The following is a 114,267-nucleotide window of genomic DNA, read 5'->3' on the forward strand; positions in this document are numbered from 1 at the left end:
GATGTAGAGGAAATAGCGGCCGTTGTGCTTGCACAGCTCCGGCGCCCAGACCGAGCCGATGTTCTTGGTCAGGGCGGCGACGACCGGGGTCCAGTTCACCAGATCCTTCGACTGCCAGATGACCAGACCCGGCACCGACTCGAAGGACGAGAAGGTCATGTAGTAGGTGTCGCCGTCCTTGAGGATCGACGGGTCGGGACGGTCGCCGGCCATGACCGGATTAAGGAAGGTCCCGTCGCCGAGATCGCCGAGGCGCTGACCCTCGATCCCCCTGGGCCAGGTCATGGCGCTCCAGTCGCCGGGACAGGCGGCGGCCTGAGAGGGAACGGCCGATGCGGGGGAGGGCGTTGCGGCGGAGGCCAGGGCCGGGGTGGCGGCGCCGGCGGCCATGACGCCGAAGGCGCCGCGTCGTGTGAGCTTCATCCCTATTTCCTTCTTGCGCGGATTTGTATTATTATATGAGTGTAACGCCGCGAAGAACGGCGACAAGGGGTCACAGGCGCATCGGTTGCGGAAACCGGTGTCAGCCAGGGGAGGGGAACGGAGTGAGGTCGCACCGCCTCAAGTTCGTGCTGTTGGCGTCCGCCGTCGTGGCGGCGACGGGCGTCGTCGCGCCGGTCATAGCCCAGGCGCGGCAGGAGGTCGCCCAGGCGCCGGATCGGCCGAGGATCGGGCCGGGCGCGGACGGGCGGCTGGTGCAGTTTCCCGATTCGCGCGGCGACCGGGTCCCGGACTTTTCGCACGCCGGCTATGGCGGCGGCGGCGTGGCGCCGCCGGTCCCGCCCGCGACGCTGGTTGTGGAGGCGCCGAGGGGCGACGCGACCGCGACGATACAGGCGGCGATCGACAGGGTTTCGGCACGGCCCGTCGGCGCCGACGGGCTGCGGGGCGTTGTGCAACTGGCGCCGGGCGTCTTCGACATCGCCGGCCAGCTGAAGGTGCGGACGTCCGGCGTGATTCTGCGCGGGGCGGGCGCGGGTGAAGGCGGCACGACGCTGCGCGCGACCGGCGTGGATCGGCGCAGCGTCATCGACGTGCGCGGACGCGACGGGGCCGAGGTCGAGGCGTCGGCGCGGCGTCGTGTCGTCGACGACCGTGTCGCCGTCGGTTCGCATCGGCTGCGTCTCGACTCGGTCGACGGCCTGAGCGTTGGCGACGAGGTCGAGATCGGTCGTCCGTCCACCGCGGAATGGATCGCGGACCTGGGCATGAACCGGTTCGAGGGCTGGCGGCCGCAGAACCGGCTGCACTGGCAGCCGGGGTCGCGCGATCTGTCCTGGACCCGGCGCATCACCGCCATCGAGGGGGACGCGGTGATCCTGGACGCCCCGATCACGACCGCGCTCGAGGCGCGTTACGGCGGCGGCTGGGTCGCGCCGGTCGGCCGCGAGGGGCGTCTGTCCCAGGTCGGGATCGAGAACCTGCGCCTGGTCTCGGTGCATGACGCGGCGCGGCCGAAGGACGAGGATCACGCCTGGTTCGGGGTGAGCCTGGATCATGTGCGGGACGGCTGGATCCGCGACGTCTCGGCGCGCGGCTTCGTCAGCTATGTGGTCAATCTGGGCCCGGACGCGTCGCGGATCACGGTTCAGGATGTCGAGGCGGCCGAGCCGGTCAGCGAGATCGGCGGGTTCCGGCGACGGGTCTTCTATTCCGCCGGGCAGCAGGTGCTGTTCAACCGTTGCGCCAGCCGCGACGGATCGCATGATTTCATTCTCGGGCACGGGGCGGCCGGGCCGAACGTGTTCCTGGACTGCACGGCCGTGGACGCTCACGACGATTCGGGGCCGATCGAGAGCTGGGCGTCCGGCGCCCTGTTCGACAACGTCGTGGTGCGCGGCGGGCCGCTGCGGCTGGCCGACAGGGGCAAGGACGGGCAGGGCGCGGGCTGGACGGCCGCCAATTCGGTCCTGTGGAACTGCGAGGCGACGGACGTGGAGGCCGCCATGCCGCCGGGCGCTTTCAACCTGGCGATCGGCTGCAAGGGGGTGGTGACCGGCGACGGGATCGTGGAGCAGCCCGGCGTCGAAGCGTTCCGGGACTTCCATCGCGCCATGCGGGCCGAGCCGCGCAGCCTGTATGTCGCCCAATTGTCAGAGCGTCTGGGCGCGGGCGCCGAGGCCGCCCTGGCGCGGGTCATTTATCCAGCGGTTCCGGCCGGGACGCCGCGTCTGGCGGCGGCCGAGGTGCGGGCCTGGGAGACGGCGAATGCGCCGGAGCCTGCCGCCCACGGGCCGCTGAAGATCGAGGGCGGCAGGTTCGTCATCGACGGCCAGGACGCCTGGACCCGTCGCGTCGGGTTCTCCTGGTTCCAGGGACAGATGCCGCCGTCGCTGGCGCGCGGTTTCGGCCCGGCCATCACCCGTTTCGCGCCGGGACGTGACGGCGTCGGGGCCACCGACGACCTGGCCGAGACGGTCGCCAATCTGAGGCCCGGCGACGTCTTCTATCAGCACTACGGCCTCTGGTACGACCGGCGGCGGGTCGATCACAACTACTACGGCTCGCCCGACGAGCGGACCGGCGAGGTCTGGGGACCGCTGATGGAGCTGCCCTGGAGCCGCAGCGGGACGGGTCGGGCCTGGGACGGGCTGAGCAAATACGACCTGACCCGGTTCAATCCCTGGTATTTCGACCGGATCGACGGTTTCGCCGTCGAGGCGGATCGGCGGGGGCGGGTGCTGTACCTGAACGTCTATTTCCAGCACTGGCTGCTGGAGAGCCGGTCCCACTATGTCGACTTCCCGTGGCGGCCGGTGAACGCGATCCAGCCGACGGGTCTGCCCAATGAGGTTCCGGCGGCCGACGTCTTCTATGACGTGTCGGACCCGGTGCGGCGCGATCTGCACCGCCGTTATATCCGCCACACCCTGGACGTGCTGAAGGACCGGACCAATGTCGTCTACGGCATCGACCGGGAGTATTCGGGGCCGCTGAGTTTCGTCGAGTTCTGGCTGGACGAGATCGCGGCCTGGGAGCGCGAGAACCGCCAGGACGTGAAGGTGGCGCTGGAGATACCCAAGGCGCAGCTGGACGCCCTTCTGGCCGATCCGAAGCGGCGGCCCCTGTTCGACGCCATGGCGGTCCATCACTGGCTGTATCGGAACGACGGTCGGCTGTTCGCCATCGTGGGCGGGATCAACAAGGCGCCGCGCGAGCAGCAGGACGCCTTCATCCCGCCGCCCAACGGCAATGAGGCCCTGGGCGTCCAGCGCGCGCCGCTGTGGGAGACGACGCCGGCGATGAAATATCGGGCCTGGCGCGAATACGCCGACAAGGCGCCGGACCTGGTCTTCCTATTTCCCCAGAATTTGTTCCCCGACCTGACGAAGGCGGTCGAGGCGGCGGTTCCGGGCGAGGTACGGCGCGGCTCGGTGATGACGGACGAGGCGGTGACGGAGGCGGGGACGCCGTCGACGACGGCCTGGTCCACGGCGTTGAGGGGCGGGGGACGGCTGATCTATTCGACCGACGGCGGCGAGGTGCGATTGGGGCTTGGCGGAAGCTGGCGCGTGACCTGGATCGGCGAGGCCGGAGACGCGCCTTTTGACGGCGACGTGGCGGCGGTCAACGGCGTCGTCAGTCTGCGCCCGCCGCCCGGCGTCGCGGGGCGTGCATGGGCGGCGTTACTGACATCGCCAAGTTGAATCTCAGTTTCTCAAAATGCAGGAAGGGAATCCATTTTATGGACAAGAACAGAGGTCGACAAATCACCTGATGTGATTCAGAATGACACCGGTGGACAACATCCGATGTCCGCAAAGAACGAGCGTTCGGTCCGGCCAAAAGCCGAAAGATCGGGGCAAACCTAGAGGGGAAGATTATGAAGTCAGAAAACAGAATCGGCGTGCGCCTGAACGGCTCCGCCTCGGCCCTGGCCCTGGCGATGGGGGCGGCGGGCCTGATGATGATGGCGGCGACGCCGGCCATGGCCCAGACGCAGGACGAGCAGCCGACCCAGGTCGACGAGATCGTCGTCACCGGGATCCGGGCGTCCCTGGCCAGCGCGCTGAATGAAAAGCGGCGCTCCAACACCATCGTCGACGTCATCAACGCCGAGGACATCGCCGACTTCCCGGACGCCAACCTGGCCGAGTCGCTGCAGCGCATTCCGGGCGTGTCGATCGACCGTGAGAACGGCGAAGGCAACTCGATCTCGGTGCGTGGTCTGGGCGGCGACTTCACCCGCGTGCGGCTGAACGGCCTGGAGACGCTGTCGACCTCTGGCGCCAGCAACGCCGACGGCGCCCTGCGTCGCGACCGGGGCTTCCAGTTCAACACCTTCGCTTCGGAGCTGTTCAACTCGCTGCGCGTGCAGAAGTCGGCCGATGCGGTGACGGACGAGGGCTCGCTGGGGGCGACGGTGGACCTGATCTCGGGCCGGCCGTTCAACTTCAGCGACCGCCGGGTGGCCGTGTCGCTGCAGGACGCCTTCTACGAGAACGGCGAGACCCACAATCCTCGCGTGGCCCTGCTGGCGTCGGATCGCTGGGACAGCAAGATCGGCGAGTTCGGCGTGCTGGGGTCGCTGGCCTATAACGAGCGCAAGTCGGAGATCGATTCGTACCAGCGCGGGGTGGGGTCCAACGAATATCTGTATCGCGGGTCGACGTTCAACAACGTCGGGACCAATGCGGCGGGAGATCATCAGGGCTTCGCCCTGCCGATCGGCACCAATCCGGCGACGGCGTTTCCGCGCGTGACCAACCCCGAGGCCCTGGGCTTCCTGATCGGATCGGACCCGGCCGCCTATGCCCTGCTGAACGGCGGCGCCACGCGGGGATCGCTGGTGCGGATTCCGTCGCTGGCGACGCTGAACCACCGTGAGGTCGAGCAGGATCGCCTGGGCGCCACCCTGTCGTTCCAGTGGCGGCCGACGGACCGGACGACGGTCAGCGTGGACAATCTCTATTCCGAGATGACCCAGGTCTCGACCAACTATCAGATCGGCGCGGTCGGGCTGAACCGGAACAACACCAACGGCAACCGGACGCTGACCAGCTTCAGCTATCAGACCTTCCCGACGACCAGTTCCGGCAACAACAGCTATCGGAACCGTCGCGGCATCTACGCCAACTGCACCAGCCAGGAAGCCACGGATTTCCGGGACGCCATCGACTGCGGCCAGTCGCTGTACGGCAATACGCCGGTCTTCACGACGGCGCCCGGCGCGACCACGAACAATCTTCTGCCGGGCACGGGCAGCTTCAATCCGAACAATCTGGAAGTCTACGACTACTACAACCAGCCGGGCTCGGTCGGCTATATTCCGCACCCCAACTATCTGGCGCTGCGTGGCCAGTTCATCGGCCGTCCGTCCGTACGGGTGCTGGATGCGGCGCTGAGCCCGACCGGGGCGAACGCCGACTATCTGGTGCTGTCCAACGTGGACATGCGTTCGGCGGTCGACCAGGGCGGATACACCACCAAGTTCCGGCAGAACTCGATCAATATCGAGCATGAGTTCTCGGATCGGCTGCGGATGACCTTCCTGTACGGGGACTCCGAATCCACCAACGAGAACACCGGTCTGCTGGCGGACTTCATCCGACTGGATTCCGGCCAAGGCACGGCGGGTGACGGCTATTTCGTCTATGACGCCCGCGGCGGCGGCGACATGCCGCTGATGGATTTCGGCTTCGATGTGGCGAACCCGAACAGCTGGAATTTCGTGAAGGGCTATTCGGCCCTGCGTCACTACCGGACGATCACCGAGAACGGCTACAACGCGGTCAAGATCGACCTCGAGTGGGACATCAACGACGACTACACCCTGCGCTTCGGCGGGACGCAGCGGGCGTTCGACTTCTACTACACCCGCTTTGAGCGCCTGATCGGCGACACCATGAACCCCAGCCTGCTGGAAGGGGTGAACACCGGTCTGGCCCAGCCCACGACGGTCGGCCAGATGGGTCAGGTCGTCAGCTGGGGCAAGGGGCTGGACGTGCCGAACGGCATGCCGACCAGCTTCTTCACGCCCAATCTGGGCGCCTTCCAGCAGCGGTTCGGTTTCGACTGCGACTGCATCAACGAGTGGGGCGACTGGCGTCTTTCGGACCTGCGCAACGGCGGGGTGAACACCTTCTGGGTGGATGAGGAGAGCACCAGCTACTACGGCCAGCTGGACTTCAGGGAACTGCTGTTCGGTCGTGATCTGCGCGGCAACGTCGGGCTGCGCTATGTCGAGACCGAGGTCGACGCCCGCGGGCGTTCGCCGAGCGGTCGTCCAGTCGAGAACAGCAACAGCTATGAGGACATCCTGCCCTCGCTGAACCTGGTCTATGAGTGGAACGACAAGCTGCTGTTCCGTTTCGCCACGGCCAAGGTCATGGCGCGGCCGCAGATGATGGCGCTGCATCCCGGCGTCACCTCGTTCAACGTGCCGACCGGCATCGGCACGGCTCCGGCCGAGTTCAACGGCTCGAACGCTGCGATCACCCTGGGCAACACCCGCCTGAAGCCGTTCCGCGCCGACAACTTCGACTTCAACGTCGAATGGTATTTCGCGCGCGACGCGGTGCTGTCGCTGGCCATCTTCCACAAGAAGATCGAGAGCTTCCCGCAGGTGGTTCTGCGTGAGAACCGCCTGAGCGAAATCTTCGACGCCGACGCCATCGCCAACCTGAGGGCGACCTGGGACGGCCTGGTGGACGAGGGATCGGAAAGCCGTCGCGCCTATATCGACACCGATCAGCCGTTCCAGATCCGCCAGTACAATGACGCGCCGGGCGGCACCCTGGACGGGTTCGAAATCGCCTATCAGCAGAACCTGACCTTCCTGCCGGGCTTCTGGTCCAACTTCGGCGTCCAGGCCAACTACACCAAGATCGAGTCGGAGCTGGAATACATCCTGGATCCGGCGCGGAACCTGACCGGCACGGCGCCCTTCCTGGGGGCCTCGCCGGAATCGTTCAACGCCACGATCTTCTATGAAGTCGATCGCTGGAGCGCGCGGGTCTCGGCGGCCTATCGCGCGGCCTATCAGACCACCTATCCGCTGGCGTCGGGCGGGTGCGATCCGGGCGTCTGCGACTCGCCGCTGATCAACGACTTCGTCGGAAGCGACGAGACGCTGAACGTCGATGCGGCGGCCACCTTCAAGGTGACCGACACCATCACGATCACGGCAGAGGCGCTGAACCTGACCAATCAGACGGACAGCCGCTGGGCCTATCAGGACGATCCGGTCGTCCAGAACTACGCCAGCACCGGGCGTCAGTTCTTCGTCGGGGCCCGGATGACCTTCTGATCCTGCATGCGTCTTCGCAGCTGAGGGTCTCCTCCCCACGCTGCGCTTCGGGCGCCGGTTCGCCGGCGCCCGCTTTTTCTTTTCCGATCGAGGCCGCGATGATCCCGAAACTGTCACGCCTGATGACGGCCGGAGCCGTCGCCCTGGGTCTGGGTCTCGCGGGGCAGGCTGCAGCGCAGACGCCGCCGCCCGGAGGCACGCCGATCACGCCCATCCGCGCGTCCAAGATCATCCTGGTGGGAGATTCCACCACGGCGGTGGTGGGCGGCTGGGGGCCGAGCTTCTGCGCCTACCACGTGACCTCGTTCCTGACGTGCGTGAACCTGGCGCGCGGAGGGCGGAGTTCCGGCAGCTATATCGCCGAAGGCTCTTGGGACATCGCCCTGGCGGAAATGTCGACCGACGGGTACGGCCAGACCTATGTGCTGATCCAATTCGGGCACAACGACCAGCCGGGCAAGCCGGGCCGGTCCACCGATCTGGCGACCGAGTTTCCCGCCAACCTGCGCCGCTATGTGGCCGAGACGCGGGCCAGGGGCGCGATCCCGGTGCTGGTGACGCCGCTGGCGCGACGGCAGTTCGTCGACGGCCGGCTGCAGAACGATCTGGAGCCCTGGGCCCAGACCATCCGGGACGTCGCCGCCGAAACAGGGACGCCGCTGGTCGATCTGAACGCGGCCAGCGTCGCGGCGGTCCAGGCCCTGGGGCCGATGATGTCGGCCCAGTTCGCCCAGGCCGCTCCGTCACAGGAGGTGGCGGCGGCCCTGCTGACCGGCACGACCATTCCGGCCTCGACCGGCGTGCCGGCGCCCGCCGTTCCCGCCGCACCGCCGGCCGCCCAGCCGGCGCCGGGCGCCGCGACCCTCCAGGACAACGCCGCCGTGGAGCCGCTGGGCCAGGCGCGGATATCGTTCGACTACACCCACCTGGGCACGGTGGGCGCGGACTTCTTCGCCCGCATGGTGACCGAGCATCTGGCCGTCGCCGTGCCGGCGCTGAGGCGCAATCTGATTCCCTGATCGAGACTGCGGCCCCGGCCGTGCACGGAGGAAGCCCATGTTGAACCGGCGCGCGATGATGCTGACGGCCGCTGCGGGGGTCGCCCTGTCGGGGAAGGCCTGGGGCCAGGAGGCGCCGCCGGTCGCGGACGTCGAGGCGGCGATGCGCCGGGCCACCGACTTCATGACGGGGAAGGTCGCGGTGCGCGGCGGCTATGTCTGGTCCTACCTGGCCGACTTCTCGCGGCGGTGGGGCGAGATGGAAGCCTATCCGACCATGATCTGGACCCAGGCGCCGGGCACGCCGGAGATGGGGCAGGTGTTCCTGGACGCCTGGAAGGCGACGGGCGACGAGGCCTATTACCGCGCGGCCGAGGCGGCGGCGGGGGCCCTGGTGGAGGGGCAACATGCCTCGGGCGGCTGGAACTACATCATCGATTTCGGCGGCGAGGAGTCGATCCGTCGCTGGTACGAGACCATCGGGCGCAACGGCTGGCGGCTGGAGGAATTCCAGCACTACTACGGCAACGCCACCTTCGATGACCACGCCACGGTGGAGTGCGGCCGGTTCCTGCTGCGGCTGCACCTGGCCAAGGGGGATGCGAAGTGGCGCGCCCCGCTGGACAAGGCGGTGAGCTTCATCCTGGACAGCCAGTATCCGGTCGGCGGCTGGCCCCAGCGGTGGCCGCGCATGGGCGAGTTCAGGAACCACGGCAAGCCGGACTATACCGGCTACATCACCCTGAACGACGAGGTGGCCGAGCAGAACATCGATTTCCTGCTGCTGGTGCTGCAGCAGTTGAAGGACGAGCGGGTGCGCGAGCCGATCGAACGGGCCATGCGCTGCTTCCGCGACCTGCAACACGTGGCGCCGACGCCGGGCTGGGCGTTGCAGTACACGCTGGACATGAAGCCGGCGGGCGCGCGCACCTATGAGCCGCGCGCGGTGGTGCCGCACACCACGGCGGCGGCGATCGACAAGATGCTGGAATTCTATCGACTGACGGGGGACCGCAGCTATCTGGCGCGTCTGCCCGAGGCGCTGGACTGGCTGGCGTCGGTGGAGTTGCCGCGCGAGCGGTGGAGCGGGGATCGCAACTTCCTGCGCCACTATGAGCCGGAGACCAACCGTCCGATCGCCGTGCATCGGCGCGGCTCGAACGCCCAGAACGGCGAGTATTACGCTGATTTCGACGCATCGAACGAGCGGGGCGAGAAGCACATCGATCTGGCGCGGTTGCGGGCGCGGGTCGCCCAGACGGCGGCCCTGAGCCCGGAAGAGGCGACCAAGGATTCGGTCCTGCTGGGCCGGGGGCCCAGCCGTCTGCCCGACTATGTGGTGACGCGCGAAGTCGGCGGGTCGGATCTGAACATCACCGCCGGGCCGGGGCATGACGGGCGGATCGGAGCGATCGTCGCGGAGTTGAACGCCGAGGGATACTGGCCGCAGGAACTGCGGACGACGAGCCACCCCTATCGGGGGCCGGGACCGGCGGAGCCGCCGCCGGGGTTCGTGGACCGGGGTCAGGTCGGGGACGCCTGGGACACCTCGCCCTTCACCGAACCCACAGGCCCGATCGGCATTTCGACCGGCCTGTACATCAACAACATGAGCCGCCTGATCGCCCATGTGGCGAAGGCGAAGCAGGCCTGAGGGAACCGTCAGGCGGCCGTGTCGCGGGCCGGGGCGTGGGGGTCGTAGTTGAGGATGGGCGCCAGCCAGCGTTCGGTCTCGGCCAGGGTCATGCCCTTGCGTTCGGCATAATCCTGGACCTGGTCGCGGTCGATCTTGCCGACGCCGAAATAGTGGCTGCCCGGATGGCTGAAATACAGGCCTGAGACCGAGGCCGGGGGCGTCATGGCGAAGCTTTCGGTGAGGGCCATGCCCGCGTTCTCGCCCGCGTTCAGCAGGCGGAACAGGGTGGCCTTTTCCGTGTGGTCGGGCTGGGCCGGATAGCCGGGAGCGGGGCGGATGCCCTGGTATTTCTCCTCGATCAGGTCCTGGATCGAGGCGGTCTCGTCGGCGGCGTAGCCCCACAGGCCGGTGCGGACCTCCTTGTGCAGGCGTTCGGCGAAGGCCTCGGCGAGACGGTCGGCCAGGGCGGTGGCGAGGATGGCCGAATAGTCGTCGCCGGCGTCCTTGAACCGTTTGGCGATTTCCAGCTCGCCGTGCCCGGCGGTGACGGCGAAGGCGCCGATATAGTCGTTTCCGTCCTCGGCGACGAAGTCGGAGAGGCACAGGTTCGGCTTGCCGTTGGTCTTGGCGATCTGCTGGCGCAGGCCGTGGAAGCGGGCCAGTTCGACCCAGCGGCCCTCGTCGGCCCAGACGACCACGTCGTCGCCGCGCGCATTGGCCGGCCAGAATCCGACCACGCCCTTCGCCGTGAACCACTTCTCGTCGATGATGCGCTTCAGCATGGCCTGGGCGTCGCGGAACAGGTCGCGGGCGGCCTCGCCGACGATCTCGTCCTCGAGGATCAACGGATAGCGGCCGATCAGCTCCCAACTGGCGAAGAAGGGCGTCCAGTCGATGTGGTCGGCCAGGTCCTGAAGGTCCCAGGCGTCGAAGGCGCGGACGCCCAGAAAGCTGGGGGCGGGCGCCGGGGTCTGGCCGGCCTCTGGCCGCCAGCGGTTGTCGCGGGCCTGCTGGATCGAGGCGCGCGCCTTGACCTCCTGGCCCCGGGCGTACTGTTCGCGGATGCGGACGTATTCGTCGCGCGTGGCCTTTTCGTTGTTGGCTTTCTCGGTCGGCGACAGCAGACCCGACACGACACCGACCGCGCGGCTGGCGTCGATGACATAGGTGGTCGAGCCGCGATGATAGGCGGGCTCGATCTTCACGGCCGTGTGGGTGCGGCTGGTGGTGGCGCCGCCGATGAGGAGGGGAATGTCGAAGCCGCGCCGCTCCATCTCGCGCGCGACAAAGACCATTTCATCGAGGCTGGGGGTGATCAGGCCCGACAGGCCGATGATGTCGCAGTTGTGGGCCTTGGCCTCGTCCAGGATGCGGTCGGCCGGGACCATGACGCCCAGATCGACCACCTCGTAGTTGTTGCACTGCAGGACTACGCCGACGATGTTCTTGCCGATGTCGTGGACGTCGCCCTTGACCGTGGCCATCAGGATCTTGCCGTTGGAGGTGCGCGGCTGGCCTTCCTTTTCGGCCTCCATGAAGGGTTCGAGCCAGGCCACGGCCTGTTTCATCACCCGCGCCGACTTCACCACCTGCGGCAGGAACATCTTGCCCGAACCGAACAGGTCGCCGACGACGTTCATCCCGTCCATCAAGGGGCCTTCGATGACGTGCAGCGGGCGTTCGGAGCCCAGACGCGCCTCCTCGGTGTCGGCCTCGATGAACTCGGTGATGCCGTGGACCAGGGCGTGTTCGATACGCTTGCCGACGGGGGCGTCGCGCCACTTCAGGTCCACGACCTTGGCCGCGCCCTTTTCGCCCTTGTAGTTGGGCGCCATGTCCACCAGCCGCTCGGTGTTGGACACATTGGTGCGCTGCGGCCGGTTCAGGATCACGTCCTCGACCGCCTCGCGCAGCACCGGGTCGATGTCGTCGTAGACGGGCAGGTCGCCGGCGTTGACGATGCCCATGTCCATGCCGGCGTTGATGGCGTGGTACAGGAAGACCGAGTGGATCGCCCGGCGCACCGGCTCGTTGCCGCGGAAGCTGAACGAGACGTTGGACACCCCGCCCGAGATGCGGGCGTAGGGCAGGGTGCGCTTGATCTCGCGCGTCGCCTCGATGAAGTCGACGGCGTAGTTGTCGTGCTCCTCGATCCCGGTCGCCACGGCGAAGATGTTGGGGTCGAAGATGATGTCCTCGGGCGGGAAGCCGACCTCGTTCACCAGAATGTTGTAGGCGCGGGTGCAGATCTCGATCTTGCGCGCGGCGGTGTCGGCCTGGCCCACCTCGTCGAAGGCCATGACGACGACGGCGGCGCCGTAGCGCAGGCATTTGACCGCATGCTCGCGGAAGGCGGTTTCGCCCTCCTTCATCGAGATGGAGTTGACGATCGGCTTGCCCTGGACGCACTTCAGACCCGCCTCGATGACCTCCCATTTGGAAGAGTCGATCATCACCGGCACGCGGGCGATGTCGGGTTCGGCCGCGATCAGGTTGAGGAAGGTGCGCATGGCGACGACGCCGTCCAGCAGGCCCTCGTCCATGTTGATGTCGATGACCTGGGCGCCCGCCTCGACCTGCTGGCGGGCGACGTCCAGAGCGGCCGGATAGTCGCCCTCGACCACCAGCTTCCGGAATTTGGCCGAGCCGGTGACGTTGGTGCGTTCGCCGACGTTGATGAAGGTGGGGCGCATCAGAGACTCGCAATCACGGCCCTTCTCCCCTTGGGGGAGAAGGTGGCAGGCGAAGCCTGACGGATGAGGGGGGTGGTCGGGCGCGCGCGATGTCGGACAGGAGTTCTGGAGCTGACAGCCCCCTCATCCGAGCCGCTGACGCGGCCCACCTTCTCCCCTGAGGGGAGAAGGATGTGCAGGGCAAACATCACGCCACCATCTCGAACGGTTCGAGGCCCGACAGGCGCAGCGCCACTGGCCGCTCCGGAATCTCGCGCGGCGTCACCCCCGCCACCTCTTCGGCGACGTGCCGGATGTGCTCCGGCGTCGTGCCGCAGCAGCCGCCGACGATATTGACCAGGCCGGAGCGCGCCCATTCCTCGATGAAGTGGGCCGTTTCGTGCGGCTCCTCGTCGTACTGGCCCATGGCGTTGGGCAGGCCGGCGTTGGGATAGGCGGCGACCAGGGTGTCGGCGACGCGCGACAACTCGGCGATGAACGGCCGCATCAGGTCGGCGCCCAGGGCGCAGTTGAAGCCGACGGCGAAGGGTTTGGCGTGACGCACGGAGTTCCAGAAGGCCTCGGCCGTCTGGCCCGACAGGGTGCGGCCCGAGCGGTCGGTGATGGTGCCCGAGATCCAGATCGGCAGGGCGTCCATGCCCTCGTCTTCCAGGTCCTTGATGGCCTTGATCGCCGCCTTGCAGTTCAGCGTGTCGGTGATGGTCTCGATCAGATAGAGGTCGACGCTGCCTTCGTTCAGCGCCTTCACCTGATGACGATAGGCCTCATAGACCTGATCGAAGGTCACGCTGCGCGCGCCGGGGTCGTTCACGTCCGACGACATCGACAGCATCTTGTTCAGAGGGCCGATGGAGCCGGCGGCGAAGCGGGGCTTGTGCGGCTCCTTCTCCGTCCAGCGGTCAGCGGCGGCGCGGGCCAGTTTGGCGCCTTCCAGATTGATGTCCCACACCGCCTGGGCGTCGAGGGCGTAGTCCTCCTGGGCGATGGTGGTGCCGGAGAAGGTGTTGGTCTCCGAAATGTCCGCGCCCGCGCCGTAATACTGGTCGTGCAGGTCCGAGACGATGTCGGGCCGCGTCAGGCAAAGGATGTCGTTGTTCCCCTTCATCTGATGGCGTTCGTCATAGCCGTTGGCCGCGACGAAGCGGTCGGCGCGGAAGTCGGCCTCCGACAGGCCCCGGCGCTGGAACATCACGCCCCAGGAGCCGTCGAGGACCAGGATGCGTTCCCGGGCCGCCTGATGCAGGGCGGCGATGCGTTCGGCGCGGGTCATGTCAGGCGGTCACCTTGGTTTCCCGCACGCCCAGCACGCGGCAGATCGCATAGACCAGGTCGGCGCGGTTGAGGGTGTAGAAGTGGAAGTCGGCGAAGCCCTCTTCCTGCAGCCGGGCGCAGGTCTCGGCGGCGACGGAGGCGGCCAGCAACTTGCGGGTGTCCGGGTCGTCGTCCAGGCCGTCGAAGTGGTTGGCCAGCCATTGGGGAATGGAGGCGCCGCAGGCGGCGCTCATGCGCTGCAGGCCGGTGAAGTTGGACACCGGCATGATGCCCGGCAGCAGGGGGATGTTGACGCCGGCGGCGCGGACCCGGTCGCGGAAGCGCAGGAAGGCGTCGATGTCGAAGAAGAACTGGCTGACCGCGCGCGTCGCCCCGGCGTCGATCTTGGCCTTGAGCACGTCGATGTCGTGCTCGATCGACGGGCTTTCAGGATGGCGTTCGGGATAGGCGCCGACGGTGACGTCGAAGCCGCCGACGCGGCTGATGGCGGCGGTGAGTTCCGTGGCGTTGGCGTAGCCGTCGGCGCGCGGCTGATAGGCGCCGCCGATGCCGCTGGCGCCGGGCGGATCGCCGCGCAGGGCGACGATGTGGTTCACGCCGATGGACTTGTAGCTTTCGATGACCTCATCGACCTCGGCGCGGCTGGCCTCGACGCAGGTCAGGTGGGCGGCGGGCTTGAGCGTGGTCTCGGTCAGCATGCGCTGGACGGTGCGATGGGTGCGCTCGCGCGTCGATCCGCCGGCGCCGTAGGTGACCGAGACGAAGGCGGGGTTCAGCGGCTCCAGCCGGCGGATCGCCTGCCAAAGGTTCTGTTCGGCGACGTCGGTCTTGGGCGGAAAGAACTCGAACGAGACGCGGACCGGGTTGGCGTTGTCGCCCGCGCGGGCCACGGGGCCGAGCGGCGACAGCAGCAGGGCCCTGGCGTCGGCCAGGTTGAGGGAGGCGGAGGCCATCAGGCGGTCTTTCGGACTTGGGCGGCGGGACGTTCGGCGGTCCAGATGGTGACCGTCAGGCCTTCCTTGTCCGGGCGCAGGGCGATCGGGGCGAAGCCTGTCAGGCCGGCGTCATCCAGCCAGGCGCCGATCTCGGCGTCGGCGAAACCCAGGCGGCGGTGCTGGTGCGTCTCGCGCATGTGTTCGAAGTCATGCGGGGCGAAGTCGACGATGAGCAGTCGCCCGCCGGGGCTGACCAGGCGCGCGGCCTCGGCCACGGCGGCGGCGGGATCGACCAGGTAGTGCAGGACCTGGTGCACGATCACCAGATCGGCGCTTTGGGCCGGAAGGCGGGTGGCGAAGATGTCGCCGTGGCGGAGCTCGATCTTGTCCAGCCCGGCGCGCGAGACGTTGGCGCGGGCGATGTTCAGCATGTTCTGGCTGAGATCGAGGCCGACCGCCATCTTCGCCTTCTTGCCGAACAGGGTGAGCATGCGGCCGGAGCCCGTGCCCAGGTCGACGACGCGGTCGAAGGGGCCGGGACCGGCGGCGCGCTCCAGCGCAGCCTCGACGGCGGTCTCACTGACGTACAATGACCGCAGCTTGTCCCATTGGGGCGCGACCTGTTCGAAATAGGCGGCGGCGGCGTGCTCGCGTTCCTGCCGCACCTCGTCCAGGCGGCGGTGGTCGGCCTCGCCGGCGTTGTCTTCCAGCAGGTCCAGCACCGTGTCGACCAGGCGGCGGGCAGGCGCGTCGTGCGACAGGCGGTAATAGACGCGCGCGCCGTCGGGGAACCGTTCGATCAGTCCGGCGTCGGTCAGCAGCTTCAGGTGGCGTGAAACGCGCGGCTGGCTCTGGTCCAGGATGCGCGACATCTCCATGACCGACAGTTCTTCCGCAGCCAGCAGGGACAGCAGGCGCAGCCGGGTCGGCTCGCCGGCGGCGCTGAGTGCGTCCACGGTCTGGTCGGCGGTCAAGGACATGAGGTCATATAAAGATATCCTTATATGATTTGGCAAGCTGAAACCTGTGTCAGGGCCGACATCATTTTTGGCGCGAGACCGTGGCAGGATCGGCGACGGAGGCGGCGCGTGTCGCCGTTCAAGTGCTGTCACTTTCGGAGTTGCCCCATGACTCGCACCCAATCGCTCGCCGCCCTGATGGGCGCCGTCGCCGTCGTCGCCCCCGCCATCGTGTCGGCCCAGTCCCGCAGCCTGATCCCGGCGGAGACGCTGGAAGTCATGATCCAGCGTCAGGACACCATGTTCACCCGCATGGATCTGAACCGCGACAATGCGATCACGTCGACGGAGATCCAGACCGCCATGGCCCAGATGCGGGGGCAGGGCCGCCAGGGTGGAGGTCAGGGGGGAGGACAGGGTGGCGGCATGGGCGCCGGCATGGCCGGCCTGGGCATGCTGTTCATGTTCGCCGGCCCGCCCCCGGGCGCCGCGCCCGGAGCGGCCGCCGGTCCTGCCGGTGCGGGCGGAACGCCCGACGGCGCGCCGGGCGGGCCTCGGCGCATGCAGATGGATCCGGCTCAGTTGGCCGACCGGATCGTCCAGGCGTTGGACAAGGACGGCGACAGCCAGATCGGTCGCGCCGAAATGCGGGCCGCCACAGAGGAGCGGTTCAAGGCGATGGACCGGAACGGCGACGGCGTCCTGTCCGATGATGAGCGGCCGCAGATGAGGTTCCGCGGCGGCCAGGGCCCCGGTCAAGGCGGCGGCATGGCGCCGCCCGTGGAGATCCCCTCCGGCGACGGCGGCTTTTAATCCGTCACCGGCGTGCGGGGCGGTTCGCCGCCCAGGACCGCCGAGAGGTTCTGGAGCAGCAGCATCAGCATGCCCTGGACCGACTCGGTGGTGGCGCCGCCGGTGTGGGGCGTCAGGACGGTGTTCGGCGCATCCGCCCAGAGGGCCGGGTCGGTCGGCTCCTCCGTGAAGACGTCCAGGGCGGCGCCGCCCAGCGTCCCCGATTTCAGCGCCGCGATCAGGGCGGGCTCGTCCACGATCTGGCCGCGCGAGACATTGACGAGCAGGCCGTAGGGGCCGAGCGCCTGTAGCACGGGTTCCGAGATCAGCCCTGCGTTGGTCGCGTCCACCTTGCAGCAGATCACGAGGATGTCGCTGTCGCGGGCGAGGGCGACGACACTGTCGGCGCGCGGCCATGGAGAGGTCTTTTCGCGCGGTCCCCACCAGGCGACGGACATGCGCATCGCCTCGGCCCGCCGGGCCACGGCCTGGCCGATGGCGCCGAGGCCGACGATCCCGACCCTCTGGCCGTTCAGGGACGGGGTCAGGACGCGGGTCTCGATCTTCCACTCGCCGGCGCGCAGCATCCGGTCGCCCGACACCAGGCCCCGCCGGTGGGCGATGATCAGGCCGAGGGCGTGATCGGCGACGTCCTCGTGGTTCACACCCGGCGCATGGGTCACGATCAGGCCGCGCGCCCGGCACCAGTCGACGTCGATGCGATCGTAGCCGGCGGTGAAACAGGCGATGTGGATGAGGTTCGGCAAGCTTTCGATCAGGGCCTTGTCCAGCTCGAACTCGCCCGCGACCACCAGGGCGCGGATGTCGTGCGCGGCCTCGACCGGCGGGCCTTCCCAGAAGCGATAGACGTCGTAGGCGCTTTCGAGGAAGCCAGTCAGCGGCGCCAGATGGCGCTGCATGATCAGGACGGCGGGACGCTGGGTCATGGACGAACCTCTACGATGACATCGCCTTGCTCCAAGCGCTCGATCACTCTCGGCCAAGCATGACGCAGGATGTCATGAAGCGATCGGTTGGAGATATTGCCGACATTGAGATGAAGAAGGCCGGCCGTGCGGCCGTCTCTTTGCGCCAGGACGAGGAAGTCGTGATCCTTGCTCATGACGGTGGCGTCGAGCGCAAGGGCGCTGCGCCACAGCTCAATGTCGCTGGCCTGTCTCCAACCCAGGGTTTTGACATGCAGGGCTTCGTGGCCAAGCTCTGCGATCAGCGCGCACAGCCCTGTCGGCAAATGCTCGTCGAGCAAGAACTTCAAGCAGCCGCCACCGTGACGATGGAGTGATCCAGAGCCTTGGCGGCGTAAAGCAACGCCGCTCGAAGGTCCTCGGGCTCAAGCTCATCATAGTCGGAAAGAATTTCGGCGTCGGTCATGCCGGCGGCCATCCAGCCGAGGATGTCATGCACCGCGATGCGCATGCCGCGAATGCAGGGTCGCCCGCTGCGCTTTCCGTCTTGGATCGTGATGCGGGACAGGAGATCGCTCATGTCCCGCATCCTATCACAGTTCGATCAGCGCCCGAACTTCTGGAACTTGATCCGGTGCGGGATCAGGGCGTCGGTGCCGAGGCGGCGCTTCTTGTCCTCTTCATAGGCCTCGAAGTTGCCTTCGAACCATTCGACATGGCTGTCGCCCTCGAAGGCCAGGATGTGGGTGGCCAGACGGTCCAGGAACCAGCGGTCGTGGGAGATGACCACGGCGCAGCCGGCGAACTCCTCCAAGGCCTCCTCGAGGTTCTGCAGGGTCTCGATGTCCAGATCGTTGGTCGGTTCGTCGAGCAGGATCAGGTTGCCGCCCGAGGCGAGGGTCTTGGCCAGGTGGACGCGGTTGCGCTCACCGCCCGAAAGCTGACCGACCTTCTTCTGCTGGTCGCCGCCCTTGAAGTTGAAGCTGCCGACATAGGCGCGGCTGTTAATCTCGCGCTTGCCGACCATCATGATGTCGGTGCCGCCCGAGATGGCCTGCCAGATGGTGTCGTCCGGCTTCAGGTCGTCGCGCGACTGGTCGACATAGGCCAGCTTGACCGTCTCGCCGACCTTGATCGTGCCGCCGTCGGGCTTTTCCTGGCCGGTGATCAGCTTGAACATGGTCGACTTGCCGGCGCCGTTGGGGCCGATGACGCCGACGATGCCGTTGGGCGGCAGCTTGAAGGTCAGGTTGTCGAACAGGACCTTGTCGCCATAGGTCTTTTGCAGGCCTTCGACCTCCAGCACGACATTGCCGAGGCGTGGGCCGGGCGGGATCTGGATGACGGCGAAGGACTGGGCCTGACGGCTGTTTTCCTGCTCGGCGACCATCTTCTCATAGGCGGCCAGACGCGCCTTGGACTTGGCCTGACGGGCCTTGGCGCCCGAGCGGACCCATTCCAGTTCGCGGGTGAGGGCGCGCTGGCGGGCTTCGGATTCCGACTGTTCCTGAACGACGCGCTTCTGCTTGGCTTCCAGCCACGAGGAGTAGTTGCCCTCGTGCGGGTGGCCCTTGCCGCGGTCCAGCTCCAGCGTCCACTTGGTCACCTGGTCCAGGAAGTAACGGTCGTGGGTCACCAGGATGACGCAGCCGGGGAAGTTCTCCAGGTGGTGCTGCAGCCAGGCCACCGACTCGGCGTCCAGGTGGTTGGTCGGTTCGTCCATCAGCAGCATGTCGGGCTTGGAGAGCAGCAGGCGGGCCAGGGCCACGCGGCGCTTCTCACCGCCCGACAGATTGGTGACCTCCCAGTCGTCGGGCGGGCAGCGCAGGGCGTCCATGGCCATCTCGATGCGGCTGTCGATGTCCCAGACGTCGCCGGCGTCGATCTTCTCCTGGAGGGACGTCATCTCCTCCATCAGTTCGTCGGTGTAGTTCTCGCCCAGTTCGGCCGCGACCTCATTGAAGCGGTTGACCCACTGCTTCTCTTCGCACCAGGCCTCGACGTTCTGGCGGACGTTGAGGCTGGGGTCGAGCTGGGGCTCCTGCTCCAGATAGCCGCGCTTGACGCCGTCGGCGGCCTTGGCCTCGCCGGAGAACTCGCTGTCCAGTCCGGCCATGATCTTCAGCAGGGTGGACTTGCCCGAGCCGTTGACCCCGACGACGCCGATCTTGGCGTCGTTGTAGAAGCTGAGCCAGATGTTCTCGAAGATCTTCTTGCCGCCGGGAAAGGTCTTGGTCAGACCCTGCATCTGGAAAATATATTGCTGCGCCATGAGGCGGTGCGCCCTGTCGTTCGTGCGAATGGGGAGTGTGGCGCGGGATGTAGCGACTGGGGGGGCAAAGGGCAAATGAACGGCGTCACTCCGCGCCAGGCAACAGAGCCAGGAGCCCCTGGGTGAAGCCGCGCGGCGCCACGGTCAGGTGATCCTCGTCGTTCAACACCTCATGGGTCAACGTCAGGCCCGGATAGCCCCGCGACCGCAGCCGTTCCTCGAACCGGGCGCTGTCTGCGACCATGTCGTAGCGGGTGTTCAGAGCGCCTGAGCCGGGGAATTCATACTCACCGATATAGGTATAGACCCGAGCCCGAAGGTCGGTGTGGGCGCGGGCGTATTCCTCTTCGGTCCGCATCATGGCGTGATCGCCGAACCAGAAGGAGGGGCTCCCCAGGATATAGCCGTCGAACAACTCGGGCTCGCTGAACAGGATCTGCGCTCCCAAGAGTCCACCGTAGGAATGGCCCACGAGGATGCGCCGCGACGGATCAGCCCGGAAACGGTCCTCGATGAACGGCAGAACCTCGGCTTTCAGATAGGCCTGATAGGCTGCGCCGCCGCCAGTGCGATCGTTGATGCGAACGGGGGTGTAGTCGCGGGCGCGGCTGGCCATGCCGCTCTCGTCGACCGCGTAGGAGAGACCCACAAGGATGAATTCCTCCACCCTCGGTCCGTTCAGGTTCACGCGCCGGGTGATCAGGCGGATAATCGGAAAGGCGTAGTCAGCGTCCGTGACATAGAGCACCGGGTAGCGACGCTCAGGGCTGGATTTGTAGCTGGAGGGCAGGCTTACGAAGACCTCGTACCGCCGACCTGACACGGGATCGGGTATGGTCCAGACTTGGGTGTCGGCCAGGACATACGGAGCGCCTTCGACCCGCGCTTTGGAAGGCGGGGGCGCCTGTGCATCGGCCGGGACGGTGCACCCTGCGAGTATAGCGGCTCCGACCAGGGCCATGGCCCATCCAAGCGTCTGCATCCCCGACTCCGTCACAGCTTTGCCGTGAGCCTAGTGACGAATGTGGCGGTGAGGCGACGCCGTCAGGCGTAGTTGAAGCTGATCGAGATGCGGTCGCTTTTGGCCGGGTTGGCGGGCACCTCATGGCGGAGCCAGCTTTCCCACATCAGCACCGTGCCGGCCTTAGGGGTCAGATAGACGAAGGGCTGTTCGGCCTCGGGCGCATCGGCGTGGACGCCGGGGCGGGCCATCATCATGGCGAGGCGGGGGTCTTCCAGCTTGAGCGCCGAGGTGCCGTCGGGGACCTGTACATAGACGGTGCCTGACAGGAAGGCGTGCGGGTGGATGTGGCCGGTGTGGCCGCCGCCGGGCTTGAGGATATTGACCCACAGGTTGTCCAGACGGGGCTTGCGGGCCAGATCGAAGTTCAGGGCCTTGGCGTAGGCGACGGCGTGGCGGTCGAGATGGCGCTTCAGCTCCGCGAACTCGGGGAACCGTTGCGGCAGGTCGTTGAGCGAGCCGTAGGAGGTGTAGCCGCGATAGGCGTGGGCGCGTGACCAGCGTCGGCCGGCCTCGTCCTCCTGGGCCATCATCTGGATGAGATCCACCAGGCCGGCGTTGAAGTCGGCCCAGCCGCGCCCGTCGGCGAGGGTGGCCTGATAGACCTGGGTGACGAACAGGGGGCGCAGGGCGGAAGTCATGAGGTCATGCCGGTGGGGGAGGCGGCGAGCAGGGCGCGGATCGGGGCCCAACTGGGCCGATGTGCCGGACAGGGGCCCAGTTGGTGGAGCGCGGCGACATGAGCGGGCGCCGCATAGCCCTTGTGCCGGGCGAAGCCGTAGCCGGGATATTGGCCGTCCAGATCAATCATCAGCCGATCGCGGGCGGTCTTGGCCAGGATGGAGGCGGCGGCGATCGACAGCGAGCGGCCGTCGCCCCTGACCACGGTCTCGACCTCACAGGGCAGGGCGAAGCGGTAATTGCCGTCCACCAGGGCGGCGGCCGGGGCGATGCGCATGGCCTCAATGGCGCGGCACATGGCCAGGCCAGTGGCGCCGAGGATGTTCAGCTCCTCGATCTCCTCCACCGAGGCGAAGCCGACGCCCCAGGCGAGGGCGCGCGCCTTGATTTGGACCGCGAGCGCCTCGCGCCGGGGCTCGGACAGGGTTTTGGAGTCGTCGACGCCGTCCGGAATGTCGGCCGGGTCGAGGATGACCGCGCCGGCAGACACGGGTCCGGCCCAGGGACCTCGGCCGGCCTCGTCGACGCCGCAGACCGGGCCGCCGATGCGGAGGGCCAGGGCGGTCTCCAGCGAAACGTCGGGCCGGGGGCGGGGCGGTGGTGCAGATCGTGTCATGTGCGCAGGCCCTGCACCTGGCGATGGCGGGCGCAGGTGGTCTGGTGGTCGTTGACCATGCCGACCGCCTGCATGAAGGCGTAGACGATCACGGGGCCGCAGAAGTTGAAGCCGCGCGCCTTGAGCGCCTTGGCCAGGGCCTGGGACTCAGCGGTCTGGGTCGGCGCCTGGCGGAAGTCCGGCCAGGCGTTCTGGACCGGGGCGCCGCCGACGAACGACCAGACCCATTCGGCGAAGTCCGGACCTTCGCCGCGCCGGGCGGCGTCCTGCATCTCCAGCCAGATCCGCGCGCCGTTGATGGCGGCGTTGATCTTGGCGCGGGAGCGAATGATCCGGGCGTCGCCGAGAAGGCGTTCGACGTCCGCCTCGCCATAGGCCGCGACCTTGACCGGGTCGAAGCCGTCGAAGGCGTCGCGCAGACCCTCGCGCTTCCTCAGGATGGTGATCCAGGCGAGACCGGCCTGGAAGCCGTCGAGGATCAGCTTTTCCCACAGGGCGCGGGGGTCGTATTCGGGCACGCCCCATTCCTGGTCGTGATAGGCGACGTAGAAGGGATCGGTCCCGCACCAGCCGCAGCGACCCTGGGCCGGGACGGACCCGCCGGAAACGGATTCGGTCATGGCCCCAGTCTGGCCCAAGCCGCCTGCGTCGTCATGTCTGGAAAGTCGTGGCCGGAGCGCGAAGTCTGGCACATCATCGTTCGAAACGCCGGAAGGGGATCGAGATGCGCTTCCTCAGAGTGATGACGGTCGCGATGGCGGCGCTGGCGCTGCTGGGGAGCCACGGGGCCGTCGCGGCGCGACAGACCACGCCGCAGACCACGCCCGCCGCGATCGACGCCCCCCTGAGCGCCGCCGTGTCGCTGGAAGCGGTGGCCGCGGCGCTGGACGCGGGCGACCTGGACCGGTTGCAGGCGCTGGCGGCGGATCAGACGCTATTGCAGCAGCTGGCGGCGACGGATCCCGACACCCTGATCGAGCTGCACCTGTCGGTGGCGCGGGCGCTGGCGGAGGCGGGGCGGACGCGCGACGCCGTGGCGGCCTATAATCGCGCCCTGCTGGACATCATCCGCTTCCGGGGACAGGGCGACATCTCCCTGGCCGAGCCGATGGAGGAACTGGCGGGTCTGGCCACGGAGCCGTCGCGCCGCGTGACCTGGCTGGAAGAGGCCTTCACCATTCGCGAGCGGGTGCTGGGGCGGCACAATCCGAACCTGGCGCCCTATCGGCAGGCGGCGAACGCGGCGCGGCTGGCGGCGGGGATGGAGCCTGACCTGACGCGCGGAACGCCGCAGGACGCGCCGGCGAACTTCGACCTGGTCGATGTCTGGTACGCGACCCATCGGGCGCGGACGGGCGCCGAGACGCCGTCCGACATGTTCGGCGGGCGGCGGGCGCCGCTGAGTTTCGGCGTCACCGAGGTCAGCGTGCCGCGCGACCGCACGCCGGGATCCATCCCGCGCCCATCGATCTGGACCCTGGAGTTCCGGCCGGACCCCGACAAGCACATGATCCTGAACCGGGTGACGCCGATCAGCGACCGCGACGCCTTCTTCGAGCGGGTGTCCAAGGCGGTGGGGGCGACCGAGCGCAAGGAGGTCTTCGTCTTCATCCACGGCTACAACACCTCGTTCGAGGGGGCGGCGATCCGCACGGCCCAGCTGGCGGTGGACATGAACCTGGACGGGGCGCCGATCCTGTATTCCTGGCCGTCGCGCGCCTCGCTGCTGGGCTATCAGGCCGACACACGGACGGTGGCGGACATGACGCTTTTGAACGACGTCGCCGACTTCCTGACGGATGTGGCGAACCGGACGGGGGCCCAGCGGGTGCATCTGGTGGCGCATTCGATGGGCAACCGGGTGCTGGAGCGGTCGCTGGACCTGCTGGCGGCGCGCCAGCCCGGGCGGCCGCCCATGTTCCATGAGGTGGTGATGGCCGCCGCCGACGTCGGGGTGGACGAGTTCGAAGCGACCTGGCCGCGCATCGTCGGTCTGGGGCGCCGGTTCACCCTGTACGCCTCGCAGCGGGATCGCGCCCTGCAGATCTCGCAGCAGGTCAACCGGATGCGCCGCATCGGCGACGCGCGCGAGATCGTGGTCCGTGACGGCCTGCAGACGGTGGACACGACCGCCGCGTCGGGCGGGCTGCTGGGCCACGATGACTTCGCCGGGGGCGCGCTGGCGGATTTCCGGGCGGTGATGTGGCTGTCGCTGGCGCCGGAGAAGCGGTGCGTGCTGGATCAGGAGAACGGCGCGGGCGGGATGTACTGGGCCTTCGGCGGGCGGTGCGCGGAGGACGAGTTCACCGCCGACACCGCCCTGGTCCGGGCCACCGGATCGATCGACAAGGCGCTGGCCGCGCTGGACGACGACATGTCCAAGGCCGCGGCCCTGGCGCGCGAGGCCCTGCAGGCCAAGCGGCGGCGGCTGGTGGAGATGTTCGGCCTGTCGCCGGTGGCCTGACCGTCAGCTCGGCATCCAGTCGGGCAGGCGGGCCGTGACGGGGCGGCCGTCGACGGTCAGAGGGCCGTCCAGCCGGTCGAGCCGCAGCAGGGCCATGGCCACGCCCTCGACGCCGGTCAGGACCTCGCCGGCCCGGCGATCGCCGTTCAGCAGCACCTCGGAGCCGGCAGGGGGCGGTGGGCCGTCGAAGGAGAGGGCGGCCATGCGGTTCTTGACCGTGCCGCGCCGCTTCATGCGCGAGGTGGTCTCCTGGCCGATGAAACACCCCTTGGCGAAGTCGATGCCGTTCAACAGGTCGAAGTCGGCCTCGATCGGGTAGTGGGCGTCCTGGCCCCCGTCGGCCGCCGGATCGGGAACGCCGACAGAGAGGCGGTGGCGGTGATGGTCGGCTTCATCGGCGTCAGCGGCGACTTCACCGCCCAGGCGTCGGCCGCCCAGGGCGGCGAGGCGGGGGTCGGTGGCGAAACCCTCCGCCAGATCAGGCCAGCAGGCCAGCACGGGGCGATCATCGGCGGCGATCTCGACCCTGGCGCGGAGCTTGTAGAGAGCCAGCCGCTGCATCAGGGCGTCACGACGATCGGCGGCGACGTCGAGGATGACGGCCTCGCCCTCGCCCCAGATGAACAGATCAAACAGCAGACGCCCCGGCGCCGACAGCAGGGCGCCGAACCGGACCTGGCCGTCGGTCAGGGTCTCGACGTCCTGGGTCAGGAGGTTGTGCAGGAACGGTTTTGCGTCCGGCCCGGAAACCCGGATCAGGGCGCGACTGTCGAGGCGGGCGATGGGCATGGCGGCAAGATAGGGCGGGGAAGGCCGGGTCTCCAGTCCATCTCATCCCCCCTCGCACGTGGGAAGAGACGTCATTCGGCCGTCACCGCGTACCGGCGCTCTATGCCGTCGGGTTCGAAGTCATGCGCGTCCAGTTGATCGAGGGCTGCGGACAGGCGTCGGACGAAGCCGTCGTGGTCGTCCGCCTGGGTCGCGGGCCGCAGCCAGTCGGTGACGTCCGAGCGGACGGGCAGGGTTCCGACCGGGCCGGGCACGCTGAGACCGATGGCGAAGCCCTCGGCGATCCAGTGGGTGACGGCGGCGAAGACATCGTCCCCGAACAGGAAGTCGGAGCGGCGGAGGACGAACAGGGTCATGCGGCCGTCCTCGACGCCGTCGGGCCGCAGGATCACGCCGGAACGGTCGGGCCGCCAGTCGTCGGACAGTTCGACCGCTCGCCACAGGCAGAACCAGACGCGGCAGGTCTGGGGCCGGATTTCGTGGACCGAGCAACCGGCGCCGTCCACGCAATAGGCGCACAGTTCGCCGGTCGGCTTGGACAGCTCCGGCAGGCTGAGCGGGATGACGCGGCAACATTCGACGCAGCCGCCGCATTCTCGACCGGGAAGGAGGGGAAGGGACATGGATCACCCATAGCCTGTCCTCCGCTTCGCCCACAGCGGTCCGGAATCGAACCCGTCCCAGAATCCCTGTAAGAGCCAGCCAGATGACCGGCCGCTTTCCCATTCTCTACATTGCCGAGGCCGAGGCCGAGGCGGCGGCGATGTCGTCGGGCGTGCTGGCCTATCTGGTCGAGCAGATGCCGAACTCGCCCATCACCCTGGTGGCCTCGCCCGCCAGCGCGCCGCTGTTCGCCGATACGCCGGGCCTGTACCGCACCCATATCGTCGACAAGACCGGGCGGTTCGACTGGCTGGGCCTGTGGAACCGTCTGCGCCACACGCGCTGGGGCCTGATCGTCGACATGCAGGGCACGACGCTGTCGGGTCGGCTGCGCCGCCAGAAGCGGGCGGTACGCGGGGCGGACCAGCCGGGACGGCATGCGGTGGAGGACGCCGCCGCGGTTCTGCAGCTGGACGAGGTTCCGGCGCCGCATCTGTTCTTTTCCGATGAGACCAAGGCGGTCGCCGACGCCCTGGTGCGGCCGGACAGCCGGCCGATCCTGGCGGTCGGGCCGGGCGCGGACTGGATGGGGCGTCGTTGGCCGGCGGACCGCTATTCGCGCGTGGCCACGGCCCTGCTGAACGACGAGGGCGGTCCCCTGGCGAACGGGCGGCTGCTGATCGTCGGCGAGGAGGCGGACCGGGACCTGGCGCACACCATCCGCCTGGCCGTGCCGCGTGACCGGGTGATCGAGGCGCACGGAAAGCTGACACGGCTTCAGACCGCCGCCGCCCTGCGCCATGCGACCCTGTTCATCGGCGGCGACGTGATCTGGACCCCGCTGGCGGTGGCCGCCGGGGCGCCGACGGTCGGGGTCTATGGCCCCTCCGACGAAACGCGCATCGGGCCCTGGGGCGGGGTGTCGGTTCGCGGCCCGCGCTCGCTGGAGGAGTTCCGGGCGCTGGATCCGAAGCTGAACCAGGCCTTGCAGCATATGCTGGACCTGCCGGCCGAACGGGTGCTGAAGGCCGCGAAGAAGCTGCTGGCCGATCGCGCGGCCGTCTGACGTTCCCTATTTGCGAGAACCTGCGATGACCCAGACCTATGACCTGATCGTTCGCGGCGGCGAGGTCGCCAACCACGCGGGGCGCGGCCCGGCCGACGTCGGGGTTCGAAACGGCAAGATCGCCTTTGTCGGCGACCTGTCCCAGGCGTCGGCGGGGGAGGTGGTGGACGCCGCCGGCCTGACGGTCCTGCCCGGCGTGATCGACACCCAGGTGCATTTCCGCGAGCCGGGGCTGGAGTGGAAGGAAGACCTGGAGACCGGCAGCCGCGCGGCCGCCCTGGGCGGGGTCGTCGCCGTGTTCGAGATGCCGAACACCAATCCCAACACCGTCGATCAGCCGACCATCGAGCACAAGCTGGCGCGGGCGCGGGACAGGATGTGGACCGACCACGCCTTCTATGTCGGGGGCACCCACGCCAACGTCGATCACCTGGCCGAGCTTGAGCGACTGCCCGGCATCTGTGGGGTGAAGGTGTTCATGGGGGCCTCGACCGGCGACCTGCTGATCGCCGACGACGACGGGGTGCGGGCGGTGCTGTCGAACGTCAATCGCCGCGCGACCTTCCATTCCGAGGACGAATACCGGCTGGCCGAGCGGCGCGAACTGGCCGTGACCGGCGACTGGACCAGCCACCCGGTGGTGCGCGACGCCGAAAGCGCCATCCGCAGCACCGAGCGTCTGGTGCGGCTGGCGCGCGAGACCGGCGCCCGCATCCATGTGCTGCACGTGTCGACGGCCGAGGAGATCCGCTTCCTGGCCGACCACAAGGACGTCGCCACTGTGGAGATCACGCCCCAGCACCTGACGCTGGACGGAGACGAGGCCTATGCGCGGCTGGGCGCCTACGCCCAGATGAACCCGCCGATCCGCAACGCCCATCACATCGCCGGACTGTGGACCGGCATCCAGCAAGGGGTGGCCGACGTGCTGGGATCCGACCACGCGCCGCATACGCGCGAAGAGAAGTCCAAACCCTATCCGGCCTCGCCGTCGGGCATGCCGGGGGTGCAGACACTGGTGCCCGTCATGCTGACCCATGTGGCCAACGGAAAGCTGAGCCTGGAGCGGTTCATCGACCTGACCTCGGGCGGGGCGCAGCGGGTGTTCCAGACGGCGAACAAAGGGCGGATGGCCGAAGGTTATGACGCCGACCTGACCCTGGTCGATCTGAAGGCCAAGCGCACCATCACCCACGACCAGCAGGCCAGCCGTTGCGGCTGGACCCCCTTCGACGGTTTCGAGGCGACCGGCTGGCCGATGGCGACGATCGTGCGCGGCCGGGTCGTGATGCGCGACGCGGAACTGATCGGTGCCGCGCACGGCCGTCCGGTGCGGTTCCAGGAGACCCTGGGCGCGTGAGCGAACGGCCGAAGCTGGGCCTGATCGGCTATGGCGCCTTTGGACGGCTGACGGCGCGGCATCTGTCGCGGACGTTCGAGATTCTGGCCCATGATCCGGCGGGCGAGGGGGATGCGCACGCCCGTCTGACCGATCTGGCGACGGCGGCGGCCTGTCCGGTGGTCGTGCTGGCCGTGCCGGTGGGAGCGATGAGGGCGGTGGTCGCCGAGATCGCGCCGCTGCTGGCGCCGGGGACGCTGGTCATCGACGTGGGCTCGGTGAAGGTGGCGCCGATGCGGGTGATGACGGACGGCCTTCCCGACCACGTCCGCATCGTGGGCGCGCACCCGCTGTTCGGGCCGCAGAGCGCGGCGGACGGCGTGGCGGGCCTGAGGCTTGCGGTCTGCCCGGCCAACGATCCCGGGGCGGCGCGCCGGGTGGCGGCCTGGTGCCGCAAGGCCCTGAAGCTGAAGGTCTTCGTGGTTTCGGCCGAGGCGCACGATCGCGAGGCGGCGACGGTGCAGGGTCTGACCCATCTGATCGCGCGGGTGCTGGTGGCCATGGAGCCCCTGCCCAGCCGGATGACCACCGCCAGCTTCGAGAAGCTGATGCAGGCGGTGGACATGGTCCGTCACGACAGTCCGGCCGTCTATGACGCGATCGAACGCGACAACCCCTATTCGGCTGAGGTTCGGGAGCGGTTCTTCAGCCTGGCCGAAGAGGCGCGCAGGGGGCTCAGCGGTCCCTCAGAATGAAGTCGGCCACGGCGGGCGTGATCGCCGGATCCAGCGGCAGGGCGGCGTTTCCATAGGTCGCCAGGTTGGCGGCGCGGTCGGCCGGCGCCTGACGCAGCACATGGTTCACGCCCTCGAAGATGACCTTGACGGCGTCCGGCTGGGCGGCGGCCAGGCGTTCGGCGTTGTCGGGCGTCACCTGAACGTCGGTGGACCCGTGCCCGATCAGCACCGGCCCCGGATAGGCGGCGACCAAGGCGACCGGGTCCCTAGCGATATAGCTGATCAGATAGGGCTGGACCGAGGGTCGGAACAGCGCCTCCAGGCCGGGAACGGAGGGCGTCGTGCGACCGGCTTCGAGGTCGTCCAGGGCCGCGAAGGCGGCGGGCTTCATGGCGTCGGGCAGGGCGACGGCCAGTTGGGCGCGGATCTCCTCACCGGCCTTGCGTCCCACGGGCGAGAGCAGAACGACGCCGCAAACCCCGGGATTGTCGGCCGAGGCCAGCAGGACGACGAGCGCGCCTTCGGAATGGCCGATCAGCCAGGCGCAGGGCCGGCCCGAGCGAGCGGCGGCGTCCGCGGCCCAGGCGCGGGCGTCGTCGACATAGGCATCGAACGTCAGCTTCGACTCATCGAACCCGGCGGCGGCGCTGGCGGCGATGCCGCGCTTGTCGATGCGGATCGTGGCCACGCCGCGTGCGGCCAGGCCCTCGGCCAGTTGGCGAAGCACGCCGCCGGTGACGCCGAGCGGACTGTTCCCGTCACGGTCGGTCGGACCGGAGCCCGGAATGATGACGGCGGCGGCGCGGGCCGGGCCCCGGGGCGCGAGAAAGGTCCCGTGCAGCGGCGCGGGCTGTGCGGCCAGTTCAATGTCGGTCGAGACGGGTTCGGTCAGGGCTGGGGCGGCCAACAGGGCGCCCGCGATCAGCAGGTTCAGCATGGCGGTCTCCGGGACGAGAGGTGAAGGGTGTCGGGGTCAGAAGGGCTGGCGGTCGGGGTCGGAGCGCCAGACACGCCAGCTTTCGAAGACCGACCAGACAGCGGCCAGGATGATGGCGGCGGTCGTGACAAGGGCGCCGGCGGGCTGGGGCGCGAACGGCCCCGCCAGGATCAGGACGAGGCCCAGCCAGAAGAAGAGACGGCCGGCCAGGCGATTGGAGCGGTCCCAGGCCAGTCGGCTCTTGAACGCCCAGGGGGTGCGAACGCCGATCAGGGGATTGGGGCCGACCCGTCCCAGGCCTGCGCCGACCATCACCAGAATCAGGCCCGTGAGCACCATGGTCCAGCCGATCGCCGGGGGCTCGGCGCCCAGCGACGCGCCGAGGCTGGCCCAGCCGATGATGGCGCTGACGCCGCCGATTGCGACCAGCGACACCGCCTGGCCGGCGCGCAGGCCCCGCCGTCGCGCCGGGTCGTCGGACGCCCCGGCGTACCAGCCCATCATTCCGGCGGTGATCGCCGCCATCACCGCCATGAAACCGAACAGCAGGGCGAGTTCGCGCCGGTCTCCCCAGCGGTCGACCTCGCCGGCCGCATTGAAGTGCATGGGGTAGGGGACGTTCGGCGCCTGGGTCAGGACCCACAGGGACAGGGCCGCGATCGCGGCGGTGACGGCCACGGTGGCGGCGTCCAGAAGGGTGAAGCGGCGGTCGGTCATCGGGGCGTCTCCTTCGTGTCGGGCAGGGCGGCGGGGATGGTCTGGTCGGCGGTTCCGGTTCCGGTCAGGTCCATCAAGAAGGCCAGGGCTTCTTCGACAGCCGAGATTTCCAGCCGGTAGCGGATGGTCTGGCCGTCCCGTTCGGGGCTGACCAGATGGGCCTCCTTCAGCGCATTCAGGTGGCCGGTGATGGTGGGCCAGCTCATGTCGAAGGCGGCGGCGATATCGCCGGACGCCATCGGACCCTGGCGCAGCATCTCGATGATGCGGCGACGAACCGGATGCGACAGGGCCTTGAACAGAGTGTTCATAGGGGAAAGGCTAATTAGGAAAAATCCTAAATGCAAGCCGTGTTCGAGGTCCGTCTCCGGAGTTGCGCCGCTGGAGCCGTTCAAGGCCGCCCGCTGCGGCCCGAGCAGGGGAGAGGCGGATGTGATGTCCTCGCCGAGCTTCCTGTCATTGACTGGCCGTGTATGGCGGCTATGGCTTGGATGTGTCTTCCGCTGGGTCTTCGATTGTGACGGACGCCGTGAGGCCTGCGGCGGCGTCCGATCCGGCGCTGACCGAGGCGCACGCGAAGCTGCTTGCGGATAAGGGGATGCAGTTCGATCGGGTGGGCTTCACTCCGCCCGAGACGCCGGCCTGGGTCCAGTCGCTCCGTGATGTCCTGGGCGCCCTGGAGCCTGTTCTGGAGCTGGTGTTCTGGTGCGGCCTGGCCCTGATCCTGGGCGGCCTGGTGTTTCTGATCGGTCGCGAGGTCCTGAAGTTGCGGGCGCCTCGCGCAAGGCCGCGTCCGCAGGTGGTCGTGGAAACCGAATGGCGGCCGGACGAGACGACGGCGCGCAACCTGCTGGCTGGAGCCGACGCCCTGGCGGCGCAGGGGCGATACGCCGAGGCGGCGCACCTGCTGCTGCTGCGCAGTGTCGAGGACATCGAGCTGAAGAAGCCACGCGCGGTCAGGGTGTCGCTGACCACGCGAGAGATCGCGGCCCTGTCGGGGCTGCCCGAGGCCGCGCGTCCGACCTTCGGTCTCATCGGAACGGTGGTGGAGCGGAGCCTGTTCGGCGGACGGCCGGTCGATGCGGCGGACTTCGCCGAATGCCGACGCGCCTATGAGGCCTTCGCCCTGCCCGAAGGATGGCGCGCGTGAGCCGTTCGCGAGACAGTTCAGCAGCGACGTCCCGTCGCGGCTCCGGCGGATTTTCGCCGCTGACCATGATGGTGGTGCTGCTGATCGGGGTGGTGTCGCTGGCGGGGCTGGGGGTGCTTTCGGCCTATGCGCCGGAGCTGAAGTCCGGAAACGACGGCGGGGAGCATGCCCTGTCGCGTTCATCGATCGGCTACGCCGCCCTGCCTCGCCTGCTGAGCGCCACGCGCCAGCCGGTGATCCTCAGCCGTGGTGAACTGGGAGCGGGAGCGGAGGACAGCCTTCTGGTGCTGACGCCGACGATGCGCACGCGGCCGGAAAGCGTCGCCGACCTGGACTATGCCGGTCCGCGCCTCATCATCCTGCCGAAATGGCATGCAGCCCCCTATCGCGACCGGCCGGGATGGGTGACGACGCTCGGGACGATCGAACCGGATCAGGCCCTGTCCGTCCTGCCCGAAGCGATGCGGGCCGGCGCCACGCTGACCACGGCGCCGGAGGCGGCGGACACCGTCCTGCGGCGACCCAATGGAGCGGCGTTCGGGGCCCCGACCAGGACCGAGAGTCCGCGTCGCATCGCCGGCGCCCAATGGATCCCCGTGGTGGTGGACGCCCAGGGCGCCGCCGTCCTGGTGATGCACCGCCATAGCCGAACCTATGTGCTGGCCGACGCCGATCTGGTGAACACCCAGGGGGTCAAGTCCCTGAACGGGGCGAAGACGGCGCTGGCCCTGCTGGACATCGTGCGGGCCGAGGGAAGTCCCGTCGTTTTCGATCTGACGCTGCACGGCTTTCAGCGCACGCGAAACCTGCTGCGTCTGATGCTGGAGCCGCCGCTGCTGGGCATGACCCTGGTCCTGGCGGCGCTGGCGGCCTTCGCTGGATGGCAGGCGGTGGTGCGTTTCGGTCCGCCCCGTCGCGCCGGACGAGCCCTGGCGCTGGGCAAGAGCGCCCTGGCCGACAACACCGCCAGCCTGGTCAGGATGGCGCGGCGCGAGCACCATATGGCGGCGCCCTACGCCCAGTGGACCCGGTCCACCGTGGCGCGGGCCGTCGGCGCGCCGAGAGATCTGGATGACGCCGGCCTGGACGCCTTTCTGGACCGGGTGGGCGTCACGGTCGGGACGACTCACGCCTATACGGCCCTGGCTGGGGACGCCCAGGCGGCCAAGACAGCCGGCGACCTGATGCGTGTCGCCAGAAACCTGCATCGCTGGACTGAGGAGACGACCCGTGCACGTCAATGAGGTGAAGATCCTCGCCGATCGCATCCGCGCCGAAATCGCAAAGGCCGTCGTGGGGCAGGAGAGTGCGGTGGACCTGCTGCTGACCGCCCTGTTCGCGGGCGGGCATGTGCTGCTGGAGGGGCCCCCGGGGACGGCCAAGACCCTGCTGGCGCACAGTTTCGCGCGCGCCGTGGGTCTCGACTATGGCCGGATCCAGTTCACCCCGGACCTGATGCCTGGGGACATCATCGGCTCCAACCTGTTCAACTTCCAGACGTCGAGCTTCACCTTGACGCGGGGGCCGATCTTCTGCGAGCTGCTGCTGGCCGACGAGATCAACCGCACGCCGCCCAAGACCCAGGCCGCCCTGCTTGAAGCCATGCAGGAGCGGCAGATCACCATCGACGGCGAGCCGCATTCGCTCGGCCGGCGCTTCACGGTCGTCGCGACCCAGAATCCGATCGAGCAACAGGGCACCTATCCCCTGCCGGAGGCCCAGCTGGATCGATTCCTGTTCAAGCACCTGCTGACCTATCCCAGCGCCGAGCAGGAGCGCGCCATCATCGCCGGCCACGGCGCGCGGACCAGACAGATGGACCCGGTCGCGCTCGGCGTGGAGGTCGTCGCCGCGGCCGAAAGCCTCGACGCCGCCACGGAGACGGTGGCCGGCATCCGCCTGACGGAAGAGGTGGTGGCCTATATCGCGGATCTGGTTCGCGCGACGCGGGACTCGGCGGATGTGGAGGTCGGCGCATCGCCGCGCGCCGGAGCCATGCTGGCGGTCGCGGCCCGCGCCCGCGCGGCCCTGGACGGAAGGGACTATGTCATTCCCGATGACGTGAAGGCCCTGGCGGCGCCGGCGCTGCGGCACCGGCTGGTGCTGTCCCCGGCCGCCGAGATCGAGGGCCGGCGTGTCGATCAGGTTCTGGCCGGACTGGTGGATCGCGTGGCGGCGCCCCGGTGATCTATCCGACGCCGCGGGCGGTGATCCTGATGGGGGCGGGCGCGGCGGTCGCCCTGGTCGTCGGCGTGCTGACGCCGTCCGGCTGGATCCTCGGTCCGGCCTGGATCGCCGTGCTGGCGCTGCTTCTGATCCTGGATGCGGCGAGGGCCGGCTCCCGCACGGCGCTGAGGCTCGCCGAAATGGAGCCCCTCCCGGCGGCGGTCGGCCGGACCGGGACGCTGGCGTTCGAGGTGGAATTCGCCGGTGACGGGCCGAGGCCGACAGCGGTCAAGGCGGCGCTGGCGGCCGAGGGGAGGCTCGGGCTGGCGGAGGAGAGCACGACGGCGGCGGTCCAGGCGGGCGGCGCGCGCCTGGTCTTCGACTTCAGACCGGAGCGCAGGGGGCTTTCAAGCCTCGAGACCCTTTGGGTTCGCTGGTCCGGCCCCCTCGGCCTCGCCTTCAAGCAGAAGGTCTTCGATCTGGGGGTGGCGGTTCCGGTCCTGACGGACATCCAGGGCGTCCGCGATCAGGCGGTGAAACTGTTCGCGCGAGACGCTCTGTTCGGCGCCAAGGCGCAGGTTCAGCTCGGCGAGGGAAGCGAGTTCCAGGCGCTGAGCGACTATCGGCCCGGGATGGATCGACGCGCCATCGACTGGAAGCAGTCGGCGCGTCATGCGTCCCTGCTGGCCAAGGAGTTTCGAACCGAGCGCAACCACAACGTCATCATGGCGCTCGATTGCGGACGGACGGCCTCCGAGCCTGTCGACGGGATGCCGCGCATGGACCGATTCATCCATGCGGCCCTTCTGCTGAGCTACGCCTGTCTGAGGTCCGGCGATCGGGCGGGGCTTTTCGCCTTCGATTCGGAGGTGCGGATCGATACGGGCCCCCTGGCGGGATTGAACGCCATCCGGACCCTCCAAACCCTGGCGGCGCGCATCGACTATTCCACCCAGGAGACCAACTACACCCTCGCGCTGTCCTCCCTGTCTGGAAAATTGAAGCGTCGGTCCCTGGTCGTGGTGTTCACCGATTTCACCGACTCGACCGCGGCCGAACTGATGATCGAGTCCGTCGGGCGGCTGTTGCGTCGACACCTGATCCTGTTCGTCATGATGCGGGACGAGGAACTGGAAAGCCTGGCCGCCGCCGCGCCGGATGAGCCGGAGGACGTCGCGCGGTCCGTGGTGGCGGCCGGCCTGCTGCGCGAACGGAATCTGGTCGCCACCCGACTGCGCCGGATGGGGGCGCACATCGTCGAGGCCGCGCACGGCCAGGTCGGCCCTGACGTCTTGAACGCCTATCTGGACCTGAAACGCAGGGATCTGCTGTGACGGACACCGCTTCCCCCGCCCGCCTGCTGCGCAGTCAACGCTTCCGCCGGGAGCGCGAGGCGGATTGGGCGCGTCTGGAACGGCTGCTGGATCGCGTCGAGAAAGGCTCGGTCGCCAGGCTGACCGACGACGAGATCCTGGCCGTCCCGGTTCTGTATCGATCGACCCTTTCGGCCCTGTCGGTCGCGCGCGAGACGTCGCTGGACCAGGGACTGATCGACTATCTGGAGACGCTGTCTGCGCGCGCCTATTTCTTCGTCTATGGCGCACGCGCCACGCTGCAGGACCGGGTGATCGGGTTTTTCCGGATCGACTGGCCCGCAGCGGTGGCGGGGCTGTGGCGCGAGACCCTGGCGTCAGCGGCGCTGATGGCGTTCGGCGCCGTGGTGGCGGCGTGGCTGGTGACCGTCGAGCCCGAATGGTTCTACGCCTTCGTTCCCGCAGACCTGGCGGGGGGGCGCAACCCGGCGGCGTCGACCGAGACCCTGCGCGCCACCCTGGACGGGACCGACACCGGGGACGGACTGTCGGTGTTCGCCGCCTATCTTTTCACCCACAACGCCCAGGTGGCGATCCTGGCCTTCGCCCTGGGGTTCGCCCTGTGCGTGCCGACGGCGATGTTGATGATCTACAACGGGGCCACGGTCGGCGCGTTCGTGGCGTTGTTCGCCAGCCGCGGGCTGGGGGTGGAGATCGGGGGCTGGCTGCTGATCCATGGCGTGACGGAGTTGTTCGCCGTCATTCTGGCGGGCGCCGCCGGCCTGAAGATCGGCTGGGCCGTGGCCTTCCCCGGAGACAGGGATAGGCGGGATGCGGCGGTCCGGGCCGGACGTCCGGCCGCCGTGGCCATGGGCGGGGTCGTGGTCATGCTCTTCATCGCCGGCCTGCTGGAAGGGTTCGGCCGCCAACTGATCGAGGACACCGTCGTCCGGTACGCCGTGGCCGCCTGCACCGGCCTGATCTGGGCCGCCTATTTCTATGGTCCGCGCAGGAGGGCGTCCGATGCTCGCTGACCGCCAGGGAGCATCGGGAAGCCAACGCGTCTTCGTCACGCCCGAGGGCGTCGATCTGGGCCTGAACATCGGCGACGCGGGGCAGAGGGCAGCGGCGTTCCTGCTGGACGCCGCGATCATCATCGGGGTCCTGATCGCCTTCACCTTCGCCTCGTTGCTGATGGGCGTGGGGTCCGGAGGCGCGTTCGGCTTCGAAGTGGTGGCGGTGATCTGGCTGCTGGTCTTCTTCCTGTTGCGGAATTTCTATTTCACCGCGTTCGAGCTGTCGGCGGCGGCGGCGACGCCGGGCAAGCGCGTCTTCGGTCTGAGAGTCGCGGCGCGCGACGGCGGACGTCTGAGGGCGGAAGCCGTGTTCGCCCGCAACGCCCTGCGTGAACTCGAGGTGTTCCTGCCGCTGTCGCTGCTGATCAATCAGTCGAACCAGGGCGGGGTGGACGGATGGCTGTGGCTGCTGGCGCTGGTCTGGGCCGCGGTGTTCGTCTTCTTCCCGCTGACCAATCGCGATCGGTTGCGGGTCGGCGATCTGGTCGGCGGCACCTGGGTGGTGCGCACGCCTCGCCGGAAGCTGATGCGCGACATGGCCGACGACGGCGCGGCCAACCTGGCGCGTTACGCCTTCACCCTGGATCAGCTCGACGCCTATGGGGCCAAGGAGCTGCATGTGCTGGAATCGGTTCTGCGCCAGCGCGACCGTCGGACGATGCGGGCGGTGGCGGAGCGGATCGCCGCCAAGATCGGCTGGGCGCCCGCGTTCGATCAGCGCGACGAGGATTTCCTTCAGGCCTATTACGCCGCCCTTCGGGAAAGACTGGAGCAGCGACTGCTGATGGGCGTCAGGCGTCGTGACAAGCACGACGTCTGAGTCCCCTGCCTAGTCGAACACGGAAGCCAGCTGCTCCGGCCCGACGCCTTCCTTGACGCTGCGCAGCTCATAGTAGAGCGACGCCGCGCCGGCGCCGGCGACGATCCCGGACAGGATGTTGGTGATCGCGGTCGCCGCCATGTTCACCGCCACATTGGGCGATCCGGTCATGAAGCCGCCGCCGGTGGCGGCGCCGACGCCGCCGACCAGCAGGCCGATCACCATCGACAGGATGACGTAGATGATGATCAGGCCGAAGATCGGCCAGCGGTAACCGCGCGTCAGGTCGCGGCTGCGCTGCAGACTCTCGAAGATCCCCCGGTTCTCGACGACCAGCGCCCCGGTCGACGCCGACCAGATCACCGACAGTATGATCCCGGGGACGACAAGCAGGATGAAGCCGAGACCGGTCCCCACGCCCACGACGATGGCCAGGCCGAGAAGCGGAAGGAACAGCCGCGCACCCATTTCGAACGCCGCGCCCAGCGGCGTCTTCGCGCCGTTCAGGCCGCTCACGGTGATCTTCACCACCATGCCCTGCAGCATATAGGTGCCGATGATCCAGAGCACCCAGCCGATCCCGGTCAGGGCCAGGCCGGTCGCGCTCTCGTTGTAGGCCAGCTCCGACTGTCCATAGGTCTGGATCAGGGACGGCACGCCGACCAGAAGCACGGCGGCGATCAGGAAGTTGGCCCAGTTGGTCCGGATGGAGGCAAACGTGCGCTGGATCACCCGCCCCAGGTCGAAGGCCCCGCCCGGCGCAGCGGCCGGTCCCTGCCCGGGGCGCGGCGCGACAGCCGCGGCGGCCAGGGCGATGATCTCGGTCGCCCGGTCGCCGGTCCCGACGAAGTCGACGCGCTGTCCGGCCGAGAGGGGGAGGGCGGAGCGGACAGAGCCTGCGTCGAAGGCGTAGGACGTTCCGTCGTCGCCGGCGATGACGCCGACGCCGCCTTGCTCATCGAAAGTCGTGACCTCGCCGCGCATGTCCATCCCGATCCGTCAGATCCCGTTGCCGGTGTAGCCGAGCCGAGCGCGTTTGTCAGAGGACTATCTGCTGTCCGAGCCCGTTTCCGGCGAGACATCGCGGTCGTCGGATGGAAGGTCCGCAGTCAGCCGATCAGTCCGAGCGCGCCGGCGCTGCGGTAGAGCATGTAGATGGCGACGACGAAGATCAGTCCGGCGAAGACGGTGTTCAGGACCCCTTTCTGTCCCGAGAGCGCCTTGGCCAGCCGGGCGCCGATCAGACCGCCCAGGACGCCGCCGCCGATGAAGACGGCCGCCAGGGGCCAGTCCACCCAGCCGTCCAGCGCATAGTTGACCGCCGTGGTCAGGCCGAAGGCGGTGACGCCGACCAGGGAGGAGCCGACCGCGTAGTAGATGGGCATGCGGGTCGAAAACATCAGGCTGGGCACGATCAGGAAGCCGCCGCCGATGCCGAAGAAGCCGGACATGACGCCGGTCAGGGCGCCCGTTCCGACCAGTTTCGGCGCATTGCCCCGTGTCAGAACGACGTCGGGGTCTCCGGTGGCCGAACGCCCTCTGAGCATCAATGCGCCGACCACCAGCATCAGGACAGCGAACAGGGCGAGAAGCTTCTGGCCGTCGACGGCCTTGCCCAGGGTCGAGCCGAAGAAGGCGCCGACAACCCCGGCGACGGCGAAAAGCCCGGCGATCTTCCATTTCACCGTGCCGTGGCGGGCATGGTTGAGCAGGTTGGCGAAGGCGTTGGCGGCGACCGCGAAGGCGCTGGTGCCGATCGCCAGATGGGGCTCCCTGACGCCGACCAGATAGACGATCAGCGGCACGGCCAGGATGGACCCGCCGCCGCCGACCAGACCGAGGCTGAAACCGACCAGGCTGCCCGACAGAGCGCCGAGCCCATACTGGATGGGTTCGAGCGTCATGCCGCGTCACGATGCCGGGGCTGGGCCATCCACTCGCGGCCCTTGAGCATGCCGTTCCAGTAGATCCACGGCAGGGCTTCGGATTTCAGCAGCCAGGACAGGCGTTGGGGTTTGGTGCCCTCGATGATCCAGCTGGGGAAGCTGGGAAGCAGTTTGCCGCCGTAGCCGAACTCCGCGAGCAGGATCTTGCCACGCTCCACGGTCAACGGACAGGAGCCGTAGCCGTCGTAGGCGGCGGTCGGGGCCTTGCCGCCCAGAACGGCGATCAGGTTCGCGGCCACGACGGGCGCCTGTTTGCGGGCCGCGGCCATCGTCTTGGCATTGGGCGTCGAACCGCCGTCGCCCAGACCGAAGACGTTCGCGTGCCGGACATGCTGGAGGCTGGCCGGATCGACGTCGACATAGCCGGCTTCGTTGGCCAGGGGGCTGCGAGCGACGAAGTCCGGCGCCTTCTGCGGCGGTGTGACGTGGATCATGTCGAACGATCTGGTGACCTCGCCCGACGTCTCCCTGAAGGTGGCCGTCCGGTCCGGACCGTTGACGGCGATCAGGGTGGATTTGAACTGGAGGTCGACGCCGTAGCGATCGACATACTCCATCAGCGGCGGCACGAATTCCTTGACCCCGAACAGGACGGCGCCGGCGTTGTGGAACCGCACGTCGATGTCCTTGAGCACGCCGGTCCGCTGCCAGTGATCGCAGGACAGATACATCGCCTTCTGGGGGGCGCCGGCGCATTTGATCGGCATGGGCGGCTGGGTGAACAGGGCGACCCCGTCCTTGAGGTTCTGCACCAGCTGCCAGGTGTAGGGGGCGGTCTGATAGCTGTAGTTGGAGGTGACGCCGCTCTTGCCGAGGGTCTCGGGCAGGCCGTCGATCGCGGCCCAGTCCAGGGTGTTGCCGGGCGCCACGACCAGAGCGCGGTAGCCGACCGCGCCGCCGTCCTCCAGGGTGACCTGGTCCCGCTCCGGCTGGAAGCTGGCGACGGCGCCCTTGATCCAGCGCACTCCGGCCGGAATCACCGACGCCTCGGCCCGGCGCGTGTCCTTCACGTCGAAAACGCCGCCGCCGACCATGGTCCAGCCCGGCTGATAGTCGTGTGTGTCGCGCGGCTCGATCACCACGATGTCGAGGCTTCGGTCGCGTTCCAGAAGGGAGGCGGCGGTGGCCAGGCCGGCTGAACCTCCGCCGACGATCACCACGTCGGCGCGCGCGGGTCGTGCGCCCATCGGCGCCGTCATCTGCGTTTCCAGCCGGGGGCGCAGGGCGGAAAGATCATAGCCCGCCTCTGCGGCGGTCGCGATCAGGGCGTCGGCCGGCTGGGCTCCGGCCTGGGTCAAGGCCCAAAGCGTGGTCGAACGCGTGCCGGTGCGGCAGTAGGCGAGGACGGGACCCTCGAAGGTCGACAGGGCGTGCGCCATCAGCGCGACGTCCTCGTCGCTGATCTTGCCGCCTATGGTCGGCACATGGGCGAAGCCCATGCCGTGGGCTGCGGCGAGCGTCTGCACCTCGGCGGCGCTCGGCTGCCCCGGCTCCTCGCCGTCCGGGCGGTTGTCGATGATCGCGCGAAAACCGTCGCGGGCCGCCTGGGCGACGTCGGCCTCGGTCAGTTGCGGCGAGACCGACAGGGAAGGGGTAAGGGTCTTGAACGGCATGACCATCGTCCTTGAACGGGGGTTTCGGTTGAGGGCTCAGCGGCGCCGGGACCGCGTGGACAGGCCGAACGGCAGGTAGGCCGGGCAGGTCCCGATCAGGCTGGTCAGGAGAAGGACGACGGCCGCCACCCCCAGAACGAGGGCGAGCGTTCCGCCGATCAGTCCCAGGCCATAGGCGCCCAGGACGGCGGCGACAGCGACCAGCCGGATGACGCGGTCCAGCGTTCCCATGTTCTTCACGGCGAGTTTCCTTCGGTTGAAGAGGCCCGACGCGCCCTATTCGGCTGCCTCGGGTCATCGGCTCAGGCGGCGACCGGGCGGGTCGAGAAATACCAGTCGGTATAGTTGAAGCCCTCGCCCTCACGGGCATTGGCGGCCTCCACCGTCTTCGGCGGCGAGACGATGGCGTCGTCGCCAGGCTTCCAGCCCGCGGGGGTTGCCACGGCATTGGCGTCGCTGGTCTGCATGGCGGTAACCAGACGCACTATCTCGGGGATCGAGCGGCCGTTGCTCATGGGATAGTAGAGCATGGCGCGCAGGATGCCTTCGGGGTCGATCACGAAGGTGGCGCGTACGGCCGAGGTGTCGCTGGCTCCCTCATGGATCATGCCGTAGGCCTTGGCCACGTCCATCTTCAGGTCTTCGATGATGGGGAAGGGAATCTCGACGCCGAACTTCTCGGCGATATTCCGGGTCCAGGCGATATGCGAAAAGATGCTGTCGATCGAAAGGCCCAGAAGTTCGCAGTTTTTGGCCTCCAGTTCTGCGGAAACCTGCGCGAAGCCGATGAACTCGGTTGTGCAGACCGGGGTGAAGTCGGACGGGTGCGAGAACAGGACCAGCCACTTGCCGCGATAATCGGCCAGCGAGCGATCGCCGTGCGTGGTCTTGGCAGAGAAGCTCGGCGCCGGCTCATTCAGGCGCGGCAGACCGATCGTCGTTTGGGTCTCAGACATTGGGTATCTCCGTAGGGGCCTACTTCGCCGGGGCGGCGGGCAGCAGTCGGTGCAGGATCATCCCGGCCAACATCGCCATGACGAAGACGGCGGCAGGGCCGGGCGCGATGGCGAGGTCGGCGATGGCGGGGCCGGGGCAGAGGCCGGCGACGCCCCAGCCGACGCCGAACAGGGCGGCTCCGCCGAGCAGGCGGGGGTCGAGGTCGCGCGCGGTCGGCAGGGCGAAGCGCTCGGCCGCCATGGGCGAGGTCATGCGGTTTCGAACCCGCCAGGCCAGGGCCATGGGGATCAGGGCGCCACCCATCACGAAGGCAAGCGTCGGGTCCCAGTCGCCGAACAGGTCCAGAAAGCCGCGCACGCGCTGCGGGTCGGCCATGCCCGACACGGCGAGACCCGCGCCGAACAGGGCTCCAGCGAAAAGGGCCAGCGCGATCTGTCGCATCATCGGCCCATCCCCATGGCGTTCATCACGGCGACCGTCACGAACCCGGCCAGCATGAAGGCGGCGGTCGCCACCAGCGATCGGGCCGACAGGCGCGACATGCCGCAGACGCCGTGGCCGCTGGTGCAGCCACTGCCGAGCCGCGTGCCGAAGCCGACCAGAAGGCCGCCGAGGATCAGGGCGGGCATGCCCTGCTCGAACCGCGCCGTGACGGGGCCGTTCAGCAGGGCGACGAGAGCCGCGCCGAGCGGAAGTCCGATCACGAAGGCGATCGCAAGCGGCCGAGGCGCGCCATCCCTGGCGATCCCGACGGCGCGCGCCGCGAGGCCGCTGACGCCGGCGATCCGGCCCAGGCCCAGCAGCATGACTGCGGAGGCGGCGCCGATCATCAGCCCCCCGATCAGGCCCTGGGCCGGCATGGCGTTGGCGAGAAGGTCGCCCATCACAGTGCGTTCAGCGGGACCTTGAGGTAGCGCACCCCATTGTCCTCGGGCTCGGGCGGGCGGCCGCCGTTCATGTTCACCTGCACCGACGGCAGGATCAGCTTGGGCATGGGCAGGGTGGCGTCGCGCTGGGTGCGCATGGCCACGAACTCGTCCTCGCTGACGTCGTCGCGGATATGGATGTTGCCTGTCCGCTGGGCGCCGATGGTGGTCTCCCAGGCGAACTCGGTGCGGCCCGGAGGCGCCTTGTAGTCGTGGCACAGGAAGACCCGCGCCTCGTCCGGCAGGGAGGTCAGGCGGTGGATCGAGCGGTACAGGGTCCGGGCGTCGCCGCCGGGAAAGTCGCAGCGCGCGGTGCCGTAGTCGGGCATGAACATGGTGTCGCCCGGAAAGACGGCGTCCCCGATGACATAGGCGAGGCAGGCGGGGGTATGGCCGGGCACATGCAGCACCGTGGCCTTCAGCCCGCCGATCTCGAACCGGTCGCCGTCGTTGAACAGATGGTCGAACTGGCTGCCGTCGCGGCGGAATTCGGTCCCCTCGTTGAAGATCTTGCCGAAGACCGCCTGGACGGTGAGGATTTCATGGCCGATGGCCAGCTGACCGCCGAGCTTTTCCTGCAGATAGGGCGCCGCCGACAGGTGATCGGCGTGGGCGTGGGTCTCCAGCAGCCACTGGACCGTGAGACCTTCGGACTTCACGTAATCAATCAGGGCGTCGGCGGAGGCGTGAGAGGTGCGGCCGGACGCCGGATCGTAGTCCAGGACGCTGTCGATCACGGCGCAGACGTCGGAGCCGGGGTCGCGCACGACGTGGCTGACCGTGAACGTCGCCTCATCAAAGAACGATTTGACCACAGGGCGTTGGCGGGGATCGTCCAGCGCGGCGCGGACGATGTCGGCGGCATGGTCGCGGGCGGGATCGGGTGTGGGCGAGGACATTGAGGCGTCTCCGTTTCAGCGGCCCAACACATAAACACATTCATAGTTTGTGCAAGTATGTATTTTAATGTGGCGGTGACGGCTGGAAGCGCCTAGGTTTCCGGCCATGGACACGATCGAGACGGCGCCGGCCGGCTATCCCCCCGCGATGCGCGCCCTGCGCATCAACGACACAGCGCCGGACTTCACCGCGCGCACGACCCAGGGCGAAAAGCGCCTGAGCGACTATCGTGGCCGGTGGCTGGTGCTGTTCTCGCATCCGGCGGACTTCACGCCGGTCTGCACCAGCGAGTTCGTGGCCCTGGCCCGTCAGGCCGACGCCTTTGCGGCGATCGATTGCGACCTGATGGCCCTGTCGGTGGACAGTCTGTATTCGCATCTGGCCTGGCTGAAGGACATCCACCGTCGCTTCGGCGTGAAGGTGCCGTTCCCGATCATCGAGGATCCCTCCATGGCGATCGGTCACGCCTTCGGCATGGTCGACGCCGGCTCGAGCGACAGCGCCACGGTGCGCGCCACCTTCGTCATCGATCCGGAGGGCGTGGTGCGCGCCATCAGCTGGTACCCGATGAACGTCGGCCGCTCCGTGGAGGAGTTGCTGCGGCTCGTCACCGCCCTGCAGACTTCGGATCGTGAGGCGGCCTCCACGCCGGCGGGCTGGACGCCGGGAGGCGCCCTGCTGGAGCCGGCCGCCACCACCCTGGACGCCGCCATCGCCGATGGTGACGGCGACGCGCCCTGGTACTATCGCGAGCGACGCCCATGACCGACGATCAGGCCGTCGCCATGGAGCGGTTGAAGGAGAAGGCGCCCGAGGCCGCAGAACTGCTGCGCCAACTGGCCAACGCCAACCGGCTGCTGATCCTGTGCCATATCGCCGAGGAAGAACGCTCGGTCGGCCAACTCGAGGCGGACCTGGGCATCAAACAGCCGGCCCTGTCCCAGCAGCTGGCCGAATTGCGTCAGTTCGGACTGGTCAAGACCCGCCGCCAGTCGCGCTCGATCTTCTATTCGATCGCCGACGTGCGGGTCCAGGCGGTGATGAGCATGCTGCACGAGATCTTCTGCGGGGACGCGAAGGCGGTAGGCGCCCGCGCCGCCGCCCCGGCGCCCCGCCCCTCGTCGACGGTTCGCGGCGACACGGCGCAATTCGCGCGCGTCACGACCCCGGGGCGCCGCTGAACCCGCCTGGACGCCGAGGACCGCCCAGGTTCATGGAGCAGACGTCTCGAACCTGCGGCCGCATTCAAACCAGGGCGGAATAGATCAGTGTCTTCAGTTCGCGGCGCAGCGGATACAGGAGGGACGGGCTGAGCTGGGTCATGAACACCATGTGCAGCTTCTCGACGGGATCGATGAAGAAGGATGTGGTGAACATTCCGCCCCAGTAGTACTCGCCGACGGACCCCGGGATCATGGCCTTGGCGATGTCCTGAGTGACGGCGAAGCCGAGTCCGAAGCCCACGCCGCCGTTCTGCGTTTCGCTGAACAACGACTGTGACAGGCTGGCCAGGTCGGACTGGTTTGGCAGATGGTTCAGCGTCATCAGCTGCAGCGTCTTGCGGCCCAGGATACGGACGCCGTCGAGCCGGCCTCCGTTGGCCAGCATCCGGCAGAAGCGATGGTAGTCGAGGGCGGTCGAGACGAGGCCGCCGCCGCCCGAGATCAGATTCGGTCGGCGCAACCACACGCTGTCGGCGCCCCGGTCATACATCACGCGGCCCAGGGCAGGACCGGCGAAGGCATAGCAGTCCGTCAGCCGGTCGGCCTTCTCCGCCGGAACGAAGAACCCGGTGTCGTTCATGCCCAGCGGCGCGAAGATCCGGTCGTGCAGGAACTGGTCCAGCGGCTGGCCCGAGACCCGTTGGACGACAGCGCCGAGCACGTCGGTCGATACCGAATAGTTCCAGGCCTCGCCGGGGGAGAACTCAAGGGGCTGGGCCGCCAATTCGCTGATGAAGGCGTCCAGGTCCGCCGCGCCGTGCCAGTTCTCGACCGGACCGGCGTTGGAGGCCGTCGCACGATAGGCGGCGTCGACATTGCTGCGGTACTGGAAGCCATAGGTCAGGCCGGATGTGTGGCGCAGCAGGTCGAGCATGCGCATGGGCGTCGCCACAGGCCGGGTCTGGAAGGGCGCGCCGCCGCCGCCGCTTTCATAGACGCCAGTGGTGCGGAACTCCGGCAGGACATCCGCGACCGGCGTGTCCACCGCAACCCGGCCTTCCTCGACCAGCATCATGAAGGCCGTCGAGGTGATCGGCTTCGTCATGCTGGCGATGCGGAAGAGAGAGCGCTCGTCGATCGCCGCCGCCGAGCCTTCGCGCGCCGCGCCCTGGCTGCTGAAGTGGACGATCTGGTCGTTGCGGCTGATCAGGATCTGGGCGTGAGGCAGTCGCCCGGTGTCGAGGTAGTTCGATTTCAGGAAGGTGTCGATTCGCTTCAGCCGGACGGGATCGAAGCCATGGTCTTCGGGGGAGGCTGTGATCATGAATGAGCCCTTCGATCTGCTGCGGTCGTCGTCTGAGCCGCCGTGTCGTGCCGAGGCGTCGCCGAACGGTCCGTCGCGGTCAAGCGGCGCGCGGGCGGCGCGACAGCAACCCGACCTGCGATCAATGTATCACCATAGATCCAAAATTGTCGTACAAAAATTTTGACTCCTCGTCCGAGGCGAGGGATGAAAGGCGCAAGGGAGCGCGAAACGCGCCGCGGAGGAAAAGCCGAATGATTGAGCTTTATCATTGCGTCGACGCGCGCTCATTCCGGGTCCTGTGGGCTCTTAAAGAGATGGGCCTGCCGTACCGCCTGCACATGCTGCCGTTTCCGCCGCGCGTCCGCCAGCCCGAGTATCTGGAGCTGAATCCCCTGGGCACGATCCCGCTGTTGATCGATGGCGAAGTCCGCATGACCGAGTCGGCGGCCATCCCCCAGTATCTGGCGACCCGCTACGGTCCCAGCCCCCTGGTCGTTGCGGCGGATGAGGCGGACTACGGTCTCTGGCTGGACTGGCTGCATCGGGGCGAGGCGACGCTGACCTTTCCGCTGACTCTGGTGCTTCGCTACACGCAGCTTGAGCCGGAGACGCGCCGCCTCCAGCAGGCGGCGGACGACTACGCCCAGTGGTTTTTTTCGCGATTGAGGCATCTGACGCGCGCGCTGGGAGACAGGGAGTGGCTGTGCGCCGGGCGGTTCACCATGGCGGACCTCAGCGTCGGCTACGCCCTGCTCTTCGCGCGCACCCTGGATCTGCACCACAGGTTCAGTCCCGAAATCCAGGCCTACTGGGATCGGCTTTCGAGCCGTCAGGCCTTCATCGCGGCGAAGGCCGCCCAATCCGATCATGTGGGAGACGCCGGATGAGCTCGACGCCGTTCAACGCCCGTCCCGGCTATGCCCGCCTTGTGCTGGCCATGCTGCTGATCGTCTACACCTTCAACTGGCTGGACCGGCAGATCCTCGGCATTCTGGCCCCCGTGATAAAGGCGGATCTCGGCCTGACGAACACCCAGCTGGGCGCATTGGGCGGCATCGCCTTCGCGGCCCTGTATTCGACCCTGGCGATACCTCTGGCCCTTGTGGCCGACCGCACCAGCCGCACCTGGGTGATCACCGGCTCGCTGGCGGTCTGGAGCGCCTTCACGGCCCTGTGCGGCGTGGCCACCGGCTTCTGGCAGCTGTTCATGTTCCGGGTCGGGGTCGGCGTCGGCGAGGCCGGCGGAGTGGCGCCGAGCTACGCGCTGATTTCGCAATATTTTCCCCCCGAGCGCCGCGCGCGAGCCCTGGCGATCTATTCGATGGGCATCCCGGCGGGGCTGGCGGCCGGCGTCCTGCTCGGCGCGGCCATCGCCAAGGCCGTCGACTGGCGCGCCGCCTTCATCGTGATCGGCCTCGCCGGCGTGGCCATCGCGCCGATCTTCCGGCTGGTGGTCAAGGAGCCGCCCAGACAGACGGCCGTCGGACAGCGAGTGGCCGTGAGCGCCGTGTTCGCCATCCTCGCGCGCAAGCCCAGCTTCTGGCTGATGGCCTTCGCCGCGGCGATGAGCAGCCTCACCGGTTATGGGCTCGCCTTCTGGACGCCGTCGATCGCCATGCAGACCTTCGGGTTCGACCTGACGCAGACGTCCCACTTCTTCGGCTCTCTGCTGCTGGTCGGGGGCGTCACCGGCGTGCTCGGCGGCGGCATCCTCGCCGACCTGCTGGGCCGGGCCGACCGCGGGGCCTACGCCAAGGTTTCGGCCGTGGCCTGGGTGATCACGGCCCCCCTGTTCGTGTTGGGCTTTCTGTCCCCGTCGCCGGTCGTCGCCTGGCTGCTGCTGCTGATCCCGAACGCCCTGACCCTGGTGTTCGTGGGGCCGATGACGACCGCCGTCCAGCATCTGGTGCCGGCGCATATGCGGGCCACGGCGGCAGCCTGTTTCCTGTTCATCAACAACCTGATCGGGATCGGAGCGGGGTCGTGGCTGATGGGCGGGATCAGCGATGTGATGACGCCGCGTTTCGGCGACGACGCCCTTCGCTACTCCGCCGTCGTGGTGACCGTCTTCTATCTCGGATCGGCGCTGCTGGCCCTGCTGGCGGTGCGGCCGCTGCGCCGCGACTGGGTGGATGACGCCGTGATCCCGGACGCGGCCGCCGACGCCGTCGAGACGACAGGAAAGTAGGAGCAAGCATGTCGCATATCGATCTCTCTGGACGGGTGGCCATCGTCACCGGCGCCGGGGCGGGCCTGGGGGCCGCCCATGCTGCGGCCCTGGCGGCGCGGGGCGCCCGGGTCGTGGTGTCCGACATGAACGGCGAGGCGGCCGAACGGGTCTGCGCCGAGATCCAGGCCGAGGGCGGCGAGGCGACGGCGATCGCCGTCAGCGTCACGGACCGCGCGGGCGTCCAGACCATGTGCGACGCGGTTCTGGCGCGTTGGGGCCGGATCGACATTCTGGTCAACAACGCCGGCATCCTGCGCGACAAAACCTTCGCCAAGATGGATCTGGACGATTTTCAACTGGTGCTCGACGTCCACCTGATGGGATCGGTCAACTGCACCAAGGCGGTCTGGGAGACGATGCGGGCCCAGAACTATGGCCGGATCATCTTCACCACCTCGTCTTCCGGCCTCTACGGGAACTTCGGGCAATCGAACTATTCCGCGGCCAAGCTGGGGCTGGTCGGCCTGATGCAGACCCTGGCCCTGGAAGGCGAACGCTACGGGGTAAGGGTCAACTGCCTGGCGCCGAGCGCGGCGACCGCCATGACCAACAGCCTCTATACGCCGGACGTTCTCGCCGGCCTGGGGCCGCATCTGGTCAGCCCGGCGGTGGTCGTTCTGGCGAGCGAGGAGGCGCCGACGCGGGCGGTCATCCTGGCCGGAGCCGGGGCCTTCGAGCAGGCGCATGTCACGATGACCCAGGGGGTCCTCCTCGGCGCCGGCGAGGATGTAGCCGACCGTCTGCTGGCCAGCCTCGATGTCGTGGCCGATCGCGCCGGGGAAATGGTTCCGGCGAGCGGAGAAGCCCAGTACCGGCACGAGATGTCCAAACTCGTCGGTCAAAAGGCGGTCGCGTGAGCGCTTCGGTCCACATCGTCGCCGCGCGCAGAACGGCCATCGGCGGCTTCGGCGGGGCGCTGAAGGACTGTACGCCGGCCGAACTGGCGACCCATGTCACCCGGGCGGCGCTGGAGGCCGGGCGCATCGATCCGGCGACGGTCGGTCACGTGGTGTTCGGCCAGGTGATCCCCACCTGTCCCCGCGACGCCTATCTGGCGAGAGTGGCCGCGATCGAGGCGGGACTCCCCCAGGCCACCCCGGCGATGACTGTGAACCGGCTCTGCGGTTCAGGCCTTCAGGCGGTCGTGTCAGCAGCCCAGATGGTGATGCTGGGCGAGGCCGAGACGGCGGTCGCCGGCGGAGCCGAGGTGATGAGCCGGGCGCCCTATTTCGCGCCGTCGGTTCGCTGGGGCCAGAAGATGGGGGACGCGGCCCTGATCGACGGCCTGAACGGTGCGCTCACCGATCCGTTCGGCGGCGGACTGATGGGCGTGACCGCCGAGAACGTCGCCGAGCGTCACGGCGTGGATCGCCAGCGCCAGGACGCCTATGCCGTGGAGAGCCATCGGCGTGCGGCGGCGGCGATCGCCGAGGGGCGATTCACCTCCCAGATCGCGCCGATCGAGGTGAAGTCCGGGCGCGTCGCCAGGACGTTCGACACCGACGAACATGTCCGCCCCGAGGCCGCCATGGCCGATCTGGCGAAGCTGCGCACGATCTTCCGGGAGAATGGAACGGTCACGGCGGGGAACGCTTCGGGCGTCAACGACGGCGCGGCGGCGCTGGTGCTGGCGGGCGAGGCCGCCGTGGCGCGGCAGGGCCTGGCGTCGATGGCCCGGATCGTCGCGTGGGGCCATGCGGGAGTCGATCCGAATTATATGGGCATGGGACCGGTTCCGGCCACGCGGATCGCGCTGGCGCGTGCGGGGCTGAAGGTCGAAGACATCGACGTGATCGAGTCCAACGAGGCTTTCGCCGCCCAGGCCTGCGCCGTGTCGGACGCCCTCGGCCTTGATCCGGCGCGGACAAACCCGAACGGCAGCGGCATCTCGCTGGGCCATCCTGTCGGGGCCACGGGTGCGATCATTCTCACCAAGTTGGTCTACGAACTCGCGCGTGTCGGGGGTCGCTTCGGCCTGGCGACCATGTGCATCGGCGGAGGGCAGGGGATCGCTGTCGTCATCGAGCGCAGCTGACCCCCCGACGTAAAGGGCTCCTGGACGACTGGCGAGCCGTCGCATGCCGACGGCTCGCTTCTTTTTTCGTCGTCCGTCAGGCCCCGTAGGCGGCGCGGAGGCTGAGCTTGTCGATCTTGCCCGTCGCGGCCAGAGGCATGGCGGGCAGACGCACGACCTCGTCGGGCACCCACCACGACGCGATTTGTCCGCGCAGGGATTCGAGCAGCGCCTGGTCGCTGATGTCCATGCCCTCGCGCACCTCGACGAGCAGGATCGGTCGTTCGCTCCACTTCGGGTCGGCCCGTCCGATGACCGCCGCCAGGGAAATCTCCGGCAAGGCGCAGACGATGGCTTCGATCTCTGCCGGATTGATCCATTCGCCGCCGGACTTGATCAGATCCTTGGCGCGGCCCGTGATCGACAGATTGCCCCGGTCATCGATGCGAGCCAGGTCGCCGGTGTCGAACCAGCCATCGGCGTCCACCACGGGGTGCTCTTGTCCGAAGTACCGTTCGATCACGGCCGCGCCGCGCACATGCAGCCGCCCTTCAGGACCACGCTGCGTCTCCAGCGGGGCGCCGGCCTCGTCCATGAGCATGAGATCGACCCCGAGAGCCGGCTTGCCGGATATGCTCGGCCGCCGATCCGGATCGCTGAGCACGCCGAAGACGCCGACGGGAGACAGTTCGGTCATGCCCCAGCTGTTCTGGACGACGACGCCGAGCTGGCGCTCGATCCGGTCCATCAACGCGGGGGGCGTGGGGGCGCCGCCCAGGATGATCCGGTCCAGCGAGGGCAGGGCGGTTCCCGAAGCGTCCAGGTATTCGCACAGGCCGAGAAAGACGGTCGGCACGCCGACGGCGATCGTCACGCCTTCGGCGGCGATCAGCCGCGCCAGGCTTTCGCCGTCGGTGCGACGGCCCGGCAGCACCATCTTGGATCCCGCAGCCGGAAGGGCGAAAGGCAGGCCCCAGGCGTTGGCGTGGAAGAGGGGAACGATGGGCATGACCACATCGGTCTCGCGCGCCCCCAGCACATCGGCCTGCAGCAGCTTCAACGTATGAAGGAAGCTGGAACGGTGGGTATAGGTCACGCCCTTGGGCGCGCCGGTCGAACCTGAGGTGAAGCACAGTCCCGATGGCGAGGTTTCATCAAAGCCGCCCCAGGCGCAGGCGTCGTGCGCGACCTCGACCAGCGGTTCCATCGGTTGGACGGCGGCACGGGCGTGGACACGTTCGCTGTCGCCGTCGATGACCAGAACGTGGGTCACGCCGGGGGCGTCGTCCACCGCCGCGAGCGCGAGATCGACCAGGTCGGCGCTGGCGATGATCACGCGGGCCCCGGACTGACCCAGCATCCAGGCCAGTTGGGTCGGCGTCAGCCGCGGGTTCAGGGTGTGGCAGACCGCGCCCATGCCCATGATGGCGAACCAGGCCTCGACGTGGCCCTGGGTGTTCCAAGCCAAGGTGGCGACCCGCTCGCCCCCGACGACGCCCAGTCCGGCCAGGACGTTCGACGTGCGCCTGGCCCGGGTCTGCAGGTCGGCGTAGCCGATCCGGGCGCTGTCAGCGCCCTCGCGCGCCGTCACGACCTCGGTCCCGCTGTGCCACTTCGCGGCGTGCTCGAGAATGCGGTCCAGGGTGAGCGGAAACGATTGGATGCTGCCGTCGATCATTCGATGTCCTGTGTACTGTCTTCGTCCCGACGTCGGGACGTCGCCCGGACGCGCGGTGGATCGGCCTCAGCCGAGCACCCGCATCAGCCGCAGCCAGACCTGCTGGTCGAAGCCACGGTCCGAGGCCGCCGCGCCGGTGCGCACCACCACCAGCTTCAGGCTCGGCACGACGTAGAGGCGGCGGTCGAAGGCGCCGAGAGCGGCGACAAGATCGGCGGGGGCGGCCGGGATCAGCTGGCCGGGGCTGCGGCCGATCTGCGGGCGCTGCACATACTCGCTGCCGTTCAGCCACCACAGCCGACCATAGGCCGGATTGGCGGTGGAACGCTCGAACATGGCGTCCATCTGCGCCTGGGAGACGACGCGGGCGCCGTCCGCCGCGAGGCCGTCCGCCAGCACCATCGCGCCGAACCGGGCGACGTCCTGAGGGGTGGTGACGAGGCCGGTGTCGTTGCCGACCGAAGCCAGGGCGGCGGGACGACGACGCCACGCGGTGTCGCTCATGCCCAGCGGCGCCGTCAGCCAGTCCTGCGTCACCGTCTCGAGCGGCTTCTTCGCCGCCGCCGCCACGATCTGCTTGCTCACCGCATAGACAGGCGTGTTGTAGAAGAAGGTCGTTCCGGCCGGGGCGACATAGGCGAACTGTTCATCGAGACCCGAGCTCATGGTCAGGATGTCGATGACGCGGATCGCGTCCTCCTGCGCCGGCGAGGCCTTCGACCACCCCCGGCCCAGGTAGGTGGAGACCGGCGCGCCGACGTCCAGCAGCCCCTTGTCCACGGCGATCGCCGCCAGGACGGCCACGAAGCTCTTTTGCTGGGAGGCGACATCCTCGAGCAGGGCGCCGCTGGACGCCGTCCCATAGGTGAAGTTGGCGAAGAGCCGATCGGTCGCGGGCGCAGGCCAGGCCTGGTCGATCAGAACCTCTCCGTCACGGATGACGATGAACCCCGTGCTGTTCTGGCGCCGCAGATAGTCGAGCAGTTCGGTCATGGCCGGCGAGGGGGCGGTCTGGACGGCGGCGGCCGGGAGGGGGCGCGCGCAGGCCGTCGGTACAGCCGCCCCCAACGCCAGGGCGGCGGCGGTCATGATGATCCGGGCATGGGCGTTCATTTGGACTTGCCTCCTGCGGTTCGTCGACGAGGCGACGGTTCCTTCTGGGATGCGGCGACGGGTTCGGTGCGGGCGCGAGGCCCGCGCGCCAGCATGATCCGGGCGACTTCGCCCTGCATGAAATAGAGAATGTCGCGCGCGGCCTGACTGGCCTTGTCGGGATCACGCTCGATCAGACCCGTCCTGACGTCGCGCCAGTGCTGATAGGGGCCGGGGCCGTTGGCGTTGATGGCCAGGGCGACATACGAAAAGTGGAAGCGGGTCTTGCGGCGCACGGCCTCGGTCATCCGCTGCGCATCGGCGCTGCCGAAGGCGCTCATTTCGCTGAAGATGGACTCGCTGACCTCGATGATCTGCTCAGCCGGCGCCCCGCTCTCGGCGTCGTTGAGCAGGCGGTCGATCTTGCCGAGGATGCGACGCACGGCGGCGTCGGAGGCGCGCAGACAGGCGAAGCGGGCGGCCAGACCGTAAAGGGCGGCGCGGACCTCGTAGAGATCGAAGACTTCCTCGACCGTCGTGGCCGAAACCCGGGCGCCCCGGTTCTCCTCCAGCTCGATGAGGCCGTCGTCCGCGAGCGCCCGCAGGGCCCGCCGCACGGTCGATCGGCCGACGCCGAACTCGCTGCAGAGGCGGACCTCCCGCAGCCATTCGCCGGGCGCGATCTCGCTCTTCTGAATCCGGGAGCGGAGGGCCTGGGCGATAGCGTCCGCGTTGGGCGCCGTCTCGGCGCCGGTCTGCAGTTTAGGATCGGGAGTGTCGGTCAAAGGTCTGGCCCTCGCGGCGTGACGTCGCATCGCCGCGATCTGCGGGCGCGTCGTCTGACCGTTCCTAGGATCGAGCTCGGCGACGGGCAAGGCGTTTGTCCGTTTCGGTGAGGTTATTGTTGTACAATGCAGGAGGCCGGCGCCCGGCGCCCGGTCGGACCGCGACGGCCTCGAAGCCGTCGCGGTCGCGGGACGTCCGGCCGGGTCCGGACGTGTCGTCACCAGCGGTAGGTTGCGGAGACGCCGAAGGTCCGCGGGCGCGTGTACCGGTTGGCCAGGGGGATATCGACCTGCTGCAGCTTCAGGACGGGGATGACCTGATTGGTCGCGTTCCTGACGAACATGGCGACCTCCATGCGACGGAACAGGACACCCCAGCGCAGATCGACATTGTCCAGGTCTTCCAGCGGGGTGAACGGCGAGGTCGCCGTGACCGTGTCCTGACCGCCGCCGCGTTGACCGTTGTAGGCGACGTTGGCGAAGCCCGTCAGGCCGGGCGTCAGTTCCCGACGGTAGTTGAGGTTGGTCGAGAAGGTCCATTCGGGCGTCTGGGCGACCATGCTGTCCTTGATCGGAGCGCCGGCCACAGCGGCGACTTCGACGAAGCTTGCGTCCTGGCGAGCGCCGTTCACGCCCACAGCCAGGCGACCGCCGCCGATCTCGAAGACGGCGTCCAGCGCCGCCTCGACGCCGTTGACCTCGATGGTCCCGCCATTGATGTTGAAGTTGGTTCCCGCCTGACCGCAGGCGTTGGCGGCGGTGCAGCCGTCGGTGACCAGGGCGATCGCATCCTCGGTCCGCGAAGTATAGGCCGACAGCCTGAGGAAGACGTTGCGCGCGATGTCCGTCTTCAACCCGACCTCGTAGCTCGTCGTGGTCTCGTTGCCGTAGGTCGGCTGCAGGGGGTTGGGCGCGTTGGCGACGACCGTGCCGTTGTTCACCCCGCCGGCGCGATAGCCGGTTCCCGTGCGGGCATAGACCAGCGAGGATTCGCTCAGGCGGTAGCTGGCCGAGACGGCGTAGCTGAGGTTGTCCTCGTCGAAATCATAGGACGTAGGGACGCCGATCGGCGTGGTCGTGTAGAGGCGGAAATCGCTTTGCTGCGCTGTCTTGTGATCGCGGGAATAGCGCAACTCGCCACTGAGCGAGAGGGCGCCGATATCATACTTCAACGATCCGTAGACTGCGGCCGACCGGTATTCGGACGGCACCACCCGACGGCTGCCGAACGCCAGGGGGAAGGTGGCCGGGCAGGCGGCGGCGTTCGGGATCAGCCGATAGCAGACGGGCGCGGTCGGCGTGCCGCCGCAGATCGACGAGGTGGCCGTCAGAACGCAGGGATTGGTGCGCGCGTCGCGCGTATAGTCGTCGTCCTGCAGCAGGACCTCGACGCCGCCCAGCCACTGCAATTGGCCGTCCATCGCGTCGCCCGTGATGTGGACGTCATGATAGAAGGTCTTGTCCTTCACGTCGGTGGTGGTGCCCCCAAGAGGGTAGAGGCCGATCTGACCCGAGGCCTGAAGCCGGCCTTGCGTGGCCAGGTCGATCGCCGCCGCGAAGTTCTGCTTCGAGTGGTACTGCATCGCCATGGTGGTGGAGGTCAGCAGGCCCCAACCCAGGTCGTACTTGGCCGTCAGCATGGCGCGCTGGACGGTCTGGTGCAGGTCGTTGGCGACGTCGGAGGGGACATCGTAGCGCGGGCCGGTGAAGCCCTGGGGCAGGACGGCCAGTCGACCCGGCGGCACCACCCACTGGTTGACGAAGGTCGGCAGGTTCATGTCCTGCGCGTCCAGCAGCAGGTTCACGTCCCAGGGCCCGTCCATGTAGCGGATCTGGCCACGCACCAGATAGCCGTCCGTGTGGTCGTAGTATTTGTTCTGATTGGGGTTGTAGTAGACGCCGCCGCCCTGGCCGGTGACCTGGGCCCCGACGCGGAAGGCGACCTTCTCGTTCAACTGGTGATTGACGATCCCGTCCAGGCGGAGCTGCTGCAGGTCGTCGGTATAGGTGGCTGACACCCTGCCGCCGTTGCGGAACTGGGGCTGGGCCAGGACGATGTTCACGCTCCCGTACTCGGAGTTGCGTCCGTACAGCGCGCCCTGCGGACCTTCGAGCACCTCGATGCGGGCGATGTCGAAATAGTCCAGACGCTTGAAGTTGCGGCCGCCCAGGGTGCTGGACCCGGCATAGGCCCCGTTGACGAACAGGCCGACGGCCGAGTCGGCGCTTGTGGCGCGCTGGGTGCCCGAGCCCCGCACCGAGATCTCGGCGAGGTTTTCACTCTGTACGCCGTTGAAGCGGACGCCAGGGACGGTCTGCAGCAGGTCGCCGACGCTTTCGATCGGGCTCTTCTGCTCGAGCGTTTCGGCGGAAAGCGCCGTGATCGTCGACGGCACGTCACGGATGGCTTCTTCGCGTCGACGCGCGGTGACGACGACGTCCCCGACCCGGCTCGGCTGCGCCTCTTCGACCGGTCGCTCGGCCGGTGGCGCGGTTTGGGCCCAGACGAGCCCGGGGGCGGCCACCGCGATCAGCGCGGCGGACGAGCATGCGAGATTACGCACCATCCTGATCCTCTCCCTCTTCATTTGCCGTCGTTGTGATCGCGGCGAGGTGAGCATTGTCCTGTCAAACCGAAGTGTCAAGATTGTACGACAATCATATTTGAGGTCACGCGCCGCTCGAGGTCAGGGAGGCCAGCGTCCTTCGGCGATCCGAATGAAGAAAGCCGTGTCGATCAGAACGAACAGAATGGCAAAAGTTGTCGTACAATCTATTGACAGGCGGGGACCGCGGTCCGAGGCTGACGGTCTGGGGCGTCACCAAGAACGCCGCGAGGAAAGCCCATGTCCGATAGCGCGAACGATCACACCGGCGGGACTCCGCCCGATGGCAAGGGCCTCAAGGTGGCGGTGATGGCCTCGGCGGGAGCGGCCGTCGAATGGTATGACTTCTTCATCTACGGAACAGCGGCGGCCCTGGTGTTCCCCAAGCTGTTCTTTCCGGCGGATCTGCCGCCCTTCGTCGCCCAGATCGCGTCCTTCAGCACCTTCGCGGTGGGCTTCATCGCCCGTCCGCTGGGCGGGATGGTGTTCGGGCACTTCGGCGACATCCACGGACGCAAGCACGCGCTTGTGGTCGCCATGTTCGTCATGGGCGCGTCGACGACCCTGATCGGTCTGCTGCCGACCTATGCCCAGATCGGCGTGGCGGCGCCCCTGCTGCTGGTGGTCATGCGGTTCGCCCAGGGTCTGGCGGTGGGCGGACAGTGGGGCGGCGCTGCGCTGCTGGCGATCGAGAGCGCGCCGCCGAACCGGCGCGGCTTTTACGGCAGCTTCGTCCAGGTCGGGGTGCCGTTGGGGGTGGTGCTGGCCAACGCCGTCTTCCTGATCGTCAGTGCGATGACCGCCGAGGACAGTTTCATGTCCTGGGGATGGCGCATCGGATTCGTGCTCAGCATCGTCCTGATTCTCATCGGGCTGGTGATGCACCTGAGCGTGGAAGAGGCGGTGCAGCCCCATCCGCCGGCCGATGTCGCGGACGCCGCCGTCGTCGTCGCCCGGCCGGCGCGTTCCCCCCTGCTGGAGGTGCTGACCGGGCACTGGCGCCAGGTTCTGCTGGCGGGCGGGGCCTTCGTGGCCAACAATGTCTGTTTCTACATCGCCATAACCTACGCCATCGCCTACGGATCGACGACCCTGGGGATCGAGCGCGACGTGCTGCTGACCGCCGTCATGGCCGGGAGCGCCCTCATGATTCCGGTGCTGCTGGCGTGCGGCGCGGCCTCCGACCGGTTCGGGCGACGCGGCGTCTTCCTGGCGGGGGCGGCCCTGTCAGGGCTTTGGGCCTTCGCCGTCTTTCCGTTGCTCGAGACGGGTTCCGGCGTGGCGATATTCGCGGCGATCACGGTGCAGCTGGTGTTCGTGAGCATGATGTACGGACCGCAGGCGGCGCTGTTCGCCGAGTTGTTTCCGCGATCCATTCGTTACTCGGGCGCGTCGCTGGGATACCAGATCGGGGCCGTCGTCGGCGGCGGCTTTGCGCCGATCATCGCGACGGCCCTGTTCGCTCGCTATGGCTCCAGCCTGCCCATCGCCATCTATCTGGCGGCCATGTGCGCCGCCTCCTACGGCAGCGTGATCTTGCTGGGACGCCGGTCCCGAACACACGCTGTCTGATCGCCGGATCGGATGTTTCAGAGTCATTGAGGAGGCCGCGATGATCGATGCAAACAGGCGCATGCTGCTGGGCGCCGGAGCGATGATTTCGCTCGGCGGGGCTGCGCGCCCGACGCGCGGCGGTGAAGTCCCGGCGCTTGAACCGGAAGGCGCTCTCGCCTCCGAGGTCGAAGCCGATCTGCTCCGCTATGTGGGCTTCGGCGAAAAGCAGGCGGGCGGGGCGGGCGACAACGCCTGCGGCGAATGGTTGGCCGGCGAGCTCTCGGCGGCCGGCTACGCCGTCGAGCGTCAGGTCTTCAAGGCGCCCTATTTCGACACCCGCAAGGCCGAGTTGACGGTCGAGGGCGCAGCGGCGGCGGTCTATCCTCAGCCGATCGTCAGGATGACCGGGGCGGACGGCGTGTCCGGGCCTCTGGTGCGTGTCGATGCGGTCGGACGTTTCGCAGGGTCCCTGGAGGGAGCGATCGCCCTGGTGGACCTGGCCTTCTCGCGCTGGTCGACGATGTTGTCGCCGGGCGCGCGCGGACCTGTGGAGGCGGCGTTCGCGGCCGGCGCCGTCGCCGTGATCGCCATCACCAACGGGCCGACCGGAAAGGTCATCGCCCTGAACGCCGACGGGCGCGCGCCGATGTTTCGGGGGCCCGTCGCCCTGCTGGCGCCCGAGGACGCCGGGCCATTCCTGGCGGCCGCCTTCGAGCGCAAGCCGGGCCGCCTGGTTCTCGACGGGGAGGGCGGGCATCGCGACGCCTTCAACTTCGTCGGACGTCTCGATCGTGGGAAGGGGCGATGGCTGGCGATCTCGACGCCCCGCTCGGGCTGGTTCACCTGCGCCGCCGAGCGTGGCCCGGGCGTGGCCGCGTGGCTGCATCTGGCGCGGTGGGCCGCGGCAGGCTTGCCGGACCATGACCTCGCCTTCATCTGCAACACCGGCCACGAGTACGAGTATCTGGGCGCGTCCGAAGCCATGAAGGCGATCGCGCCCCCGCCGGACCGGACGGATTTCTGGCTGCACCTGGGAGCCAATGTCGCCGCACGCGACTGGCATGAGATACCGGGCCGTCCCACGCCGCTGCCCAGCGTGGACAGTCAGCGGTTCCTGTCCGTCTCGCCCTCGCTTCTGCCTCTGGCCCGTTCCATTTTCGCCGGGCAGATCGGCTATGAGCAGCCGGTGTCCAGCGATGTCCTGGCGGCAGGCGAACTGGTCGAGGTGATCAAGTCCGGCTATGCCCCGGCCGCCGGCGTTTTCGGCATCCATCGCTATCACCATGTGGCGGAGGATGACGAGCGGTGCCTGAACCCGACCGCCACCGTCGTCGCCGCCGCCGGCTTCCGCCGCCTGTTGCAAGCGGTGGTTGCCCGGTAGGGAGCGCCCGGGTGCTGGCATTCCGGATCACATTGAGCCATCGCGACGTAAGAGAGTTGATGGCTGAGCGCGGGATCGCTGTCCGCCGAGAGGCGATCCGGTGCTGGATGGTGAAGTTCGCGCGCTGGCGTCTGGACGAGGCGGTCTGGCGGATCGGCGGAGGTGAATGTGCCTGTGGCGTGCGGTCTTCGCGTCATGCGGCGTAATGCCGAGGCCAGACGGGCAGCCGCTGTTCAAGCAGCTTGAAATCGGCCTCAGAGAGGACGTTCTGCAGGCGCGGCGGCCTGAAGGATCCGCACGCCGTGGGTCAGTATGCGCTGCACCTCTGCGCCTCCTCCCAAGCCATGGCGCGCTCCATCATCATGCCGCTGACGATGAAGCTGCGGCCGTCGGGTTGGGCGAGCATGACCGGTCCGGCGGCGCCGATGTCCCGCACCTTGGCGGCGATTTCCGCATCGGTCGGCGGCGGCGCCCAGCAACGGTAATAGGCGACGCCGCAGGCGATGCTGCAACGCCTCTGTTCCGCCGGAGCCTTGGCGGCCAGTCTGGCGTATTCGTCGCAGGTGCAGTTGCACCCTGTGCCCAGTCCGGCGCGATTGTTTTCTTCGCGCGTGAAGCACGGACTTATCCGCAGCGGTCCCGCACCGGGCGCGGGTCGAACTTCGGCACGCGGCGTCGGCGCGGGCGCCGTCCTTACATCGGTCAGCGGGGGCGACGACGGCCTGACATGACCGACTTCGCGCTCCTGGACCGGCGGCGGCGTCTGCATCTGGTCAGACAGGTCAATGATCAGCGTCTCGTCCACCTGCTGGATCGGCACGGCTGACCCAGGCGCTGCGCTCAGGGCGGCGAAAGCCAACATCAGGCACGCCGTCCACCGGGCGCGTGGCGGCCAAATCCGGGCGATCGCCTTCATCGAGACCTCCCCTGAGCCACCCAGTCGCAGACCGCCGCCTCCAGGCTCTCGCGGGGCAGGGTCCGAAAGACTTCGGCGTATTGATCCAGGCTCGCGCGATCGGTGATGCCTGCCTGGCGCATCTGTGCTGTCTGGGCCGCGATGAAGGCCTCGATGTCGGCGGCGGTCGGACATTGACCCTGCTGCAAACTTGCGGGCGGAGGCGCGTTCGAGCCGGAAGGGGCTCCACCGCCCGGGCCGCCACCCCCGAACGCTGCGGCCATGCCGGCCGGAACGCCGCCGCCCGCCTGCAGCACGGTCGACAGATCGTCGAGGGCGTAGCGCTCCTGCCAGACGGTGCTGACCTCTGTGGTCCCTCCGTTCTCCCGCAGGGGCGGCTGCAGGCCTGCGGTGACGAAGTTCATCGCGACGCTGCCCACTTCCACGAACGGTCGCCGGCAAACCGCTTCGGCGTCTTCGCTCGGATTCGGCTGATACAGCCGCGCCGAGAAGGCGCCAACCATGTAGCCCGGACGATGCGCCGTGATGGTGACGGTGGCCTGACTGGGCGGAGTCCCCTCGTTGCAGCCGCTCGGTCCCCATTCCGGTCCCAGCAGCCCCAGGGAATTGACCGTGCCGGAGCCGCCTACGGACCCGTCGGCCCAATCGACATCGACGCGCGCCGGGAAGGTCCCCGTCTGACCCAGTTCCAGTGGCGGCAGCCTGAGCTGGATGCGCGTTCCACGCGGTCCGGCGCCGCTCGCCATTCTGGCGTAGAGGGCGTTGGCCCCGGCCTGGGCCCGTTGCGTTCTGGCGTTGACGATGTCGAACAGGTCCTCGTCCAGTCCGGGCGTTTCGGCCGTCGACGAGCGCATGTCGTGCAGACCCAGGCTCGTCTGCATCTGCACCGCGTGCCGGGCCATGTCATTCGCCTCTCCTGTGACGAAGCCCGCGGTCGTCATGGGCCCGCACTCGAATGCGGCGCGCTCGGCGGGCGCGCATGAGGCGTCGTCGTCGGACGGACTGCGAATGGCGATCGCCAGGGGAGCGGGCTGGAATTCGGTCGCTCGTGGCGACGGGAGGCGCCGCGGGTCCTTCAGCACAACGCGGCGAGGGGCTGTCTTCACCCGGACGGGCGACTTCGTGGACAAGGCCGTGCGGCGCACGCGTTTGGCGAGGCTGGACCGGTCCAACCTGGCCCCTGCCGTTGCGACATCGCGGATCTGCGGCGTCGGCGCCTCCGCCCGCTCGTCGGGTTCGGCCGTCGCATCGAGCGAGCCGCCCATCTGGAAATAGGCGAAGTCGACCTCCACATCGCGCCATGTGGTCTCAGCGGCGCGCTCGGCCGCGTTGATGATCAGGACGTGCTGATCTCCCTGCAGTCCGTTGGGATCGTTGGGTTTCAACGGGGCGAAGGGCACCAGCCAGCCGATGCTGCACCCGTCGTCGCGCTTCACACTGGTCATGGTCTTCACCAGTTGCCCGCGCGAGCCCAACTGAAGGTCGTCGCAGGCGTCCGGTTGCGCCGAAGACACGGTGACGATGAGGGTGGTCTCATGCTCGACCTGCGTCGGGGCGCGGACGCGGAAGCAGCGTGCGGAGATGGGCGCCAGCCTGATGCTGTGGGTCAGGGCGTCCTGCCGGGTCAGGTCCTTGCGAGGACAGCCGTGGGACCAGAGGCGGGCGTTGTACTTCGATGCGGCCAGTTCCCCGCCTCGTCCGAAGCCGTACAGATCCGGCAGGTCCGCCAGTTCGGAGATCATCTCCGCATAGATTTGGCGGATGCCGCCTGGCCAGACGCTGACCAATCGCTGGTTGGGCCCATAGACGGGACTGCCGCTGCTGTCGTGGACGACGGCGACCCGGATGTTGTCGTCAATCCATCTCAGCCAGGCCTTGCTGGAGCGAACCTGCGGCGCCGGCTCCCGCATCATGGTTTCCACCGCGCGTCGTCCCTGCTGTCTGCCCAACAGCATGAAGCGGTAGAAGGAGCCGGTCATGTATCCGGCCATCTGTGTGGCGGCGTAGGCGGAGCGGATGTCTGGAACCTCGCCTCGCAAGGTCTTGCGGCAGTCGTCCGTTTCGCGGAGGCCATAGTCCCGGCATCGGGCGCCGCCCGCCCGGATGTAGGCCCGCCAGTCGTCACCTGCGTCAGGATAGTCGGGATGATTGCGAGGGTAGATCGTAGCCGCCGCATCCACGTCCAACGGTTGGTCGTAGTATCGGAGGCCCAGGAAGAAGCCGAGGTATTTGCGGCGCGGATGTGTGGACAGACGACGGGCCAATTCTGTCCGACTGAGACCCGGCTCATCCTCCATCAACCCATAACCCCAGCCGTTGGCGGTGCCCTCATAGAACCAGTGGGGGGCATAGGTGTCGGCGGCCTGGACCCCCATCCACTCCCGCTGCTTCAGATGCACGAACTCGTGCGAGAAGAGCAGCGGAAGCATCCAGGCGTCTTCCATATTGCCCGACCGCACCGTGACGGACCGTCCCTCATTCGTGCACCAGTCAGCCTGACCGCGCAGATCACAGAGCCTTGTGTCATAGGGACTTTCGTCGCTGACAGGCTGGTAGTTGCCGGCATAGGCGCCCGTTCCGCGACTGGTTTGCCAGAACACGACGGGGTTGCCGTTGAGTCGCGTGCCGACCACCGGTGCGCCCCAGGTGCGCGAATGGGTAGTGTACGCGACCGTGGCCGCTGCCTGGGCTTCGGGCGGCACCGGCAGGCCGGCGGGGGTCGGTTCGGGGACCGATCGACCTGCGTCTTCGGCCTGGCCGCTGCCGAAGCCGTACAGGCGGATCTGGGCTTCCGCCTCGCCCGCCGCCATGCAGGCCGCCATCGCCGAAACGAGACAGCCCGTCAGCCAGGATCGCCCGTGTTTGGCCTGTCGCGCCATTCGCCCTCTCCCCTCAAAGGTTCAGGGGAAGCGACGCCTCGCTTCCCCTTTTTGGGTCAGACCTCAGAAAATCCGGCCGATGCCTTCGCGGATGCGGTCCTGCACCCGGCGTTCGGCTTCGTCCGCAGCAGCCTGGCCGGTGCGTTCGATGACGCCGGGGACCTGGCGGCGGGGGCGGTTGGGATCCGTGTTCGCGCCCCGGCGGGGATCGGTCTGATTGAGAACGGCGCTGGCCGCACCGGGCCCGACATAGCGGGCCGACGAAATCGTCCCGCCGAAATCGCGCAGGCTGGCGTGGTCGCCCTCGAAAATCCGGCATTGGCCGCCGAAGTCGACGTCTTCGCAGACCTCCCAGCGCCCGTTGGCGGCAAGGCTCCACGTCGCGTCGCCGAAGTCCAGCTGCTGCGTATGCAGGCTCGGGGTTGCAGCGGTCAGGCTGACATGGCGACCGCCGAAGTCATCGCCGTTGAAGAGGACGATCTGAGCGTTCTGGGCGCCCTGCGCTGACGTTCCTGTCGCCCCTGCGGTGCGTCGAACGAAGGTTCCGTTCCACGGACGGCTCGGCGTCGCGTCACACTCTGACCAGCGGCCGGTGAAGCTCCGCCGGTCGGCGCTGAAGCGGAATTCGAACCGGCCATAGTGGCGGCTGCCGTCCCGTTCCCGGGGGCAGGTGACCGGCGACATTTCCTGTCGCCAGTAACCCGTGACCGTGGAGCCGTCGGCTTGGCCGACCAGACGACCACCCGCATACTCATAACGGGCCTGGAAGGCGTCACTGTCCCATCGATCAATGGTCAGGTCGTTGAAATCCGACGTGTAGACGGAACCGACCGCCGGATCAGCGGCGGCCGACATGGTCGGCACGGGCGTCAAGCCCGCGCCGCGCAAACCCGAAACGAGGCCGCTGACCCTGCCGCCTTCCGGCGTTGAGTCCTTGAGCCAGCAATTCGGTCCTTCCTCACGTTGCGTGCCCTGCGGGACCCAGGTCCAGGCCTGACACGGCGCATCATCGACACAGGCCTTGGCGCACGCCTCATAGGTTTCGCCGGCCCGCAGCGGAACTTCGCGGTAGTCGCCGCCGAATCGATCCGTGTCGAACTCCACAGCAAGCTGCTGTGAGATGGCGATGCCCCCTGCAGCCATCACCCCGGCGGCGACCGCCGCAAACAACGCCAAGCGTCTTCTCATTGCATCCTCCATCTCGCCGCGGCGCGGCTGCGATCCCCTGTCGAACCGCTTAACGAGAGGCGTCGAGGAAACCGGACATGCAGTCAGGGAACCCGTTCCGCGACGACGGCGCGGGCGAAGTCGGGCGCCTGATAGACGCCGGTCAGCCGATCGCCTCGACGCCTCAGGATCAGCCGGTGCGCCAGGCCGTCAGCGGTCGGCCGAAACACCAGTGTCAGCCGTCGGCCGGTCGCCTCGGCGGTCTCGAACAGCCCCCCGAGGCCATCCAGTTCACAGACCTCGTCGCCGATCACCCGCCCGCTCGGTCCGAGCCCGCAGAACGGTTGGAAAATTGCGTAGTCGGCGTCGGCGGAGGCTTCGCCACGGCCGTGCAGAACGGACAGCCGCATCAAGGCCTGGTCGTGGGGATCGTCCGCCGCAACAAGCCGCCAGTTGCCGTGGTACCGGCCGGGCATGATCTGAACCGCCCCGTCATCCGGCTGGGCGGCCGAGGCGGCCTCGGACCAGGTCGCCACAGCCGCCAGCGAGACCGCAGCGAGCAGCGCGCGCCCTGCGTTCGACGCTTGCCGTCGCATCAGTCGTCGCTTGTCAGGATGGGCTGCTCGACCTCGAGCATTTCGCGAGGAACGGTCGCGATACAGGTTCGCAGCGGCTGAACGGCGGCTTCCCGTTCCCTGGCTCGAACCAGATTGGTCTGGTGCGCCTTCTTGAGCGCATTGTAATCCGCCAAAGTCCCACCCCTGGCCTTGATCAGGACCGCGCCCTGATTGGCCCAGGCGGCGTAGTCTTCCGTCGATGCTTTCGGCAGATCGCCGGCCGTCTCCGGCGAGGCCAGGTGTAGGAAATAGGATCCGGACGTCAGGCCCCAGCAGCGCATGGCGTGTCCAATCTCGGGATCATTGGCCAGCCCGGCCGCGGGACCCGCCGTTTGGCGAGCGGCAGGCGGACCGGACGTCTCCACATCTGCGGCCCGGCCCGCCCGATCCGCTTCGTCCTGACGCTGGCCGCACCCGGCCGTCACGGCCAGGCCGACCGCGAGGATCGGCAAGAGCCTTGTCAATCTCGCGCATGACGGCATGAAACGGTCTCCCGATGGCTTTCTCCTCCTGAAACGGGGCTGCAGCCTTGATCCGGACATCTTGGGCGTCCGGAAGAAATGGCTTAGGCTGCCGCTTCTGCTGCATGCGGTTACACGGGGAAGACGCTGATGACGGCGGTCGCGCTCGAGTATTCTGAGCCGGATTATGCCCAACCGGACACCGGTCTGGTTGATCGACTGACCCCTGATCTGTGGTCCGCCTTGCGTCGCATCGCGCGCCGGGAACGGTTCCGGGTTCAGGCCGGCGAGACCTTGCGGACGACGGCCCTGATCAGCGAAGCCTGGCTCAAGCTGCGCCGCAGTCAGTCGTTTCGCGACGACGAGCATTTCCTCAGCGCAGCTGCGGTCGCCATGCGGCATGTCCTCGTCGATCACGCGCGCGCGCGGCTCGCGGCCAAGAGGGGCGGCGGCAAGGTCGATCCCCTGCTGGATGACGCCGAACCGTTCTGGAAGAGCGACGACCGCCTGATCGAACTGGATGAGGCGCTGGATCGGCTCGGCCGTCTCAGCCCCCGTCTGGCCCGTGTCGTCGAATATCGATTCTTCGCGGGCTATGGCGAAGAACAGGTCGCGACCATCATGGGCGTGACCGACCGCACGGTGCGTCGCGATTGGGTCAAGGCCAGGGCCTGGCTCTATCGGGAACTCTCGGACGGCGAGATCAGCCCTGCGGAAGACCGTACTGCGATCTGATCTTGCGGATGGCCTCAAGCTGAGCAGCGCCGGCGGGCCCCAGCGGCGCAAGCCCCGCCTCGGCCTCGCTCAGCAGGCGATCGGCTTCGGCCCGACGTCCCTGCGCGCCCCGCACTCTGCCAAGGGCGGCCTTCAGCACAGCGACGGCCGGATGACGCGGCCCGAGTTCCTGGGTCACCTCGGCGAGGGCGGACTGTGCGATCCTCGCCGCTTCCTCGCTGCGATCGAGCAACAGAAGGGCCTCGCTCAATCCGGCTGAGGATGAGGCGAAATGCAGGCTGCCCGCACCGGCCGTTTCACGCGCCATCGCCGCGGCCTCGCGCAGCAGGGTCTCCGCCTCCTGCGGTCGCTGCAGTTGGACCAGGGTCTTGCCGTGGTTGCTCAGCAGCGCTGCGGTCGCCGCAGACCGACCATAGAGGCTCCTGCGCACCTCGACCGCGCGTCGGAACAGAGGCTCCGCCTGCCCCGGGCGTCCGCCGAGGACGTGCAAGGCCGCCAGATTGTTCAGGGTGTTCAGCGCATCCGGACCGCTGTCCAGGCCCGTCGCCGCCCAGACCGCCATCGCCGCCTGGAACGAGGGAATCGCGGCCTCCCGGTCACCCGCGGCGACCAGCATCACGCCGAGGTCGTTGTGATAGACCCCGGTCTCGCGATGGTTGGCGCCGCTGATGGCGATCCGAACCGGCAGATTGGCGCGCAGGAGGTCAACCGCCTTCTCCACCTCGCCCTGATCCCTGAGCAGCCGCGCTTCAACCAGTCGACTGTCGACCAGACGCGAACGCCAGCGCGCTTCGTCGGTGCGCCAGAACGCCTGGGCCCGCGCCAGAAGCCGCGCCGCCTCCTCGACGTCCGCCTGGCGGAGCCGCACCTGGGCCAGATCATAGGCGGCGGAGGCCGCCAGATGCGGGTCGACACCTCTCGCTTCCGACAGCCGGCGCAGCAGGGGCTCGGCGGCCTCATAGTCATCCAGATAGAAGAAGAGCTCGCCCAGCGTGTGCATGACCGGGCCGCCGCGCGCCGGATCGCGCTCGAACTGGGCCTGCACACGCTGCGCCGCCGTGTCGAGGATCCGGCCCGCGTCGGCGTTCGGGCCCCCGGCTTCGGAGGCCCCGCGGAGCATGAAGTACATATACTGCTGCACCGCTTCGAGGCGGGCCTGCTCTCGCACGGCGGCGTCGCGTTCACGCCGCGCCTGCTCGGCCTGCCAGAGCGACATCGCCAGTCCGCCGCACAGGCTGATCGCGATCGCCGCCGCTGCGGTGATCGGCCATCGCCGCCGACGCAGGAAACGCCCCAGGGCGTAGCCCCTTTCGCCCCTGCGCGCCTCGATCGGTTCACGGGCCAGGGCCCTGCGAAGGTCGGCCGCGAAGCCATCGATAGTGGGGTAACGATCCTGGGCTTCGCGGCGCAACGCCTTGGCCAGGATCGCATCCAGATCGCCGTGAAGCTCGCGCGGAATGGAGATTGCGGTCGGGGCCGCCGAGAGCCGGACCGGCTCCTGTTCCAGGACCTGCCGAACGGCCGTCGCGATGGGTTGGCCCGACACCCCGATCGGCGGCCGACCGGTCAGCAGTTCGTAGAGCACGCCGGCCAGGCCATAGACATCCGTGGCCGTGCTGGCGGATCGGCCCTGGAGCATCTCCGGCGCGGCGTATTCCATCGACAGCGGCGTTTCGGTCGCCGCGCCGTCGGTCGCCAGCACGGTGGCGACGCCGAAATCGATCAGTCGCGTGCGGCCCGTCTCATCGACCAGGATGTTCGACGGCTTCAGATCACGATGGAGGACCAGGCGCGCGTGGGCGTGCGACACGGTCTCCGCCACCTCCAGCACCAGCCGGACGCGCGCCGAGGCGTCCAGGGTCCGCGTCGCGCACCAGACGTCGATCGCAGAGCCCTGGACGTGCTCCAGCACCATATAGGGCCGGCCGTCGTCGCTGATGCCGCCGTCCAGCAACCGCGCCACGCCCGGATGCTCCAGCTCGGCGAGAATCTGCCGTTCGGTCTGGAATCGCGTCCAATAGGCGCGCGGCAGAGGTCGCATCAGTTTCAGCGCCGCCGACTGACGGAACTCGCCGTCGGCGCGCGCGACCAGGTAAACTTCCCCCATTCCGCCGGAGCCCAGCAGCCCCTCGACCCGCCAGGGACCGAAACGCCGCCCTTCCGGCATCACCGCCGGCCCCGCCTCGACGACCGGATCGAGAAAGTCCTCGCTGGCCTCCGCCGACTCCAGAAGGCTCAGGGTTTCCCTGACGACGTCCGCGTCGTCGCAGTTCTGTCTGACCCATTCCGCACGCTCGGACGCCGGCCGATCAGCCGCCGCGTCGAACAGCCGCTCGACTTCTCGCCAGTTCACGGATCGCCCCTCTTATCCCCGCCGCAATCCTGGAATCCGGCGCGCAGACGGTCAAGCGCCGCCTTGGCTGTAAACCAGGGTGACACGACTGCCGCCTTCGTCGGCCGGCGCCACGCTGACCTGAACGCCGCGATCCGCGTCCTCCGCCGAGGCGGCGGTCAGCATGAGCACGCCGTTGAGGTTGGCGTCCGAGCGTTCCCCCAGCCCGGACCCGTCCAGCCGCGAGCGATAGAAGTCCGCGACCTTGTCCGGAGCCTCGCCGACGTGAAAGACGACCATCCCGCCCTTCTGTGATCCGGTCGCGCCGCTGCTGACGCCGCCCACCGTGCTCTCGATCCGGCCGCCGGGGTAGATCGGCAGGAAAGCGGGAAGATCGACATTCTGCGCCTTCGCCGCCGATCCGCTGGCGATTTGAACCGTTTCGCCGTCGGCGCCGCGAACGGTCTGTCGCTCCCCGCAGGCGGCCAGCGCGATCACGCCGACTGCCCACACGGCAAGATGCCTGTGAATCCTCATGTCCTGTTTCTCCCGTCAGCCCGCAGGCGTTTCCGCGATACAGCGCTCATAGAGCGCCCGATTGGCCTCACGCGCGTCTTCGCCGGACCCGACCATGGCGTTTTCGGAGTTGAGACGTTTGAAGCCGTCTTCGTCGATGCCCGCAGCCTCCGCGCGCCGCTGCGCCTCCACAAACCAGCGAGTCGAGGCACGGATGCCGCCCACTGCATCGCCTTCGGCGAGCCGTAGAGCGGCGGCGGAGGATATGACCCAATGGCACCGCAACGCCGCCGTCACGTCGGCTTCGGTTGCCGTCGCGCGCGTCGCCATATCGACAGTCGGCGATGGCTCAGCCGCGAGGTCCGTGTCCCGTTTTGCCGAGTCCTCGGTTTGCTTCTGCGGGGTGCATGCCCCCACTATCAATGCCGAGATAACGACGGTGATTGCGGCTCGTCTCATCTTTAGTCTCCGATGCTTGATTGTGTAACGGAGACGATCAGCCAGACCGGACATTCTCAGCGCGGGGCTGGCGTCTATTCTGTCAACGCTACGATGAGGCGGCTCCAGTCAGGCGCTCAGGTCCGGAGGCGAGATGATGAAGTCGATATCGTTTGACGTGACCCCCTGAAACTCCTCCAGGAATAGCTAGAGTCCGCCCAACGAAGGACGGACAGAATGAAGCGATCAAGGTTCACGGATTGATGGGGTGGCGTATACGCCGCCCCGAAACAGATCATCGGGATCCTGCGGGAGCAGGAGGCCGGAGTGGCGACGGCGGAGATGTGCCGGCGGCACGGTGTCAGCTCTGCGACCTTTTACAAATGGAAGGCCAAGTTCGGCGGGCTCGATGTGTCGGAGGCCCGGCGGCTGAAGGCGCTCGAGGACGAGAATGCACGGCTCAAGCGGATGCTGGCGGACGCGATGCTGGACAACGTGGCGCTGAAGGACCTGCTGGGAAAAAAGTGGTGACGCCCGCCGGCTGGCGGGAGGCGGCCGGTCATCTGCAGGCCGCCTACGAGATGAGCGAACGGCGGGCGTGCCGTGCGCTGGGCGTTGATCGTGCGAGCGTTCGCTATCAGGCGACGCGCCCGGACGACGGCGCGCTGCGCGACCGGCTGAAGGCTCTGGCCCAGGAGCGTCGCCGGTTCGGCTATCGGCGCCTGCACGTCCTGCTGCGACGCGAGGGCCATGCGGTCAACAGGAAGCGGGTTCAGCGGATCTATCGCGAGGAGCGACTGACGGTGCGTCGGCGCGGCGGCCGGAAGCGAGCGATGGGCACGCGGCGGCCACTGGCCCTGCCGCTGGCGGCCAACCAGCGCTGGTCGCTGGACTTCGTCGCCGACCAGATGACGGACGGGCGGCGCTTCCGCATCCTGACGGTGATCGACAACTGCACGCGCGAATGCCTGGCGCTGGTGGCCGACACCTCGCTGTCGGGTGCGCGGGTCGTGCGGGAGTTGGATGCCGTGATCCGGCAGCGGGGCCGGCCCGACACCATCGTCAGCGACAACGGGACGGACCCGGAGGGCGGCGCAGCCAATACACCTCGAACGCGGTCTTGGCCTGGGCCGACGACACCGGCGTCGGCTGGCATTACATCGCGCCCGGCAAGCCCCAGCAAAACGGCTTCAACGAGAGCTTCAACGGACGCCTGCGCGACGAGCTGCTGAACGAGACGCTGTTCCGATCCCTGCCGCACGCCCGCGCAGTGCTGGAAGCGTGGCGACGCGATTACAACGAACGGCGTCCGCACTCGAAGCTCGGGTGGCTGACGCCGCAGGCTTATGCAGAAGCCCTCACCGGACAGATCGGCCAGTCCCCTGCGCTGGTTGGGGGCTGCGCTGACCGGCCTCTTGCCAGCCCCACCAACCCCAGCTCAGATCACCAAAGGACTCTCGTTATGGCTGGATGAGAAACGGGGGTCACGTCACCAGAGATTCCTCTCCGGCCACAGTCCCATCTACAACGCCTTCAACCTCCAGCCTCATCTGATTTCCCGACCTGGACTGCGCGTCCTGCGGGATCATGCCGAAGCCGCATGGGCGGCCGCGACCCAGGCGGCCTGAAGTCGGGTGACGGGAGGGCAATTCTGCGGGCGGACCAGGTTAACTTGTCAGTTCCGACAAGACCCTCTGGCCGGACCGTTTTTGAGCTTGCCTGGACAATCCGAGCATCCTCGTATTCACCAGTTGAACATAGCGCCGTCGCGGAGGCGGTTTATAGGCAGGTAAGCGCGGCGGTATGGGTAGCGCTCCGCCAAGGTCTCGTCGATGTCGACACCCAGTCCTGCCGCCTCTCCAGGATGAAGCATCCCGTCCTGGAAACCATAGGCATGGGGAAACACCGCGTCGGTCTCATCGGTATGCCGCATATACTCCTGAATGCCGAAGTTCGGGATCGACAGACCGAAATGCAGGGCGGCGGCCATGGTCACCGGCGACAGGTCGGTGGCGCCGTGACAACCCGTGCGGACCTGATGCAGATCGGCAAGGAGCGCGATCCGACGCAGGTGGCTGATCCCTCCCGCGTGCACCACGGTGGCGCGGATATAGTCGATCAGCCCTTCCTCGATCAGGGTCTTGCAGGACCAGATCGAGGAGAAGATCTCGCCGACCGCCAGGGGCGTGGTCGTGTGCTGCCGGATGGTGCGGAAGGCCGCCTGATCCTCGGCCGGGGTCGCGTCCTCCAGCCAGAACGGTCGATAGGGTTCCAAATCCTTGCCCAGCCGGCCCGCCTCGATCGGCGTCAGTCGGTGGTGCACGTCGTGCAGCAGCTCGACGTCCCAGCCGAAGGCCTCGCGGGCGGCGGCGAACAACTGCGGCACCGTTCGCATATAGTCGGGCGTGGACCATTGGTTCTCGACCGGCAGTCCGGTCTGGGCAGGTTCATAGAACAGCTTGTCGCGCGACACGCCGTAGGTGCTCGGCAATCCGGGGACGCCGCACTGAAGCCGGATCGCGCGGTAGCCCATGTCGCGATACTTCAACGCCTCCTGGACCGTCTCCTCGATCGTGTCGCCGTTGGCGTGGCCGTAGACCGTAACGCCGTCACGACAGGCGCCGCCCAGCAGTTGGTACAGGGGCATGCCCGCCATCTTGGCCTTGATGTCCCACAGGGCTACGTCCACCGCCGCGATGGCGGTCATTCCCACCGGGCCGCCGCGCCAGTACGCGCCCCGGTACAGGTATTGCCAGGTGTCCTCGATCTTCTGGGCGTCGCGACCGATGAGCGTCGGGATGATGTGCTCCGTCAGATAAGCCACAACCGCCATCTCGCGTCCGTTCAGGGTCGCGTCGCCCAGGCCATGGGTTCCGTCGGCGGTGGTGATCTTCAGGGTGACGAAGTTCCGACCGGGACAGGTCACGATCACCTGGGCGTCGACGATCGGATTGGCGTGGCTCCACGGTCGGGCGACGGCGGCGGCTCCGAGAGATCGATCAGTCATGAGGAGGGCTTTCGGGAGGCGTGAAGGCGTGCGGACCGCACTGGCCAGTCCAGTCAAAAAATCCTAGGTCTTCGGCATGACCATTCAGAACGGCGACAGCCGCAAGCTTTATCAACAGGTCGCCGGGGCGGTCGCGGCGGCCATAGCGTCGGGCCGCTATCCAGTCGGAACGCGGCTGCCGTCGGAGCGTGATCTGGCCGAGGAGTTCGGGGTCAGTCGACCAACGGTGCGGGAAGCGATGATCGCGCTTGAGATCCGCGGCCTGGTCGAGGCGCGGCATGGCTCGGGCATTTATGTGATGGAGGGCGCCGAGGCCGGCGGCCCGCCGCTGGACCTGGACATCGGCGCCTTTGAGCTGACCGAGGCGCGGCGTTTGTTCGAGGGCGAGGCCTGCGCCCTGGCGGCGACGGTCATCACCGACGAGGAACTGGCCGAGCTGGAGGTCATCCTGGGCGACATGGTGGGCGAGAACAGCCTGGCGACCTCGATCGGCGAACAGGCCGACCGCCGCTTCCACGTCACGATCGCCCGCGCCACGCGCAACACCGCCATCGTCATGGTGGTAGAGACCCTGTGGGACATTCGCTACCGGTCGCCGCTGTGCGCGGCCATGCTGTCGCGCGCGCGCGAGGTGGGGGTGCGGCCTCTCATCGAGGATCACCGCGAGATCCTGAACGCCTTGTCCCGGCGTGATCCCAAGGCGGCTCGCGACGTGATGCGGGCCCATCTGGGCCGGGTGATCGACGGGCTTCTGACGGCGACCGAGATCGACGCTCTGGACCGGGCGCGCCTGGACGCCGAGGCTCGCCGCCAGGATATCGCCCGCCGCACCGCCGTTTGAGCGACGGGGCCCCGCCGGGCCGGATTCAGGGCGCATAAGGCGGCAGACGCAGATTGATGTCGGCGGAGCGATTGCGCGCCCGATACAGCTCGGCCTTGCGCGCCAGCTCGGCGTCCGACCAGGCCCAGGCTCCGCGCAGCAGAACCTCATACAGACCGCCTGTTTGGTCGAGGTCCATCTCCGGAAAGGGCCATTCGTTCTCGCGGCCCGCCCAGTCGTCGAGGAAGTCGACGGCCTTGCCCAAAGACCGGCCGTCCGGCGTCCGATAGCCCCACACGTCGACGCCGACGCATTGCCCCAGCTGGGCCACGTCCATGGCGGCGATCAGCGTCCATGTCGAATAATGCAGCGAGCGCGTTCGGGTCAGCTCCTGCGGCAGACGCCCGTCAGCCTCGATCTGCGGCGCCAGACGGCGCGGGCCGAACGCTCCGATCACGGCGCGGGCGGCGTCGTCCATGCCGGCGTAGAGGGCGAAGTGGCTGAGCAGCATGTCGTAGTAGACGCCATGGTTGTTCCGCGCGGCCCGCTCGGCGCGCCCGTTCGGGCTGGTCGCCATCCATTCCACCAGGGCGGCGAACCAGTCGCGCAAGGCCTTCTTGTCCAGCTCCGTCAGAGCGGGCGAGGGGTCCAAGAGGCCCAATGACTCGACCACTCTGACCAGGCGGTGGGCGTCGATCACCCCTTCGGCGCGACCGGCTTCGCGTCCCGGCACGGCCTGGGCGTGGTTCAGGTTGGGGTTCATGCGGGTCTCGGGCGACAGGAACCAGGCCCTCACCATTTCGACCGCCTTGGCCGCATAGCGTTCGTCGTCGGTCAGGTAGTAGGCGAAAGACAGGGCCTGAACGTCGCGGCTCATCGCCTCCATGTCGGTCGCGTCGAAGGCGTTGGTGGCGCGTTCCGGGTTCACCTGGCCGTCCCGCCGGACGTAGGGCAGGCCATCCGGGCGATCGGGGTCGGGCCACCAGTAAGGACCGATGCTCATATAGTCGTGCGGGTCGCCGCTGGCGGGTGATCGGGTCTTGTCCACCACCGTGTAGGCGGGGCGGGTCAGAGCGGCGTCGGCGCGACGCAGCACGGCGGCGCGCGCAGGCTTCAGGGCGCCGTCGGTCAGTGATCGCGCCTTGACGGCGGCCAGGTGGTCAGGGCGCAGAAGGAAGGTGCGGCGTCCGCCGAAAGCCTCCGCATAGCCCAGGGCGCCGTCGCAGGCGGGTCCGGCAGGCGAGGCGGCCTCCTGACCCCAGGCCGCAGACCCGGCCGCGAGCAGGAGGCAAAGGCCGCTCAACGCCGCTCCCGCGCGCCATCCGGCCGAACGGATATGTGTGCGCCGGACGTAGCGGGTCCCGGAAGGCAGATCAGCCATGACGAACTCCTGTGGTCCGACGACGAAAGAGGCGTTAGGTTAGGCCAGAATCTGATCATATGACAATATTGGTCAGGCCAAAAATCGAAAGGGAGCGTGGCGGTGCACAAGAGATCTGGCGTGCGCGGTGTGTTGGTCGCCCTGGCGTCCACCGGCCATCTTCTGGCGCTCGGCGCCTGTGCATCGTCGGCGCGTCCTCTGAGCGAAGGTCAGGCTGCCGCCTCGCGGCAGGAGGTGGTCGAAGCAGCGGCCCGTGTGGCCGACTGGCAGTTGGAGCGGTTGCAGGCCTTCGACTATGTGCGGACGTTTCAGCCTCAGACCGCCGATCCGCTGAACTGGATTCAGGCGACCCTTTACGCGGGACTGGCGGACTTCGCGGACGCCGCCGGCGACAGCCGGTACGTCGATGCAATCGAACGCCATGGGGTGGGGCAGGGCTGGGGCTTTCAGGGCCGACCAAGGCACGCGGACGCCGACGCCATCGGCCATGCCTGGATATGGAGCGCACGACGGCACGACGGAGAGGCGCGGGCGCGCCGGCTGGCTCCGATCCGCGCGCGGTTCCAGGCCGTGCTAGCGGCGCCGAGCAATGTCGAGCTGATCTTCTCCGAGCGGCCGGGAGAGGCGCCGTGCCAGGCTCGATGGTGCTGGAGCGACGCCGTCTTCATGGCTCCCCCGGTCTGGACGGCCCTGTCTCAGGTTACGGGAGACGATCGCTACGCCGCTCATGCCAAGCGTGAACTGGACGCCACCGTGGCGGCGCTGTTCGACCGGGAAGAGAAGCTGTTCTATCGGGACAGCCGCTTCTTCGATCGGCGGGATGCTCAGGGCCGCAAGATATTCTGGAGCCGGGGCAATGGTTGGGCCCATGCCGGGCTGGCGAAGGTGATCCAGACCCTGCCGCCCGGCGATCCCGACCGACGGCGGTATGAGGCGCTGTTCGTCGAAATGTCGGAGCGGATCGCCGCCCTTCAAGGCGAGGCGGGCTACTGGCCGGTGTCCCTGCTCGATCCATCGGGACCGCCGGAGACCAGCGGCACGGCCTTCTTCGTCTACGGGCTGGCGTGGGGTCGGAACGCCGGCCTTTTGCGCGGTGAAAGGTTCGAAGCTGCGGCGACGCGCGGTTGGCGAGCGCTGGATCGGGCGATCCAGCCGGACGGCCGCCTGGGGTGGGTGCAGCAGGTCGGCTTCGCGCCGGATCAGGTAAGGGCGGACGACACTCAGCTGTATGGCGTGGGGGCCTATCTGATGGCCGCGTCGGAAATGGCGCAACGTGAAGACTGGTAATGCCAGTTGTAAATTTGGTCAGTCCTCAATAGGGTTCAGGTTCTCCCCCTCCGGGAGCGCCTCTCGGAAGCGGCGCATGCGCCGCTTCCGTCCTTTCCTGTCGGGACCCGCGATGATCCGAGTTGCCCTGACCGCCACGGTCGCGACCATGGCCTTGTGCGGCGCGGCCTGCGCCCAGCCCTCGATCCGGGGTCCGGCCTATGCCGACCCTCCGCCGATGAACCGCACCGTCGAAATGCGGATCGCTCCGCAGGTCGAGGCCCTGCTGACCGATCTTCAGGCGCGTGGGCGGGGGTATCAGCTGGAGGGCGTTGACGTCTTTTCCGCCAATGACCGGTTCCTGCCGGGCAAGATCGCGGTCGCGATGGCGCATGCCTTGGTGCAGACGCCCCGGGACTCGGCGGAGTTTCCCGTCCTGCTGGCGGGCTTTCGGAAGCTGGCGCTGCTGACCCGCGATGACGTCAACGAGACATGGGGTCTCTACTACTACGCCTCGGCGCTCAACGACCTGAAGGCGGCCGGCCTTCTGGACGATGCCGTCGATCCGGACACCCTGCGACGGCTCCGGACCGATCTCGATTGGCGCCGTTTCGTCCGGGAGGACGATCTGACCCTGATCGACCTGCCCAACAACTACTATGGCGTGGCGTTCAGCATCGCGCGCCTGCGCTATCTGCTGGGATGGGAGGACGCCTCGGCTAGCGAGGCGCTACTGGCCAAGACGCTGGATCACTTCCGCCAGTACTCCGGCGAGTACGGCTTCGCGGACGAGACCGACGGCGAGGGAAGGTTCGACCGCTACTCCGTCCTGCTGATCGGTGAAATCGCCCAGCGGTTCATCGAGACAGGGCTGGAGCCGCCGCCGGAAGTGCGCGCCTGGCTTCGCAAGTCGGTGGACCTGATGCTGCCCCGCCTGAACCTGAGGGGCGAAGGGTTCGAATACGGCCGCAGCATCGGGGCCTATGGCGAGACGGCCTTTCTGGAGGTGCTGACGGCGGCCGCCGCGCTGGACGTCCTGACCGAGGAGGAAGCGCGGATGGCCTATGCGTTCTCGTCGCGGGTCGCGGCGCGGTACGCCGATTTCTGGATCGACTGGCGCGCCGGGTCGGTCGATCTGTGGGGCGAGGGGCGAGGGACTGACGCCTATCGCGGCAAGCATCGAATCTTGGGCGAGAACCTCAGCCTAGCGCGGCAGATCTTCTACACTAATGCGATCTGGAATCGGCTGGGTTTCAAGGATCAGCGGCCCGACCCGGGGTTTCAGGCATGGCTGGATCGGCTGCCACGTTCGACGACGACCTGGTTCGCACGAGGCCGATACGACCGGCTGGTCGTCACCTATCGCGATGACGGCCGGGTGATCGGATTGCCGCTGGTGAACGGCGGGTCGGGCCAGCACATGAACACGCCCTACTTCCCGATCCCGTTTTCGCCTGGGGTGCTGGCGGGGTCGCCGGATCAGACCTATCCGCAACTGCTGCCGCGGCTGACGCTGGAGGACGGTTCGGTGCTGATGCCCCTGGCCTTTTTCGAGGACGCAGATGTCACGACCGAGGGAGATCGCACGGTCGTCACCTATCGCCAGTCGGCCGTGGACCGCATGGGCGGAGCGGCGCCCGCCGCCGACGACAGGGTGGCGTTCGAGACACGTTATGTCTTGGAGCCTGGACGGATCACGCGCACGGATCGGATCACGCCTCGCCGCGACATTCGCATCGTCGCGACCGACATGACCTTCGCGTCGTTCTCTGAAGACCCGACGGTGTCCGAGGGGGCGGCGACCTATGCGGCGGGCGAGGTGGCGCGGTTCGGCTGGCGGGGGATGGCGTGCCGCGAAGTCGCGCCTGACCCGGCGATCCACGTCACCCCCGTCGGGGGCCATAGGTCGGTTCTGGATTGTGGCGCCGCCGCGACACAGCCGGGCCCCTTCACACTGGAATGGCGGCTAGAGTTCCGCTGAAACCTCGCCGACCCGGCGGCGCGCAGGGGCGCGCGCCTTGAAGTCAGAATGAAAAAACGACCGAGCTGGGCGGCCCCCGGCTCGGTCGTTTTCCTTGAAGCGGAACTCTAACGGCCGACGCCCGACGGCGCCGGCCGCTGCCGTCAGAACCGTTTCGACAGGCTGATCGAATAGGTCCGGCCGTCATAGTCGGCCACGCGATTGAACGCCTCGACGCCTTCATACTCTTCGCGTCGCGAGTCGGTGATGTTGAACACCTCCATCCGCAGCTCGACGCCGCGCGACGGAGTGAAGGCCGCCGTAAAGTCCAGTTGGCCGCGCGGCTTCACGCGGCTGGAGCTTCCAGAGAAGGTCGAGCCGCCCTCCAAGAGGATTTCCGAGGCGTAGTTGTAGGCCAGACGCGCCTGCCAGCGGTCGTCGTCGTAGTAGCCGATCAGATTGAAGGTCTGGTCTGCGACGCCGAACAGCTTGGCGCCGTCCTCTCCGTCAGACGTGACCTTGGTGGCGTTGAAAACCATGCCCAGGTGCCGCCAGGGGCCCGACAGGAAGCTGAGGTCCTGCTGGATCTGGAATTCAAAGCCCTGGACCTCCAGCTCGTTCGGATCGTTGATCGTGCGGTTGATGACGATCCGCTGATTGCCGTTCTCGAGCGGGGCGCCCTGGTCGATCCGGCAGAAGCCGGTGGAGTCGACGAACAAGGGTCCGAACGTCTGACCCGCGGCTTCGAAGTTCTGACCGACGGGGCAGAAGTTGTTCTGGCGCAGGATGTTGTTGGTGATCGTCTTGTGGAAATAGCCGAGTGCCACGACGCTGCCGGGCCGGTTATACCAGGACAGGCCGACATCGAAGGCCTTGGAGCTGCGCGGCTGCAGGTCAAAGGTGTCCAGATCGATGCGCACCGAGCTGAGGGTCTCCCCCTGGTCGGGATCGACGTTCTCCAGAACGCGCGTCGGGGCCGGCGAAAACTCGACCAGGTCGAAGGCCTCGAAGGTCTCGTAATAGGCGGCGCGGCCGACCAGTTTGGGCGTGAAATCGAAGATCAGGTTCACCGACGGCAGCAGGGCGTCGAAGCTTCCGCCCGCCGGTTCCGCCGGAGCGAAATAGCCGGGGCGGAAATCCGCCTCGGTGAAGCCGAGGGCGTCGTAGAACTTCAGCGCCTGGTCCTCGATCAGGCCTTCCAGATCGACCTTGACGTAGCGCAGGCCGATATTGCCGCGAACCGGCAGGGCAGCACCCACGGTCGAAAGGTCGAATTTGCTCATGGCGAACAGTTCGAGATTGTCCCGCGAGGCGGTGAAGTTCTGGCCCGCCACACGGTTGAGCGGGAACCTCTGGATCATGCCCGAAAGTTCGTTGCGCGGCGCCAACTCCAGGATGCGCGCGTAGGTGATGCGGGACCGCGCGGCGGGGGTCAGCTCCGGAAAGAAGGCCGCCAGTTGCGCTGCGGTCGGCGCGAAGCTGACGTTGGTCGGAATGGTGGTCAGCACCGGGAAGATCAGGCTTTCCACCAGCCGGTCGTCGATGGACCAGAACTGGTCGATCTCGGCGTTCGGCGCGCCGGACCCGAAGAAGGCGCCGCCGCTCGTGACGGCGGTGTTCAACCGAAAAATCTCGTTGTTGAGATTGTTCAGCTGCAGGCCAAGGTTCGCGTTTTCCTGGTAGGTCTGATCGGCCGTTTCGCGGGCGTAATAGCCGCCGAAATGGACGCTGGTGAACGGCCCGAAATCCAGGTCGCGCGAGGCCTTCAGGTCCAGCGCGTACATATCGCGCGCGACGCGGTGATTGGCGCCGCTGGCTGTGAACACGACGTTCTGGGGCCGCAGGCCGTTGCGGGCCTGGGTCCCGTTGCCGGCGCTGACCGTATAGGGGCCGATCGAATTCAGTAGCCCGGCCGGTACGGAGAGGTCGAACAGATAGTTCTTGTAGTTGCCCAGGCCTGTATCGAGGATGGCCGTCAGCCCGTTGCTGAGGTCGTCGATGCCGTCGCCGTTCGCATCGGCCCGGCCGGTCGTGGGCTGGATGCGGTGCTCATAAAGGAACTCATCGCGCGTCCCGAGGGCCTCGGAATAGGTCCCGACCGCGTCGATGCTCCAGCCTCCGAGCTGCAGGTTGGCTTGGGGATAGAAGGCGAAGCTCTGGTCGATCGAGGGCATGCCGCGGCTACCGATCGGCAGTTGGACGTCGCTGGCCTGGACGCGATTGACCACGTAGACATTCTCAACCGTGCCGTCTGATCCCCGGTCGAACCGCCCGGCCAGGACCGGGTCGACGAGCGGGTTCACGATGCCGTTGGTGTCCGACAGGAAGGCGGTCAGGATGTCGAGGTTGGCCTCGTCCAGATCTCGTCGGGTGCCGATGGCGTCCAGCCTCAGGTTCAGGGCGTCGCTGACCCGCCATTGCATGCCGGCGGCGCCCGACAGGCGATAGCCGTCGGACGTGCGCGAGTACTGCCGGACTTCCGAAGGATAGACGACCTGATTGGGCACGCCGTCTGTCGAGGCGGGAATGGCGAAGGCCGGGTTTGACCCGGCCAGTTGCGCCAGACGGGCCGCGCTGTAGGCCGTGTAGGCGTTGATGCGGATTGTGTCGCGACGGAAGTTCTGGCGCGAATAGGACAGGGTTCCGTAGACGCCGAAGTCCGGGGTCAGGCGCTTGGACCCGGTCAGGAAATAGGCGGGATTGAACTCCTCGGTCGTCTCCTCGTACTGGGTCTCCGCACGGACCACGGCCCCGTCGGGCCGGGACAGGGCCGGGCGGATCCGGAGGTCCACCACCGATCCGAGGCCGCCTGCGGGCATTTCCGCCGAGAAGGACTTTATGACGTCGGCGCCGCCGAAGATGGCCGCGTCATAGACGCCGAACGGATTTCCGGAGCCGCGCGTACCCAGGGTCGGCGCGGCGACGCTTTGCCCCATAACGGTGGTCTTGGTGTATTCGCTGGGTAGGCCGCGAACGCTGATGCTGGCGTCGCGACGGTCGTCGGACCGATTGATCTGCACGCCGGGGATGCGCTGTAGCGCCTCCCCCAGATTGAGGTCCGGGGTGCTGCCGATGTCGTCGGCCGAGATGCCGTCCAAAATCACGTCCGACTTGCGACGGATCTCCAAGGCGTTGTTGAGAGAGCTGCGGATGCCCTGGACCACGATCTCCTCGACCTGATCGACGGGATCGTCGGAGCCGGCCTCAGGAGGCGGCGGCGCTGTCTGGGCCCGGGCCGAAGGCGCGGCGAGGGAGGCCGCCAGCACGACGGCGCAGACGGCCGACGACGAGAGATAAGTCGCCTTCAGGCGCGCGGTTTCGGTCCAGGATCGGCTCATGATGTTTCCTCCTCCATCGGGCCGTTGTTTTTTGCCCTTGATCGGTCTTTGGCGATGAGGATACCGGTGTCAACCGAAAATTGGCCTTACCTCTATACGCAAGAGGTCATGTCTGATCGGTGTTGCCTTTTGACACCGGTGTCCGCCCCTGCTTAGGTGAATTCAGATCCTGCGAAGAATCGGGATCGCGAAATTGGCCATGCCGATTGGGGAGTTGGGATGTCTTCCATCACGTTCAGGCGACTGCTGCTGGCTTTTGGCTTGGCCAGTGTCGCCGCGCCGGTTTCGGCGGCGCCTCTGACGTTGGAGCCGCTGTTTTCGGACCATATGGTGGTCCAGCGCGGTCGGCCCGTGACAGTCCGGGGCCAGGGAGCGCCGGGCGCCCGCATCACCGTTCGCCTGCTGTCGGCCGAAGCTCAGTCCGTCGTCGGCGTGGATGGGCGATGGAGCGCATCGCTTCCGGCGGTCGACGGCGGCGTCGGAGACCTGACGGTCACGGAAGCGGGCGGCGCGACCCTGACCGTCGCCGACGTGGCGGCGGGCGATGTCTTCCTGTGCTCGGGTCAGTCCAATATGGATCTGGCCGTCAGCGACGCGGCCTATCCGCGTCGCACGGCGGAAGAGGGAGAAGGCGTCGCTGTTCGCCTGCTAAAGGTCCGGCGCACCAGTCGCGCCGTAGCCGCCGACCGGCTGGATCCCGAACTGGCCTGGGCGCGCGCCGGCGCGTCCAGCCTCCCGACGTTCTCGGCAGCCTGCTGGCATATGGGTCGGACGCTTGCAGCGGAGGGCGACGGGACGCCGATCGGCCTGATCCAGGCCTCCTGGGGCGGAACGTCCATCGAGGACTGGATTATGCCGGACGCCTTGCGGACCCTGACGCAGCAGACGGGGAATGTCCGCCGCCTTGCCGGCTACGGGCGGGATCCCGTTGCCGCCACAACAGCGCTTGCCGCCGAGACCCAGGCGTGGGCGGACGACGTCGATGCGCGTGCGGTGGCGGAAGGCGTCTGGACCGAGGCGTTCGACGACTCGGCCTGGCCGGAAATGCGCCTGCCCGGCAGTTGGGAGCGGTCGGGTGTCGAAGATCTGGCCGCGTTCGACGGGCTTATGTGGTTCCGGCGTGATGTCGCGCTGACGCCGGAACAGGCCGCACGGGGCGCCACCCTCAGCCTGGGTCGCATCGATGAGCGGGATCAGGTCTGGATCAACGGCGTCCTTGTCGGATCTTCGCTGATGGCGACGGAAATTCGGCGCTACGCCGTTCCCGCGGGATTGCTGAAGCCGGGACGAAACGTCGTCGCCATCCGCGTGATCGACGAGCGCGGCGCCGGCGGATTGATGAGCCGCCGACCTGACCTGGGGCTTCAGTTCGATGGGGCGGCCGACATCAATCTGGCGGGCGACTGGCGGTATCAGGCCGGTCCCGCCCGTCGCACATGGTCCGAGCCGCCGCCGTTCGTTCCGTGGGCGGCCCCGCGGGGCGTCAGCACCCTGTGGAACGGCATGATCGCGCCACTTCAGGGTTTCCCAGTGAAAGGCGTCGCCTGGTATCAGGGCGAGACCAATACGGCGGAGGCTGGGGCCTATGCCGAACTTCTGACGCTATGGGCGTCGTCCTGGCGGGCTTTCTTCGGGGATCCCGACCTGCCGTTGGTGGTGGCCCAGTTGCCAGGGTACGGGCCCCGAAGCGCCGTCCCGTCCGACGGCGACTGGCCTCGGTTGCGCGAAGTTCAGCGCCTTGTAGCGAAGGCTGATGACCGGATGGGGCTCGCCGTGCTGATCGACCAGGGCGTTGCCCACGACATCCACCCCGCCCATAAGGAAAAGGTCGGCGAGCGTCTGGCCTTCGAAATGCTGCGTCTGGCCTACGGCCAATCCGTCCCGCGTGCGCCGTCGCCCGTCGAGGCGCGGCGGACGGTCGACGGCATCCGGATCGCCTTTGAGCCGACAGACTCGGCCCTGACGGTGTTCGGGTCGCATGACGCCGCCGCCTTCGAGCTCTGCGACGCGGCGCGCCGCTGTCGTTTCGTGCCCGCGCGCGTCGAAGGGACAGCGATCCTCCTGCCCTCAGATGCGGCCGCCCGGGAGGTCCGCTACGCTTGGCAGGGTTCGCCGCCCATCAATCTCTACGGCGACGGTCTTCCGGCCATGCCTTTCGCGCTGCAGATTCGAGAAGACCGTGATGTCACGATAGGCGTAGGCGATCACTGAGTAGGGTGCCTCCGCGCGTCATTCGTCTGCCAGCCGGCGAGGGTCGCTAGTTTCGGCTGGAGGATCTGCGCAGTGCTGTCACGTTAGATCTGGCCGATAACGGGCTAGGAGGCCTCTGCGGGGGGCTGGCAGTCTAACGCGAAAACGTCTGCGGTCGAAGGCGTAAAGGCCGAGGGATGACCAGACCTATTGAGCCGTCGTCCAGGCCGAGACGAAGCGAGCCGCGGCGCTGCGCGTGGTGTCGACGTCCTGACCGGGCCGGTAGAGCGACGTTCCGATGCCGAAGCCGCTGGCGCCGGCTCCGACCCAGGCCGGAACCGTGTCCGGCGACACGCCGCCGACGGCGTAAACCCGCGTGGAGCCGGGCAGAACCGCCCTCATGGCCCTGAGGCCGGCAGGGCCTGACAGCTCCGCCGGGAAGAGCTTGAGGCCGTCGGCGCCGGCGGCGAGGGCGGAGAAGGCCTCGCTCGGCGTGAAGAAGCCCGGAAGAGACAACAGGCCGTGGGATTTGGCGGCGGCGATCACACCGACGTCCGTGTTGGGCGATATGGCCAGTTGACCTCCGGCGTCGGCGACGTTCCGGGCGTCTTCGGCTGTCAGCACCGTCCCGGCGCCGACCAGCGCACGTCCGTCCAGCGCTTGTCTGAGACGGGAAATGCTTGTCAGGGGGTCCGGCGAATTGAGTGGGACTTCCAGGCAAAGAAACCCGGCGTCGACCAGCGCCTCGCCGATGGCGACGGCGTCGGGCGGAGTCAGGCCACGCAGGATGGCGATCAACGGCAGGCTGTCGAGCAGGGAGATGTCGGGAGAGCTCATGCGGGGTGCGCCTGGTGGATTCGCCACAGGCCGGCGGCGGTCGCCGTTAGGCCGTCCAGTACGCGAACGTCGGTAAAGCCCGCGACCTCGAGCGCCCTCGCGTACCGGCTGGTGAGGGCGGCGGCGCCGACCAGGGTCACCGTCCGTCCCTGCTGCGCCTTTTGACTGCTGACCTCCGCTCCGATGAGGAGACCCGAGAGGTAGTCAGCGGCTGAGGTCGTCTGCAAACGCCCCGCAAGGGTCTCGATCCTTACGGAGAAGAGGGCGGCGGTGATGGCGGGATCATCCAGCGCGCGCTGGACCCCCTCCATGAATGCGTCCTGATCGCGCCCGGTTTCATCCATGCCGACGCCCAGCATGGTTTCGGCGCGAATCGCCCTGAACAGTTCGCCGGTCATGAAGGTGCGGAAATCGATGATGCGACCGTCGCTGACCCGGGCCCACTTGCAGTGAGTTCCCGGCGTGACGATCAGCCCATCAGCGTCTCCGACGCCCATCACCTGCGTTTCCTCGCCGCGCATGACGTCAGTGAGTCCGCCGTCCAGCATCAGCGACACGCCGGGCACCAGTCTGGCGGCGACGCCATCGAGGTCGAGCGTGACCGGGAAGAGGTCCGAAATGCCTGCCGGGCAGGGGCTGTAGCTGGCTTCCCGCCATTTTCCTCGCGCCCCCGCCATGCCGCAGACAAGCACCGGCGCGTGTTCGACCCATCCCTCTCCGACCTGGCTCAGAACGCCGGGAAAATCGGCGGATGAAAGCAGGGAGGCTCCGCGCGGGTCTGTCCTCACGCCGAGGATCTCTCCACCTTGACCGATCTGCATCACCCGCAGGTTGCTGGATCCCCAGTCGACGCCGACCAGGGCGCAGGCCTGCGCCGGGTCGGCGCCAGGCTCGGAAGCGCCGATCGTGCGTTCAAATAGTTTCATGTCCATCCGGGAAAAGCCGAGCCGATATCGATCCGCGGGACACGAGCGCTACAGCTTCCTCGATCACCGGGATGTCATCATATGGCGAAGCAAACGTTTTCATCAATCCCTTTTACGCATCGCGTGCTTGACCGAGCGGTCAATCCCTCGGGTTCATTGTCATCGGGAGCGTGGCGCCATAGGAGTTGCTTGGAGCTGCCGTCTCGTGCGCATGGGCCGAAAGCCCGCGCTTGCGGGCGTCGTCAGCCGATGCCGCTTGCGATACAAGCGGCGGCAGCAGCCTGACCCAGACACCCATACGGGACGCCGTGACCGAAAAAAGCGCCAGCATCCAGTTGCCCAAGTCCGTCACCATCAAGGAGGTCGCCCGGCACCTGAACGTGTCGCCCTCGACCATCTCGCGGGCGCTCGGGCGGCCCGAATTGTTGAGCGAGGAGACCCGCAGCCGCGTCCTGGAAGCGGTCGAGGCGCTGGGCTATCAGCCGAATCTCATCGCTCGGGGCCTGCGCATGCAGGAGACGCGTCTCCTGTTCGTCGTGGTGCCGACGTTGAGCCCCTTCTTCCTCGAAGTCTTCCGCGGCGTGGAGCGCGCGGCCGTGGACACGGGCTACGCCGTGCTCATGGGCCACACCGAACGTGACCCGGATCGCGAGCACCGGTTCTTCGATCAGGTCGCGAGCCAGCGCGCCGATGGAATCATTCTGGTCACCAGTTCCGATCATGAGCGTCTGGTCGCTCGTGAACGCCGGATGCCGCCCGTGGTGGTGGCCCTGGAGCACGTGGATGGATTGCACGCGCCGACGGTCAGGGTTGATCACCGGCGTGGCGGAATCGACGCCACCAACCACCTGCTTGCTCTCGGACATCGCCGCATCGCCCATGTGGCTGGCCCGGAGAGCCAGGCGATCGCCAAGCAGCGACGCCTTGGATTTCAGGAGGCCATGGTGGCGGCGGGGCTGGATCCAGACGCCTATCCCGTCGTGACAGGCCCCTATGCGGTGGCGCAGGGCGAAAGCGCAATGGAGAAGCTGCTGGCCTGCAACCCGCCGCCGACCGGCATCTTCGCCGGCAATGATGAGCTGGCCATCGGCGTGGTCCGCACCGCGAAGCGTGTCGGCCTGGAGGTGGGGCGCGATATTTCTGTGATCGGCTTCGACGACCAGCGAATCGCCAGCCTCTACGAGCCGGCCCTGACGACGGTGAAGGTGCCGACCGAGGAGTTGGGATACCAGGCGGCGCTCTCGCTCATTCGCGGCCTGCAGGGCAAGGGCGTGCAGGAGGAGATCGTCTTGCAGACCTCCATCGTCATCCGGGGCACGACAGGCCACGCTCCGCGTCAGGCCTGAGCCGCCTCGTCTCCCGATCAATGAAGCTCGCCGTCTGCGCCCTCTTGACATCAGGGCGCCTGCGCGCAATCGATTGCAAAAATACCAAGGGGAGAAACGATGCAGGGTTCCAGCAGCATGATCCATGGCGCGCCGTTGCGGCGATCGACGCCCGTCTTGCTCTCGGCGGCTCTGGCCTCGCTTCTGCTCGCAGGGTGTGCGGGATCGGCCCCTGCGAACCCGACCGTGACCGAAGCTTCGGCCGCCGCCGGCGATCCGCGCATCGTTCGCCTTGATGCGGGCCTGGATTCGGTGCTGGCGCCGGGAGCCAGGCTTGAGACGATCGCGTCCGGCATGCAGTTCGTCGAGGGCCCGATCTGGGTGCGCGGCGAGCTCTGGTTCTCCGATCTCATGGGCAATCGTCTCTATGCCGTGGGTCGGGACGATGTCGTCAGGGTGCTGCTCGAGCGTTCGGGCGGCGAGCCTTCGGCGCCGCCCAGCGCGTACCCCGGCTCGAATGGAGGCGTCGTCGACAGGGACGGGGCGGTGCTTCTTGCGCAGCACGGCGCCCGGCGCATCGGGCGCGTGGCTCCCGACATGACCGTTCGACCGTACATCGAGCGCGACGCGCAGGGGCGGCGGCTGAACAGCCCCAACGATCTGGCCTTGTCTCCCGATGGCGCGCTCTGGTTCACCGATCCTCCCTTCGGCCTGGCGGGTGGCGATCAGGACTCCGCCAAGGAGATTCCCTACAATGGCGTCTACCGGTGGAAGGATGGGGTGCTGGTTGCGGCGATCACGGATCTGCCGAAGCCGAATGGCCTGGCGTTCTCTCCAGATGGGCGGCGTCTCTATGTGTCCAACTCCGGCCCGGAAATGTACATCAATATCTACGATGTCGCGTCGGACGGGTCCGTGACGCTTCAAGGGCGGCTGATCACCTTCACGGACGAGAATCCATCGGAGGTGCCCGACGGAATGAAGGTCGATTCCGCCGGAAACATCTGGGCGTCCGGGCCGGGCGGGATCAGGATCATCACGCCCGAAGGACGCGTCATGGGCCAGATCCGCACCGACGACGAGGCCCAGGCCAATATCGTGTGGGGAGGCGCTGACTACCACACCGCATACATCACCGCGGCGACACGGGTCTATCGGCTTGCCCTCAGGGTCCAAGGTTCGCCGCCTCTATACTGAAGCCCGGCCGTCGGGAGCGGCTGAGTGAGAAATCGATATCAGAGAAGCGGCCGATCTGTGTGAGCGGTGCGGCGCGAGCGACACCCATATTTCGCGATGCTGCGTTGCAGCGGCCCAGTACCAGTATAAAAATTGCACGTTTCTTGGAATTCATCCTTGCAAACTGTGACAGAAAACGATTGCATAGAGTGATCCGCGGAAAGCGGGGGATCGGCGTACAGTCGACCAGCAAGAAAAGAGGGAGCAGATGAACAGGACTATCCAACGTACCGCCAGTCTTCTCGCCGGGGTCAGCAGCCTGGCGATCGCGTCATCGGCTCTCGCGTTCGCGCCGGCGCAGGATGTCGGAGCAGGTGTCGACCAGGACGCCGTGCAGGAGGACACCGGGAGCAGCCAGGTCGAAGACATCGTCGTCACCGGTTCGCGGATCATCCGGAACGGCAACAACAGCCCGACGCCGGTCACGGTCGTGTCGACGCAGGAACTGCTGACGACCACGCCCAGCACCGTCGTGCAGGCGCTTCAGGAACTGCCCGTCTTCTCCGGCGGCAGAAGCCCCACCACCCAGCCGGGCAACAGCTCGCAGAACAACTCGGCCCGTGTGCTGAACCTGCGCAACGTCGGGATCACCCGCACCCTGGTGCTGTTCGACGGGCGGCGTGTTCCGCCGACCTCGGCCACGGGCGAGGTCAACGCTGACTTCGTTCCCTCCATGCTGCTCGAACGCGTCGACGTCGTGACCGGCGGCGCCTCGGCGGTCTACGGGTCGGACGCTGTCGCGGGCGTGGTCAACTTCGTCACCGACCGCGACTACAACGGCCTGAAGATCGACGCCCACTACGGCGTTTCGAAGTATGGCGACGGCGAAGAGTACAAGTTCGGCATCGCCGGCGGCATGGATGTGCTGGGCGATCGCGGCCACCTGATGGGCAGCTACGAATACTTCAACAGCCCCGGCATCTTCACCAAGCTGGATCGCGAATTCGGGCAGAAGGTCTATACGGTTCAGGGAGCGGGCACCGCCGCCAATCCCTATCGCCTGGTGCAGAACAGCCGGCTGAACCAGACCAGCTTCTTCGGCCTGATCAGGAGCGGGCCGCTGGCGGACCGCGTGTTCCGCACCAACGGCGTCCTCAGCCCGTTCCAGCACGGAACGCCGACCGGTGCGAGCACCGTCGAAAGCGGGGGCGACGGCGGCTACTTCTACAATGCGTCCCTTCAGTCGCAGTATCAGTCAGACCTGCTCTACGGTCGGTTCGACTTTGATGTGACCGACAAGGTCCGGTTCTTCGCCCAGGCGAACTACATGGAAGGGCACAACTTCAACCATCATGAGACGACCGACTTCCGCAATGTGACCATGAGTTCCCGGAACGCCTTCCTGGCGCCGGAGTACCAGGCCACGATGACGCCGGCACAGACCTTCACCTTCTCGAAGCTGGTCACCCAGGCGCCGCCGAAGTCGTCGGAGACTTTCAACACCAGCCACATGGCCTTCGCCGGCTTCGAGGGTGAGCTGGGCCGCTGGCGGTGGGATGTCTCCTACGTCAACAGCCGCAACGAGCAGGCGACGCAGAACAGGGCCAACCCCAACAACATGAGGCTTTCGGCGGCGTTGGATGCGGTGCGCGCCCCGGACGGCTCGATCGTCTGCAACGTCACCCTGACCAATCCGGGCCTCTATCCCGGGTGCGTTCCGCTGAACCTGTTCGGACCGACCTCCGAGAGCCAGGCGGCGCTCGACTATGTCCTGGGCGTGACGCGGTTTGTCGCGACGACCGAGATGAACAACATCGGCGGCACGATCGCCGGCTCGCCGTTCTCTCTCCCGGCCGGCGATTTCCAGACGGCGTTCAGCTTCGAATGGCGCAAGCTGGAATACGAGCTGGTCAGCAATGCGCAGCCGGATCGCGCGACCTGCACCGGCCTGCGTTACAACTGCGCCGCCAACACCCTGATCTGGCAGTCGAACGTCCGTGGCGACCGGACGCCGGTCAGCCAGACCGTCAGCGAAGTGGCGATGGAGCTTGAGGCGCCGATCGTACGCGACCTGACGTTCGCCCAGGACATCACCCTGAACGGTGCGGTGCGCTACACCGACTATGACACCAGCGGGGCGGTGACCACCTGGAAGGTCGGCGGCGATTGGGTGGTGAACGACAGCCTGCGGTTCCGGGCCACGCGCTCGCGTGACATCCGGGCGCCCAACCTCAATGATCTGTTCGCCCCGCGCCTGATCAATCCGGCCGGCGCCACCGACGTGCACACCGGAATCGTCGGCCAGTCGAGGTTCATCACCGACCCCAATCCGAACCTCCAGCCGGAAGAGGCCGACACCCTGACTGTCGGCATGGTGCTGCGCCCGACGTTCATTCCGCGCTTCTCGCTGTCGCTTGACTACTACGACATCGAAATCGGCAACGCGATCGTCAACATTCAGGGTCAGAACATCACGATCCAGAACATCTGCGAGGCCTCCAACGGCACGTCGTCCTTCTGCGCCCTGATCGAGCGCCCGCTGCCCTTCAGCGACCGCTCGGCCGCCAACTTCGCCACGGCCTTCTATTCGCGGCCGGAGAACGCCCAGACCCTGACGACCAAGGGCGTGGACATCGAGGCGAACTATTCGATGGATCTCTGGGGCGGCACGCTGTCGACCCGCGTGTTCGCGGCGTACCAGCCCGAACTGATCACGGTGCAGTTCGAGGGACAGCGACCGGAGGACGCCGCCGGCGCGGCCGGCCTGCCTGAGTGGCGGGTGACCACCTTCGTGAAGTACCAGATCGGCAACTGGTCGGTTGACGCGCGCAACCGCTGGAACGCCAGCACGCGCTTCAACGCCAACGAGGCGCTGATCTACGAGAACGATCACCTCAACGCCTACCACACGACCAATCTGACCGTGTCGTACGACCTGAACAGGACCAACCTGTTCTTCACGGTCTCAAACCTGTTCGATCGTCAGCCCACCCCCTATGGCGCTGTCGGCGGACCCTCGGGCGTTCCGGGGCTTTTCGGCGGCTTCCTGCCGGGCGAAGACACCATCGGCCGGTTCTTCACCGTCGGGGCGCGCGTGCGTTTCTGATCCTCCCCAGCGGCGGTGGAGACGGAGCTGACCGCCCGCCTTCGCCGCCGCACTTTTTTCGAGGCTGAATTTTTATGCAGAGCAAACGCGGCTTTGACATGCGGCTGACGAGCGTGACGGCGATCGCCGCCAGCCTTCTGTGCATGAGCTGCGTGCGCCAGGACGCGACCTCGACCGACTGGCTCTACAACGGCGGGCCGGAAGGCTCGCACTATTCGCCGCTTGACCAGATCACCGCCGAGAATGTCGGCGAGTTGGAACAGGTCTGGACCTTCCCGCTGGAGGAAGGCGGGCTGCAGTCCCAGCCCCTGGTGATCGACGGCGTGCTCTACGGCCCGTCGCCCAGCGGCAAGCTGAACGCCATGGACGCCGCCACCGGCGAGTGGAAGTGGACCTTTGATCCGAAGCTCCCGGCGGGCCAGCCGATCCGGGGCCTGGCGGCTCACGGCGAGGGCGACAGCCTGCGCCTCCTGTTCTCCACGCGAAACTACGTCTACGCCCTCGATCCGAAGACCGGTCAACCGATCTCGTCCTTCGGGAAGGACGGCCGGATCGACGTCCAGGAAAACCTGCGTGGCCCCGCCGACCAGAACGGCATGTATATCACCACGCCGGGAACGGTGTTCGAGGACTCCTACATCGTCAGCGGGCGCGTGTCCGAAAGCACGCCCTCTTCGCCCGGCGACGTCCGCGCCTATGACGTGCGGACCGGCGCCTTGCGCTGGACCTTTCACACCATTCCGCATCCCGGCGAGGAGGGCGCGGATACCTGGCCCGTCGATGCGTACCTGACGCAGGGCGGGGCGAATGCCTGGACGGGTTCGGTCGTGGACGTCGAGCGCGGCATCGTCTTTGTCGCCACCGGGTCTGCGGCGGACGATTTCTATGGTGCTGCGCGACTTGGCGACAACCGTTTCGCCAACTCCATCATCGCACTGGACGCCCGGACCGGTCGTCGGCTGTGGGACTTCCAGGCCGTTCGCCATGATCTCTGGGACATGGACTTCAACTCGGCGCCGGTGCTGCTGACCGTGACCCACAACGGCCGCAAGATCGACGCCGTCGCGGCGACAAACAAGCTCAGCTACATCTACCTTCTCGACCGGGTGACCGGCGAGCCGCTGTTTCCGGTGGATGAGGTCGCTGTACCCGCCAGCACGGTTCCCGGCGAGCGCGCCGCCGCAACCCAGCCGGTCCCGAGACTTCCCCGGCCGCTGTCACGCACCTCCGTGTCCGAAAGCGACATGTCCGAGCGCACGCCGGATGTCGCCGCCTGGGCGCGGGGCGTCTGGCTGGGTCTGAACGGCGGCGGTCGTCAGTTCGTCCCCATGACCATCGGCAAGGACACTCTCATCCTGTCCGGATTCATCGGCGGCGTGGGCTGGGGCGGCATGGCGGCCGATCCGGCGGGGACGATTTACGCCAACGCCACTGACGTGCCCGGCATCAGCCGGATCGTCGAAGCGAAGAGCCTCCTGAGCTCCGGCGTGGGCGAGGCGGCCTATCAGCAGCAGTGCGCCGCATGCCACGGCGCCGACCGCAAGGGCGCTCCCCCCGATGTCCCGGCCATAGACGCCTTGCAGGACCGGACTGACGAGGAACTGACCACGATCCTCAAGAACGGGCGCGGTCGGATGCCGGCCTTCTCGACCATGCCCGCCGCCACGATGACGAACCTGATCTCGTATCTGAAGACGGGCCAGGACTCGCCCACCGCCACGCGGGCAGGCGTCTCGTTGCAAGGCCGTTTTGCGCCCTCGCGGACGGTCTACACTTCCAACGGCAACCGGAACTTCGTCGATGCCGACGGGTATCCCGGCGTGAAGCCGCCCTGGGGCACTTTGAGCGCGATCGACATGAACACCGGCCAGTACCGCTGGCGCATTCCGTTCGGCACGGTTCAGGATCTGGGGCCCGAGTTCGGTGGACCGAATACGGGCGGGGCGGTGGTGACGGCCAGCGGCCTCCTGTTCATCGGCGCGACCGCCGATCGCAAGTTCCATGTGTTCGACACGCGGACCGGCCGCCTCCTGTGGCAGACGACCTTGCCCGCTGCGGGCCAGGCGACGCCGGCGGTCTATATGGCCAACGGCCGCCAGTATGTGGTGATCGCGGCCTCTGCGCGTCGTGGCGGAGGCGGGCGACCGCAGCCGGCCCCTGCGCCGCGCGCCGGCGGCGGTCTGGCGGCTGAGGGGGCCGGCCACAGCGGCGGCGCCGGAGGCGGCGAGACCGAGTCCCGCAACGCCTATATCGCCTTCGCCCTACCGAGCCGGCCCCGCCGGTAAATGTGATGCAGCTGGGGACGACATCTCTGGCGACCAAAGCCGCCGGAGCCGATGACGGATGGGCCAAACCCGTCCGATTGGGCCGACGGTTCGGCGCCCTGGCTGTGGGTGTCGCGTACGCTGGCCTGCTGATGTCGGCGGCGCCCTCCGCCTTCGCACAGGTGGCCGGACAGGCCTCTTCGGCCCCCATCGAGCTGCCGTCCGGAGCACTCGGTTTCCCCGCAGGCTTCTTCGCCGACGCCAGTCCCAGCACAGCCCTGGACATGGTGAGGCGGGTTCCCGGCTTCACCATGATCGATACGGACCCGGATGTGCGCGGCTTGTCCGGCGCGACCGGCAACGTCCTGGTCGACGGCCAAATGCCGCCGGTGAAATCGGTGAGTCTCTCGAACTATCTGCAGCGCATCCCTGCCGGCACGATCGAGCGCATCGACCTCATTCGAGGCAGCGCCCCTGGCATCGACATGCAGGGGCAACCGGTGGTCGTGAACATCATCCGGCGCGGCGGCGCCTATTCCACGCTTGCCGTTCAGTCGTTCATCAAGGCCTACCCCGATGGCGACGCCGGGCCGATGTTGAGGGTTGAGGCGAGCCGGCGGTCGGACTCCCTGTCTCTTGAAGCCGCCGTGTCCGCGCGCAACGAACGCATGCAGCCGGATTCCGGCGAGGGCGCCTATTCGGTCCGCACCCTGTCGGGCGCGGCGGTCGAAGATGGACGCTTCGCCACCGACTACTGGACGCGAGAGGTTGAGGCGAGCCTCGCGGCGGAGATATCGGCAGGCGACCAGGTTTTCCGGCTGAATGGGGCCTTCGCCTCGATCAAGAATGATCGGAACGAAACCTATGACATCGAGCGCTCCCCCGCCGGCGCTGCGCGCGACCGGAACGTCATCGACAGCGAGACCAACGGAGGCGAACTCAGCGCGGCCTGGGAGGCGCCGGTCATCCGGGGCTGGTCTCCGGAGTTCCTCGTCGTCAGCACATATGAACGTGACGCTGAATCCGCCGCGCAAATGGGTCGCAAGCCCGTGGAGTTCAGCCGTGAGGTGTCCGTAGCCTCAGAAACGGTGGGCCGCGGAACCGCGACCTATGAGGCCCAGGGCGGTTTCAAGCTGGAACTGACCGCCGAGGGTGCGTTCAACTCCCTCGACGTCGCTTCCGAACGGACCTCCGGCGGGGCGCCGGTCGCCCTGCCGGCGGCCAACGTTCTGGTCGAGGAGACGCGAGGGGAGGCCGGTGTGCTCGGCAGTTGGTCGTCGGGCGCAGGACTGGATCTTGAACTCTCCGGTCGTTTCGAAACCTCGACGATCTCGCTCAGCGGCGATGTGCAGCAGGAGAAGTCGCTGTCCTTCTTCAAGCCGCGCCTGATGGCGGCATGGGAGGTCGCGTCGGGGCTGCAACTCCGGCTTCGGCTGGAGCGCGAGGTTGGTCAACTGGATTTCGAGGACTTCGCCGCATCCAGCGACGCCAGCGAGGGCCTTGTCAGCGCCGGGAATCCGGATCTCGAGCCCGAGCTCGCCAATGTGGTCGAACTGGCTCTCGAGCGGCGGTTCTGGGAGCGAGGCGCGCTGGTGCTGACCTACCGACACGATGAGGTCGAGCAGGTGGTCGATCTGATACCGGTTGATGGAAAGTTCGACGCTCCGGGCAACATCGGCGACGGCACGCGAGACGAGCTGAGGCTCAGTCTCACTGTCCCGCTGGATCGTTTCGGCATTTCGGGCGGATTGCTGCGGTTCAATGGGGCCCAGCGCTGGTCATCCGTCATCGATCCCGTCACCGGTCAGGAGAGGCGCATCTCGGGCGAGCGTCCATTCGAGGGAGATTTTCTCCTGTCGCGCGACGTGCCGGCGTGGAAATCCAGCTTCGTGCTGGAGGGCGACCTGCCGTACTCGGAGCGGTCGTTCCGGCTGCGCCAGATCCAGTCGCTGGATCAGGGCGGATGGTGGAAGGTCTATTGGGACTATCAGCCACGCCCTGATATGGTCATCCGCTTCCAGCTGGAGAACTTCACTTCGCGAGAACGCACTCGCACGCGTGAAATCTATGCTGCGGCCCGGTCGCTCACAGACATCGGCGTTGTCGAGCGCCGGAGCGCGGCCTTTGATCCGTTCTTCCTGATCAGGGTGCGGAAAACCTTCTGATCCCAAGCCGTAGAGACCCACAGAGGAGGGGGCGATGATCGAGTATCTGGATACGCCGAAGGTCCAAAAGTATGACCTGGTGGCCAAGGCGCTGCATTGGATCATGGCGATCCTGTTCGTCTGGCAGTTCACGAGCGCCGGCCTGCACCTCTTCGCAGAGGACACCCCGATCGAGGGCTTCTTCTGGAAGTGGCACTATTCGGTGGGTTTCACCCTGTGGGTGCTGGTCTTCCTTCGCGGCGTCTGGGCCCTGGCCAATCTGAAGTCCCGTCCTGACCACAGCGGCCTCTGGCTCGGCGGCCGGGCCGTCACCATCGGACACCTCCTGATGTACGCCCTGATGATCGCCGTTCCGACGCTGGCTATCCTCCGTTCAGCCGGAAATGGCCGCGGCCTGGTGGTCTATGGGGTGACCCTGATCGAGCGGGGCCGACCAGAGATCCCCGCTCTCGTCGAGCTGGGCAGCGCGCTGCACGGTCTTCTGGGTTGGACGTTGCTCGCGCTGATCGTCGGCCACATCGCCATGGCCCTGTACCATGGGCTGGTGCGCCGGGACGGCGTCCTGCGTCGGATGGTCTGATCCGGATTCAGGCGGCCCTGTCCCGGGTATGGGTGTTGAACCATTCGATCGTGCGATCCCAGGCCTGGGCCGCCGTCCTCGGATTGTAGCGCTCGGGGGTGGCGTCATTGAAGAAGCCGTGGACGGACTCCGGCCAGAGATGGCCCTCGTAGGTCACTCCGTGCGCCTTGAGGTCGGCTTCCTGTGCCGGATAGGCCTCGGCCAACCGCGTATCGAGAGCCCCGTGGTGGATCAGCACCGCCGCCCGGATGTTGCCGACCGCTGCGGACGGCGTCGCGCCGCCGTAGAAGGGGGCGGCCGCCGCGAGTTCAGGACCGAGAATGCCCGCCAGCGCATTGGTTTGGGCGCCGCCGAAACAGAAGCCTGTCGAGGCGATCTTGCCGGTGCAGTCAGGACGGGCCCTGAGCCATCGGGCCGCAGAGACGAGGTCCTGCGTCATCTTTTCGCGGTCGAGACCGGCGAACAGCTGGCCGCCCTTGAAGTCGTCTCCGGGATAGCCGCCGACGGAGGTGAGCGTGTCCGGTGCGAAGGCCATGAAGTTGGCCAGGGCGAAGCGGCGCGCGACGTCCTCGGTGTGTGGATTGAGACCCCGGTTCTCGTGAATGACGATGACGCCCGGAAGCTTGGCCGGCGTGGCGCTACGGCTGTCCGCGCTGAACGGGCGAACCAGGTAACCGCGGATCGAGCCGTGTCCGTTTTCGGTGGGAATGGTCACATAGTCCGCCCGGATGCGTTCGTCCTCGCGACTGACCTGCTGGCCCAGCGCATAGTTCGGCATCAGGGCTTCGATGATCGTCGAGGCCGTTAGGCCCGCGACGGCGTAGCGGCTGACTCCGCGGACAAAAGCTCTTCGATCGATCTCGCCATGAATGAAGCGGGTGTACAGGTCGACAGCGGGGGCAGGGATCCTGCGGCGTTCGTCGGTCATCCGATTCTCCTGTCACGGACTAAGGGCGGAAGGTCTACACTGGCATATGAGACTGGCCCCGGATCCACCTGCTGGCCAGATATTTGACGCCGGACGTCACCGGCAGGCCGGCGTGTTCGGACAGGGGGTCCGCTGACCCGTCGGCGGCCGTGTTGCGGAATGTGAGGACGTCGCCCGGTCGGCCCTTCACCGCCAGTCCGAGCTTGGGGAAGGCGGTCTCGCCGCCTTCGTAGCCGCCGTTGAGGTAGACCAGGGCGGTCACCACGCGCTGGTTGTCCAGGCCTGGCAGGGCGTCGAAGTGACGGCGATACTCCTGACCTGGCGCGTAGCGCAGCACCAGCAGTGGCTCGCCCTGGCGGTATTCGGTGCCCGTCGCCGTGGCCAGGCGTCGGTTCAGGGCCTGGATGGCCGGATCCTCGATGAGCCAGTGAATCGGGGCTCCGTCCGAGCTTCGGAGCGGATGCGGCGTTTCCCGTCCCCGCGAGTCATGGATCGTCGATCGCATATATCTCGGCTCCGCCGTGGCCAGCAGATGGGCGCACTCGTCCGGTGTCAGAAGCGCACGGAACAGACGCACGTCGAGATCTGAGGACATGCGGTCGCCCTCGGGGAGGCCCTGAGGATCGCCCTCATCGTCCAGATCCATGGCATCCAGCAATCTGACGGCCCGGTTCCGGTCTGGAGAGAGCGAGGCTTCCCCGACCAGCCTTTCGCGTGCTTCACGCCAGTTCCGCTCACCGAAGACGCCGTTGGCGAGAAGGTTGGTATGGAACATCCGGCCATGGGGATGGCCCGCCTCGGCGGCGAGGCGGAACATGTCTCGCGCCTTCTTCGGGTTCTGCTCGACCGGTCCGCCGCGCCAGTAGAAGTCGGCCAGGGTGATCAGGGCGTCGGGATCGCGATCCTGCTCGGCCAGCCGGTGCATGAGCGACAGGCTTTCAGCCAGCCGCCCGGCTTCGGCCAGGCGGCGAACCTCGTCGAAGCCGGTCGTCATGCGCGCTGTCCGCCTTTCTCGATCGTTCTACTGCCGCTTGAACGTTTCAGTATAGGCGTCCCGCCGGGCCGGGGTTTCGCGGATCGTGGTCAGGGTGACGCTCTGGCCGTCGGCCGACGGGGTCCATGTCTCCTCGACCGTCACCTCGATGTTGCCGGGCAGTCCCGCATACGGCTGTCGCGTGCGGACGACGACCGCATCGCCGACCTTGGTCGCGGTCACCGAGGCCTCGGTCACACCCGTGTCAGCCGGAACCGTGCGGGCGACCCCGTCCAGCACATAGTTGCGTTCCGGACGGGCCGGGTCGCGGACCTTGAGGCCGGCGGCGGTCTGTTCCAGCTCGATGACGACGGCCTGGCCGGAAGGGCCGCGGGTCCCGCCGGCGTCGACGCCACGCGTCAGCCAGTACATGGAGCTGGGTACGGTGTCGCTTTGGGAGTTGTCGCGAACCCACGCGCCGGTCAGGTCCGCCGCCGAAGCCATGGCGGGCAGCAGGGCGAGGCTGAGGGCGGTTGCGATGATGCGCAGCATGTTCAGTCTCCTTAGGCCGGTTGCGTGCCGTGAATGCCGACGCCGACCTTGGCGGCGATCGAGCGGATATTGCGTTGCGCCTCTGCGTATTCCGCATTCTCGGTCAGGAATTCGACCAGCATGTAGGGATTGCGCTTCAGGCGGCTGAGGCGAACCAGGAACATCTCATAGTCCATATTCCCCGTACCGTTCATGGCCCAGTTCATGCCCGGGAGCATGGCGTTCCAGGCGAAGTCCTTGGCGTGGACGTAGGAGATCTGATCCTCGAGCAGGTCGAAGGTCGTCTCGATCAGTTCGGTCATGCGGAAGGCCACGCCCGGGTGCACCATGTTGGTGATGTCGAGGCCGACCGTGATCCGCTCATCGCCGACGTCCTGACGCAGGCGGGCGTGCGCCCAGGGATTGTTGACGCTCTCGGTGTTCACGGCCTCAATGGCGATGGAGACCTTGCTGCCGGCCGTGTCGCGGCAGATGCGTTTCAGGGCGTTGACGGTCCGCTCCCAGGCCTCGCGGCTCCAGTTCTGCGGATGCGCCCAGTTGCGGTTGGCGTACATGCTGCCGGCGTGGGTCAGCACCAGCTCGCAGCCCATCTCTTCCGCGGCATGAACGGAATCGATGATATGCCGCTGCCAGCGATCGGCGTCGGGATCCGGCGCAATGATGTTGCCGGCGCAATGCAGGCCATAGAAGACGACGTCGTGCGCCTGGGCCTGGGTCTTGAGCTCGCGGATTTCGCTTTCGGACATCTTGCGGCTGAGCCAGGCGTTCGACGCGGCCTCCACGGCGGTCCAGCCGTCGGCGCTGAGGTTTCTGAAATAGGTCTCGTAGTCGACGCCCTCGGCGTTGGTCAGGCGCGGATTGACCTGCGACGAAAGGCGGATCTTCGACGAGCCGGGCGTCAGGTCACGCTTCAGGTCGGCGGGAGGGCTCCACTGGCATAGGAAATCCTGACCCCACACGTCCGGGAGTTGGGCCCTGCCTCCGGCGCCGGTCGACTGGACAGCGGCTGCAGATGCGGACGCGGGCGAGCGGGCGAAGGCCGCAGCCGGAGATGCGGCGCCTGCCGCGGCTCCCAGACCGGCGGCGGCGCCGGCGGCGAAGAGCTTGCGTCGTGAAAGGTCGGTCATGGCCGCTCCTGGGCTTTTGGGTTCACGCATGACGTAGGGGTCAGGCCGAGGCCGTCTGGTCGGCCGGATCTGCGATCGGACTCTTGACCACGAAGAGATAGGCGAGCGCGCCGATGACGGAGACGACCGCGCTGATTAGCAGGGCGATGACGAACGAGCCCGTCTGATCCACCACAATGCCGGTGACCAGCGGCGCCGCAGAGCCGCCGAAGTAGCCGCCGAAGTTCTTGATGCTGCCCAGCGAGGCCACCAGACGACGCGGCGCCGCCACGCTGACCAGAGCCCACGACCCGCCGCTGGCCAGATTGACGAAGAACATCGCCAGGGTGAGGTAGGTGATCGCCAGCACCAGGTTCGGCGTGAACGCCGCCGGCACGGTGAAGACGGCCGCGAAGACCAGTCCGATGCAGATCGGCCATTTCCGGCTGACTATGGGGCTCATCCCGCGAGCCAGCAGCTTGTCGGCCACGACGCCGCTGCACAGCTGTCCGAAGGTGCCGCCGATGAACGGGATCATCAGCACCCACCCGGACTCTGCGATGCTGAGCCCGCGCTCCTGCTGCAGGTAGGCCGGCAGCCACGTCACATACAGGAAGACCATGTAGATGACGCCCATGAAGCCGAACAGCATGCCCCAGGTGGTCCGCTCCCGGAACAGCCCGCCCCACTCGGCGAAGGTCATCCGGTTCTCGTCGCTGGCTGACCGCTCGACCCCCGACAGATAGTCGATCTCCTCGGGCTCCAGCTTCACGTCGCGGCGATCGCGGTAGAGGGCGTACCAGCCAATCGAGGCCAGAATGCCGATGACGCCCATGATGATGAACATGCCGCGCCAGCCGAAGTGGAGCATCAGCAGTGTGAGGATGGGCGGCGCCAGGGCCGGTGCGATGGTGGTCGAAGCGACGAAGATTCCGGTCGGGCGGCCGCGTTCATGGAGAGCGAACCAGTCGCCGAACACCTTGGCTCCTGCCGGGAACTGGGGCGCCTCGCCGACACCGAGAACGAAACGCGCGGCGAAGAACTGATTGAGGGACTGAACAAGCCCGCCCGCCAGTTGCGCCACGGACCACAGCAGCATTCCGGCGCCCAGCATGACCCGGTTGCCTAAACGGTCCAGCATGACGCCCATGGGCAGCTGGGCGAAGGCGTAGGGGAGGGAGAAGGCCGACAGGAGGAGGCCCATCTGGGCCGCCGTCAGGTTCATCTCCTCGCTGATCGACTTGTTGGCGATCGATAGGGTGCTGCGGTCGAGGTAGTTGATCAGGCCGGCGATCACCAGAAGGGTGAGCGCCATCGTCTGAATACGTCTGATTTTTGCGGATTTCACGCGATCCCCCTTGGGATGACCGGCCTCTCGGCGCTTGTCGCTGGGTGATGGGAAGGGGCGGGTCAGATCCTGCCGAACTCCGCCAGCAGGTCCTCGATCGTCTTGCCCTTGGCGACCCATTCGCGGGTCCGCTGTTCGCGTTCGGCCTGTTCGGCGGCCAGCTCCAGCATCTCCTCGGCCTTGTCGAGCGGCACGACCACGACGCCGATGGTGTCGGCCACGATGAAGTCGCCCGGATTCACCACCACGCCGCCGCAGGCGATCGGCACGTTGATCGACAGCTCTTCCTTGCGCTGGGAGAACATCGTGTGGGTGCCGCGAGGAGTGATCGCTCGGGTCCAGATAGGCCAGTCGATATCTTCCAGCTCATCAATGTCGCGACCGGCGCCGTCGACGATCATGGCGCGAATGCCGCGGTTCTTGGCGAGGCCGCCCATCAGGCCGCCGCAGACGGACGTCTCGGGATCGCCGCCGGCGTTGACGACGATAACGTCTCCAGGGTGGCCCATTTCCAGAGCGCGAAGCGGGTCCACGAGGTCGCCGCCGGACAGCTGCACAGTGATGGCCTGGCCCGTCGCTTTCGCCTTGAACGGGGGCTTGATGGCCGAAGTCATCACATTCTGTCGATACATGACGTCGGCGAAGATGCAGGAGATCGAATAGGAAGGGAGAAGGGCGTCGAAGCGGGCGAGCAGATCGGGTCGCCGTTCAAAATCGTTGAACGTCTTGAGCAAGGTAGTCTCCCTTTTCATCCGCTCCCGGAATTCGGGCGCGATGCACTGTTATGGTTCGGATCTGCGTGGGTCGGATACTGCTCGACCGACGATTGCGCCAGTAAAGCGTATTGATCCGCGTTTCCGTCATGTTTATGCAAACGATTGTAGCCAGCGTCAAAAAGTTTTGTCAACGTGTGCATGCGGCGGCTGTCTTTGCCGACGCCAACGAGAGAACGACAGGGAATCGGGAGTCCCAACATGCAGGAAGCCGAGCGGAAAACAGGTCGTGCAGGCGCGGGCGAGTCTCGTCCCGCACGCCTGGCCGCACGCGCCGTCATATGCACCCTGATCGCAATGGCGGCGGGCGTTTCGGCGCAGGCGGGAGACGTTTCGGTCGCTGATTACGGCGTCACCAAAGACGGCCGTCAGGTCAGGGCCTTCACCCTGAGCAACGGGCATGGCGCAAGCGCGATCATTCTCGACTACGGCGCCACCGTCGCCGCCATCAACGTGCCGGACCGCAAGGGCGAGTTCGGCAATGTGGTGATGAGTTTTTCCGATCTTTCGGCCTGGGAAACGCTCGGTCATGCAAACGCGGTCATTGGTCGCTACGCCAACAGGCTGAAGGGTGGATTCACGCTGGACGGCGTCCACTATCCCCTGACGCAGAACGCCGCCGGAGTGACGCTGCACGGCGGCCCTCCAACCTATTCCACGCGCGTGTGGTCCGCTTCCGTCGTGCAGGGCGAGGCCGCATCCGTATCCTTCGAACTTGACAGCCCTGCGGGAGATCAGGGCTTTCCCGGCGCCTTGCGGGTCACGGCGACCTACACCCTCACCGATGCGAACGAACTGCGCCTGGATTTCACGGCCGCCACGGATGCGCCCACGGTCCTCAATCTCACCAACCACATCTACTTCAATCTGAGCGGCGACAGCGCCGTTCCGGTCTACGATCACCAACTGACGATGTCGGCCGACCGTATCGCTCACAAGGACGAGACCAACACTCCTGATGGTCTTCTGGTGGCGACGCAGGACACCCCTCTCGATCTCAATCAACCGAAGTCGCTGCGCAGTCTGGCGCAGGCGGCTCTTGATCCTCGCTTCGCGGCGCCGCGCGTCAACGCTCCCACCTTGGCCGAGGGCCAACTGCCGACCTTCGATCATGCCTATGTTCTCGACACCTTCCCGCGTGATCCGCAGGCGGTCGCCGCCCGACTGACCGAGGCCGGCAGTGGTCGGGTCCTGGAGGTGAGAACTTCGGAGCCGTCCATCCAGGTCTTCGTCTCCAACAGTTCACGCCCTGGCCTGCTCAGTGATGTCGGCCGTCCTTTTCCGCCGGGGGCGTCCGTCGCCCTGGAAACCCAGCATCTGCCCGACAGCCCCAATCAACCGCATTTCGCGTCCACCGAGCTTCGGCCCGGCCAGGAGTTTCGCTCGACGACGTCCTGGACCTTCGGCGTGGATCCGCAGGTTGACGTCGATTGAGCTGTCGAGACCCAGTCTTCAGGAAGGGAGCCATGTCCAGTCTGTCTACATCCAACGCGCTGCTCGCCACCATGAGCGCCTCCGACCGGGATGAACTCTGCGCGATCGCCCAGTCACGCCATTACCGCAAGGGACAGATGCTGGTCGCCGGTCGGGCGCCGGTGCGATCCGTGCTGTTTGTGACCTCGGGCACGATTGCGGCGACGGTGCCGATCGACGAGGGCGAAACCGTCGAGGTCTTTGTGATCGGAAGCGAAGGCGTCACGGGAGGCTGGTCGGGCCAGCCGCTGAGCGACTTCCGACTCATGGCGCGTTCGGACGTGCAGGGCCTGGCCGTGGATCCGGCGAGCCTCCAGGCGCTGGCCGGACGGCGACGCGGCGTCGCCGACGCACTGGCGGACTACGGTGCGCGGTTGGCGCGTGAACTGGCGCAGAATTCGGCTTGCAACCTGCGCCACCGCGCCGGGCCTCGCCTGGCGAAATGGCTGGTTCGAAACGACGACCGCGGGGGCGGTGGGCCGATCACCGTGACGGCCCATGCGGTGGCGGACGCCCTGGGCGTGCAGGAGCGTCTGGTCCGCAGCCATCTCAGGTCTCTTGAGGACGAGGGGCTGGTTGAGACGTCGCGTCTGTGGCTTCGTGTTCTTGACCGCGATGCAGTTCAGGCGCGGGCCTGCGGCTGCTATGACCCCTCGCGTTCGGTTTGCGATCGCCCGGCAGCGGGTTCTCTCGCGAGGCAGGCCGGCGCAGCCCCTGTCGCCTATGGATGTGAAGCCGCCGCATGATTCAGGACGTTCCGCCCCCAGCGCCCTCCGCCGTCCTGCCGGAGGTGGTGGTGACGGCGGCGAGGCTGCCTCCGGCGGCGGGGGATGCGGCCTTCGCCGTGGTCCGCCTCGGGGCCGAGGACCTGGAGGGGGCCGAGCGGCTGGACGAGGTCCTGGGCCGGGTTCCGGCCGTCTCCCTGTTCCGGCGCACGTCCAGTCTGTCCGCCAATCCGACGACCCAGGGCCTGTCGCTGCGCGCCGTTGCGCCGTCAGGCGCCGGGCGAGCGTTGGTTTTGCTGGACGGGGTTCCGATGAACGACCCTTTCGGCGGCTGGGTGCTCTGGTCCCAACTGGCGCCCGAGGCCGTCAGCTCCGCCGACGTCGTGCGCGGCGCCGGCGCCGGCCCCTATGGCGCGGGAGCCCTGACCGGGGTCGTGGCCCTGCGAGAGCGGGATGGCGGAGGGGGGCGGCTCGACTTCTCCACGCGGGACGACGAAGGCTACCGTCTGTCGGCCGCCGGAACCCTGACGTCCGGCCGGTTCTCCCTGACGACGTCCGCCCTGTCCGATCAGTCGGCGGGCTATGCGCCGGTGCGGAGCGCGGCGGCCGGGACCGCTGACACCCGGCTTGATTTCGTCGCCCGCGGCGCCGCCGTCCGGCTCGACGTCGCCGCCGACGCAGATACCCGCCTGTCGTTGCGTGCGGGCGCCTACGACGAGGATCGCGGATCCGGCCTGGCGGCGACGCGATCCGCAGCGTCCGGACATGTGCTGTCGGCCGTGGCGTCGCGCTCGCCACGCCCGGGCGCCCCCGGCTGGCGCGCCCAGGTCTGGAGAAGGGAGAGCGATTTCGCCAACAGCTCGGCCGCCGTCGACGCCGGCCGCGCCTTCACCACTCCGGCGTCGCGCCAATACGCCACGCCGGCCGAGGGCTGGGGCGGCAATCTGGCGGTGCGCGGCGAGAACGACGTCGCCGCCGGCGTCTGGGAATGGGAGGCGGGCGCCGACGCCCGCCTCAGCACCGGCGAGACGCAGGAGCAGTTCCGCTACATGAACGGCGTCTTCACCCGCGACCGCAAGGCGGGCGGAGAGGCCTCGGTCGTCGGCGCCTATCTGGAGAGCTCATGGCGCGACGCCGTCTGGCTGGTGGCCGGCGGCGTGCGTCTCGACCAGTGGGAGAATACGGACAGCCATCGCCTGGAGACGGACCTCGCCACGGGTCTGGCGACACTGGACGAAACCTATGCCGATCGCCGCGATCAGGTGGCCAGTGGGCGGCTCGCGGTCCGACGCAGCCTGTCGGGCGGATACGCCCTGAGGGCGGCGGCCTATACCGGCTTCCGGCCGGCCACCCTGAACGAACTGCATCGCCCCTTCCGCGTCGGCAACGACCTGACCGAAGCCAACGCCGGCCTGGCGCCGGAACGTCTGTCGGGTCTGGAAGCGGGCGCGGCCTGGTCCGGGCGGCTGGCCGGCGGGCGGACCGACGCCGTGCTGACCCTGTTCCGGAACAGGGTCGAAGATGTCATCGTGAACGTCACCCTGGGCGAAGGTCCGGGCATCATCCCCGCCCTGCCGCAGGCCGGGTTCGTGCCGGCGGGCGGGGTGCTGCGCCAGCGCCAGAACGCCGGGCGTATCGAGGCGACGGGCGTCGAGGCGTCTGTTTCATGGACGACGGATCGGCTGGACCTCCGGCTGGCGGCCTCGGCGACCGACGCTGAGGTCGACGGCGGCGCCGCAGCGCCGCAACTGACCGGCCTGCGCCCGGCCCAGGCCCCGGTCTGGAGCGTGACGGGCGGCCTTGACTGGCGCGCGAGCCGACGGGCTTCCATTGCACTGGACGTCCGCTACGAGAGCCGCCGCTTCGACGACGACCTCAACAGCCGCGTGCTGGACGCCGCCGCCGTGGTCGACGCCCGGATCGATTGGCGCGTCAGCCGGGGCGTCGTCGCCTATGCCGGTGTCGCCAACCTGCTGGACGCCGAGGTCGAGGTCTCCGCCACGGCGACCGGCGTCAAGGGTTGGGCCGCTCCCGCCACAGCCCTGATCGGCCTCCGCCTCGACTGGTGACGCCGGTCGGGCCACGCCATCGGAGCCGACGGTGCTGTCAGGGTGCTGACAGTCTAACGATAAAATGTCTCCAGTCAGGTGGTTAGGCCGGAGGCGAGATGAAGCCGATATCGTTCAAGCGTCACCGGTTCCCTGGGTCGATCATTTGTCAGGCGGTTCGCTGGTATTTCCGGTTCACGCTCAGCATCCGTGACGTCGAGGAGCTGATGGCGGAGCGCGGAATCGAGGTCAGCCGTGAGGCGATCCGGTGCTGGGTGATCAAGTTCGGGCCGCTGATCGCCGCCAATTTGCGACGGCGACGAGCGCGGCCGACGGGCCGCTGGCATCTGGACGAAGCCGTCGTGAAGATCGGTGGGCGGAGAATGTATCTGTGGCGGGCGGTCGACGACGAGGGCGAGATTCTGGACGTCCTGGTTCAGAAGCGGCGGAACAAACACGCGGCGCTGAAGCTGTTGCGCCGTCTGCTTCGTAACACCGGGATCCACCCCGAAGTCATCGTCACCGATAAGTTGGCATCGTATCGAGCGGCGATGAAAATCCTGCATCTTCAAGGCCGTCACCGACCTGGTGGAACGCGGGAGAACAATCGGGCGGAGAACTCGCACCTTGTCATTCGACGGCGAGAACGGAAGCAGCAACGGTTCAAGTCGCAGGGTTCTGCCCAGAGATTCCTCTCAGCCCACGGCCCAATCTACAACGCCTTCAACCTCCAACCCCATCTGATCTCCCGACCTGGCCTTCGCATCCTGCGAGGCCATGCCGAGGCCGCGTGGGCGGCTGCTACCCAAGCGGCCTGAAGTTGGGGAAGGGGAGGGCCGTCTGCGGTCGGGCAGACTTAAGTTGTCAGTTCCAAGGGGAGGGCGGTTCTGTGGTCAGGCTGGCTCGGTTGTCAGCAACTGTCACGCTGTTGGCCCCCGGAGACAGGCGAGAGCGCTGATCGTCCGGCAGGGAACCCATGGCTATCTGGATGCTTCTCCTGTCAAGCTGATGGAGCAGACGTCGATGGCGAGATCGAAGGCACACGGGCTGGGTGCTGTTCTGGTTCGGGGGTTTGGGATCCTGCTGATTCTGCTGGGATTGCCCCTTATCATCGGCGGAGGCTGGCTGATCGCCTTAGGCGGCTCGCCATACTATGTGCTGGCAGGTCTCGGTCTCGTTATTTCCGGGGCTATGCTGGCGCGACTTAAAGCGTCCGGGGCCTGGGTTTACATCGGCGTCTTCGCCGCCACCTTCCTTTGGGCCTTGTGGGAAGTCGGGCTGAACGGGTGGGCCCTGGTGCCTCGCCTCGTGGCGCCGGCCGTGCTTCTGGTCGGGGTCATTCTCTCCCTTCCAGTTTTGACGCCCGAGCGAGGCAGACGGCTGGCCCTGATCGGCGGGGGCGGCTTCGTCGTTCTGACCGCGGTGTTCAGCCTGATCGTCGGACAGGCCAACAGGGCGTCGGCGCCAGACGCCGTCCAGGGCGCGGCCTTGGCCAATGCAGCCGGCGAGACGGCGGGCGCGGACTGGCCGGCCTACGGCGGGACCCACGGGGCGCAGAGATTTTCGGCCCTGACCCAGATCAACCGCGACAACGTGGGCCAGCTAGAGCGCGCCTGGACCTTCCGCACCGGCGATCTTCCCGAGGAAAAATGGGGCGCTGAGACCACGCCTCTGAAAGTCGGCGACACCCTTTATCTGTGTAGCGCCCGCAATGTCCTGATCGCCCTGGACGCCGGCACGGGACAGCAACGCTGGCGATATGATCCGCAGGTGTCCGATGACTGGATTCCCTATACCGCCGCCTGCCGGGGCGTGGCCTATTACGAAACCGCCTCGGCCGCGACCGCCCAGCCGGCCGCTGGGGGTGTGCCGACATCGACGCCGGCCCGCACACCTGCAACCCCCGCTCCCGTGGCCGCCTGCGCCGCCCGGATCATTGAGGGCACGCTGGATGGACGGTTGATCGCCGTGGACGCCAGGAACGGTCGTCCCTGCGCAGACTTCGGCGTTGATGGCGCGGTCGACATCAAGACCGGCATGGGAGATGTCATTCCTGGGATGGTCTCCATAACCTCGGCGCCGACCATCGTTCGCGACGTGATCGTGACCGGTCACCAGGTTCTGGATGGTCAGTATCGGCAGGCCCCGTCGGGTGTGATCAAGGGCTTTGACGCGCGGACGGGCGAATTGCGCTGGGCCTGGGACATGGCGCGGCCCGACATCGCCGGCCTGCCGCCCGAAGGGCAGACCTATACGCGCGGCACACCGAACATGTGGACGACGGCGACCGGCGATGACCAACTGGGTCTGGTTTACCTGCCGATGGGCAACTCGGCCGCCGACTATTACAGCAGCCAGCGTTCTGCGCTTGAGAACCAATACGCCACCTCCCTGGTCGCGCTGGATATCAATACTGGCCGCCCCGCCTGGTCATTCCAGACCGTGCACATGGACGTCTGGGATTATGACCTGGGCTCTCAAGCGACCCTTATCGACTATCCATCGGCAGGCGGCGTGACCCCGGCCATCTTGCTGCCCAGCAAACAGGGCGACCTCTATATTCTTGATCGTCGCACCGGGCGGCCGCTGACCGGCGTTCAGGAGCGACCCGTGCCCCAGGGCGGGGTTGAAGCGGCCCAGCGGTCGAAGACCCAGCCCTTCTCCCTTTTCCACACCTTGGCCAAGAAACGGCTGACCGAGCGGGACATGTGGGGCATGTCGCCGATCGACCAGATGGTCTGCCGCATCGGATTCCGCCAGGCCGCCTATGACGGGCCTTATACCCCGCCGACGGCCGATCGCCGCTGGATCCAGTATCCGGGCTATAACGGAGGCTCGGACTGGGGCGGGGTCGCGGTCGATCCGCGCCGTGGCTGGATCATCGCCAACTACAACGATATGCCCAACTTCAACCGCTTGGTGCCGCGCGCCGTGGCCGACAAGGCGGGCTGGTTCCCGCGCGGCGATCCGCGCGAAAAGAAGGGCCCTGCGGCCGAGGGGGCTGGCGATCCGCAGCAGGGCGTGCCTTACGCCATCGACGTCAACGCCGGCTGGCGGATGGGATCGACGGGCATGCTGTGCAAACAGCCCCCGTACGGCGGCCTCCGCGCCATCGACATCCGCACCGGCCGCACCGTCTGGGATCGTCCTTTCGGCACAGCGCGAAAGAACGGACCCTTCGGCATTCCTTCCATGCTGCCGATCGACATTGGCACGCCCAACAACGGCGGGGCGGCGGTGACGGCTGGCGGTCTGATCTTCATCGCTGCGGCGACCGACGACCTGATCCGCGCCGTGGACATCGAGACCGGAAAGACCGTGTGGCAGGACGTCCTGCCCGCTGGCGGGCAGGCCAACCCGATCATCTATGAGCAGAACGGTCGCCAGTATCTGGTCATCATGGCCGGGGGGCACCACTTCATGGAGACGCCCAACGGCGACTATGTGATCGCCTACGCCCTGCCGGAGCGCAGATGAATACAGGCGCGCCGTTCTGGTCGCCTTATTGCGGCCCGGCCCCGGACCCGGGGGAGTGGCGCTGGAACTTCGATCCGGTGCTGCTTGGCCTGTTCGTCCTCGCCGCAGGCTGGATGATCTGGCGGAAGAGAGGCCGTGAGCGGGGGATCGGACTGCTCGCGCTGGTGGTGCTGGCTATCGGATTCGTTTCGCCTCTCTGTGCTCTAAGCTCGGCCCTGTTCGCTGCACGGACGGTGCACCACGTTCTGCTCGTCGCCGTGGCTGCGCCACTGATCGCCTGGGTCCTGCCATTCCCGCGCGTCGGATCGCTGGCGGTGGCGACGGCTGTTCAGGCGGCGGTCTTCTGGGCCTGGCACGCGCCGTCCGCCTACACCGCGGCCCTGTCGAACGATCTCGTCTACTGGATTATGCAGGCCAGTCTTCTGGCGTCCTCGGTCTGGTTCTGGATGGAGGTGCGGCGGGCGCCGGCGCCGGCGGCCGTCGCACATCTGCTGATCGCCATGGTGGCCATGGGGCTGCTGGGCGCCTTGTTGACCTTCGCCGAACAGCCGCTCTATGCGCCGCACCTGTTGACGACACAGGCCTGGGGGTTCACGCCGCTGGCCGACCAGCAGGCGGCCGGGCTGATCATGTGGGCCCCGGCGGCGGCGATCTATCTGGCGGCGGCGCTGTTGGTCCTTGGGCGCTGGATCGGGCCTGACCGCCCCGTGGTTCGCGTGGATCAAGCGACGTGATCGATCGGCTAGTCGTCAACATCCTGGAATGGGCGGCGGGCCATCATGACGAGGGCCGCTATTCGCCCGTCGCCATCGTCTTCCACTGGACCATGGCCGTTCTTGTCGTCTTCCAGCTTTTCTGGGGTTGGTGGATGGGCCAGCTGCCCGTCGGCGGCGCCAAGGTGGCGGCGCACGATCTGCACTACCTCATCGGTGTTTTCATTCTGGTCCTGGCCTTGGGACGCGGCGCATGGAGACTGCTGGCGCCCGGCCCGATCAACGACGCCGACAAGCCAGGTTGGGAAAGCACCGCCGCCAGCATCACCCACTATGTCTTCTACACCTGTTTGTTCGGCCTGCCGCTGACGGGCTGGATGATGATCTCGGCCACAGCTCGCGATCAGGATCTGACCCTGCTGGGTCTGCTTCGTTGGCCCCTGTTGCCCATGCAGGATCTGACGTTCGTGCGGCGCTGGCAGATCGAGGCGGTCAATGAGTGGCTCCATTGGGCGATGATCGCGACACTGTTGCTGATGATCCCCCTACATGTCGGGGCGGCGATCAAACACCAGATCATCGATCGGGACGACGTTCTCCATGGAATGCTGCCGGTCGTGCCGCAGCCGAAGCCGCGACGGACGCGCTGGCAGCGTCGTTATCGGGCGGTGGAGCAGCGGGTGCGGTCTCAAGCCAGACGGCTATTCGGGATATCTCGGCGGCGCTGAGACCGGCGATCGCTTCGGCCATAACATTGCGCGGATCATTCCGCCGCTTCGCCGCTCGCCATCGATTGAGTTGGTCGATGGTGTAGGCCGCAGGCTGCGCCGCCAAGGCGGGATTGCCCGAGCCGACGCCGCGACCGTCCGCACCGTGGCAGGCGGCGCAGCGGGTCAAATAGACCTCGGGGGCTGGTCCTGGCGCTCCGAGCGCCGGCGGCGCAGGCATGGCGGCGTACCAGGCGGCAACGGCGCGTCGGTCGCCGTCATCCAGCCAACGGGCGACCTGGGACATGACGGTGTCCTGACGCATGCCGCCGGCGTAGTCTTCCATCTGTTTCTGCAGATAGCCGGCGTCCAGACCTGCGAGCCTAGGGACGCTGACGCCGTCCCCGGCGCCGTCCAGACCGTGGCAGGTGAAACAGGCGTTGCCTGGTCCGCCCTCACCGCCGCCCATTGCAATGACCTGCCCGGTGCAGGTGAAGGCCTCACCGGTCTCGTTTGAGCCGGGCGAGCAGGCGGTCAGGCCCAGAAGGCAAAGGAGAAGGCGCGGACGCATCCGGATCGAACACGATTTGACGCCCACGGTTCCGCTTGCGGCGGCTAGGCCGGAACTCGAGTCGAGGGAACCTTGGCCATGGGGGCGGGGTTCATCCCTCAGACCAAGGGGGCGTGATGAGCGAAGCCGCAATCCATCGGGAGACAGCGTGAGGTGGGGCGTGCTCAGTGTCGCCTTGCTGCTGTGCGCCTGCGTGGACAAGACGGAGCCGCCGCGAACCATCATGGGGGCCGACGCCGAGCGGGGGCTGGCTGCGATGCAACGGGTCGGTTGCGCGGCCTGCCACGTCATTCCCGGGGTCCGCTGGCCCGCGGGTCTGACTGGACCCTCTCTGAGGGGCTTCTCCGACAGTCCGATGATTGGCGGCCGTTTCCCAAATCGGCCGGATGTACTTGTCGACTGGCTGATCGACGCGCCCGCGATGTCGTCCGAGACCGCCATGCCGGCGATGCCGCTGACACAGGCGGAGGCGCGGGATATCGCCGCCTACCTCTATACGCTCGATGAGTAGCGGTTCGATTGATGGAACCGCCGCCTGGCCGCCGGCCGCGCTAGATCCAGCGGGGCCGTTCGCCGGGCCGGTGAGCACGCTGTCCTGGGTGCTGTTCGGCATGGGAGGCGCGGTTCTGCTGGTCGTGCTGATCGCGCTTGGGTTTGCCCTGTTCGGCCCGCGGCGCTGGCGAGCGCGCCTCGGCGGGGCCCGGCTGGTGTGGGCCGGCGGCCTGGCGTTCCCTGTCGTGGTGCTGAGCGCCCTGCTGATCTACGGTCTCAGCCTGACCAGTCATCTGACGCAGGAGCCCCAACCGGGCGAGACGCGCATCCGGGTTACTGGCGAGATGTGGTGGTGGCGGGTCGCCTATCTGGACGATCAGGGGCGCGAGACCTTCCAGGACGCCAACGAAGTCCATATCCCGGTCGGGCGCCCCGTGGTTCTGGAGTTGGAAGCCGCCGATGTGATCCACAGCTTCTGGGTCCCGCGCCTGTCAGGAAAGGTCGATATGATCCCTGGCCGGCGCAACCTGATGCGAATCCAGGCTGATGCACCCGGCGCCTATGGCGGCCAGTGCGCCGAATACTGCGGTGGGCCGCACGCCCTGATGGGGCTGGTCGTCGTCGCTCATGAACCCGTTCAGTACGCGGCCTGGCTGCGGAAGCAGTCGACGCCGGTCGAGACCGCCGCCCTCCCGGGGCCCGGCGCAGAGGTCTTCGGACGGGCCGGATGCGGCGCCTGTCACACGGTGGCGGGAACGGCCTTCAACGGTCAGGCGGGGCCTGATCTGAGCCACGTCGGTTCGCGACGAACTCTGGGGGCAGGCATCCTGCCCAACAATCAGGGCGTGATGGCGGGCTGGATCTCCGACAGCCAGTCCATCAAGCCGGGCAACCGCATGCCCGCCTATCCGGTGCTGACCGGTCAGGAATTGCGAGACGTCTCCGCCTGGCTTGAGAGCCTGAAGTGAGCAGCGAGACCGGGTTCGACACCGACCAATACAAACGCTTCCCTACAACGGGGGCGCGGCCGGACGGCGAGCTGGAACAGCTGGAGGAGATCTGGTGCCGGCCGAAGGGCTGGCAGTGGATCACCGCCATCAACAACAACTTCGTCGGCGTCTATTACGTCGGCGCGGCCATGCTGTTCTTCGTGTTGGCGGGAATCCTGGCGGTTCTCATCCGCACCCAGCTGGCCGTGCCGATGAGCGGGATATTGCCGGCCGCAACCTACAACCAAATCTTCACCGTGCACGGCACGATGATGATGTTCCTGTTCGCGGTGCCCGCCGTCGAGGCCCTGGCGGTGCTGCTCCTGCCCCAGATGCTGGGGGCGCGCGACCTGCCGTTTCCGCGTCTGTCAGCCTACGCCTTCTGGGCCTATCTGATCGGCGGACTGGCCTTCTTCTGCTCGCTGTTCTTCGGCCTGGCACCGAACGGCGGCTGGTTCATGTATCCGCCGCTGAGTTCGACCGCCTTCTCACCGGGGATCAATGCCGACTTCTGGCTGTTGGGCATCGGCTTCATCGAGATTTCGGCCATCGCCGGTGCCATCGAGATCATCGTCGGCGTCCTGCGCAATCGGGCGCCCGGCATGACACTGGCGAAGATGCCGATCTTCGCCTGGGCCATGCTGATCTTCGCCGGAATGATCATCATCGCCTTCCCGTCAGTAATTCTGGCGACGACCCTTATGGAGCTGGAACGGGTCTTCTCCTGGCCCTTCTTCGATCCCCTGAAGGGCGGCGATCCAATGCTGTGGCAGCACCTCTTCTGGTTCTTCGGCCACCCGGAAGTCTACATCATTTTCCTGCCGGCGGCCGGGGCGATGTCGACCATGATCCCAGCCATTGCCCGTACGCCTCTGGTCGGACACACGGCGGTGGTTCTGGCCATGCTGGCCACCGGCTTCATCAGCTTCGGCGTGTGGGCCCATCACATGTTCACAACCGGTATGCCGACCATCTCGACCAGCTATTTCTCGGCTGCGTCGATGGCGGTGTCGGTGCCGGCGGGCGTTCAGGTCTTCGCCTGGATCGCCACCATCGCGGCGGGTCGGATGCGGTTCACCGTGCCCGGCCTGTTCGTCCTCGGGGCCATCATCACCTTCGTCATGGGCGGGCTGACCGGGGTCATGGTGGCCATGGTGCCGTTCGATTGGCAGGCTCACGACAGCTACTTCATCGTGGCCCACCTGCACTATGTGCTGATCGGCGGCATGGTCTTCCCCTTCTTCGCGGCCATCTACTACTGGCTGCCGATGTCTTCCAGCCGTCCGCTCAGTGAGCGGATGGGCAAATGGGCTTTCTGGCTGATGTTCACGGGCATGCACGTGACCTTCCTGCCGATGCACCTCAGCGGGCTGATGGCGATGCCGCGCCGGGTGTTCACATATCTGCCCGGGCGCGGGTGGGAATTGCCCAACCTGATCTCCAGCATCGGTACGGCGATCACCGCCATCGGCGTCCTTTTGTGGATCATCGACATGATCCGTAACTTCCGCCCGTTCGGAGAACGGGACGCGGGAAATCCGCACGGAGGCGCGGGACTGGAGTGGTTGCCGAACGGCCTCTACTCGGTGCGCTCAATTCCTGTGGTCACCAG

At 67.5% G+C, this 114,267-nt stretch carries 95 protein-coding genes and 2 pseudogenes (2 of these 97 only partly in view); 45 read left to right on the forward strand and 52 right to left on the reverse strand.

The annotated features are described in order from the left end of the window. A protein-coding gene (locus tag ACO2Q1_RS01870; RefSeq protein WP_423327844.1) for a family 43 glycosylhydrolase crosses the window boundary here: on the reverse strand, positions 1–423 show its 5' portion. It extends 1,206 nt beyond the left edge of the window; only the first 423 of its 1,629 coding nucleotides appear in the window; the start codon lies at positions 421–423; its stop codon lies off the left edge, out of view. Positions 424–545: 122 nt separating this feature from the next. On the opposite strand from ACO2Q1_RS01870, the gene ACO2Q1_RS01875 reads away from it, so the two are divergent. The 4 genes from ACO2Q1_RS01875 to ACO2Q1_RS01890 all read left to right on the forward strand — a co-directional run bounded on the left by ACO2Q1_RS01875 (position 546) and on the right by ACO2Q1_RS01890 (position 9,901). Next, a complete protein-coding gene (locus tag ACO2Q1_RS01875) occupies positions 546–3,647 on the forward strand; it encodes a DUF6298 domain-containing protein (RefSeq protein WP_423327845.1) in 3,102 nt (1,033 codons plus the stop codon). A 176-nt stretch (positions 3,648–3,823) separates the two neighbouring features. Beyond that, the gene (locus ACO2Q1_RS01880) at positions 3,824–7,249 is read left to right on the forward strand and encodes a TonB-dependent receptor domain-containing protein (RefSeq protein ID WP_423327846.1); all 3,426 of its coding nucleotides are present in this window, start codon (positions 3,824–3,826) and stop codon (positions 7,247–7,249) included. A 98-nt stretch (positions 7,250–7,347) separates the two neighbouring features. Beyond that, the gene (locus ACO2Q1_RS01885; protein WP_423327848.1) at positions 7,348–8,268 is read left to right on the forward strand and encodes a rhamnogalacturonan acetylesterase; all 921 of its coding nucleotides are present in this window, start codon (positions 7,348–7,350) and stop codon (positions 8,266–8,268) included. Between the two features lie 37 nt (positions 8,269–8,305). Continuing rightward, the gene (locus ACO2Q1_RS01890) at positions 8,306–9,901 is read left to right on the forward strand and encodes a pectate lyase (protein WP_423327849.1); all 1,596 of its coding nucleotides are present in this window, start codon (positions 8,306–8,308) and stop codon (positions 9,899–9,901) included. Positions 9,902–9,909: 8 nt separating this feature from the next. Here ACO2Q1_RS01890 and metH read toward each other — a convergent pair whose 3' ends face one another. From metH to ACO2Q1_RS01910, 4 genes are all read right to left on the reverse strand, one after another. After that, positions 9,910–12,576, reverse strand: coding sequence for a methionine synthase (metH, locus tag ACO2Q1_RS01895; RefSeq protein ID WP_423327850.1), 2,667 nt, complete (start codon positions 12,574–12,576; stop codon positions 9,910–9,912). Between the two features lie 187 nt (positions 12,577–12,763). Beyond that, a complete protein-coding gene (locus ACO2Q1_RS01900) occupies positions 12,764–13,846 on the reverse strand; it encodes a homocysteine S-methyltransferase family protein (protein WP_423327851.1) in 1,083 nt (360 codons plus the stop codon). Position 13,847: 1 nt separating this feature from the next. After that, complete coding sequence (gene metF, locus ACO2Q1_RS01905; RefSeq protein WP_423327852.1) at positions 13,848–14,801, reverse strand: methylenetetrahydrofolate reductase [NAD(P)H]; 954 nt, start codon at positions 14,799–14,801, stop codon at positions 13,848–13,850. Next, on the reverse strand, positions 14,801–15,763 hold the full coding sequence (locus tag ACO2Q1_RS01910; protein WP_423327853.1) for an ArsR/SmtB family transcription factor: 963 nt from the start codon (positions 15,761–15,763) through the stop codon (positions 14,801–14,803). The genes metF and ACO2Q1_RS01910 overlap by 1 nt, the downstream gene beginning before the upstream one ends. A 147-nt stretch (positions 15,764–15,910) precedes the next feature. Between ACO2Q1_RS01910 and ACO2Q1_RS01915 the strand changes: the two genes are divergently transcribed. Beyond that, a complete protein-coding gene (locus ACO2Q1_RS01915; RefSeq protein WP_423327854.1) occupies positions 15,911–16,555 on the forward strand; it encodes a hypothetical protein in 645 nt (214 codons plus the stop codon). On the opposite strand, the gene ACO2Q1_RS01920 is transcribed toward ACO2Q1_RS01915, so the two are convergent. From ACO2Q1_RS01920 to ACO2Q1_RS01955, 8 genes are all read right to left on the reverse strand, one after another. Next, entirely contained in the window at positions 16,552–17,481 is a 930-nt protein-coding gene (locus ACO2Q1_RS01920) for a 2-hydroxyacid dehydrogenase (protein ID WP_423327855.1), read from the reverse strand. The genes ACO2Q1_RS01915 and ACO2Q1_RS01920 overlap by 4 nt on opposite strands. Then, positions 17,478–17,810 (reverse strand): DUF5615 family PIN-like protein, encoded by a 333-nt coding sequence (locus tag ACO2Q1_RS01925; RefSeq protein WP_423327856.1) that lies wholly within the window; start codon positions 17,808–17,810, stop codon positions 17,478–17,480. Before ACO2Q1_RS01925 ends, ACO2Q1_RS01920 begins: the two co-directional genes overlap by 4 nt. Next, positions 17,807–18,040 carry a DUF433 domain-containing protein gene (locus tag ACO2Q1_RS01930; protein ID WP_423327857.1) on the reverse strand — a complete coding sequence of 78 codons (234 nt, stop codon included), beginning with the start codon at positions 18,038–18,040 and terminating at the stop codon, positions 17,807–17,809. The genes ACO2Q1_RS01925 and ACO2Q1_RS01930 overlap by 4 nt, the downstream gene beginning before the upstream one ends. Before the next feature lie 24 nt (positions 18,041–18,064). Further along, a complete protein-coding gene (gene ettA, locus ACO2Q1_RS01935) occupies positions 18,065–19,732 on the reverse strand; it encodes an energy-dependent translational throttle protein EttA (protein WP_423327858.1) in 1,668 nt (555 codons plus the stop codon). An 85-nt stretch (positions 19,733–19,817) separates the two neighbouring features. Further along, a complete protein-coding gene (locus tag ACO2Q1_RS01940) occupies positions 19,818–20,714 on the reverse strand; it encodes an alpha/beta hydrolase (RefSeq protein WP_423327859.1) in 897 nt (298 codons plus the stop codon). 62 nt (positions 20,715–20,776) lie between these two features. Beyond that, positions 20,777–21,394 (reverse strand): TIGR02466 family protein, encoded by a 618-nt coding sequence (locus ACO2Q1_RS01945; RefSeq protein ID WP_423327860.1) that lies wholly within the window; start codon positions 21,392–21,394, stop codon positions 20,777–20,779. Beyond that, a complete protein-coding gene (locus ACO2Q1_RS01950; protein ID WP_423327861.1) occupies positions 21,391–22,050 on the reverse strand; it encodes a ribonuclease HII in 660 nt (219 codons plus the stop codon). Before ACO2Q1_RS01950 ends, ACO2Q1_RS01945 begins: the two co-directional genes overlap by 4 nt. Beyond that, positions 22,047–22,670 carry a DNA-3-methyladenine glycosylase I gene (locus ACO2Q1_RS01955; RefSeq protein WP_423327862.1) on the reverse strand — a complete coding sequence of 208 codons (624 nt, stop codon included), beginning with the start codon at positions 22,668–22,670 and terminating at the stop codon, positions 22,047–22,049. Before ACO2Q1_RS01955 ends, ACO2Q1_RS01950 begins: the two co-directional genes overlap by 4 nt. Positions 22,671–22,774: 104 nt before the next feature. Between ACO2Q1_RS01955 and ACO2Q1_RS01960 the strand changes: the two genes are divergently transcribed. After that, positions 22,775–24,514 (forward strand): alpha/beta hydrolase, encoded by a 1,740-nt coding sequence (locus ACO2Q1_RS01960; protein WP_423327863.1) that lies wholly within the window; start codon positions 22,775–22,777, stop codon positions 24,512–24,514. A 3-nt stretch (positions 24,515–24,517) separates the two neighbouring features. Here the strand turns inward: ACO2Q1_RS01960 and ACO2Q1_RS01965 are convergent, their stop codons facing one another. Both ACO2Q1_RS01965 and ACO2Q1_RS01970 read right to left on the reverse strand, forming a co-directional pair. Then, positions 24,518–25,303, reverse strand: coding sequence for a YgfZ/GcvT domain-containing protein (locus tag ACO2Q1_RS01965; RefSeq protein WP_423327864.1), 786 nt, complete (start codon positions 25,301–25,303; stop codon positions 24,518–24,520). 71 nt (positions 25,304–25,374) lie between these two features. Beyond that, complete coding sequence (locus ACO2Q1_RS01970) at positions 25,375–25,926, reverse strand: hypothetical protein (RefSeq protein WP_423327865.1); 552 nt, start codon at positions 25,924–25,926, stop codon at positions 25,375–25,377. Positions 25,927–26,009: 83 nt separating this feature from the next. Here ACO2Q1_RS01970 and ACO2Q1_RS01975 point away from each other — a divergent pair, with 83 nt between their 5' ends. The 3 genes from ACO2Q1_RS01975 to ACO2Q1_RS01985 are packed head-to-tail and all read left to right on the forward strand — an operon-like array spanning position 26,010 to position 29,066. Further along, the gene (locus tag ACO2Q1_RS01975) at positions 26,010–26,972 is read left to right on the forward strand and encodes a glycosyltransferase family 9 protein (RefSeq protein WP_423327866.1); all 963 of its coding nucleotides are present in this window, start codon (positions 26,010–26,012) and stop codon (positions 26,970–26,972) included. Between the two features lie 25 nt (positions 26,973–26,997). Continuing rightward, on the forward strand, positions 26,998–28,332 hold the full coding sequence (locus tag ACO2Q1_RS01980; RefSeq protein WP_423327867.1) for a dihydroorotase: 1,335 nt from the start codon (positions 26,998–27,000) through the stop codon (positions 28,330–28,332). Then, entirely contained in the window at positions 28,329–29,066 is a 738-nt protein-coding gene (locus tag ACO2Q1_RS01985) for a prephenate dehydrogenase/arogenate dehydrogenase family protein (RefSeq protein ID WP_423327868.1), read from the forward strand. The genes ACO2Q1_RS01980 and ACO2Q1_RS01985 overlap by 4 nt, the downstream gene beginning before the upstream one ends. Here ACO2Q1_RS01985 and ACO2Q1_RS01990 read toward each other — a convergent pair. Genes ACO2Q1_RS01990 through ACO2Q1_RS02000 form a run of 3 tightly spaced genes read right to left on the reverse strand, consistent with a single transcriptional unit; the run spans position 29,047 to position 31,013 of the window. Then, on the reverse strand, positions 29,047–29,985 hold the full coding sequence (locus ACO2Q1_RS01990) for an alpha/beta hydrolase (RefSeq protein WP_423327869.1): 939 nt from the start codon (positions 29,983–29,985) through the stop codon (positions 29,047–29,049). The genes ACO2Q1_RS01985 and ACO2Q1_RS01990 overlap by 20 nt on opposite strands. A gap of 36 nt (positions 29,986–30,021) precedes the next feature. Then, positions 30,022–30,702 (reverse strand): SdpI family protein, encoded by a 681-nt coding sequence (locus ACO2Q1_RS01995; protein ID WP_423327870.1) that lies wholly within the window; start codon positions 30,700–30,702, stop codon positions 30,022–30,024. Next, on the reverse strand, positions 30,699–31,013 hold the full coding sequence (locus tag ACO2Q1_RS02000) for a metalloregulator ArsR/SmtB family transcription factor (protein WP_423327871.1): 315 nt from the start codon (positions 31,011–31,013) through the stop codon (positions 30,699–30,701). Before ACO2Q1_RS02000 ends, ACO2Q1_RS01995 begins: the two co-directional genes overlap by 4 nt. A gap of 287 nt (positions 31,014–31,300) precedes the next feature. Between ACO2Q1_RS02000 and ACO2Q1_RS02005 the strand changes: the two genes are divergently transcribed. The 6 genes from ACO2Q1_RS02005 to ACO2Q1_RS02030 are packed head-to-tail and all read left to right on the forward strand — an operon-like array spanning position 31,301 to position 37,227. Beyond that, positions 31,301–31,852, forward strand: coding sequence for a DUF4129 domain-containing protein (locus tag ACO2Q1_RS02005; RefSeq protein WP_423327872.1), 552 nt, complete (start codon positions 31,301–31,303; stop codon positions 31,850–31,852). After that, the gene (locus ACO2Q1_RS02010; RefSeq protein ID WP_423327873.1) at positions 31,849–33,096 is read left to right on the forward strand and encodes a DUF4350 domain-containing protein; all 1,248 of its coding nucleotides are present in this window, start codon (positions 31,849–31,851) and stop codon (positions 33,094–33,096) included. The genes ACO2Q1_RS02005 and ACO2Q1_RS02010 overlap by 4 nt, the downstream gene beginning before the upstream one ends. Then, entirely contained in the window at positions 33,068–34,039 is a 972-nt protein-coding gene (locus tag ACO2Q1_RS02015) for an AAA family ATPase (RefSeq protein WP_423328235.1), read from the forward strand. The genes ACO2Q1_RS02010 and ACO2Q1_RS02015 overlap by 29 nt, the downstream gene beginning before the upstream one ends. Next, a complete protein-coding gene (locus tag ACO2Q1_RS02020) occupies positions 34,036–35,352 on the forward strand; it encodes a DUF58 domain-containing protein (protein ID WP_423327874.1) in 1,317 nt (438 codons plus the stop codon). The genes ACO2Q1_RS02015 and ACO2Q1_RS02020 overlap by 4 nt, the downstream gene beginning before the upstream one ends. Beyond that, positions 35,349–36,365, forward strand: a complete 1,017-nt coding sequence (locus ACO2Q1_RS02025) for a stage II sporulation protein M (protein ID WP_423327875.1) — start codon at positions 35,349–35,351, stop codon at positions 36,363–36,365. The genes ACO2Q1_RS02020 and ACO2Q1_RS02025 overlap by 4 nt, the downstream gene beginning before the upstream one ends. Beyond that, entirely contained in the window at positions 36,355–37,227 is an 873-nt protein-coding gene (locus ACO2Q1_RS02030) for an RDD family protein (RefSeq protein WP_423327876.1), read from the forward strand. Before ACO2Q1_RS02025 ends, ACO2Q1_RS02030 begins: the two co-directional genes overlap by 11 nt. A 9-nt stretch (positions 37,228–37,236) precedes the next feature. On the opposite strand, the gene ACO2Q1_RS02035 is transcribed toward ACO2Q1_RS02030, so the two are convergent. From ACO2Q1_RS02035 to ACO2Q1_RS02070, 8 genes are all read right to left on the reverse strand, one after another. Next, positions 37,237–38,211, reverse strand: a complete 975-nt coding sequence (locus ACO2Q1_RS02035) for a YciC family protein (RefSeq protein WP_423327877.1) — start codon at positions 38,209–38,211, stop codon at positions 37,237–37,239. Between the two features lie 125 nt (positions 38,212–38,336). Continuing rightward, positions 38,337–39,131, reverse strand: a complete 795-nt coding sequence (locus ACO2Q1_RS02040) for a sulfite exporter TauE/SafE family protein (protein ID WP_423327878.1) — start codon at positions 39,129–39,131, stop codon at positions 38,337–38,339. Next, positions 39,128–40,786, reverse strand: a complete 1,659-nt coding sequence (locus ACO2Q1_RS02045; protein WP_423327879.1) for a TIGR01244 family sulfur transferase — start codon at positions 40,784–40,786, stop codon at positions 39,128–39,130. The genes ACO2Q1_RS02040 and ACO2Q1_RS02045 overlap by 4 nt, the downstream gene beginning before the upstream one ends. Positions 40,787–40,822: 36 nt before the next feature. Next, positions 40,823–41,017, reverse strand: coding sequence for a YgaP family membrane protein (locus tag ACO2Q1_RS02050; RefSeq protein WP_423328236.1), 195 nt, complete (start codon positions 41,015–41,017; stop codon positions 40,823–40,825). Between the two features lie 71 nt (positions 41,018–41,088). Beyond that, the gene (locus ACO2Q1_RS02055; protein ID WP_423327880.1) at positions 41,089–41,742 is read right to left on the reverse strand and encodes a peroxiredoxin; all 654 of its coding nucleotides are present in this window, start codon (positions 41,740–41,742) and stop codon (positions 41,089–41,091) included. A gap of 19 nt (positions 41,743–41,761) precedes the next feature. Continuing rightward, a complete protein-coding gene (locus ACO2Q1_RS02060; protein ID WP_423327881.1) occupies positions 41,762–42,187 on the reverse strand; it encodes a DUF6691 family protein in 426 nt (141 codons plus the stop codon). Continuing rightward, the gene (locus ACO2Q1_RS02065) at positions 42,184–42,627 is read right to left on the reverse strand and encodes a YeeE/YedE family protein (protein ID WP_423327882.1); all 444 of its coding nucleotides are present in this window, start codon (positions 42,625–42,627) and stop codon (positions 42,184–42,186) included. The genes ACO2Q1_RS02060 and ACO2Q1_RS02065 overlap by 4 nt, the downstream gene beginning before the upstream one ends. Continuing rightward, entirely contained in the window at positions 42,627–43,568 is a 942-nt protein-coding gene (locus ACO2Q1_RS02070) for an MBL fold metallo-hydrolase (RefSeq protein WP_423327883.1), read from the reverse strand. Before ACO2Q1_RS02070 ends, ACO2Q1_RS02065 begins: the two co-directional genes overlap by 1 nt. 106 nt (positions 43,569–43,674) lie before the next feature. On the opposite strand from ACO2Q1_RS02070, the gene ACO2Q1_RS02075 reads away from it, so the two are divergent. Both ACO2Q1_RS02075 and ACO2Q1_RS02080 read left to right on the forward strand, forming a co-directional pair. After that, positions 43,675–44,334 (forward strand): peroxiredoxin, encoded by a 660-nt coding sequence (locus ACO2Q1_RS02075; protein WP_423327884.1) that lies wholly within the window; start codon positions 43,675–43,677, stop codon positions 44,332–44,334. After that, a complete protein-coding gene (locus tag ACO2Q1_RS02080; protein ID WP_423327885.1) occupies positions 44,331–44,750 on the forward strand; it encodes an ArsR/SmtB family transcription factor in 420 nt (139 codons plus the stop codon). Before ACO2Q1_RS02075 ends, ACO2Q1_RS02080 begins: the two co-directional genes overlap by 4 nt. A gap of 64 nt (positions 44,751–44,814) precedes the next feature. Here ACO2Q1_RS02080 and ACO2Q1_RS02085 read toward each other — a convergent pair whose 3' ends face one another. Next, positions 44,815–46,056: a serine hydrolase domain-containing protein gene (locus tag ACO2Q1_RS02085; protein ID WP_423327886.1), complete on the reverse strand. Its 1,242-nt coding sequence runs from the start codon at positions 46,054–46,056 to the stop codon at positions 44,815–44,817. Between the two features lie 233 nt (positions 46,057–46,289). Between ACO2Q1_RS02085 and ACO2Q1_RS02090 the strand changes: the two genes are divergently transcribed. From ACO2Q1_RS02090 to bktB, 4 genes are read left to right on the forward strand one after another with little or no spacing between them, the layout of a single operon-like run. After that, positions 46,290–46,925 (forward strand): glutathione S-transferase family protein, encoded by a 636-nt coding sequence (locus ACO2Q1_RS02090; protein ID WP_423327887.1) that lies wholly within the window; start codon positions 46,290–46,292, stop codon positions 46,923–46,925. Further along, positions 46,922–48,226 carry a spinster family MFS transporter gene (locus ACO2Q1_RS02095; protein ID WP_423327888.1) on the forward strand — a complete coding sequence of 435 codons (1,305 nt, stop codon included), beginning with the start codon at positions 46,922–46,924 and terminating at the stop codon, positions 48,224–48,226. The genes ACO2Q1_RS02090 and ACO2Q1_RS02095 overlap by 4 nt, the downstream gene beginning before the upstream one ends. 8 nt (positions 48,227–48,234) lie before the next feature. Beyond that, the gene (locus ACO2Q1_RS02100) at positions 48,235–49,125 is read left to right on the forward strand and encodes an SDR family NAD(P)-dependent oxidoreductase (protein WP_423327889.1); all 891 of its coding nucleotides are present in this window, start codon (positions 48,235–48,237) and stop codon (positions 49,123–49,125) included. After that, a complete protein-coding gene (gene bktB / locus ACO2Q1_RS02105; protein WP_423327890.1) occupies positions 49,122–50,303 on the forward strand; it encodes a beta-ketothiolase BktB in 1,182 nt (393 codons plus the stop codon). Before ACO2Q1_RS02100 ends, bktB begins: the two co-directional genes overlap by 4 nt. Before the next feature lie 76 nt (positions 50,304–50,379). Here bktB and ACO2Q1_RS02110 read toward each other — a convergent pair whose 3' ends face one another. The 4 genes from ACO2Q1_RS02110 to ACO2Q1_RS02125 all read right to left on the reverse strand — a co-directional run bounded on the left by ACO2Q1_RS02110 (position 50,380) and on the right by ACO2Q1_RS02125 (position 56,401). Further along, on the reverse strand, positions 50,380–51,960 hold the full coding sequence (locus tag ACO2Q1_RS02110) for an AMP-binding protein (RefSeq protein ID WP_423327891.1): 1,581 nt from the start codon (positions 51,958–51,960) through the stop codon (positions 50,380–50,382). Between the two features lie 66 nt (positions 51,961–52,026). Continuing rightward, complete coding sequence (locus ACO2Q1_RS02115; RefSeq protein ID WP_423327892.1) at positions 52,027–53,073, reverse strand: serine hydrolase domain-containing protein; 1,047 nt, start codon at positions 53,071–53,073, stop codon at positions 52,027–52,029. After that, positions 53,070–53,837: a GntR family transcriptional regulator gene (locus ACO2Q1_RS02120; protein WP_423327893.1), complete on the reverse strand. Its 768-nt coding sequence runs from the start codon at positions 53,835–53,837 to the stop codon at positions 53,070–53,072. The genes ACO2Q1_RS02115 and ACO2Q1_RS02120 overlap by 4 nt, the downstream gene beginning before the upstream one ends. A 218-nt stretch (positions 53,838–54,055) precedes the next feature. Beyond that, positions 54,056–56,401: a TonB-dependent receptor gene (locus ACO2Q1_RS02125; protein WP_423327894.1), complete on the reverse strand. Its 2,346-nt coding sequence runs from the start codon at positions 56,399–56,401 to the stop codon at positions 54,056–54,058. Positions 56,402–56,683: 282 nt separating this feature from the next. Between ACO2Q1_RS02125 and ACO2Q1_RS02130 the strand changes: the two genes are divergently transcribed. Then, positions 56,684–58,015 carry an MFS transporter gene (locus ACO2Q1_RS02130; RefSeq protein ID WP_423327895.1) on the forward strand — a complete coding sequence of 444 codons (1,332 nt, stop codon included), beginning with the start codon at positions 56,684–56,686 and terminating at the stop codon, positions 58,013–58,015. Between the two features lie 40 nt (positions 58,016–58,055). Further along, the gene (locus ACO2Q1_RS02135; RefSeq protein WP_423327896.1) at positions 58,056–59,378 is read left to right on the forward strand and encodes a hypothetical protein; all 1,323 of its coding nucleotides are present in this window, start codon (positions 58,056–58,058) and stop codon (positions 59,376–59,378) included. A gap of 307 nt (positions 59,379–59,685) precedes the next feature. On the opposite strand, the gene ACO2Q1_RS02140 is transcribed toward ACO2Q1_RS02135, so the two are convergent. From ACO2Q1_RS02140 to ACO2Q1_RS02160, 5 genes are all read right to left on the reverse strand, one after another. After that, positions 59,686–60,240: a hypothetical protein gene (locus tag ACO2Q1_RS02140; RefSeq protein WP_423327897.1), complete on the reverse strand. Its 555-nt coding sequence runs from the start codon at positions 60,238–60,240 to the stop codon at positions 59,686–59,688. Between the two features lie 50 nt (positions 60,241–60,290). Further along, positions 60,291–63,173 carry a hypothetical protein gene (locus tag ACO2Q1_RS02145; protein WP_423327898.1) on the reverse strand — a complete coding sequence of 961 codons (2,883 nt, stop codon included), beginning with the start codon at positions 63,171–63,173 and terminating at the stop codon, positions 60,291–60,293. Between the two features lie 63 nt (positions 63,174–63,236). After that, positions 63,237–64,361, reverse strand: a complete 1,125-nt coding sequence (locus tag ACO2Q1_RS02150) for a PAN domain-containing protein (protein ID WP_423327899.1) — start codon at positions 64,359–64,361, stop codon at positions 63,237–63,239. Positions 64,362–64,444: 83 nt separating this feature from the next. Beyond that, entirely contained in the window at positions 64,445–64,936 is a 492-nt protein-coding gene (locus ACO2Q1_RS02155) for a hypothetical protein (protein WP_423327900.1), read from the reverse strand. After that, the gene (locus tag ACO2Q1_RS02160) at positions 64,936–65,409 is read right to left on the reverse strand and encodes a hypothetical protein (protein ID WP_423327901.1); all 474 of its coding nucleotides are present in this window, start codon (positions 65,407–65,409) and stop codon (positions 64,936–64,938) included. Before ACO2Q1_RS02160 ends, ACO2Q1_RS02155 begins: the two co-directional genes overlap by 1 nt. A 159-nt stretch (positions 65,410–65,568) precedes the next feature. Here ACO2Q1_RS02160 and ACO2Q1_RS02165 point away from each other — a divergent pair, with 159 nt between their 5' ends. Then, a complete protein-coding gene (locus tag ACO2Q1_RS02165; protein ID WP_423327902.1) occupies positions 65,569–66,153 on the forward strand; it encodes an ECF-type sigma factor in 585 nt (194 codons plus the stop codon). On the opposite strand, the gene ACO2Q1_RS02170 is transcribed toward ACO2Q1_RS02165, so the two are convergent. Genes ACO2Q1_RS02170 through ACO2Q1_RS02180 form a run of 3 tightly spaced genes read right to left on the reverse strand, consistent with a single transcriptional unit; the run spans position 66,122 to position 69,460 of the window. Beyond that, positions 66,122–68,506, reverse strand: coding sequence for a protein kinase domain-containing protein (locus ACO2Q1_RS02170; protein ID WP_423327903.1), 2,385 nt, complete (start codon positions 68,504–68,506; stop codon positions 66,122–66,124). The two genes, ACO2Q1_RS02165 and ACO2Q1_RS02170, sit on opposite strands and share 32 nt — an antisense overlap. Positions 68,507–68,557: 51 nt before the next feature. After that, the gene (locus ACO2Q1_RS02175) at positions 68,558–69,022 is read right to left on the reverse strand and encodes a hypothetical protein (protein ID WP_423327904.1); all 465 of its coding nucleotides are present in this window, start codon (positions 69,020–69,022) and stop codon (positions 68,558–68,560) included. Between the two features lie 15 nt (positions 69,023–69,037). Further along, the gene (locus ACO2Q1_RS02180; RefSeq protein WP_423327905.1) at positions 69,038–69,460 is read right to left on the reverse strand and encodes a hypothetical protein; all 423 of its coding nucleotides are present in this window, start codon (positions 69,458–69,460) and stop codon (positions 69,038–69,040) included. A 273-nt stretch (positions 69,461–69,733) separates the two neighbouring features. Here ACO2Q1_RS02180 and ACO2Q1_RS02185 point away from each other — a divergent pair. Beyond that, positions 69,734–70,913 (forward strand): annotated as a pseudogene (locus tag ACO2Q1_RS02185) (IS3 family transposase). Between the two features lie 270 nt (positions 70,914–71,183). Here the strand turns inward: ACO2Q1_RS02185 and manD are convergent. Beyond that, the gene (gene manD / locus ACO2Q1_RS02190) at positions 71,184–72,446 is read right to left on the reverse strand and encodes a D-mannonate dehydratase ManD (RefSeq protein ID WP_423327906.1); all 1,263 of its coding nucleotides are present in this window, start codon (positions 72,444–72,446) and stop codon (positions 71,184–71,186) included. 76 nt (positions 72,447–72,522) lie between these two features. Between manD and ACO2Q1_RS02195 the strand changes: the two genes are divergently transcribed. Continuing rightward, a complete protein-coding gene (locus tag ACO2Q1_RS02195) occupies positions 72,523–73,287 on the forward strand; it encodes a FadR/GntR family transcriptional regulator (RefSeq protein ID WP_423327907.1) in 765 nt (254 codons plus the stop codon). Between the two features lie 25 nt (positions 73,288–73,312). Here ACO2Q1_RS02195 and ACO2Q1_RS02200 read toward each other — a convergent pair whose 3' ends face one another. Continuing rightward, positions 73,313–74,647, reverse strand: coding sequence for an alginate lyase family protein (locus ACO2Q1_RS02200; protein WP_423327908.1), 1,335 nt, complete (start codon positions 74,645–74,647; stop codon positions 73,313–73,315). 120 nt (positions 74,648–74,767) lie between these two features. Here ACO2Q1_RS02200 and ACO2Q1_RS02205 point away from each other — a divergent pair, with 120 nt between their 5' ends. Together ACO2Q1_RS02205 and ACO2Q1_RS02210 are read left to right on the forward strand one after the other, a co-directional pair. Then, on the forward strand, positions 74,768–75,934 hold the full coding sequence (locus ACO2Q1_RS02205; RefSeq protein WP_423327909.1) for a glycoside hydrolase family 88/105 protein: 1,167 nt from the start codon (positions 74,768–74,770) through the stop codon (positions 75,932–75,934). Positions 75,935–76,046: 112 nt separating this feature from the next. After that, positions 76,047–77,894, forward strand: coding sequence for a hypothetical protein (locus ACO2Q1_RS02210; RefSeq protein ID WP_423327910.1), 1,848 nt, complete (start codon positions 76,047–76,049; stop codon positions 77,892–77,894). A 143-nt stretch (positions 77,895–78,037) separates the two neighbouring features. On the opposite strand, the gene ACO2Q1_RS02215 is transcribed toward ACO2Q1_RS02210, so the two are convergent. Further along, positions 78,038–81,211, reverse strand: coding sequence for a TonB-dependent receptor (locus ACO2Q1_RS02215; protein WP_423327911.1), 3,174 nt, complete (start codon positions 81,209–81,211; stop codon positions 78,038–78,040). A 219-nt stretch (positions 81,212–81,430) separates the two neighbouring features. On the opposite strand from ACO2Q1_RS02215, the gene ACO2Q1_RS02220 reads away from it, so the two are divergent. Further along, entirely contained in the window at positions 81,431–83,422 is a 1,992-nt protein-coding gene (locus tag ACO2Q1_RS02220; RefSeq protein WP_423327912.1) for a sialate O-acetylesterase, read from the forward strand. 186 nt (positions 83,423–83,608) lie between these two features. Here the strand turns inward: ACO2Q1_RS02220 and ACO2Q1_RS02225 are convergent, their stop codons facing one another. Further along, complete coding sequence (locus tag ACO2Q1_RS02225; RefSeq protein WP_423327913.1) at positions 83,609–84,238, reverse strand: 2-dehydro-3-deoxy-6-phosphogalactonate aldolase; 630 nt, start codon at positions 84,236–84,238, stop codon at positions 83,609–83,611. Then, positions 84,235–85,164 (reverse strand): 2-dehydro-3-deoxygalactonokinase, encoded by a 930-nt coding sequence (locus ACO2Q1_RS02230; protein ID WP_423327914.1) that lies wholly within the window; start codon positions 85,162–85,164, stop codon positions 84,235–84,237. The genes ACO2Q1_RS02225 and ACO2Q1_RS02230 overlap by 4 nt, the downstream gene beginning before the upstream one ends. Positions 85,165–85,472: 308 nt before the next feature. Between ACO2Q1_RS02230 and ACO2Q1_RS02235 the strand changes: the two genes are divergently transcribed. After that, positions 85,473–86,510, forward strand: coding sequence for a LacI family DNA-binding transcriptional regulator (locus ACO2Q1_RS02235; protein WP_423327915.1), 1,038 nt, complete (start codon positions 85,473–85,475; stop codon positions 86,508–86,510). Between the two features lie 50 nt (positions 86,511–86,560). Here ACO2Q1_RS02235 and ACO2Q1_RS02240 read toward each other — a convergent pair whose 3' ends face one another. Next, a complete protein-coding gene (locus tag ACO2Q1_RS02240; RefSeq protein WP_423327916.1) occupies positions 86,561–86,845 on the reverse strand; it encodes a hypothetical protein in 285 nt (94 codons plus the stop codon). Between ACO2Q1_RS02240 and ACO2Q1_RS02245 the strand changes: the two genes are divergently transcribed. The 5 genes from ACO2Q1_RS02245 to ACO2Q1_RS02265 all read left to right on the forward strand — a co-directional run bounded on the left by ACO2Q1_RS02245 (position 86,844) and on the right by ACO2Q1_RS02265 (position 95,780). Further along, positions 86,844–87,686, forward strand: a complete 843-nt coding sequence (locus ACO2Q1_RS02245) for an SMP-30/gluconolactonase/LRE family protein (protein ID WP_423327917.1) — start codon at positions 86,844–86,846, stop codon at positions 87,684–87,686. The two genes, ACO2Q1_RS02240 and ACO2Q1_RS02245, sit on opposite strands and share 2 nt — an antisense overlap. A 247-nt stretch (positions 87,687–87,933) precedes the next feature. Further along, positions 87,934–90,771, forward strand: a complete 2,838-nt coding sequence (locus tag ACO2Q1_RS02250) for a TonB-dependent receptor domain-containing protein (RefSeq protein WP_423327918.1) — start codon at positions 87,934–87,936, stop codon at positions 90,769–90,771. Between the two features lie 74 nt (positions 90,772–90,845). Further along, entirely contained in the window at positions 90,846–93,056 is a 2,211-nt protein-coding gene (locus tag ACO2Q1_RS02255) for a PQQ-binding-like beta-propeller repeat protein (RefSeq protein WP_423327919.1), read from the forward strand. Positions 93,057–93,061: 5 nt separating this feature from the next. Beyond that, the gene (locus tag ACO2Q1_RS02260; RefSeq protein WP_423327920.1) at positions 93,062–95,200 is read left to right on the forward strand and encodes a TonB-dependent receptor plug domain-containing protein; all 2,139 of its coding nucleotides are present in this window, start codon (positions 93,062–93,064) and stop codon (positions 95,198–95,200) included. 34 nt (positions 95,201–95,234) lie between these two features. Next, a complete protein-coding gene (locus tag ACO2Q1_RS02265; RefSeq protein WP_423327921.1) occupies positions 95,235–95,780 on the forward strand; it encodes a cytochrome b in 546 nt (181 codons plus the stop codon). A gap of 7 nt (positions 95,781–95,787) precedes the next feature. On the opposite strand, the gene ACO2Q1_RS02270 is transcribed toward ACO2Q1_RS02265, so the two are convergent. The 6 genes from ACO2Q1_RS02270 to ACO2Q1_RS02295 all read right to left on the reverse strand — a co-directional run bounded on the left by ACO2Q1_RS02270 (position 95,788) and on the right by ACO2Q1_RS02295 (position 101,421). Further along, positions 95,788–96,708: a dienelactone hydrolase family protein gene (locus tag ACO2Q1_RS02270; RefSeq protein ID WP_423327922.1), complete on the reverse strand. Its 921-nt coding sequence runs from the start codon at positions 96,706–96,708 to the stop codon at positions 95,788–95,790. 34 nt (positions 96,709–96,742) lie between these two features. Further along, a complete protein-coding gene (locus tag ACO2Q1_RS02275) occupies positions 96,743–97,702 on the reverse strand; it encodes a 2OG-Fe(II) oxygenase (protein WP_423327923.1) in 960 nt (319 codons plus the stop codon). 27 nt (positions 97,703–97,729) lie between these two features. After that, the gene (locus ACO2Q1_RS02280) at positions 97,730–98,233 is read right to left on the reverse strand and encodes a hypothetical protein (protein WP_423327924.1); all 504 of its coding nucleotides are present in this window, start codon (positions 98,231–98,233) and stop codon (positions 97,730–97,732) included. A gap of 11 nt (positions 98,234–98,244) precedes the next feature. Then, positions 98,245–99,360 (reverse strand): sugar phosphate isomerase/epimerase family protein, encoded by a 1,116-nt coding sequence (locus ACO2Q1_RS02285; RefSeq protein WP_423327925.1) that lies wholly within the window; start codon positions 99,358–99,360, stop codon positions 98,245–98,247. Positions 99,361–99,400: 40 nt separating this feature from the next. Beyond that, positions 99,401–100,654, reverse strand: a complete 1,254-nt coding sequence (locus tag ACO2Q1_RS02290; RefSeq protein WP_423327926.1) for an MFS transporter — start codon at positions 100,652–100,654, stop codon at positions 99,401–99,403. Between the two features lie 95 nt (positions 100,655–100,749). Then, positions 100,750–101,421 (reverse strand): RraA family protein, encoded by a 672-nt coding sequence (locus tag ACO2Q1_RS02295; protein ID WP_423327927.1) that lies wholly within the window; start codon positions 101,419–101,421, stop codon positions 100,750–100,752. Between the two features lie 240 nt (positions 101,422–101,661). On the opposite strand from ACO2Q1_RS02295, the gene ACO2Q1_RS02300 reads away from it, so the two are divergent. The 7 genes from ACO2Q1_RS02300 (at position 101,662) to ACO2Q1_RS02330 (ending at position 110,624) form a co-directional block, all read left to right on the forward strand. Next, complete coding sequence (locus tag ACO2Q1_RS02300; RefSeq protein ID WP_423327928.1) at positions 101,662–102,894, forward strand: aldose epimerase family protein; 1,233 nt, start codon at positions 101,662–101,664, stop codon at positions 102,892–102,894. Between the two features lie 32 nt (positions 102,895–102,926). After that, the gene (locus ACO2Q1_RS02305; protein ID WP_423327929.1) at positions 102,927–103,679 is read left to right on the forward strand and encodes a Crp/Fnr family transcriptional regulator; all 753 of its coding nucleotides are present in this window, start codon (positions 102,927–102,929) and stop codon (positions 103,677–103,679) included. After that, on the forward strand, positions 103,676–105,727 hold the full coding sequence (locus tag ACO2Q1_RS02310) for a TonB-dependent receptor (protein ID WP_423327930.1): 2,052 nt from the start codon (positions 103,676–103,678) through the stop codon (positions 105,725–105,727). Before ACO2Q1_RS02305 ends, ACO2Q1_RS02310 begins: the two co-directional genes overlap by 4 nt. Before the next feature lie 98 nt (positions 105,728–105,825). Continuing rightward, positions 105,826–106,524, forward strand: a complete 699-nt coding sequence (locus ACO2Q1_RS02315) for an IS6 family transposase (RefSeq protein ID WP_423327931.1) — start codon at positions 105,826–105,828, stop codon at positions 106,522–106,524. A 205-nt stretch (positions 106,525–106,729) separates the two neighbouring features. Then, the gene (locus ACO2Q1_RS02320) at positions 106,730–109,183 is read left to right on the forward strand and encodes a membrane-bound PQQ-dependent dehydrogenase, glucose/quinate/shikimate family (protein WP_423327932.1); all 2,454 of its coding nucleotides are present in this window, start codon (positions 106,730–106,732) and stop codon (positions 109,181–109,183) included. Further along, positions 109,180–109,917, forward strand: coding sequence for a cytochrome c oxidase assembly protein (locus ACO2Q1_RS02325; RefSeq protein WP_423327933.1), 738 nt, complete (start codon positions 109,180–109,182; stop codon positions 109,915–109,917). The genes ACO2Q1_RS02320 and ACO2Q1_RS02325 overlap by 4 nt, the downstream gene beginning before the upstream one ends. Further along, positions 109,914–110,624: a cytochrome b gene (locus ACO2Q1_RS02330; protein ID WP_423327934.1), complete on the forward strand. Its 711-nt coding sequence runs from the start codon at positions 109,914–109,916 to the stop codon at positions 110,622–110,624. The genes ACO2Q1_RS02325 and ACO2Q1_RS02330 overlap by 4 nt, the downstream gene beginning before the upstream one ends. A gap of 16 nt (positions 110,625–110,640) precedes the next feature. Here ACO2Q1_RS02330 and ACO2Q1_RS02335 read toward each other — a convergent pair. Continuing rightward, positions 110,641–111,399, reverse strand: a pseudogene (locus ACO2Q1_RS02335) (c-type cytochrome); the annotation flags it as partial. Between ACO2Q1_RS02335 and ACO2Q1_RS02340 the strand changes: the two are divergent. The 3 genes from ACO2Q1_RS02340 to ACO2Q1_RS02350 form a co-directional block, all read left to right on the forward strand. Then, entirely contained in the window at positions 111,335–111,685 is a 351-nt protein-coding gene (locus tag ACO2Q1_RS02340) for a c-type cytochrome (protein WP_423327935.1), read from the forward strand. The pseudogene ACO2Q1_RS02335 and the gene ACO2Q1_RS02340 sit on opposite strands and share 65 nt — an antisense overlap. Before the next feature lie 70 nt (positions 111,686–111,755). Next, entirely contained in the window at positions 111,756–112,634 is an 879-nt protein-coding gene (locus ACO2Q1_RS02345; RefSeq protein WP_423327936.1) for a cytochrome c oxidase subunit II, read from the forward strand. After that, positions 112,631–114,267 carry the 5' portion of a cbb3-type cytochrome c oxidase subunit I gene (locus ACO2Q1_RS02350; RefSeq protein ID WP_423327937.1) on the forward strand. Its footprint extends 901 nt past the window's final position, so the window shows 1,637 of its 2,538 coding nt (coding positions 1–1,637); its start codon is at positions 112,631–112,633; its stop codon lies off the right edge, out of view. Before ACO2Q1_RS02345 ends, ACO2Q1_RS02350 begins: the two co-directional genes overlap by 4 nt.

The organism is Brevundimonas sp. VNH65, assembly GCF_049445955.1.
GTDB lineage: Bacteria > Pseudomonadota > Alphaproteobacteria > Caulobacterales > Caulobacteraceae > Brevundimonas.

Coding starts and splice junctions, on each gene's coding strand:
- ACO2Q1_RS01910 (WP_423327853.1), bottom strand. CDS start 15,763: ATGTCCTTGACCGCCGACCAGACCGTGGACGCACTCAGCGCCGCCGGC.
- ACO2Q1_RS02300 (WP_423327928.1), top strand. CDS start 101,662: ATGCAGGAAGCCGAGCGGAAAACAGGTCGTGCAGGCGCGGGCGAGTCT.
- ACO2Q1_RS02225 (WP_423327913.1), bottom strand. CDS start 84,238: ATGAGCTCTCCCGACATCTCCCTGCTCGACAGCCTGCCGTTGATCGCC.
- ACO2Q1_RS01940 (WP_423327859.1), bottom strand. CDS start 20,714: ATGCAGACGCTTGGATGGGCCATGGCCCTGGTCGGAGCCGCTATACTC.
- ACO2Q1_RS01995 (WP_423327870.1), bottom strand. CDS start 30,702: ATGACCGACCGCCGCTTCACCCTTCTGGACGCCGCCACCGTGGCCGTC.
- ACO2Q1_RS02035 (WP_423327877.1), bottom strand. CDS start 38,211: ATGCGCGGCGAGGTCACGACTTTCGATGAGCAAGGCGGCGTCGGCGTC.
- ACO2Q1_RS02250 (WP_423327918.1), top strand. CDS start 87,934: ATGAACAGGACTATCCAACGTACCGCCAGTCTTCTCGCCGGGGTCAGC.
- ACO2Q1_RS02085 (WP_423327886.1), bottom strand. CDS start 46,056: ATGATCACAGCCTCCCCCGAAGACCATGGCTTCGATCCCGTCCGGCTG.
- ACO2Q1_RS02265 (WP_423327921.1), top strand. CDS start 95,235: ATGATCGAGTATCTGGATACGCCGAAGGTCCAAAAGTATGACCTGGTG.
- ACO2Q1_RS02325 (WP_423327933.1), top strand. CDS start 109,180: ATGAATACAGGCGCGCCGTTCTGGTCGCCTTATTGCGGCCCGGCCCCG.
- ACO2Q1_RS02030 (WP_423327876.1), top strand. CDS start 36,355: ATGCTCGCTGACCGCCAGGGAGCATCGGGAAGCCAACGCGTCTTCGTC.
- ACO2Q1_RS02000 (WP_423327871.1), bottom strand. CDS start 31,013: ATGAACACTCTGTTCAAGGCCCTGTCGCATCCGGTTCGTCGCCGCATC.
- ACO2Q1_RS02155 (WP_423327900.1), bottom strand. CDS start 64,936: ATGCGACGGCAAGCGTCGAACGCAGGGCGCGCGCTGCTCGCTGCGGTC.
- ACO2Q1_RS02210 (WP_423327910.1), top strand. CDS start 76,047: ATGATCCGAGTTGCCCTGACCGCCACGGTCGCGACCATGGCCTTGTGC.
- ACO2Q1_RS02150 (WP_423327899.1), bottom strand. CDS start 64,361: ATGAGAAGACGCTTGGCGTTGTTTGCGGCGGTCGCCGCCGGGGTGATG.
- ACO2Q1_RS01950 (WP_423327861.1), bottom strand. CDS start 22,050: ATGACACGATCTGCACCACCGCCCCGCCCCCGGCCCGACGTTTCGCTG.
- ACO2Q1_RS02315 (WP_423327931.1), top strand. CDS start 105,826: ATGAAGCCGATATCGTTCAAGCGTCACCGGTTCCCTGGGTCGATCATT.
- ACO2Q1_RS02305 (WP_423327929.1), top strand. CDS start 102,927: ATGTCCAGTCTGTCTACATCCAACGCGCTGCTCGCCACCATGAGCGCC.
- ACO2Q1_RS02130 (WP_423327895.1), top strand. CDS start 56,684: ATGTCCGATAGCGCGAACGATCACACCGGCGGGACTCCGCCCGATGGC.
- ACO2Q1_RS02115 (WP_423327892.1), bottom strand. CDS start 53,073: ATGAACGCCCATGCCCGGATCATCATGACCGCCGCCGCCCTGGCGTTG.
- ACO2Q1_RS01900 (WP_423327851.1), bottom strand. CDS start 13,846: ATGACCCGCGCCGAACGCATCGCCGCCCTGCATCAGGCGGCCCGGGAA.
- ACO2Q1_RS02110 (WP_423327891.1), bottom strand. CDS start 51,960: ATGATCGACGGCAGCATCCAATCGTTTCCGCTCACCCTGGACCGCATT.
- ACO2Q1_RS01990 (WP_423327869.1), bottom strand. CDS start 29,985: ATGCTGAACCTGCTGATCGCGGGCGCCCTGTTGGCCGCCCCAGCCCTG.
- ACO2Q1_RS02075 (WP_423327884.1), top strand. CDS start 43,675: ATGGACACGATCGAGACGGCGCCGGCCGGCTATCCCCCCGCGATGCGC.
- ACO2Q1_RS02040 (WP_423327878.1), bottom strand. CDS start 39,131: ATGACGCTCGAACCCATCCAGTATGGGCTCGGCGCTCTGTCGGGCAGC.
- ACO2Q1_RS02050 (WP_423328236.1), bottom strand. CDS start 41,017: ATGGGAACGCTGGACCGCGTCATCCGGCTGGTCGCTGTCGCCGCCGTC.
- ACO2Q1_RS02285 (WP_423327925.1), bottom strand. CDS start 99,360: ATGACCGACCTTTCACGACGCAAGCTCTTCGCCGCCGGCGCCGCCGCC.
- ACO2Q1_RS02275 (WP_423327923.1), bottom strand. CDS start 97,702: ATGACGACCGGCTTCGACGAGGTTCGCCGCCTGGCCGAAGCCGGGCGG.
- ACO2Q1_RS01970 (WP_423327865.1), bottom strand. CDS start 25,926: ATGTCCCTTCCCCTCCTTCCCGGTCGAGAATGCGGCGGCTGCGTCGAA.
- ACO2Q1_RS02005 (WP_423327872.1), top strand. CDS start 31,301: ATGCAGTTCGATCGGGTGGGCTTCACTCCGCCCGAGACGCCGGCCTGG.
- ACO2Q1_RS01880 (WP_423327846.1), top strand. CDS start 3,824: ATGAAGTCAGAAAACAGAATCGGCGTGCGCCTGAACGGCTCCGCCTCG.
- ACO2Q1_RS01980 (WP_423327867.1), top strand. CDS start 26,998: ATGACCCAGACCTATGACCTGATCGTTCGCGGCGGCGAGGTCGCCAAC.
- ACO2Q1_RS02270 (WP_423327922.1), bottom strand. CDS start 96,708: ATGACCGACGAACGCCGCAGGATCCCTGCCCCCGCTGTCGACCTGTAC.
- ACO2Q1_RS01955 (WP_423327862.1), bottom strand. CDS start 22,670: ATGACCGAATCCGTTTCCGGCGGGTCCGTCCCGGCCCAGGGTCGCTGC.
- ACO2Q1_RS02215 (WP_423327911.1), bottom strand. CDS start 81,211: ATGAGCCGATCCTGGACCGAAACCGCGCGCCTGAAGGCGACTTATCTC.
- metH (WP_423327850.1), bottom strand. CDS start 12,576: ATGCGCCCCACCTTCATCAACGTCGGCGAACGCACCAACGTCACCGGC.
- ACO2Q1_RS01930 (WP_423327857.1), bottom strand. CDS start 18,040: ATGAGCGATCTCCTGTCCCGCATCACGATCCAAGACGGAAAGCGCAGC.
- ACO2Q1_RS02100 (WP_423327889.1), top strand. CDS start 48,235: ATGTCGCATATCGATCTCTCTGGACGGGTGGCCATCGTCACCGGCGCC.
- ACO2Q1_RS02180 (WP_423327905.1), bottom strand. CDS start 69,460: ATGAGACGAGCCGCAATCACCGTCGTTATCTCGGCATTGATAGTGGGG.
- ACO2Q1_RS02070 (WP_423327883.1), bottom strand. CDS start 43,568: ATGTCCTCGCCCACACCCGATCCCGCCCGCGACCATGCCGCCGACATC.
- ACO2Q1_RS01885 (WP_423327848.1), top strand. CDS start 7,348: ATGATCCCGAAACTGTCACGCCTGATGACGGCCGGAGCCGTCGCCCTG.
- ACO2Q1_RS02290 (WP_423327926.1), bottom strand. CDS start 100,654: ATGGCGCTCACCCTTCTGGTGATCGCCGGCCTGATCAACTACCTCGAC.
- ACO2Q1_RS02320 (WP_423327932.1), top strand. CDS start 106,730: ATGGCGAGATCGAAGGCACACGGGCTGGGTGCTGTTCTGGTTCGGGGG.
- ACO2Q1_RS02230 (WP_423327914.1), bottom strand. CDS start 85,164: ATGAAACTATTTGAACGCACGATCGGCGCTTCCGAGCCTGGCGCCGAC.
- ACO2Q1_RS01915 (WP_423327854.1), top strand. CDS start 15,911: ATGACTCGCACCCAATCGCTCGCCGCCCTGATGGGCGCCGTCGCCGTC.
- ACO2Q1_RS01890 (WP_423327849.1), top strand. CDS start 8,306: ATGTTGAACCGGCGCGCGATGATGCTGACGGCCGCTGCGGGGGTCGCC.
- ACO2Q1_RS02175 (WP_423327904.1), bottom strand. CDS start 69,022: ATGAGGATTCACAGGCATCTTGCCGTGTGGGCAGTCGGCGTGATCGCG.
- metF (WP_423327852.1), bottom strand. CDS start 14,801: ATGGCCTCCGCCTCCCTCAACCTGGCCGACGCCAGGGCCCTGCTGCTG.
- ACO2Q1_RS02135 (WP_423327896.1), top strand. CDS start 58,056: ATGATCGATGCAAACAGGCGCATGCTGCTGGGCGCCGGAGCGATGATT.
- manD (WP_423327906.1), bottom strand. CDS start 72,446: ATGACTGATCGATCTCTCGGAGCCGCCGCCGTCGCCCGACCGTGGAGC.
- ACO2Q1_RS01960 (WP_423327863.1), top strand. CDS start 22,775: ATGCGCTTCCTCAGAGTGATGACGGTCGCGATGGCGGCGCTGGCGCTG.
- ACO2Q1_RS02195 (WP_423327907.1), top strand. CDS start 72,523: ATGACCATTCAGAACGGCGACAGCCGCAAGCTTTATCAACAGGTCGCC.
- ACO2Q1_RS02140 (WP_423327897.1), bottom strand. CDS start 60,240: ATGTTGGCTTTCGCCGCCCTGAGCGCAGCGCCTGGGTCAGCCGTGCCG.
- ACO2Q1_RS02220 (WP_423327912.1), top strand. CDS start 81,431: ATGTCTTCCATCACGTTCAGGCGACTGCTGCTGGCTTTTGGCTTGGCC.
- ACO2Q1_RS02080 (WP_423327885.1), top strand. CDS start 44,331: ATGACCGACGATCAGGCCGTCGCCATGGAGCGGTTGAAGGAGAAGGCG.
- ACO2Q1_RS02165 (WP_423327902.1), top strand. CDS start 65,569: ATGACGGCGGTCGCGCTCGAGTATTCTGAGCCGGATTATGCCCAACCG.
- ACO2Q1_RS01945 (WP_423327860.1), bottom strand. CDS start 21,394: ATGACTTCCGCCCTGCGCCCCCTGTTCGTCACCCAGGTCTATCAGGCC.
- ACO2Q1_RS02095 (WP_423327888.1), top strand. CDS start 46,922: ATGAGCTCGACGCCGTTCAACGCCCGTCCCGGCTATGCCCGCCTTGTG.
- ACO2Q1_RS02200 (WP_423327908.1), bottom strand. CDS start 74,647: ATGGCTGATCTGCCTTCCGGGACCCGCTACGTCCGGCGCACACATATC.
- ACO2Q1_RS02090 (WP_423327887.1), top strand. CDS start 46,290: ATGATTGAGCTTTATCATTGCGTCGACGCGCGCTCATTCCGGGTCCTG.
- ACO2Q1_RS02280 (WP_423327924.1), bottom strand. CDS start 98,233: ATGCTGCGCATCATCGCAACCGCCCTCAGCCTCGCCCTGCTGCCCGCC.
- ACO2Q1_RS01975 (WP_423327866.1), top strand. CDS start 26,010: ATGACCGGCCGCTTTCCCATTCTCTACATTGCCGAGGCCGAGGCCGAG.
- ACO2Q1_RS01965 (WP_423327864.1), bottom strand. CDS start 25,303: ATGCCCATCGCCCGCCTCGACAGTCGCGCCCTGATCCGGGTTTCCGGG.
- ACO2Q1_RS02145 (WP_423327898.1), bottom strand. CDS start 63,173: ATGGCGCGACAGGCCAAACACGGGCGATCCTGGCTGACGGGCTGTCTC.
- ACO2Q1_RS01920 (WP_423327855.1), bottom strand. CDS start 17,481: ATGACCCAGCGTCCCGCCGTCCTGATCATGCAGCGCCATCTGGCGCCG.
- ACO2Q1_RS02055 (WP_423327880.1), bottom strand. CDS start 41,742: ATGTCTGAGACCCAAACGACGATCGGTCTGCCGCGCCTGAATGAGCCG.
- ettA (WP_423327858.1), bottom strand. CDS start 19,732: ATGGCGCAGCAATATATTTTCCAGATGCAGGGTCTGACCAAGACCTTT.
- ACO2Q1_RS02310 (WP_423327930.1), top strand. CDS start 103,676: ATGATTCAGGACGTTCCGCCCCCAGCGCCCTCCGCCGTCCTGCCGGAG.
- ACO2Q1_RS02240 (WP_423327916.1), bottom strand. CDS start 86,845: ATGCCGGACGCGATCGTCTCAAGCCTGGCTCCCGGCGCCAGCACCGAA.
- ACO2Q1_RS02060 (WP_423327881.1), bottom strand. CDS start 42,187: ATGATGCGACAGATCGCGCTGGCCCTTTTCGCTGGAGCCCTGTTCGGC.
- ACO2Q1_RS02045 (WP_423327879.1), bottom strand. CDS start 40,786: ATGCCGTTCAAGACCCTTACCCCTTCCCTGTCGGTCTCGCCGCAACTG.
- ACO2Q1_RS02065 (WP_423327882.1), bottom strand. CDS start 42,627: ATGGGCGACCTTCTCGCCAACGCCATGCCGGCCCAGGGCCTGATCGGG.
- ACO2Q1_RS02260 (WP_423327920.1), top strand. CDS start 93,062: ATGCAGCTGGGGACGACATCTCTGGCGACCAAAGCCGCCGGAGCCGAT.
- ACO2Q1_RS02245 (WP_423327917.1), top strand. CDS start 86,844: ATGCAGTTCGTCGAGGGCCCGATCTGGGTGCGCGGCGAGCTCTGGTTC.
- ACO2Q1_RS02255 (WP_423327919.1), top strand. CDS start 90,846: ATGCAGAGCAAACGCGGCTTTGACATGCGGCTGACGAGCGTGACGGCG.